Source organism: Rhodospirillaceae bacterium (genome assembly GCA_018662005.1).
Classification (GTDB): Bacteria; Pseudomonadota; Alphaproteobacteria; order Rhodospirillales; family JABHCV01; genus JACNJU01.
Genome location: JABJHA010000027.1, coordinates 1 through 115343, shown reverse-complemented (window position 1 = coordinate 115343; position 115343 = coordinate 1). Strand labels below are relative to the sequence as shown.

The following is a 115343-nucleotide window of genomic DNA, read 5'->3' as shown; positions in this document are numbered from 1 at the left end:
GGGCCCAGGGGGCTATTTTGGACGGTCGTGATATCGGCACCGTGGTTTGTCCCGAAGCCGATGTGAAGTTGTTTATTTCCGCATCAACAGAAATCAGGGCAAAAAGACGCTTTAAAGAGTTGCAGGAACGGGGCGTCGAAGCTATATATGCCCGCGTTCTGGACGACATGAGAGAGCGAGACGCCCGTGATACGGGTCGTGATGCCTCTCCACTGGTAGCAGCAGACGATGCACTTGTGCTCGATACCAGTGATCTGGACGCCGATCAGGCTTTTGCTGCGGCGCTGGATTTCATCGAAACCCGGAGCACTTGAGACAAGACGAAAAGACGGCTTCCTCGCGTGGTGTGGGGTGGCTTTAACTGTTTCCGCTGAAAGACCGCCGGAACCAACCGGCTGGCCGGAAGAATATTTTTTATAAGGATACCAGATCATGGCTCCTGCAAATCAGGCAAGCACAGAAGAAACCCCGTTCGATACTGGCGAAAATTTCGCCGACCTCCTCAATGAATCACTTGGTGCCGGCAACCCGTTTGAAGGGTCAGTCGTAAAAGGCACTGTCGTTGCCGTTGACGGCGACGCCGCGACCATCGATGTCGGATTGAAATCCGAAGGGCGCGTTGATTTAAAAGAATTCGCCGTTCCCGGTCAGGACACGGTCATTAATGTTGGCGACACCATCGACATATTTGTCGAGCGCTATGAAGATAAAGAAGGCATCGTCCGCCTGAGCCGCGAGAAGGCCCGTCGTGAAGAGGCCTGGAGCGAGCTTGAAACCTCGTTCAATGCCACCGAACGTGTCAACGGTGTGATCTTCGGGCGCGTCAAGGGCGGCTTCATTGTCGATCTTTCCGGCGCCGTCGCCTTCCTGCCGGGCTCACAGGTTGATATTCGCCCGGTTCGCGATATCTCGCCGTTGATGGGCACGCCGCAACCGTTCCAGATTTTGAAAATGGATCGCCAGCGCAACAACATCGTTGTCTCGCGCCGCGCCGTACTTGAAGAAACCCGCGCCGAAGAGCGTGGCGAGCTGATTTCCAACCTGACCGAGGGTCAGGTTCTGGAAGGCGTCGTCAAAAACATCACCGATTACGGCGCATTCGTCGATCTGGGTGGCGTCGATGGCCTGCTGCACGTTACCGACATCGCCTGGCGTCGTATCAACCATCCGTCCGAAGCCCTGCAGATCGGCCAGACCCTGAACGTTCAGGTTATCCGCTTCAATGCCGAAACCCAGCGCATCTCGCTTGGCATGAAACAGCTTGAAGCCGATCCGTGGGAAGGTGTTGACGGGAAATTCCCGGTTGGCGCCAAGTTCAACGGTCGTATCACCAACATCACCGACTACGGCGCATTTGTCGAACTTGAACCCGGCGTTGAAGGCCTGGTCCATGTTTCGGAAATGAGCTGGACCAAAAAGAACATCCATCCCGGCAAAATCGTCTCGACCAGCCAGGAAGTCGAAGTCATGGTCCTCGACACCGATCCCGAAAAGCGCCGCATCTCGCTTGGTCTCAAGCAGTGTGGTTCCAACCCGTGGGAAGATTTCGTCGAAAATCACACCACCGGTTCGGAAGTCGAAGGCGAGATCAAGAACATCACCGAATTCGGTCTGTTCATCGGCCTTGCCGGTGGCATCGATGGTATGGCCCATCTTTCCGACCTGTCGTGGGATAAATCCGGCGAGGATGCCCTGGCTGAATACAAAAAGGGCGATATGGTCAAGGCCAAGGTTCTTGATGTTGATATCGAGAAGGAACGTATTTCACTTGGCATCAAACAACTGACGGAAGATCCGTTCAAGGGTGAAATCGCAACCCTGAAGAAGGGAGCGGTCGTTACCTGTACGGTTAGCGCTATTACCGATGGCGGCATTGAAGTCAAAGTTGGCGAAGGCCTGACAGGCTTTATTCGTAAAGGAGACCTGTCGCGTGAACGCAGCGAGCAACGTCCTGACCGGTTTGCCACGGGCGACAAGGTTGATGCCAAGATCATGCAGATCGACAGTGCCAGCCGCAAGCTGACCCTGTCTGTCAAAACCCTTGAAGCCGCAGAAGAAAAGAAAGCGATGAAGGAATTCGGATCTTCGGATTCCGGCGCATCGCTGGGTGATATTCTGGGTGCGGCGATCAGGGAAAAGCAGGACACTGCCGACACCGAAGAAGAAAAACCGGCCAAGAAGGCTGCGCCAAAGAAAGCCGCAGCGAAAAAGGCTAGCAAAGCCGATGAAGAAGCCGATGAGGCAACCGGCGACGCTGAAGAAGAAAAACCGGCAGCGAAGAAGGCTGCGGCTAAAAAGCCGGCGGCGAAAAAGCCTGCGGCAAAGAAAGCAGCACCTAAAAAGGCAGCAGCCAAGAAAGCAGCCCCGAAAAAGGCTGCCGCCAAGAAAACGACAAAGAAAGACGAAGAGAAATAATCCTCTTTGTATCCGGTTGCGGCCTGAAGCGGGTTTCTTTAATCAGCTTCAGGCCCGTTCCGGCTTTTGAATTTTAGCAGCGGAGGGAAGATGTCACTCGATGCTGATTACCTGGTCGAACGCCAGCGCCTGAAACGCCGCCTTTTGCTGTGGCGGATTGTCGCCCTTGTTATTATTGGCGGGGTTGCCCTTTCCACATTTACCGATATCAAAAACATCACCGGTGGTGACCATATCGCGCGCCTGAACGTCAGCGGCATACTGGTTGATGATCTGGATCGCGAACAGGCACTGGATGAGCTAAAAAGCGATGCAGAGGTACTGGCGCTGATCGTCAGGATCGACAGCCCCGGCGGCACCATTGTTGGCGGTGAAAGCCTGTATCACCAGTTAAGGGCGGTCGGCACCGAGAAGCCGGTTGTCGCGGTAATGGGCTCGATGGCTACGTCGGCAGGTTATATGACGGCCCTTGGCACCGATCATCTGTTTGCCCGTGAAGGCTCGCTCACCGGTTCCATCGGCGTGTTGATGCAAACCGCCGATGTAACGGGCTTGCTGGAAAAGATCGGCGTCAAGCCCGACACCATCAAGAGCGGTCCCTTGAAGGCCCAGCCCAATCCGCTGGAAGTCACCACACCTGCAGCCCGTCAGGCGATCAAGGACGTGGTCATGGATATGTACGGGATGTTTGTCGAGATGGTTGCCGAACGCCGCAACATGGATTTGGGGCAGGCAAAAGCCCTGGCCGACGGCCGCGTCTACAGTGGCCGACAGGCTTTGGCCAATGGTTTGATTGACGCGATCGGCAGCGAGACCGAGGCTGTTGACTGGCTTGAGAAAACAAGGGAAATCCCCGCTGGCCTTGCCATTCGCAACGTCGTTATCGAGCGTCCGGGGCAGGCCTGGCAGAACTTTATTAACGGATTGGTCGGAAAAACACTGTTTTCAGAAAGACTTACACTTGACGGCTTGATCTCGCTTTGGCACCCTGAGAGGTGGTAAGTCTAAGTATCCGGGCCAAATGCTGGCTCAAACGATGGATGGAGGTAGGCGGCGATGACTAAATCTGAATTGATCCAGCGTCTGGCTGATGCAAACCCGCACCTTTACCAAAGGGATGTGGAACGGATCGTGACCACCATCTTCGATGAAATCACGACGGCGTTGGCAGGTGGGGACCGGGTCGAATTACGTGGTTTCGGTGCATTCTCCGTCAAGCAGCGTGGTTCCAGGGTTGGTCGCAACCCGCGCACCGGTGAAGCGGTCAATGTTGCCTCAAAACACATTCCGTATTTTAAAACCGGTAAACAACTTCGCGAAAAACTCAACGGGTAGAATTTCGTGGCCCGTTTCCTTTCATGGATTTTAATGGTTCCGCTGGCGGCGGTCGTCGTTGCCTTTACGATATCCAACCGTGGCATGGTTCATCTGAACTTGTGGCCGACATCCTATAGCCTCGACGTTCCCGTCTTTGCCGCTGTGCTGGCCGCCGCTGTTGTCGGCTTTTTGGCGGGCGCCATCGTTTCATTCGCCGCCGCCGGTGGCAGGCGCGCCCGCAATCGTCAATTGATGCGGATGCTGGAAAATTCCAAACGTGAAGAAGGGCTTCTTCGCGAGCGAATCAAAAAACTTGAAACCACCCTCGCCGAGGATCAACCCTCCGCCCCGGTTTCAGCTGTTCCTTTGCTGACAAAAAAAGACGCAGCATAAACACTGCCATCACCGTGCTGGCCTTTGCCTGCGCAAACGGTTAATAAATCGGTTATGAGTAAAATTCTTCCTCACGAACGAACCTTTGTCGCGCTGGACACTACTGATCTGGCCCATGCCCTGAGCTTGGCCAAAAGCCTTAGTGGCCACGTTGGCGGCATGAAGGTCGGCAAGGAATTTTTCACCGCCTGTGGCCCCGATGGGGTCAGGGCGGTTACCGAATGCGGGATGCCGGTTTTTATGGATACCAAATTCCACGACATCCCCAACACGGTTGCTGGGGCTGTACGCGCGGCGCTGCCACTAAAACCGTACATACTGAATGTTCACGCGTCGGGCGGCGAAGTGATGATGCGTGCCGCAGCACAGGCCGTCGCCGAAGCCGGAGAAGGACGCCCTTTGCTGATTGCGATCACCGTTCTGACATCCATGGATGAAAGTGATTTGCAAGATGTTGGCGTCGACAGTGCGGTTCCCGATCAGGTTCTCAGACTGGCCACCCTGGCTCAATACAGTGGCCTCGACGGTGTTGTCTGTTCGGCCCGCGAGGTCGAGGACCTGCGCGAGCATCTGGGCAAGGACTTCAAGCTGGTGGTGCCTGGCATCAGGCCCAAGTGGGCTGCCAGCGACGACCAGAAACGGATCGTCACCCCGGCCGCCGCCATCGCCATTGGCGCTGATTATCTGGTTATTGGCCGTCCCATCACCGGTGCCGCCGATCCGGTCGAAGCGGCCGACAAGATCGCCGCCGAAATCGCCGCTGGGGTGTCGTGACCATCAACGTAAAAATTTGTGGCCTGAGCACACCGGCAGCCGTCCGCGCCGCCGTTCAGGGTGGCGCCAGCCATGTCGGCTTTGTTTTCTTTGCCGCTTCGCCGCGCGCCGTAACCCCGGATGTGATGGCCGCTTTGAGTATGCCGGTACCCGCCGCAATCACCCGCGTCGGCCTGTTTGTCGATGCGTCATTTGATGAAATTGCCGCCGCCGTCGCCACCGGCAGTCTCGATATGCTGCAACTTCACGGGGCCGAGACGCCGGGCATGGTGGCCCAGATCAAGGAACGTTTCAAACTGCCGGTGATGAAGGCGGTGGCCATTGCCAGCGACGAAGATATTGCGACAGCCAGGCTTTATGAAATCACTGCTGACAGGTTGTTGTTTGATGCCAAACCGCCACCGGGGGCGGATCGTCCGGGCGGCAATGCGCTTTCGTTTGACTGGCGACTGATTGCCGATCAGGAATGGTTATTGCCGTGGATGCTGGCCGGTGGCCTGGAGGCTTCAAATCTGGCCGAGGCGATCACCACCAGTGGTGCGACGGCTGTCGATGTATCGAGCGGCGTCGAAGACGAGCCTGGCGTTAAAAACCCTGAAAAAATAAAAGAATTGCTGGCCTTGGCGGGAACTCTTTGATCTCGCCCCACTTTATGGTTTATTACGCGGCTTATGACGATGAACACACTCAACACATTCCGGGCCGGACCCGATGAAGACGGACGTTTTGGCATTTATGGCGGACGCTTTGTCGCCGAAACCCTGATGCCGCTCATTCTCGAGCTTGAGCAAGCTTATGAGACGGCCAAGGACGATCCCGAATTCGCCAGCCAGATGGACTATTACTTCGCCCAGTACGTTGGCCGACCGAGCCCGCTCTATTTTGCCGAACGCCTGACCAGGCAGCTTGGCGGCGCCAAAGTGTACTTCAAGCGCGAGGACCTCAATCACACCGGCGCCCACAAGATCAACAACTGCATCGGCCAGATCCTGCTGGCCAAGCGTATGGGCAAAACCCGCATCATCGCCGAAACCGGCGCCGGTCAGCACGGCGTTGCGACAGCGACGGTCTGCGCCCTGTTCGACCTTCCTTGCGTTGTTTACATGGGGGCCAAGGACATTGAACGTCAGGCACCTAATGTGTTTCGTATGCAAATGCTGGGGGCCGAGGTCAGGCCCGTCACCGCCGGTTCAAAAAGCCTGAAAGACGCCCTCAACGAAGCCCTGCGTGACTGGGTCGCCAACGTGGATGATACTTTTTACATTATTGGAACCGTCGCCGGTCCACACCCGTTTCCGGCCATGGTCCGGGATTTCCAGTCGGTTATAGGCGAGGAAACCCGCGAACAGATTCTCGCAAGCGAAGGCAAACTTCCCGATACCCTGGTCGCCTGTATCGGTGGCGGCTCAAACGCCATGGGATTGTTCTTCCCGTTCCTTGATGACAAGGACGTGGAAATCATCGCTGTCGAGGCGGCTGGCAAGGGCATCGAAACCGGCGCGCACGCGGCTTCGCTTAGCGCTGGCAGGGCCGGTGTATTACACGGCAACCGCACCTACCTGTTGCAGGACGATGACGGGCAAATTACCGAAGCCCACTCCATTTCCGCAGGCCTTGATTACCCCGGCATCGGACCGGAGCATTCCTGGCTGCATGACATCGGACGGGCCCAGTATGTCTCGATCACTGACGACGAGGCGATTGAGGCCTTTCAATTGTGCACCCGCCTTGAAGGTATCATCCCGGCCCTGGAATCCGCGCACGCCATCGCCCATGTCATGAAAATCGCCGCAAGTTACCCGTCCGATCACGTTATCGTCATGAATATGAGTGGCCGCGGTGACAAGGATCTCAACACGGTGGCCAGCGCCACCGGCATGACCTTCGGGGTCGAATGATGGAAGAAAGAATCGCTAAACGCTTCGCCAAATTGGCCGAAGAGGGTCGCGGCGGACTTGTCACATTTTCAAGCGCCGGTGATCCCGATTATGACACATCCCTGGAACTTCTGATGGGTATCGGTAAGGCCGGGGCCGACTTGATTGAACTGGGGATGCCCTTCAGCGACCCCATGGCCGACGGCCCGGCAATTCAGTTGGGTTCAAATCGCGCCTTGAAGGGTGGCCATACCATGGAGCGGACTCTCGACATGGTGCGCGCCTTCCGCAGCGAAGACGATGAGACGCCGATTATTCTGATGGGCTACTACAACCCTATTTATATTTACGGGGTCGATAAATTTCTTAAAGACGCCAAAGAGGCCGGTGTCGATGGCCTGATTGTTGTTGATCTGCCGCCGGAAGAAGAAAGCGAATTGTGCGTGCCTGCACTGGCCGCCGGTATTAATTTCATTTTCCTGACAGCGCCGACAACCGATGACGTACGCCTGCCGCGGGTTATGGAAAAGGCCAGCGGATTTGTCTATTACGTCTCCATCACCGGTATCACCGGCACCGCCTCGGCTTCCGCCGCTGACATCGCGACCGCTTACAAGAGATTGAAATCACACACTGATTTACCAATTGCCGTAGGCTTTGGCATCAACACACCTGAACAAGCCGCCGCCGTTGCCGAAATTGCCGACGCCGCCGTTGTCGGTTCCGCACTGGTCAACGTCATCGCCGCCAGTCTGGATCATGATGGCAAGGCGCAAGCCGGGCTGGTTGACAAGGCGCTGGGATTTGTCCGCGATCTGGCGCAAGGTGTCAGAAAAGGATCGCCTATATGAACTGGTTGAAAAATATTGTTCGCCCGAAGCTCAAACGGCTGGTCGGCGGTCAGAAAGAAATTCCCGACAATCTTTGGCACAAGTGCCCCAGTTGTGAAGAAATGATCTTTCACCGTGATCTGGAACAAAATTTACGGGTTTGCCCGCATTGTGGTCACCATATGCGCTTAAGCGCCGAGGCGCGCCTGAAAATCCTGTTTGATGATGGCAAATATCAAAGCATCGAACTGGCCGATGCCATTGCCGATCCGCTGAAATTCCGTGACCGGCGCAAATATACCGACCGCCTGAAAGAAGCACAGGCCAAAACCACCCTTAAGGATGCGTTGATTGTCGCCCACGGACGGATGGGCGGACTTAATGTCGTTATTGCCGCCCTCGATTTTTCGTTCATGGGTGGCTCCATGGGTGTTGCCGTCGGTGAAGGGTTGGTCTCCGCCGCCCGTCTTGCCGTGGTTCAGGATGCATCGTTGATCGTGGTGCCGTCGTCCGGCGGTGCGCGTATGCAGGAAGGCATCTTGTCGCTGATGCAAATGGCCAGAACGACCATTGCCGTCGAGGAAGTCAAGGAAGCAGGGCTTCCCTACATTGTGGTTTTGACTGACCCGACCACGGGCGGTGTCTCAGCCTCCTTCGCCATGCTTGGCGATGTGGCGATTGCCGAAACCGGGGCTGTTATCGGTTTTGCGGGCGCCCGTGTTATTGAACAGACAATCCGCGAAAAATTACCCGAAGGGTTCCAGCGCGCCGAATATCTTCTCGATCATGGCATGGTCGATATGGTGGTCCGCCGCCAGGATTTACGCGACACCCTTGTCCGGGTGATTGGCCTGCTCATCAATACCGGCCCGGCAGGTGACGTGCTTGCAATTCCACCGGTTGTTGCTGACGTCCCGGCGTTGGAGAGCCCCGCTGATTGACGGCGACGCCATTTTAGACCGTTTGATGGATCTACATCCCAAGGTTATCGATCTGACTTTGGGTCGGGTTGAAACCTTGCTTGCGCGTCTGGGCCATCCCGAACGGCAGTTGCCGCCGGTCGTTCATGTCGCCGGGACCAACGCCAAGGGATCGCTGATCGCGTTCATGCGGGCGATGCTGGAAGCCGCCGGTTACAAGGTCCATGTCTATTCCTCGCCACATCTTGTGCGCTTTAACGAGCGAATCCGGCTTGCAGGCTCACTGATTGAAGATGACCATCTGGCGAGCGTTCTTGAAGAGTGTGAAAACGTCAACGCCGGTGATCCGATTACCTATTTTGAAATCACCACGGCGGCTGCTTATTTGGCGTTCTCTAAAACCCCTGCCGATGTGGTGTTGCTGGAAACCGGGCTTGGGGGCAGGTTGGATGCGACCAATGTTATCGACAAACCGGCCCTGACAGTCATCACCCCGGTGTCCATGGATCATCAGCAATACCTGGGTGAGACCCTGCTTGAAATCATCACCGAAAAGGCCGGTATTGTGAAGCCGGGTGTTCCTTGCCTTTCGGCCAAGCAGGAACGCAAGGTGGAAAAGAAATTCCGTACACTGGTTGAAGATGCCGGAGCGCCTTTATCAATTGAAGGCAAGGACTGGCATGTGCGCAAATCGACAGGCGGCATGGTCTTTGAAAGCACCCGCGACGGTGAAAAGACGAGCCGCGAATTTTGCAGGCCTGCTCTTGCAGGTTCACACCAGCTCAGGAACGCCGGTCTTGCCATTGCCGCACTGGACCGTCTTGAAGGCTTTACTGTTCCCGACAGCTCCATCGCCTTAGGCTTAAGAAGTGTCGACTGGCCGGCCCGCCTGCAACGCCTGAAAAGTGGTCCCCTGGTTGATATGTTGCCCGAAGGCTGGGAATTGTGGCTCGACGGCGGCCATAACGCGGCGGCCGCAAAAACCATTGCTTCCCATGCACGCGGGTGGCGCGACGAACCGCTACATATGATTTTCGGGATGCTCAACTCGAAAGATCCGAGTGACTTCCTGACCAGTCTGGAAGGCCGTCTGGGTCAGTTTCGCGGCGTCACCATACCGGGTGAGGAAAATAGCCTAAGCGCCGAGGAAGTCTCCAGCACGGCCTTAACTTGGCGCATGGAGGCGGCCCCGGCAGAAAGTGTGGCGGCGGCCCTCGCGGATATCATCAAGCAGGGGCAACCAGCCCGCGTACTGATCGCGGGATCACTTTATCTGGCTGGAACTGTATTGAAAGACAACGCCTGAGCGTTACCCGGCAAACAGAATACTCTGTGCCACCGGCACGGCCTTGCCTTTGATGATGTCCACGCCCATGTCGCCAAGGGTGCCTTCCATGGCGCTTAAAGCCAGGATGACGTGTGCCGGGGTTGAACTGTCGCCCATAAGACCTATACGCCAGACCTTGCCAGCCAGGCTGCCCAGACCAGCGCCGATTTCCAGATCATAGTTTTCAAGCAGGCGGCGACGAACCTCGGGCTTGTCGACGCCTTCGGGAACCTTGACGGACGTTAGCTGCGGCAGGTGCTCTTTCTCATCGACCAACAGTTCCAGACCAAGGCCTGTAAAACCGGCGCGCAAGGCGTCGCTGTTCTTGCGGTGGCGTGTCCAGGCCGCTTCGATGCCTTCTTCGCGCAGCATAACCAGTGATTCGTGAAGGCCATACAGGGCATTTACCGGGGCCGTGTGGTGGTAGGTGCGCGGCGCATCGTCGCCTTCGCTCCAGTAATTCATGACCAGCGACAGATCCAAAAACCAGCTTTGTACCGGGGTATTGCGGTCCCTGATGACCTGGACAGCCTTGTCGCTGAAGGTTACCGGGGAGATTCCCGGCGCGCAAGACAGGCATTTCTGCGAACCCGAATAAACCGCGTCCGCACCCCACTGATCAACCAGAACAGGGCAACCGCCTAGTGAAGTAACTGCGTCGACGATGGACAGAGCACCATGTTCGGCGGCCAGGGCGCACAGTACCGCCGCGTCGGACAGCACGCCTGTTGACGTTTCGGCGTGGACAAAGGCCAGCGCCTTGGCTCCCGGGTTGGCTTTCAGGGCGTCTTCGACTTTGCTCACATCAACGGCCTTGCCCCATTGATCTTCGACCATCACCGCCTTTGCACCCATTCGTTCGACGTTTTCCTTCATGCGGCCACCAAAGACGCCGTTCTGGCAAACGATAACAGTGTCGCCGGGTGAAATCAGATTGACGAAGCAGGTTTCCATGCCAGCGGACCCGGGTGCCGATACGGGCAGGGTCAGATCATTCTCGGTTTGAAAGGCGTAGCGAAGTAATTCCTTGATTTCCTCCATCATGGTGACGAAGGCCGGGTCAAGGTGGCCGATGGTCGGTCGCGCCATGGCTTGCAGCACCCGTGGATGAACATCGGAAGGGCCGGGGCCCATCAGGACACGCCTGGGCGGATTAAAGGATGTAATGGCCATGGCAGGGGTTCTCTCACGGTTGTTGTTTGTATCGCGAGAGATATAGTCAGCGTTTGGACCTAGGGCCATACCACTTTCCGTATGGTGAGATGCACGCCCAAAAGACCCACCCGTTAGGGCGGTTTTGGCCTTACTTGAGGCTTAAAAGTTAAAAATCAGATGACCGACTGAACCCACTCGACCAGTTTCCCTTTTGGCAGAGCGCCAATTTTTGTCGCCGCGACCTGGCCGTCCTTAAATAACATCAACGTTGGAATGCCGCGCACACCATACTGCGAGGGAACGGTCGGGTTTTCGTCAATATTGAGCTTGGCAACGGTCACTTTGCCTTCCATTTCGGCGGCGATTTCTTCCAGGGCCGGGGCGATCTGTTTGCAGGGGCCGCACCATTCCGCCCAAAAATCAACGATAACCGGCAAGGAAGAATTCTTAACGTCGGCTTCAAACGAATCATCGGTGACGGCTATCTGCATCTACTGGGTCCTATCAAAATCTTTAAAATAAGCTGATCTGTTGATCAGAAGAATCTTACCTGAATCTAGGCAGCCGTTTCCCCTTCGTCAAGGTGCGTACTGATCAAGAATGTCATCGGGCAAAGACATCAGGCGCGGACCATCGGTCCAGGCCAGAATACAGCTGACAGAGCGGCCCGGATAGATCAGTCGTAACAACGACCGATAGAGCGCCATTTGCCCCAAATAGGCTGGTGCAACGTCATCAGGGTTGGCCGGTGGCGGCCTGTTGGTCTTGTAATCGATGATCGTGATGTTGTTATCGCCGATAGTCAGCCGGTCGATGCGGGCTGATACTGTTCGCCCCTTAATCAAGCCGCTTATGGGCACTTCAGCCAGGGAACCCGGTCCAAACAGGGCGGCGAATTCAGGATTTTCAAGAACCGCCATGACCTCACCCGTGATGGCGCCTTGCTGGTCGGGCTCAAGGTTATGCACGGGCCGGGACAGGTATGTCGCCGCCGCTGTCCGCCAGTTGCCCGGCGAGATCGACGGCAGGCTTTCAAGCAGGCGGTGGATCAGGGTGCCGCGTTTGAAGCGTGCCCCGTCATCGCCATCAAAGGGCGAACGCACAGCGGGTTCTGTATCTTCTGACAGGCGTGACGGGCTTAAGGGCGTCGCCGGTTCGGGTTCCCCAGCCGGTGGCTGCAAGGCCCAATCCGGCAGGGTGACAGGATCGCCGGGACCTGCGACATCGCTCTCAGGTTTGCCATCAGGTTCTGCGTCTTGCTGATTTGATACCCTGAGGACGGTTTCGCCGCCGGGCAGGGTGACGTTTTCAGCGACACCTTCAAAGGCGGTTTCAATCAAATTGTACCAGCAATCCTCGTGCGGTTTGTTCCTGCCTTCCCAGCCGCCGATATAGAGCCTGTCCCGGGCCCGGGTCATGGCTACATATAACAGGCGGCGGTATTCCTGGGCCCGTTTGTCGGCGGCGTCTTCGGAAAGGGCGGCTGTCAGGCTTTCTTCCTGATCCTTATGGGGGGCCCACAGCAGCGCTTTTTCGGGATCACGAACCCAGCGCAATTTTGATTCATGTCGCGCCGTCGGCACCGAACAGGTATCAGGCAAAAAGACAATATTGCCCTGTAATCCTTTTGATCCATGCACGGTCATGACACGGACTTTCCCCTGACCCGTTTCAAGATCGCGTTTGATCTGGGTTCGACCGGCTTCGATCCAGCTTAAGAATCCCTGCAACGAGGGCACATGTTCACGCTCGTAATCCAGCGCCAACCCTAAAAACTCATCAATCGGATCATCGGCTTCCGTGCCCAGGCGGGCAAGCAACTGGCGTCTGCCACCTTCGGGCCCGAGCACCTGAGCATAAAACTCAAAGGGCGGCATAAAATCGGCCCGGGCCAGAAATTCCGACAGGCGGTCTGTCGCCTCGGCGTATTTGGGATTGTCGGCAGCGGCTGCTTTGAGCGCCGTCCAAAGGGTGCCGGTGCGCTTATGGCAAAGGGGGAACAGGTCTTCGTTATCGTTAAAGCCGAACAGTGGCCCTTTCAGGACAACGGCCAGGGTCAGATCGTCTTCGGGCAATAACAAAAAACGCCCCAACGCCAGCAAATCCATGACCGCCAGTTGTTCGCTCAAGACCATACGGTCGGCCCCGGCGACAGGGATGCCGCGCCCTTTTAGGGTATTGACCATTTTTTCGGCGAAGCTGCCGCGCTGGCGAACCAAAATCATAATATCGCTCTCGCGAATGGATCGTCCCGCCGATAGCAATTCCTCGCCGCTTTCGCGCCAGCCGGCGATGGTGTCAGCGATACGAACGGCCATGCGGTCTTCCGGGCTATCGACGGCGACCCGATCAAGCGGTGCGTCCCAGGGCTTAACTTCGATGGCCTCGCCCGGTTTCATGGTCGGCCACAGTTCGACCAATCCGGCCTGACCGTCCCGCGCCCAGTGATGGGTAATCGGCTTGTTATCGAATGTCAGCCCTTGGCGCGCGGTGTCATGGCTGAAAACATCATCAACGGTCCTCAATACCGATTTGGTCGAACGATAGGATCTTTCCAACTCCACCGGCGAGAAGATTTTTCCGGCGTCGCTGGCGAGGTTTTTGAAATACTCACTCATGTGGCCAAACATGAACGGGTCGGCGCCCTGGAAGCTGTAGATCGATTGCTTTTCGTCACCGACGGCAAAGACCGTGCGTTCTCCTTCGCGGGCTCCGGCACCCGCAAAAAAGTCCCCGGCCAACGCCTTGATCACATCCCACTGTTCGGGGCTGGTGTCCTGGGCTTCATCGACCAGAATGTGGTCGAGGCCACCATCGAGCTTGTAATGGACCCATGAGGCACCGCCTTCGGCTTGCAACAGGTCGCGGGCTTTGAGGATCAAATCGTCGTAGTCGAGCAGGGCGCGCGCTTCTTTCAGGTTCTCGAATGTATCAAGCAGGCGGTGGCCGATGTGAATAAGGGCTTCGCTGGCCTGAAAAACTCTTGCCGCCCGGATGCGGGCATTGATTGCCATCAGACGGGCCTGTTCATCGAGCATGGCCTGAAGGCTGTCAGGATGAGCGTCAGCAACTTTTTTGGTCATCAGGGTTTTGCGTTCGGTATTGGTTTTTGTCAGAAAAACAAGCTGATAGTTATCTTCAAACTGTTGACAGCGGGTGCCGGTGTCACTTATTAGCCAGGCTTGAAAAGCAGCGGCCTGTTTCTGTTCTTTCGCGGTGCCTTGCAAAAGCGCTTCCGCCGCTCCCGTCAGGGCCTGCTTGTCGAAGCTGACATCTTTGCAAGCGTCTTCGATGATCGTTTGCGGGCTCTCCCCTTGTTCCAGACCCATGGCCCGCCGTGCCGCCTCGATGACGCCTTGGCCTGAACCATAGCGAACAAACAAACCACGCAAATGCGACCGCTTGGACGACAGATCGGTCATCAGGCGGGTGAAACTTTCTTCATTCAGCAAGCTCGCCATAAGTCTTAAGGCGGCCGCGACATTGCCGGATTCTTCCTGCACGGCCTGTCCCAGTAGATGGTTGCGGGCCTCCGCCATCAATTCGGCGGCGGTGCGTTCGTCAATCACGGAGAAATGCGGCGCGATACCCGCCTCGACAGGGAAGCGGCCAAGCAGGGATTCGCAAAACGCGTGGATGGTGCGGATTTTCAGGCCGCCGGGTACATCGAGGGTTTCGGCGAACAGCCTGCGGGCCGGGGCCAGTAAATCATCTTCAGGGGGTTTGCCGAGAAGTGCGGAAATTTCGGCCCTCAGATCACTTTCCCGGGCCACCGCCCAAGCGCCCAGGCGCTCGGAGAGGCGGGTCGCCATTTCGGCGGCGGCGGCTTTGGTGAACGTCAAGCACAAGATACGCTCCGGGCGAACCCCTTCGAGCAAAAGCCGGGTGATGCGATCAGTCAGGACCTGGGTTTTGCCGGTCCCGGCATTGGCTGATACCCAGACCGATACTTGTGGGTCAGCCGCTGTTACCTGGGGGCCAGTGCGGGTTTGCGGGGCGTTCATCGTTCGTCCTCCCCGTCGTCTCCGGCCATCCATTCCTTGACCCGGGCGAGATGGTCATAGTCACCGAAACGGCTGGAAAACATCGGGATGGGGCGCGACAGGTAGGGGGTGCTTTCGTCATCGAAATCGGCGACCCGTTTTTGCAATCCCTGCAGGGCGTCGCCAGCCAGGGTTTCGACATCTTCGGATACACCGCTTTCCTTGCCGGGTTCGCGTCCACCCGAAAGCTGCATATAGACAAGTTCGGCAACATCCTGGGCGGTGACGCCGCCAAAATTACCCGCCGCGGCCATTGCCGCTTCCAGAGTCAATTGCGGGGTCAGGCCGCTGAGCATTTGTTTTTTGGAAGGCACGCCACCGGTTTTGTAATCGATAATGGCCAGCCCGCCATCCTTTAAGCGGTCAATGCGGTCGGCACGCGCCTTCAGGGTAAAGTCACCACCGGGAGCGGAAAACGTCATCTCGGCGCTGGTTTCGGTCTTAAGCGGTGTTCGTCCGGAGAGACGTTTCTGGCGTTCGTTATCAATAAACCAGTCGGCAATACGCTCGAAACGGGGCCACCAGAAAGCGCGAACGGCGGCATTGGTCATTTGCTCGTCGAAAACTTCTGCACCGACCCGCAGCAATTCATCATAGGCTTTTTCGGGAAAGTCATCCGGCCAAAGTTTGATGAAACGATCCAGCGCCTCATGGACGACAATGCCCCGTTCGGCAGCCCCCGGATCGGCGTCAATGGGATCAAGAACATTGAGGTCAAGAATGCGGCGGGCGTAAATCGAATAAGGATCGCGTATCCAGGTCTCGATCTGGGATACGGACATCTCGCGGGGGCGGCTGGAAAGCGGCGGTTTTGGCAACGGTTCGGCGGGCTCAAGCGTGTGCTCAGGCAGGTCGATGGCGGCAAACAGCTGCCGGATTTCAGTTTGCGGGCGTAAGGTCTCTTCAAGCACTGTTCCCTTGATCAGGGTTTGCAGCCGGAGCAGCCAGCGTGAAGGTACGCTCGGTGAGCCACCGCTGCGGGCGGCGCGGCTGATAATAACGTGGCGCCCTGACGCGGCTTGCGTGAAATCATGGGCGGTCAGGCCGAGGCGACGTTCCGGCTGGGAAAGCCCGAACGCCTCAAGCATGGGTCGGCTCATCCATGGGCTGGCCTGGGCTTCGGGTGGCCAACTGCCTTCATTGAGGCTGCCAAGGATCATCACATCGGCGTGCTGCAGGCGGGCTTCAAGAAGCCCCCAGATATGCAGGCGGGGGTGGCGCCCGTAACGAGGGCGGTGGGCACGCGGTCCCAGCAAGGCATCGAAAAGGGCCGGGTATTGCCAGGGCTCAACATCATCAAGAGTGTCTGCGGCGTCACTCAGTTCGGCAATGAAACCCGCAAGCGCCTCGCCATCTTCATGCGCCCAAAGCCGGGACGCACCGACCTTCTCGTTACTGGCGGCAAGAGCTTCGGCTAAATCTACATGTGCTTTAAGCAGATATTTTAACGGTGTCGCCTTGTCATTGAAGCGGCCAAACACCCCCTCAAGACAATCAATAAACTGATCCAGCCCGCGAACCTTGTCTGGCTTTACCTCGGTCAAGGCGGTACGCAACCCGTCAAAGCCGGGTCCGGGTCTTGGTCCGCGCAGGAGCGTTCGTTCAAGATGCCGCACCTGAGCGCGGAAGGCGACAGGGCTCATCCCGGCGGCTGCAAATGGATGCTTGAGCAGGGCGAGCAGCCCGACAGGGGCCATGTCGTCAGTGATAACGCGGGCGCACAGGCGCAGAAAGACGCCCGCTGGTGTTTCTGCCAAGGGTCGCCCCGCGGAATCATCGACGTCAATATGCCAACGCCCAAGTTCGGCAGTGACCCTTCTGGCCAGGGCTCTGTCCGGTGTCACAAGGGCTGCGGTTTTTCCCTTTGTTTCAAGAACTTGCCGCATGGTCAGGGCGATCATTCCGGCTTCGGTGCGTTCACTGTCGGCTTCTATCGTGGTCACGCCATCAAGCGCTGTCGTGTCCGGTTCCGGCCTGTCTTGCCAACTGTCGGTGACGCTGGCCGGGATCAGGGCGTCATTGATAAGGTGGGCTCGTGATGGCGGGGCAACGGCTTTCACAGGCGACGGCCAGTCTGTGACATCGCCACGATCGACAGCTAAAGTGTTAAGCAATTTAGCCAGTCCGTATTGCGGATGGGTCGGCTCAAGGGCTTCCCAGACACGCTCATCGGCGTCCGTGTCCAGGCCCGGCAATACCAGCATGCCGCCCGGCATTTCGGCGATGACTTTAAGCAGGTCGGCGGTGGCCGGGATCGAGCCGGTTGAACCGGCAGCGATGACAAGACCATCCGGCGGTTTGTCACGCCATAACGCCGCTTGCGTATCCAACAACTGGTTGCGGCGCTGGGTCGGGTCGAGGACCCCTTCGCTGGCCAGAATGGCAGGCCAGTTGTCGGTCAGGATGGTCAGGAATTCCAGGGTTTGTTGCCAATGTCCCGAAAGGCCGTCACCGGTAACAAGTTTTTCAAGGCCGTCAAAAGACAGTCTTTCGGTCTGCACCTGATCGAGAAGGCGGGCCAGTTCCTGGGCCAGTCTGGCGGCTTGATCAGGGGTGGTCTGGCTGTCTTTGCGGGCCAGGATCAGGCGGCTCAGCAATAACTGTCGGCGCAGACCGGAAATTGCCGGGGGGATGTCGAAGGCGGTCTCGCCGCCAAAACCGTCGTCATCTGCAAAAGCCAGCTCATCCTCGTCAATATCACCAAGTGGCGTCATTTTGGGAAGCAGCATCGGCTTGCCATCGCTTAAACGCAGGAAAGCCTCGCTTAAAGAGCGGCAGGCGCGCCGGGTCGGCAGCAATACGCTGACTTTTGTCAGGGCTTCGGGGGCGTCGCCGGTTTTCTCGAGGATGCCCGCCGCCAGCGCGTCAAGGAAAGGAACCCCGGCCGCAATGGTGTAAACGGCGGGCTTGCCGGTCATCTGTGTTTGATCCCCGAGTAACGAAGCCGCATGTAGGACTCGGCCTCCTGCAATGCGTCGGGGGTGCCGACATGGAACCATTCACCGTCGTGGACCATTCCGTAAAGGCGATCATTTTCCATAGCTTTGTCATACAGAACGTTCAGGGAAAAGGCTCCTTCCGGGGCGCCTTTGAACAGCCTTGGGTGGAGAATTTGTACGCCGGTGAACAGATAAGGCGAGACCTCGCATTCGGGCCTGCGCGAAAGAAGACCCAGCGGGTCGACACAAAAATCACCAAGACCGTTATAGCCATAGGCATCGACGGTCGAATGGAGCATCAGCAGGGCGTCCATTTTCTCGTCGTCCCAATGTTTCAGCATCCGTGTCATGGCGTTTTGTAATCCGTTTAACCACAGGGTATCACCGTTACAGGCAAAAAACGGTCCGTCTCCCAGCATATGAAGGGCGTGGGCGATACCGCCGCCGGTTTCAAGAATCGGGTCTTCTTCAGAAAACAGGATTTCCAGATCGTCGCGCTTTTTAAGATGTGCGTGCACCACTTCGCCCAAATGATGGGTGTTGACGACGACGCTTTCGACACCGCCATCTTTCAGGCGGTCAATGGTGCGATCAATCAGGGTTCGCCCCAGCACCTGAACCATCGGTTTAGGGGTGGTGTCGGTGATCGGCCTGAGGCGCACCCCGAAACCGGCGGCCAGAACCATGGCGCGTTTTAGAACCGTCATTTTGGAAGCTCCGGAATAACCCGCATGGGGGCGGGCATGTGAGTGTCAAACCAGTCTTTCATTTCGCCAAGCGCGGGGTTTTCAAGCGCCGCCTCCAACAACCGCCAGACCCTGGGAATATGGACCAGATAATCCGGTTTGCCATCGCGCTGACAAAGCCGGGTAAAAATACCGATGACCTTGGCGTGACGCTGGGCCGCCAGAATGCTGAAGGCGGTACGGAAGGCATCACCGTCGAGATCAGGAAAGGCGGCAAGGTAGCGTTCCATCATGGCGGTCTTTAATCCTTCGCCCAAATCGCGGCGGGCGTCCTCAAGTAACGACATCAGATCATAGGCCGGATGGCCGACCACGGCGTCCTGAAAATCGAGCAAACCGCAGGCCCGAATTCCATCGCGCTTTGACAACCATAGCAAATTATCGACGTGGTAGTCGCGTAACACCAGTGTCTTTGGCCCGTTGTGGACAAGGGAGAAAAGGTGCAACCAGATGTCACCGTAGGCGCGTCGCACATCTTCTGAAAGCCCTTCGCCAGTGAAGGCAGGATAGGTCCATTGGGGTGCCAGAAAGGCCTCATCGAGCAGGCGTCCGTTTCCGTAAGGTGGTAGCCCCGGCGGGACGGCTTCGTCCATGGGGCGAGAATGCAGATCGATCAGCACATCAACGGCGCGCCCGTACAAAGCCTGCTCGTCGCCACCGGCTTCGAGCACGCGGGTATAGGTGTCGTCACCCAGATCTTCCAAAAGCAGCAGGCCAGCCTCTTCATCGGTAGCCAGAATTTCCGGTGCTGAATAACCTAGGCCGTTTAAGTGCCGGGCGATTTTGATGAAGGGACGGGTGTCTTCTTCAGGCGGCGGCGCGTCCATTAATACGGCAACGCGATCACCCGCAACAATGCGCTCATAACGTCGAAACGAAGCGTCACCCGCCAGATGTGAACGGGCGGCTTCAGCCCAGCCCTGGCTGGCAAGAAAGTCTTCAATCTGGGTGTCTCGCCGGGCCGTCATAAGGATACCTCTGCCAGGCGTTGATCCCACTCATCGCTTGCAGAAATGACGCATGAGCGCTGCATTTCCGATCCGCCATAACTTAAAGTCACCTCAAGGTGCTGGCGGGGCAGATAGGGGCCAAGCCTTTCGGGCCACTCAATCAGTGAAATACCGTCTGAGAAAGCATCGTCGATATCCAGCTCCAGCGCTTCTTCGGGGTCTTTCAGTCTGTACAGGTCGAAGTGATGGAGGGTCCGTTCGTCATCCAGATCATAGGTTTGCACCAGCGTGAATGTCGGGCTGGGCACTTCGGTATCAGCCCCACACAAGGCACGGATAAAGGCGCGCGCGAACACCGTCTTGCCAGTACCAAGGTCACCTTTTAGGGCGATCACATCACCGGCACGGGCGACGCGGCTTAAAGCGCCCGCCAGCGCCTGCGTTGCCTGCTCGTTCTCAAGCTCGATTCTGATGTCGCTCTGCCTTTCACATGATGCAGATTGGGGTTACATTGTACGCAACCTGTTTACCCTTTTGATGGCGGAGTTTCCATGTCGAATCAGACAAATTTACCAAATAGGACAGAAGCGGCGGATGTTGTCGTCATTGGCGCCGGCCCTGCCGGGTTGTTCAGTATTTTTGAATGCGGCATGTTGAAGATGTCCTGCCATGTTATCGATGCCCTTGACGCCATCGGCGGGCAGTTGTCAGCGCTCTACCCGGAAAAACCGATTTATGACATTCCGGGCTTTCCCAAGGTCATGGCCGCCGATCTGGTCCGCGATCTGGAGGCCCAGGTGGCCCCGTTCGATCCGGTGTTTCATCTGGGTCAACAGGTGGTGACGTTGCTGGAATATGATGAAAACCGCTGGTTGGTAGAAACCACCAAGGGCACCCGAATCAACGCCGGGGCGGTGATCATCGCCGCCGGTGTCGGCGCTTTTGGTCCCAACCGGCCACCACTTGAGGGCATTGAGAGCTACGAAGGCCAGGGCGTTGGCGTCGGCGTTCATTATCTGGTCAAGCAGCGCCAGGATTTCACCGGTAAAAAAGTGGTTATTGCCGGTGGCGGCGATTCGGCGGTCGACTGGGCCCTGTCGCTGGCCGATGTCGCAGAGAGTTTGGCGATTGTCCACAGGCGGCCAAAGTTCCGGGCCGCACCCGGCAGCGCCGACAAACTGCAAAAACTGGCAGATGACGGGGTGATCGATCTGGTCGTGCCGTTTCAGCTTGCCGGGCTCGAAGGTGACGCTAGCAAATTGCAGGCAGTTGTTGTGGCTGATCTTGACGGTAACCAACGAACCCTGGAGGCCGACGCCCTGCTGCCGTTCTTTGGCTTAAGCCAGAATATAGGCCCGATTGCCGACTGGGGTCTGAACCTGGATCACAACCACATCACTGTCGATCAGGCAAGCATGGCCACCTCAAGGCCCGGAATTTTCGCCATTGGCGACATCATTGATTACCCCGGCAAGCTGAAGCTGATTTTAAGCGGGTTTGCCGAAGCCGCGACGGCGGCTCATTCGGCGCGCGCTCACCTGCATCCGGGCGAAGAGCTACATTTTGAATATTCGACCACGCAAGGCGTTCCATGATCGACATCCGCCCGGCAACCTGGAATTCTTTCGAGGGTGTGATGGGCGAAAAGGGTGGCTGCGGTGGTTGCTGGTGTATGTTGTGGCGGCTTGCCAATAAGCAGATGGAAGCACAGATGGGTGAAAAAAACCGTCGCGCCATGAAGGCTGTTTTCCAGTCGGGGGAAGTGCCGGGGCTGGTTGCTTTCGATGATAAAAAACCCGTCGGCTGGATTCAGGTCGCGCCACGGGAAAAATTCCCAAGGCTGGAATCTTCAATAATTCTAAAACCCGTTGATGATAAGAAGGTATGGTCGGTATCGTGCTTCTTTGTTCACAAAAGCCACCGCAAACGCGGGGTATCTTTGGCCTTGCTACAGACGGCCTGCGACTTTGCAGAAAAATCCGGGGCCTTTATCCTCGAAGGCTATCCGATTGAGCCAAGCAAGAAACCCTACCCGCCAGTCTATGCCTGGGTCGGGTTCGCCGATGTTTTTTTGCGGGCCGGGTTTAAAGAAGTTCTGCGCCGTTCCGAAACCCGGCCGATCATGCGCAAAATACTCAAGCAGCCTGCTAGGCGCGACAGGCGGTGAAGTTGACGGCATTAAAATCCATGACCACAACCTGGTCCTGATTGAGAACCTCGACAAAGGATTTGACGATGCCGCGGTCAGGTCTGGATTGCGAGCGCCGACATTCAGTGATCTTAAGGCGAACGGACAGCGTATCGCCGGGGCGGACCGGAGCCAGCCAGTGCAGGTTTTTCAGGCCCGGGGAACCCATGCTCGATTTATCTGATAAATAATACGGCACCATCATACTCATCATCAATGACCCCGTATGCCATCCGCTGGCGATCACGCCGCCGTAAATGGTGTCTTTGGCGCCATCGGGGTCGATATGATAGACCTGCGGGTCAAAACGTTTGGCGAAGTCAATAATTTGGGCCTCGTTAACGGTCACGGAACCGAATGTCAGAACCATTCCTTCAATGTAATCTTCGAAAAAACGTTCCTGATAGGGTGTTTCAAACAAGCTTGTCGATGTCATGTTCTATTTTTCCCCTGTTTGTATTGAATTAGCCGCTGACAACCGACAGGTCCGGTTCCTGGGCCGCCCCGGCACCGGTTGCAGGAAGCCTGCAGGTGATGGTCGTGCCCCTGCCTTGTGGGGATTTGACCTGAACTTCGCCACCGTGCAGTTCGACGAAACGCTGGACCAGCGATAACCCCAGTCCGACCCCCATCTGCACGCCTTCACCGCTTGGTGTGGCGGCATTGCCGGCATTATCGAAGGTCGAGAAAATATCCAGTTGCTCGGCCTGGCTGACGCCACTGGTCAGACTGGTGATCATGAAGCTGACAAAGGCGTTATCTTTCTCGCCGCTGCGGACGGCTTGCAGGTGGACTGTTCCACGGGCAGGGGAGACGTTGACGGCGTTGGACAACAAATAGAACAGCACCTGTTTCAGACGTTTCTCGTCAGCGACAATCCAGCCGATGTCAGGCGGGCAATCAAAATCGATTTCAAGGCTTTTACGGCGCGCCCTTTCATTGGTCAGGTTAAGAACCGAAGCGAGCATGGAATGAATTTCCACCGTATCGAGTTCCAGGGTCATCATGCCGGCTTCGATACTGGCCATGTCGAGAATGTCATTGATGACGTTGGTCAGTCCCTGAGCACTGTCGAGAATGCCCTGACAGTATTCCTTTTGACGGACGTTCAAATCACCAAAATATTCCTGGGCGAGAATGTCGGCAAAGCCCTTCAGGGTGGTCAGCGGGGTGCGCACTTCGTAGGAAACGTTGGCGATGAATTCTGATTTCAGGCGGTTGGCCTGGGACAGGGCTTCGGCCCGCTGGCGCAGGGCCGCTTCGACCCGGGCGCTATCGGAAACATCCAGATAGCTAAGCAGCACCGCCCCGTCGGGCAGGGGCACACTGGAATATTCAAGGACTGCCCCATCGCTTAATTGAAGGCGACCGCCAGCCGCCTGACGACCGCTAAACTGGGCGACCTGATCTTTCACATAAGCCTGCCATTTTTCATCGCTGCTGTCTTCAATACCGGTGATCAGAGGGCGTGTCGCATTGATGATGTCGCTAAGATGCGGATCACCAGCCAGAACGGGTTCGCCAAGGTTCCAAAGTTCCGCAAATGCCGGATTGGAAAGTTTCATCCGACCATCACTGCCAAACACGGCGATGCCTTCATAGAGATTGTCCAGGGTTTCGCGCTGCACGGCGTTTAGGGTTTTGAACGAACGCTCAAGGGCAAGACGATCACTGACATCTTCATAGGAATAAACCAGACCGGCGGGCTCGTGGGGGGTGACAACACAGCGCAGTGTTCGTCCGTCAGGAAGATGCAGCAGTTCCTCGTGGGCCTTATCAAGGGTGTCAAACAGAGTGTTTTGTTGCTCCTTGAAGGCGCGGAAGTCGGCGACTTCGGGCAATTGTCTGCGTTCTCGCAAACGGTCGAGAATTTCACTCAAAGAGGGCTCGCCAGCCAGCCAGTCGGGATCGAAACGCCAAAGGGAGGCGTAGGCATCGTTGCAAAATGTCAGTCTGCGTTCGGGTCCGAAAATGGCGATGGCGGTGCTCAGGTTATCGAGGACTTTTAGCTCACTCTGTGTGTTTTGTGCCTGATATTCCCGGGCAAAGCCGATGGTGCCGCTCCAGCCACGAGCCGGAACTTCACTAACCTGGAATTGCTTGGGCTGGGCTTCCATGTCAAAGGTATGCAACTGGGTCTGCTGCCGGTTTTCTGTACGCGCTTGCGCGGCCAGGGCCCGACTGTCATCACTGGCGGCGATGGTGGCGGCGGCACGGTTGGAAAAAACGACATCCAGATTGCCGTCCCTGATCCACACCGCCATGGGCAAGGTATCGAGCAATTGATGGAAATGTTCGTGTGCGGCTGTGTCCGCGGATGGCTTGTCTTGTGGTTGCGGGCGCGGCGCCTCGCTGACATCGCGCATCCACATCAGATCGTCCAGGGGTTTGCCTTCGATGGTCGAGGCCCGGGTTCCGGTTGCCTGAATGGTCCGCCCCCCCAGCTTTAAAAGCAGGTCGAATGATGCCCCTTGCCCGTGCAAATCATTTACGGCGCGCTCAAGGGCGCGGGCCTCTGGCGCGTCAAATTTGGCCTGTACATCAGTGAAGCGGGCACCGGTCCCGGCGTTCAGGCCGAGCAAAACGGCGAGTCGTCGTGAGCAGCGCTCCTCACCCTTTGCATGGTCCCACATAAAAAGGCCATCAGGTGCGGCGGCGAGAATTTCACGTCCCTGTTCGGCGTCACTGGCCAGGTGAACATTATTGCTTTGCAGTCGTTGCATCCGTTTTACAAGCCACAACAGTAACGGCACGGCCAGCGCCAGCACGGCGAGAGCACCGAACGCGAAAGCCAGAACAGGCGCATTGGTCAGGGAATCAAACACGGGGAGAATCTTAAAGCGCGACGGGCAATAAGAAAAGGGTGGGGATTAAGGATAGCTCTATATTAAGGATCAAGCCCCTCATGCGCCGGGCGTTCACTCCGCTCTCTTGGCTGGGTCTCTGGAAGTCAAAATAAAAATGGCGACAGGAGAATATCCTGTCGCCATTTAAACTTGGTTCCCCAAGCCCGCGACTGCGGGCCGCCGCTTATGCGGCGAGCCAAGGGGCCGGACGGCCCCGCCCGGCGCCTGAGGGATAGATATTAATAACGGTAATGATCGGGCTTGAACGGGCCGGTTTTGCTTAAGCTTACATAGTCGGCCTGCTTGTCGGTCAGGACGGTCATTTTGACGCCCAGTTTGTCCAGATGCAGGGTCGCGACTTTTTCATCCAGATGTTTGGGCAGTACGTAAACTTCGTTTTTGTAGTTGTCCGAATTGTCCCACAGTTCGATCTGGGCCAGCACCTGATTGGTGAACGAGGCGCTCATGACGAAGCTGGGGTGGCCGGTGGCGCAGCCCAGATTAACCAGACGGCCCTCGGCGAGCAGGATGATGCGCTTGCCATCAGGGAATTCGATTTCATCGACCTGCGGTTTGACGTTGTGCCATTTCAGATTGCGAAGACCGGCGACCTGAATTTCCGAATCGAAGTGGCCGATGTTGCAAACGATGGCCCTGTCCTTCATTTCACGCATGTGGTCAACGGTAATGACATCCAGGTTGCCGGTGCAGGTAACGAAGATATCGCCAGTTGCGACGGCGTCTTCCATGGTGGTCACTTCGTACCCTTCCATGGCCGCTTGCAGGGCGCAGATCGGATCGATTTCGGTGACCCGAACGCGAGCCCCCTGATTGCGAAGCGATGCTGCAGAACCCTTGCCAACGTCGCCATAACCGGCGATCACGGCGATCTTGCCGGCCAACATCACATCGGTGGCGCGCTTGATGCCATCGGGCAGGCTTTCGCGGCAGCCATACAGGTTGTCGAATTTCGACTTGGTCACCGAATCGTTGACGTTGATGGCCGGAACTTTCAGCGAGCCTTCCTTGACCATTTCATAAAGCCTGTGAACGCCGGTGGTGGTTTCCTCAGACAGGCCTTTGACGTCATTCAGCAGATCCGGGTAATCCTCGTGCATCATCAGGGTCAGGTCGCCGCCATCATCCAGAATCATGTTCGGACGCCAGCCGTCTGGACCTTCGATGGTTTGAACGATGCACCACAGGAATTCCTCTTCCGTTTCACCTTTCCAGGCGAAGGTTGGAATTTCGGCCTGAACCATGGCCGCAGCGGCCTGATCCTGGGTGGAGAAAATGTTGCACGAGCTCCAGCGCAGTTCAGCGCCCAGTTCAACGAGGGTTTCCATCAGCACGGCAGTCTGGATGGTCATGTGCAAACAACCGGCGATGCGTGCGCCTTTAAGGGGATTCTTGCCTTTGTGTTCGGTGCGCAGGGCCATCAGGCCCGGCATTTCGGTTTCGGCGATGGCCACTTCCTTGCGGCCCCATTCCGCCAACGACATGTCGGCAACCTTGTAATCGGTAAAAGCGCTCATTGATGCGGCTCCTGATACGAATTTTTGAGTAAATAAGAGGGCGGGTTTAGCAGGGTATAAGCGCCTTCGCAAGGCTCATTAAGGATCAAGCCCCTCAAGCGCCGGGCGGGGTCTCCGACCCCTTGGCTCGCATAAGGATCAAGTCCCTCAGTCGCCGGGCGTTCGCTCCGCTCTCTTGGCTGGGCCTCTGGAAGTTTAGTTTCAAATGGTGACAGGAGCTTTATCCTTAAAAGGCCGGGCTCACATACTTTCTTCAAGCCCTCGACTACGGGCCGCCGCCACTGCGGCGAGCCAAGTGGCCGGACGGCCTCGCCCGGCACTTGAGGGGAAATAACTAGGCGAGCGCGTTAAAATCATCCACCAGCATATGAATACGCCCGGCGTCGACCTGGTCCATGATAACCCGGGCGCGGGCTTCGGCCGCCAGCAGGTCGAGATCGCGGATGCGCTGTTTGACGCGCGGGATTGATGCCGCCGTCATGGAAAGTTCCCTCAGGCCCAGCCCCAGCAACAAGGCCGTGAAACGCGGGTCGCCCGCCATTTCACCGCAAATGCTGACCGGGATTCTGGCCCGTAAGGCCGCTTCGGCGGAAAACTGGATCAACCGCAGCACTGATGGATGCAAGGGGTTATACAGGCTGGCAACCTGCTCGTCGGAACGGTCAATGGCCAGTGTGTACATGGTCAGATCGTTGGAGCCGATGGCAAAGAAATCGGCGACCTGGGCCAGAGCGTCGGCCGACAGCGCAGCACCGGGAACTTCGATCATAACACCAACGGGCGGCAATTCAGCAGCCATGGCGATCTTGCGGCGTTTCAGGTTTTTGGCCATTTGTTTGATGATCTCGCGGGCTTTGCGGATTTCACTGGTGGTTGTGACCATGGGCAACAGAATGCGAACCGGCCCTGCGGCGCTGGCTCTTAAAATTGCCCTGATTTGGGTTTCAAAGACTTCCACATGGGCCAGAGACAGTCGAATACCGCGCAAACCCAAGGCTGATGAAACACTCTCGCCAAATCTGTCGAGCAACGAGGCGGCGATTTTTTCACCGCCGACATCTAGGGTGCGGATGGTTACCGGATGTCCGTCCATACCCTTCACAATGGTGTGCAGGATTTCGTACTGCTCGTCTTCACTGGGGATGTCAGGCCGGTTCATAAACATGAATTCGCTGCGTAGTAGGCCGATGCCGCCAGCACCCGCCTGGCCAATAGGGCCCAGTTGCACCGGCAGTTCCATATTGGCCTGAAGCCCCACTGCAATACCATCGCGGGTTACCGCCGGCTGATTGCGCATTGTGTTGAGGCGCTTGGTTTCCTGATGGATTTCCTGTTGGCGGCGTTCGTAAGCGGCAATGGTCGCCGGTTTCGGGTTAATGACAATGCGGCCCCTGTCGCCGTCGACAATAATGCGATCGCCGCTTTTTGCCCCTTGCAGCAATTCGGCGGCGCCAAGGACGGCAGGCAGGCCAAGGGCGCGGGCCATGATGGCGGTGTGACCTTCAGCGCCACCCAGGGCTGTCGCAAAACCGACAACGCGGGCCGGGTCAAGCTGGGCAGCATCGGCAGGGGTCAGTTCCTCGGCGACGATGACCGATCCTTTGGGGGCCTTGTGTGTGGAACGGCTTGGTTTCTTTACAAGGTTACGGATCAGGCGCGCAGCAACCTCGCGGATGTCGTCCAGGCGGGCAGCCAGATAGGCATCATCCATCTTCGAGAAAGCGCCGGAAATTTCCGTCAGTTCCGCGTGAACGGCGGCCTCGGCATTGATGCGCTCACTGGCGATGCGATTTTCAGCGCCCCGGATCAGGCGGGAACTTTTAAGCATCTGGATGTAGGCATCGAGCAGTATTTCCATTTCACCGGCAGCCAGTCCGGGCAGTGATCTGGCCTTGGCGCGCAGTCGGCCAATCTGCCTGCGGGCCCCTGAAACGGCGGTATGCAGACGCTCCAGTTCTTTATCGATGCCTTTGACGGGGATGGAATATTCCGGCACATCAATAGCACCGCTTTCGCGCTCGTGAACATCACCGATGCCAATGCCCGGCGAAACGCCCAGTCCGATGAAGGTTTGTTCCCTGGGCAGCACTATTCTTCCTCGAACTTGTTGGCGACCAGTTCCATAAGGGTGTCCAGCGCACCCTGCGCATCGACGCCGTTGCAGGCAATTTCAATCTCACAGCCGGTGCTTGCGGCCAACATCATCAAGCCCATAATTGAATGTCCCGATACGGTCTGGCCTTGCCGGCTGACGGCGATGTCCGCCTTGAAGACGCCTGCCGTTTTGACAAATTTGGCGGCGGCGCGGGCGTGCAAACCTCGTTGATTCAGGATTGTAGCGGTGCCGGTAAATTGCCCGGTATCACCATTCATGCCGGTTCCTGGCTTAACAGTTGTGAGGCAATGTTGATGTATTTGCGCCCGGCTTCCTGGGCGCTGCCAGCGGCTTCCATCAGGCTTTCTGTTTTTCTGACTGAAACAAGTTTAATCAACATCGGCAGATTAATTCCGGCAATGACTTCAACATTTGCCTTGTCGATAACAGAAATGGCCAAATTGGACGGGGTTCCACCAAACATGTCAGTCAACAAGACGACGCCCTTTCCCTGATCGACTTTGGTGATGGAAGCCAGAATTTCCTTGCGTCGTTGCTCCATATCATCATCCGGGCCGATGCAGATCGTCTCAACATGCTCCTGCGCGCCAACCACATGCTCCAGGGCATTGATGAATTCGTCAGCAAGACGACCGTGGGTGACCAGAACCATGCCAATCATTTAATCAGTCCCTTTGTTCAAGTCTCGATGCAACAGATGAACCTGACGCTCTTCTTGTTCAATCCACCGGGCTAGCTTTTCGGCGACATACACTGAACGGTGACGACCGCCTGTACATCCCAGGGCTATCGTCAGGTAACTTTTACCTTCCGCCGCGTAACGCGGCAACAAGGGACTTAAAAAAGCGGTCAGGTTATCGAAAAAAATCCCGAAGCCGGCATCCCCGGCGATGAAGGCGCCAACAGCGTCGTCCTTGCCGCTCAAGTCCTTCAGGGCAGGATCATAATGGGGGTTGGCGAGAAAACGCACATCAAAAACAAGGTCGGCCTCACGCGGCAATCCCTGACGGTAGGAAAACGAGGTGACAAAGACACTCAAGCCGAAATCGTCTGCAATATCAAAGTGACCGCTTAAAATTCTCTTCAGTTCACCGGGCCCAAATCGGGTGGTGTCGATGACCACATCGGCGCGGTCTCTTAGCGGTGACACCAGTGTGCGCTCGCGGGCGATCCCGTCACTGACCGGTCGATCCTGGGCCAGTGGGTGGCGATGTCGGGTTTCGGCGTAGCGTCGGCGCAGTTCGTCGTCATCACAATCAATGAACAGGACTTTGGCTTCAAGCGAACTCTCCTCGAACATGCTGTCCAGTTCGCTGATGAAGGTGTCGATGGCGAACCCGCGGGTGCGAAAATCGACACCGATGGCGATCGGACGCTGGAAACCATCTTGTTGCGGTGGCTTAACAAGTGCGCCCAGCAGCGTTAAGGGGACATTGTCGATGGCTTCATAACCCATATCCTCCAACGCTTTCAGGGCTGATGTCTTGCCGGCCCCGGACATCCCAGTAACCAGCAGCACGCCAAGCACCTTGCCCGGGGTTGCCTCACTGAAGGCCGGTATGGAGATCGCGTCATCGGTCATGATTGTCGGCTCTGTTTAAGGAACATGCACAATGTCGCCTTTTACCCGACGCACGATAAGGCGGACCTTTGCCGGGGCCGATGCTTCAAACGGGGCGAGACAAAAGCGGGCAACGGGCAGGCCCAGAAGCTCTACGGTTTCGTCGTCAGGTAAACGTTCGACATCACCGGCCATGTCCAGGTCGATGACGACGCCAAGTTCGGCTTGCAGGGCGGCGCCGATTTTCAGCACCCCGACACCGCGGACTTCAATCAAATCCTTGATCGGTTCGGGGGCGCGTGCACTCAGCTTGCCGTTGTCGACGGACAGTTCCGTGTAGTCATCGGCGATCAGCCGGGCCCCTTCATCGATCAGGCGTAATGCCAGATCGGATTTGCCACTTCCCGGGGGACCACACAAGAGGACACCAAGACCATCGACCTCGACACAGGTGCCGTGCATTTTTTCAGGCGTTTGATTTGTCATGATCAGGGAAGGGTGCGGTAAAAATTGGTTAAGAGTCAACCTTTTGGCAGGGTTATTTTAAAGCGCGCACCAATGACCCGATCATTTGCATCGACACGGTTTTCCGCCGTTATGGAGCCGTTGTGGGTTTCGACGATTTGCCGCGAGATGCTCAGGCCGAGCCCGGAATGGGTGCCAAATTTTTCGGCCTCGGGGCGCTGGGTGTAGAAACGCTCGAAGATCGTGTCCAGTTTGCCTTCGGGAAGACCGGGTCCCTCATCATCGAGTGTAATGCTGACCTGGCTGCCCAGATCGTCCGCTTCAATGAATATGGAGCCCTTAGCCGGGCTGAAGGACAGGGCATTGGCCAACAGGTTGGCGAAAACCTGGCCCAAGCGGCTTTCGATACCAACGATGACCATATCACCTTTAGCGTTGAATATAATATTACGATCCGTCATCTCATTGCGGGCATCAACCAGGACGGCGAGCAGTTTGTTCAGATCGACGGGACGGGTTTCGGCCTTTGACAGTTCGGCATCAAGGCGCGAGGCATCGGATATGTCACTGATCAATCGGTCCATACGTTCAACATCGTCAAGAATGATATCCATCAGTTTCTTCTGCTGCTCGGGGTCGCTGACCCGGGCTGCGGTTTCCACGGCGCTGCGCAAGGAGGTCAGGGGGTTTTTGATTTCGTGAGCCACATCGGCGGCAAAACTTTCAATGGCGTCCATACGCTCCCACAGGGCTTCGGTCATATCTTTCAAAGAACGTGACAGTTCACCAATTTCGTCACCACGGGAGGCAAAATCAGGAATTTCATGTTGCCGGTGATGGCCATGACGGACCCTTTCGGCGGCCTCGGCAAGACGGCGCACGGGCCGGGCGATGGTGCTGGCCAGGTAAAGGGACAGCAAAATGGTAACGCCAAGGGCAACGGCAAAGACTTTAAGAATATTGATGCGGACCTCGCGAAGCGCCTGTTCGATGTTATCGGAATTTCTGGTTAGCATCAGCGCGCCGAGCACTTGTTTGTATCGTTGCACTGGCACGGCGACGCTTAACACCATGTCGCCGCCGGTTGTTGAGCGGACGGCGTAACCTGATTCGGCAAGCAGGGCAGCGGCCGCTTCCGGATAATCTTCAGCCTGTTGAAGGGTCTTTTCCCGATACGGCGGTATGGCCCCGCGTCCGGGCAGAAGGGTCAGAAAATGCTCAAAGATATCAAGAGTTTTGCTCATTATCGTGACGTCGCCGGAATCTTCGCCATCCGGTGGCGGCAGGGTTTGACGTTCTACCGTATTGCGCCTTTGCGAGGAGCGTCGGGTGTCGGCGATGAGGACTCCATCGGGGGCGAACAGTCGGGCCCGGCCACCGGTTGTCTGGACCAGACGCTGGACCATGCTGACGGCTACGCGCGGGCGCAGTAATTGACGACCCGATGGAACATCCTCGGCAGTGCTTTCACCAAGGGCGGCGGCGAGAATTTCCGCGTGAACCCTAAGAGCGGTCAATTCCGAGGCAACCAGGCTATCGCGGTACTGACCCAGATAGAGCAACCCGGCGACCAGAATAGCCAGCGCCAGCACATTGATTGCCAGAATGCGGCGGATAATTGGCGATGTCAGCCGGGGTCGTCTGGGCAGGGGGGCGTCGGATGTCATGGCTTTAGTACGTCTCCCCCTCCCCGATTTGGTTAGTCTTCGCGGTAACGATAGCCGACCCCGTAAAGGGTTTCGATTTGCTTGAAGTCGGCGTCATGAGCGCGAAATTTTTTACGCACCCGCTTGATGTGCGAATCGATGGTGCGATCGTCGATATAGATATGTTCCCCGTAAGCAAAATCGATCAACTGGTCACGGTTTTTGACATGCCCCGGATGACGGGCAAGGGCTTGCAGTAAAAGAAATTCCGTTACCGTGAGGACGACTTCCTCACCTTTCCATGTACATTGATGGCGGGTCGCATCAAGGGTCAGATTGCCACGCTTGACGACATTCTCATCACTTTCCGGGGTTGCTGATTTTTCAGTCCGTCGCAGGATAACATTAATCCGTTCTATCAGCAGACGCTGGGAAAACGGCTTGGTGATGTAATCATCCGCACCCATGCGCAAGCCAAGAAATTCGTCAATTTCATCGTCTTTTGAAGTCAGGAAGATAACCGGACATTTTGAATCGGCGCGGATTTTCTGCAACAGCTCCATACCGTCCATGCGCGGCATCTTAATGTCGAGCACGGCAAGATCGACGGGATTGCGGTTTAAGCCGGCAAGTGCTTCCTCGCCGTCAGAATAGCAATTTACGGTAAAGCCTTCGGATTCCAGCGCCATTGAGACGGAAGTCAGAATATTGCGATCGTCATCAACCAGGGCAATGGTTCGGGACATGAAACGGCCTCGTGCAACTTGGTTTAAACATGCCGCCAGTGTGCGGCAGGTTCTTATATCAATTAGCTTTGTGGCGAAATTATAGCCGCAAGCGCCTGATACCCAAGGATGAAATCAACACGAGGCCGATGTCATCGTTACTGAGCCTCTGTGGCCCCTTCTTTCATATGCTCTTCGTGCATTTTCTTGTGTTCAGCGTCTTTCATATGCTCTTCATGCATCTTCTTATGATTTTCGTCATCCATATTATCCATGTGCATCTTGTGATTCATGGCTCCCATGGCCCCGACCTTGCCAACATGGACCATGATCGTCGCCTTGCCGGCGTGTTTGAAAGTCAGGGTCAGGGGGAACATATCGCCCTCGTTCAGGGCTTCTTTCAAATTAAACATCATAATGTGAAAGCCGCCGGGCTTGAGTGTGGTCATGCCGCCTGCCGGAATGTCGATGCTCATGATCTGGGTCATTTTCATGACGCCGTCTGTCATGGTGTGTGTATGCAATTCAGATTTTCCGGCGGCAGGCGTTTCCACCGCAACCAACTGGTCGCCTGCGGTACCTTTGTTGGCAATGGTGACAAAGGCGCCACCGGGGCGGTTGGCGCCGATGGTTGCCCGGCCCCAGGCCTTGGAGACGGTGATATCGCCAGCGCTGACATTTTCGGCGGCGTGGGCTGTGTTCAGGGTGAATAAAAAGAGTGCAATAAGGGTGGAGAGTATTTTCATCTGTCTTAAGTTCCTTCGGATGGGGAAAGTATACATCAAAACGTCTCCCCGTTGGCCGGGGGATTTAGACGCTTCTATAATTCGATTTGATGTCAGACAGATACTGGCGGGGCGCGGGCGTGGGCGCGCGATATCAGGCGACCATTGCCGATATCGCTTTTGGTATTAATAACAAAGGCAAGGTGATCAAATTCGCAAGCGCCAGGCTCGGCAAGTGGTGAAAGCAATACCGATTTTGCCGAAGAAAAGCCCAGGCAGACCGGGCAATCAAGGGTGTTTGGGGTTTGCTCGGGTGCGGGCTCGGAGGTGCCGCGCTGCATGGCTTTACAAAGCACCATATAAAATGGCGTCTGCATGTCATCTGTGACGCCTGAAAGAGGAATGCCCTGGGCCACCGGCGCCAGCATGGGCAGGGCAAGGGCGAGGACGGCGAGCCAGGAAACAAACTGGCGTCGGGTTCCTGGGCGTCGGGTTTTAACAGTCGGGTGCATTGTAAAGTTCTATATATCGAGCTGTTCTTTGCGAGGCCGGACAATGAGTGGTTGTGTCGGTACAAGCAATAGAAAAATTGCTACGACCATACCTTGACGCCAGTCAAACCGGTCGTCACATTTGAAAAATGAAGAAAGATGAAACCCCGGATATCCAGGTTATTTCCCGCGCACTGGTCCGGCGCTGCCGTTCGGCGACATTGGCCAGCGCCCTAACAGGGCGTCGTCAGGGCTGGCCCTATGCATCACTGGTAACTGTCGCCTGCATGAGCGATAGCAGCCCTGTCCTGTTGTTATCCACATTGGCCGACCATACCCGCAATCTTCTGGAAGACTGCCGCAGCGCTCTGTTGTTCGAGGAAGCCTCAGGTCTGGCAAATCCGCAAACAGGCCCCAGAGTGACCCTGACCGGCCGGATAAAACCAACGAACGATCCCGTTGCTGCTCGCCGCTTTCTGGCCCGTCATCCAGAAGCTGAACGATATGCGGGATTTGCCGATTTTGGTATCTACCGCATGAAGGTCGAACGAGCCCATTATGTCGGGGGTTTTGGCAAGGCCAACTGGATGGGGGCGAAAAAGTTTCTCTTTGACGCCAAGGCTTCCGGCAATGTCATGGCGGTGGAACAACGACTGATCGAACGCCTGAACCAGGAATATGGAGAAACTCTTTCTGACATGGTCGGCAAACCGGGAAAACAGTGGCGGATCGGTGGAGTCGATCCTGAAGGGCTCGATTTGATATCAACCAAGGCATTTCGGCGGCTTGATTTCCTTCAATCAGTACGTTCAGGGCGCGGGGTGCACGGCGAAATGGCAAAATTGGCTAATAAAATGAAAAAATTTTAAAAAAATCCAGAATTGAGACTTTAAAAATGATCACGAATCCGCTTCAATGACTCAGAAGATAGTTCGATAAGATCAGGGGACGGCGAAGAGTGACTAAATGTTAGGAATTACTGCAATTATTGCCGTTATTGCTTTAATGGCTGCCATGGGGGCTCTCTGGATGGTTACAGAAGCCGTCAAAAAAATTGATGGCCGCACCCGCCGTACCGTCGATAACCAAATGAAAGGGATCAGGAATTCCTTTTCCGAACTGGCCGCCCTGACCCAGAAGAACTCTAAAACCCAGGAAGCCATGGTCAGCAGGATTCGTGATCTGGTCAAAACCCGTGAAGCTGCTACCGTTGAGTTGGAAGCCTTAAAACGTAAGGTTGATGCGATGAACGCTCAGCCCTCGGCAGATAGCGCAGGAACCCGACGCAGAGCCTGAGGCTATCTTGGGCTCCCCCATTTATCCCCAGAAAACAGCCAAACCTTGGCCGATCCCGGTTGTCAGAGCATTGATTTGTTCGTATGTTTTATGGCATCGAAATTGCTGAAATCTCGCTATTCCCCTAGGAGAATCCCATGACCACGACAGGTGAAGACCGGACTTCCAACACAAAATTACTGGCCTGGGTCGAGGAAATGACGGCGCTGTGCAAACCTGACAGCGTCTACTGGTGTGATGGGAGCGAAGCTGAATATGACCGCCTTTGCCAGCAGATGGTCGATGGCGGCACTTTGATCCGCCTCAATCCGGATAAGCGCCCGAACAGTTATCTGGCCCGATCGGACCCCCGCGATGTCGCCCGGGTTGAGGACCGAACCTTTATTTGTTCCGCCAAAGAAGCCGACGCCGGCCCCACCAACAACTGGTGTGAGCCGACTGAAATGCGGACAAAACTGAACGGCTTGTTCGATGGATGCATGGCTGGCCGTACCCTGTATGTGGTGCCGTTTTCCATGGGGCCACTGGGATCACCCATTGCTCATATCGGCGTTCAAATCACCGATTCCGCCTATGCGGCGGTAAATATGAAAATCATGACACGCATGGGGCAAAAGGTTCTCGACATTCTGGGCGATGGCGATTTCGTTCCCTGTATGCATACCGTTGGTGCGCCTTTGCAAGCGGGCGAGGCCGATGTGACCTGGCCGTGCAACGATGAAAAATACATCGTCCATTACCCCGAGGCCCGCGAAATCTGGTCTTTCGGCAGCGGCTATGGCGGAAACGCCCTTCTGGGCAAGAAATGCTTTGCCTTGCGCATTGCCTCGGCCATGGCCCGAGATGAAGGCTGGCTGGCCGAACACATGCTGATTTTGGGCCTTGAAAGCCCGGAAGGTGAGAAAACCTACATCGGTGCTGCTTTCCCCAGCGCCTGTGGCAAAACCAATCTGGCCATGTTGATCGCGCCGGAAGGTTTTGAAGGCTGGAAAGTCCATACGGTCGGCGACGATATTGCCTGGGTCAAGCCGACAAGTGATGGCACCTTCAGGGCGATCAATCCGGAAGCCGGTTATTTTGGCGTCGCACCGGGTACGTCCTATCAGTCAAACCCCAGCGCCATGGAAACCGTTAAGGCCAATTGTATCTTTTCCAACGTCGCCCTGACCGATGATGGCGATGTGTGGTGGGAAGGCATGGACGGCGAACCCCCGGCCCACGCCATCGACTGGCGCGGAAACGACTGGACCCCGGACAGCGAGACCCCTGCGGCCCATCCCAATTCCCGTTTCACCGCCCCTGCGAGCCAGTGCCCAAGCGTTGACCCGGCCTGGGAAGATCCTGACGGGGTCCCTCTTTCAGCATTTGTATTCGGTGGCCGTTTGTCGACCACCTTTCCGCTGGTGTTTCAATCCTTCGACTGGCAGCACGGGGTTTATCTGGCCGCCACTATGGGCTCCGAAGCGACTGCGGCAGCGGTTGGCCAGGCGGCCATACGACGCGACCCAATGGCGATGCTGCCGTTTTGCGGCTACAACATGGGCGACTACTGGCAGCACTGGCTGGGCATGGAAAGCAAGGTCGACAAAGCGCCTGCAATCTTCCGCGTCAACTGGTTCCGCAAGGATGAGAACGGCAAGTTTATATGGCCCGGTTTTGGCGAAAACATGCGGGTGCTGAAATGGATTGTTGAGCGTGTCCGCGGTCGTGCCGAAGGTGTTGAAAGCCCGTTTGGCATCATGCCCCGTCACCAGGATATTACTTGGGCTGGACTGGATTTTGATGTGGATACTTTTTACAAGCTGATGGAAATCGACCGTGCTGCGGGTCAGGCAGAGGCTCAAGATCAAACCGGCCACTTCGCGAAATTCGGGGACAGCCTGCCCGGCGAGATGGAACGCCAACGCGGTCTTCTGCTCGATCGTCTGGAACAGGCGCCTGAAGTGTGGAAACTGGAAGGCTCCTGAGCTTAACCTTCGGTCGGGATTTTCAGAGCTTTACCACAATGGGGACACTTGCCGGCGATGTCTCCGCTGAAGCGCATTTCGGTTTCGAGAATTTCTCTGGCATCCTGGGCGCGTATGCCCAGATCCTCGCGGACTTCTTTCAGGGTGACTTCTTCTTCATCAGAAATGACGCCGTCTTCCAGTGCCGTTTCGACCATGTCGGTATATTTTTTGCGCCGCCGGTGTAATTCGTTGGAAAAACCCGAAGACAACAAACCAGCGGGCAGGGCGACCATGCCGATACCCAGGATACCGATAGCGGCCCCCATCAGTTTCCCCCACAGCGTCACCGGCACCACATCACCGTAACCGACCGTGGTCATGGTGACCACCGCCCACCACATGGCGGCGGGAATCGAGCCAAAGGCTTCGGGCTGGGCTTTATGTTCGGCAAGATAGGCAAGACTCGCCGTCAATACCAACATCAGCATTAACACGAACATTGCCGCACCAATGGCCCGGCCCTCATCGCGCAGTACGTTGAGCAACAGTGACATTGACGAGGAATAACGGGTCAGTTTGAAAATGCGGAGCAGACGTAAAACCCTTAAGAACCGCAGGTCGAACTGGATAAAGAAACCCAGATAGAACGGCAGGATAACAAACAGGTCAATCAGGGCCATGGGACTGAGCATGTAGCGAAGGCGTCCCAAAATGGGATGGCGGTAATCGATCTCGTCGTCATCAACTGACGACCACACGCGCAACACATATTCAAAACTGAAGATGATGATGGAAAAAACTTCGAACCAGTAAAATAGGTTTAGCCATTCCTGATCAAGACCGGGCAGGGTTTCAAAAATAACGGCAGCGACATTAAGGGCGATCAGGGTAATCAGGCAGCCATCAATAATGCGCCCGACCTTGTCATGGGGCATCGAGATATCGAGGATTTCATGGGTCCGTTGTCGCCGGGTTGAAGCACCAGTCCGATTGGGATAGCCAAAGGGATTGTTCGTTTCAGGACTCATCGTTTGCCCTTCTGGATTTCCAGCCACAGACCATCAGCGTTACCCACCCGGCCATCATCAACCAGCCGCCGGCAGGCGCCGCCCCTTCAACAATGACGTAACCAATCAGGGCATACAGGTACAGGGTGCCTGAGAACAGAATGATACCAAGGCTAAAGGCGAGACCGGCAAAAAGCGGTAATTTTGAAGTCTTGAACGCCGCTTGTGAGGCGATCCAGGCGACACCGGTCAGGGCCAGGGCGTGCCACATCTGGTAATCGACCCCCATCATGAAGATTTGCCTGATCGAGTCATTTTCGCCCAGACTGTGCCAACCGTAAGCACCGGCACCAACCCCTGTGGCGCCAAAAAAACCGGCAACAATTAACCAAAGTCCTGACATGGCGACTCCTTGAAGCATAAAGACCAGCTACCGGTATAACGAAAAGAAATTAACGTAATATTGAAAGTTACCGATTGTAATCAGGGCTGGCATTGACAGGAGACGCCCGGGTCGGGCGTGGTTGGTTCGCCCATGTTGGGATTTCGCAAATCCATTACCGCCTTGCTGGCGCCGGGCTTGCTGGTGGCGCTCTCTCTGATGATCGCCGGCGGGCATGTGTCGCTGTCTGTGTCTTTGCAGGATATTCTGCCCCAAATTCCTTACTTTTTGACGATTTTGGCGCTGGTGCTGGGGTTGTGGTTCAAGCGCGAACGGGTCATTTTTAGCGCCCTGCCGCTGGGGCTTGCCAACGTGGCCATGCTCAATGCGTGGCCGCACGTACCGGCAAGCGGGCCCATGTGGCAGATCGCCTATCCTGCACTCTGTCTTTTTCTGCCTGTCTATTTACTCTCCGTGGCTTTTTTCAAGGATCGCGGCTTGTTGAGTTTCAGTGGTCTGGTCCGCGTGCTGTGGCTGTTCCTGCCTTTTGCGGCGGTCCTTGTCGCCGTCGATAACGCGGTTTCATCTGATGCCCAGGCGCGCATGGCCGCGGCGCTGCATTTCAGGCCTTTTTCGACGGATCTGGATTTTTGGAGTCACTTGCCGCAACCGGCGATTTTATTGTTTGGCGGGGCGACGCTGTTTTTATGCGGCCGCTTTCTTTTTTATCCCACACCCACGGAAGGGGCCATGTTGGGGACAATGGCATCGGCCTGGGCGGCATTGCATCATGTTGGTGACGGGGTGATGTCCTCGTTGCTTTTAAGCACGGCGCTTTTGCTGTTGATTGTGGCGGTGGTGCAGGATGCCTACCACATGGCCTTCCTTGATGAATTAACGGGTCTGCCGGCGCGCCGGGCCATGAACACAGAACTGGGTCGCCTGGGGAAGCGGTTTTCCGTGGCCATGGTCGATGTGGATCACTTTAAAAAATTCAATGACACCTACGGCCATGATGTTGGCGACCAGGTGTTGCAGATGGTTGCCATGAACCTTGCCCGTGTTACCGGTGGTGGCCGCGCCTTTCGTTATGGTGGCGAAGAATTTGCGGTGCTGTTTCCGGGCAAGGATGTTGAAGGGGTAGGCGCGCATTTGGAAACTTTGCGCGGTAGCATCGCCACTTCGACATTTACCCTGCGGGACAAAGAGCGTCCGGAAAAAATGCCGAAAGATCAGAAAAAAACAGGGACTGCAAAAAAATCTGACACGGTCAGCGTCACCGTATCCATCGGTGTCGCGGGGCCATCAGATGGTGCGGATGATCCTGATGAGGTTCTGAAAGCCGCCGATAAGGCGTTGTATAAAGCCAAAAAGGCTGGCCGCAACCGGGTTTCTGCTTAGAGAACCTACTTAAGTCCCGACATCGGACAGCCGGTGTTGGCGCAGGCTGGTGCGCCGCACGCCGGGGCCGGTGCGGCGGTGCTTTTGGCAACGCTGGGGGCCATCAGGCCCTTGGCCACTTTTTTGTCGCCGCAGGTCGGGCAGGCCAAAGATTTTGCTTTGATTTGCTCGTCGTAGTCGCCAGACGACGTGAACCACTCATCAAAACTGTGGCCCTTTGAGCAATTGAGGGAATAGACGATCATTTAAGCGGTAGCTCCGAGGAACCCATGAGGAATTCGTCGATCGCCCGGGCGCACTGGCGACCCTCGCGAATGGCCCAGACAACCAGCGACTGGCCGCGACGCATGTCACCGGCGGCGAAAACCTTATCCACGGAAGTTTTATAAGCGCCGTCGCCGTCCGTGGCGGCCTCCACGTTACCGCGCCCGTCATACTGAACACCAAAGTCGTCAAGCATGCTCTCATGAACCGGGTTGAGGAAGCCCATGGCCAGCAGCACCAGATCGGCCTTCAACTCGAACGCGCTACCCTCTACAGGTTCGGGTTTGCCGTTCGACCAGTCCATGGCGACACCTTTCAGCGTCGTCACCTTGCCGTCCTTGCCTTCAAGGGCTGTCGTACCGACGGCCCATTTACGCTCGCATCCTTCTTCATGCGAGGTCGAAGAGCGCTGCTTGATCGGCCAGTTTGGCCAGGTCGTGCCTTTGTCTTCTTTTTCAGGCGGCAGCGGCATGATTTCCATTTGCATAATCGACGCCGCCCCCTGGCGCGCCGATGTGCCAACACAGTCGGCCCCGGTGTCGCCGCCACCCAGGACAACAACATGTTTGCCGGTGGCCAGTATTTCTTCTTCCGCCCCCAACGGTTCGCCGGAATTGCGACGGTTTTGCTGGGTCAGGAAATCCATGGCGAAATGGACGCCGTCAAGCTCGCGACCGGGGACCGGTAAATCGCGCGGGTGCTCCGATCCGCCGGTAAGTGCAACGGCGTCGAACTTCAAAAGCAGGCGTTCGGGCAGGACGTTGTATCCAACGTGGGAATTGGGCCGGAATTCGACCCCTTCGGCCTGCATTTGCGACATTCGGCGATTGATCAGGTCCTTGTTTAACTTGAAGTCAGGAATGCCATAGCGCAGCAGGCCGCCCATCTTGGCGTTCTTCTCGAAAACCACGACGGCGTGTCCGGCCCGTGCCAATTGCTGGGCGCACGCCATACCGGCAGGACCGGCACCGACAACGGCGATGCGTTTGCCGGTCAGGCGTTTTGGAACCTGTGGCTCCATCCATCCTTCGGCCCAAGCCCGATCAACAATGGCGCATTCAATGGTTTTGATGGTCACCGGTTCATCGGTCAGGTTCAGGGTGCAGGCGGCTTCGCACGGGGCCGGGCAGATGCGGCCTGTAAATTCCGGAAAGTTGTTAGTGGAATGCAGCACTTGCGACGCCTGCTGCCAGTGCCCGGAATAAACAAGATCATTCCATTCGGGGATGATGTTGTTGACCGGGCAACCATTATGGCAAAAGGGAATACCGCAATCCATGCAGCGCGCACCCTGATCGCGGATTACCTCTTCGGACAGTGGAATCATGAATTCGTCATAACCACTGACCCGTTCGGCGGCTGATTTGCAGGTCCGGTCCTGACGCTGGAATTCCTGGAAACCTGTTGGCTTACCCATTATTCGGCCCCCACGGCAATTGGTTCTTTTTCGGCCTTTTCCCTGATATCTTCAAGCGCCCGGCGGAAGTCGACGGGCATGATCTTGACGAATTTACCAACAGCGTTTTGCCAATCATCAAGTATCTCTTTGGCCCGGCTGCTTGCGGTGTTGTCGAAGTGATCCTGGATCATGGCTTTCAGTCGCTGCGCGTCATGGGCGGTCATGTCGGCAAGGTCCGCCTCGCTGACGATGGCGCCGTCATCAACAACGGGCTCAAGTTCGACCTGGGCCATGTTGCAGCGCTTGTCAAAATCACCGTCTTGATCAAGGACGTAAGCGATGCCGCCTGACATGCCGGCGGCGAAGTTGCGGCCGGTGTCTCCCAAGACGACGACGCAGCCGCCGGTCATGTATTCACAGCCATGATCGCCAACCCCTTCGACGACGACGCTTGCGCCAGAGTTCCTGACCGCGAAACGCTCTCCCGCGATGCCGCGGAAATAGCAGGTGCCGGAAATAGCGCCGTAAAGAACAGTGTTGCCGACAATGATGTTGTCTTCAGGGACAATGGGGCTTTCATCACTTGGGTAAATAATGATCTTGCCGCCGGACAGACCCTTGCCAACGTAATCATTTGAATCACCAGCCAGTTCCAGGGTCACCCCGCGGGCAGCCCACGCGCCAAAGCTCTGACCGGCGGTGCCTTTAAGTTTAATGTGAATGGTGTCGTCTTTTAACCCTGCGTGGCCATGGCGTTCGGCGATACGGCCCGACAGCATGGCGCCAACCGAACGGTTGATGTTCAGGATACCCGACTCGATGACCACCGGGGTGGCGTTTTCAATTGCGTCATGGGCTTTTTCGATCAGCATGTTGTCGAGCGCTTTATCAAGGCCATGGTCCTGGGTTTCGCAGTTGAAGATGGCAACGTCGGGTTCAGCCTCAGGGGTCGCCAAAACGTCCGAGAAATCCAGGCCCTTTGATTTCCAGTGACTGACGGCATCTGATTTTTGCAGACGATCTGAACGGCCGATCATTTCGTTGACTGTTCTAAAACCAAGTTCGGCCATCAGCTCGCGCACTTCTTCGGCGATGTAGGTGAAAAAGTTGACGACGTCTTCGGGCTTGCCGGTGAAGCGCTTGCGCAATTCCGGATCCTGGGTAGCGACCCCGGCCGGGCAGGTGTTCAGGTGGCATTTACGCATCATGATGCAGCCTTCGGCGATCAGCGCACCTGTGGCGAAACCGAATTCATCCGCACCCAGCAGAGCGCCAACAACGACGTCGCGGCCGGTCCGAAGGCCACCATCGACCTGAACAGAAATGCGACCACGTAACTTGTTCATGACCAATGTCTGGTGGGTTTCGGCGAGGCCAATTTCCCATGGGCTGCCAGCGTGCATGATTGAGGTGATCGGGCTCGCCCCGGTGCCACCGTCGGCGCCTGAAATGGTAACGTGATCGGCGTGTGCTTTGGAGACACCGGCGGCGACCGTGCCGACACCAACTTCCGATACCAGTTTGACCGATACGCGGGCCTTGGGGTTGACGTTTTTAAGGTCGTGAATCAACTGTGCCAGATCTTCAATGGAATAGATATCATGGTGAGGCGGCGGCGAAATCAGGCCGACACCGGGCGTTGAATGACGGACCCGTCCGATCCATTCATCGACCTTGTAGCCGGGCAACTGGCCACCTTCGCCGGGTTTTGCGCCTTGCGCCATCTTGATCTGGATGTCGTCGGCATTGACCAGGTATTCGGTGGTCACCCCAAAACGTCCGGAGGCCACCTGCTTGATGGCCGAACGCATGGAGTCGCCGTTTTCCATTGGTTTGAAGCGAATTGCTTCCTCGCCGCCTTCACCGGTGTTGGACTTGCCGCCCAGACGGTTCATGGCAATGGCGATGTTGGTGTGGGCTTCCCACGAAATCGATCCGAAAGACATGGCCCCGGTGGCGAAGCGTTTGACGATCTGGGATACCGGTTCAACTTCATCGATAGAAATCGACTGACCCGGAACAAACGAGAACAGGCCGCGCAGGTTCTTCAGTTTCTGGTCGTGATCGTTGATCAGGGAAGAATAGGTTTTGAAGCCTTCATAATCGCTGCTGCGGACCGAATGTTGCAGGGCGGAAATGGTTTCCGGCGTCCAGATATGCTCCTCGCCGCGGGTCCGGTAGGCAAGCTCGCCGCCAACGTCCAGTGCGTCACGGTAAATCGGCGCGGTGCCATAGGCATCACGATGACGGCGCATGGTTTCCTCGGCAATTTCAGCCAATCCGACGCCTTCAATTGTGGTCGCTGTACCGGTGAAGTATTTGTCGATAAAGGCGCTCGATAGTCCAACGGCGTCAAATATCTGGGCCCCGCAATAGGACTGATAGGTCGAGATGCCCATCTTCGACATGACTTTAAGAATACCTTTGTTAACGGCCTTGATATATCGCTTGTGGGCTTCTTCTTCGCTTAAGACTTCAGGAAAATTGTGGCGCAGGTGGGAAATCGAACCGAATACCAGGTGCGGGTTGATGGCCTCGGCTCCGTATCCGGCAAGCAGGCAGAAGTCATGTACCTGGCGGGCTTCGCCTGTCTCGACAACCAGTCCGACCTCGGTGCGCAGACCTTCACGGATCAAGTGGTGGTGAACGGCGGCAGTGGCCAGCAAGGCAGGCAGGGGGACCCGGTCGGCGTTGACGCCGCGGTCCGATAAAATCAGGATGTTATGGCCTTCAAGAACAACTTGCTGGGCCTTTTGGCACAACAGGTCAAGGGCTTCTTCCATGCCATCGGCGCCTTGACTGGCCAAATAACAGGTATCAAGCGTATAGGTGACGAAGGCGTGATCAACATTGTCTTCAATTCGCCGGACTTTTTCCAGTTCGACATTGGAGAGTATTGGTTGCTGAACTTCCAGACGCATGTGTTTGCCGCCCGTCTTCAGGTCGAGCAGGTTCGGTCTGGGGCCGATGAGCGAGACCAGCGACATCACTGATTCCTCGCGGATCGGATCAATCGGCGGATTGGTGACCTGGGCGAAGTTCTGCTTGAAGTAAGAAGACAACATCTTCGGACGGTCCGACAGAACCGCAGGCGGTATATCGCTACCCATGGAGCCTAAGGGGTCCTGTCCCCCGACGGCCATTGGCTCAATGTAGAATTTGATGTCTTCCTGAGTGTACCCGAAGGCCTGTTGACGGGCGAGAATAGTCTTCTTGTCCGCCGTCATCGGCGAGACTTCATCAGGCAGGTCGTCGAGCAGAATCTGGGTCTTGTCCAGCCATTTTTGATAAGGCTTTGCTTTGGCCAGTGTTTCTTTCAGTTCGGCATCCTGAACGATTCGTCCTTCTTCAAGGTCAATGAGCAACATCTTGCCCGGCTGCAAACGCCATTTTTTGACGATCTTGCTCTCGGGGATGCGCAGCGCGCCGACTTCCGAGCCGACAATAACCTTGTCATCGTCGGTGACGATGAAGCGTGACGGGCGTAAACCGTTTCGGTCAAGGGTCGCGCCGATCTGGCGGCCGTCGGTGAAGGCCATGGCGGCGGGGCCGTCCCAGGGTTCCATCAGGGCTGCGTGATATTCATAGAAGGCGCGGCGTTCTTCGTCCATAAGCGGGTTGCCCGACCAGGCTTCCGGGATCATGATCATCATCGCGTGGGCCAATGAGTAGCCACCGGCAACGAGCAGTTCCAAAGCGTTATCGAAGGTCGCCGAATCAGATGCGCCATCACCGATAAGCGGCCACAGTTTTTCCAGATCCTCGCCCAGAATTTCCGAACTCATGTTATGGCGGCGGGCTTGCATCCAGTTGATATTGCCGCGCACGGTATTGATCTCGCCGTTGTGACACAAAAAGCGGAATGGCTGGGCCAGGGGCCACGACGGGAAGGTGTTGGTTGAAAACCGCTGATGCACCAGGGCCAGGGCCGACTGGCAGCGTTCATCCAGCAAATCAGTGAAATACGTGTCGACGTTGTGGCCCAGCATCATACCCTTGTAGACGATGGTTCGGGATGACAACGAGGGAATGTAGAACTGGTTACGGTCGGCAAGATCGACGTCCCAGACTTTATGGTGTACCCGTTTGCGGATGACAAATAACTTTCGCTCGAAAGCGTCCGTGTCGGCGCAGTCTTTGCCGCGGCCAATGAAAATCTGACGGATCACCGGTTCAATCGGCAGAACGCTTTCACCAAGACAGCTGCTATCGACTGGCAGGTCACGCCAGCCGAGTATGGTCTGGCCTTCTTCGGGTGTGACTTTCTCGAAGGCGGCAATGCTGGCATTTTTTGTGCCTTCATTTTGCGGCAGAAATACCATGCCGACGGCGTAGTCGCCTTCCGGCGGTAGTTCAAAGCCCAGCTTGGCGCATTCTTCGCGGTACAGAAGGTCGGGAACCTGCAAAAGAATACCGGCACCGTCACCGGCCAGATGGTCTGCGCCAACGGCTCCGCGGTGATCCAGATTGATCAGAATCTGAAGGCCCTGGCGGATGATGTCATGTGACTTACGGTTCTTGATATCGGCGATAAAGCCGAGACCGCAGTTATCATGCTCGTTCTTTGGGTCATAAAGCCCCTGTTTTAGGGGCAGCCCGGGCGCTTGGGGCCAAACCGGTTGGCTCATGAGGAGTATCTCTTATTAATATAAAGTCAAATGGGGCGTAGAAGTATCAAATGTAGGTGCCGATTGCCAACCACAAAACGGGGGCTTTTGTCCATAATACGGGAAGGTGTTACCAAATCCAAGTCTTGCGGCTGTTTTCCGGCTTGGGGCTGGACTTGTGCAGTGCTATAAAGTCGGCAATATATTGAAAGGATTGCCGTGCCTGTTCTACATATTGTGGTTTTAGCCCTGATTCAGGGAATCACTGAATTTCTCCCCATCAGTTCTTCAGGGCATTTGGCGCTGGTTCCGATTTTGGCGGATTGGCCGGATCAGGGACTGATTATTGATGTGGCAGTCCATGTTGGCACCCTGGGGGCGGTGATTTTGTACTTTTGGCGTGATGTCTTTGGCATGGTCAAAGGATTACTGATGGCCCTGCGCGGACGACTTGATGCTCACGCCAAAATGGCCGGATTGCTCATTCTGGCGACCATCCCGGTGGTGGTGGCAGGATACGGCCTCAATCAATATGGCATCGACGGCTTGCGTTCCCTGAACGTCATTGCCTGGGCGACGTTGGGTTTTGGACTGGTGTTATGGATCACCGACCAGGCCGGAATGACCCTGCGCCGGGTCGAACATTTAGGCGTTAGTGACGCTGTGATAATCGGCCTGGCACAAGTGCTGGCTCTCATTCCGGGGACCAGTCGTTCCGGCATCACCATGTCGGCGGCGCGAATGTTGGGTATGGAGCGCCGTGATGCGGCCCGCTTTTCCATGCTGCTTTCGATTCCGACGATTATCGGGGCCGGCGCTCTTAAAGGTTTTGAGCTTTATCAGTCAGGTGATACCCGTTTGACGTCCGACGCAATATTTGCCGCAGGGCTCGCCTTCGTCACCGCCCTGATTGCCATTTTTATCCTGATGGCGTGGCTTAAACGTTCCAGCTTCACGCCCTTCGTCATTTACCGGATTATCCTCGGCGTTGGCTTGCTGGGACTGTCCTACGGCTACCTGGGCTAGATCAAGCCCTCTATAACTTTGGTTCCTGTTCTCCACGAGCAATATATCGAGGACCTTTCCCGATAGATCAACGGGTCAGGATATCCCTTGCTATAATCGTAATATACTCGTATAATTATCATTAATTAATCATATATCGATAGCTTGATTGAAAGGATCGTACAATGCGTCTACAAATTGAACTCGCCGATGAAATGGTAGAGCCTCTATACGCACTTAAGGATACTTGTGCCCTGAAAACGAACAAAGACCTCTTCGATAATGCCGTAACGCTGCTTGAGTGGGCCGTTGGCGAAGTGCAAAAGGGGAATATCATTGCATCTGTGAACGAGGCTGAGGATCGCATGGTTGAACTGCAAATGCCCGTCTTGCAGGCCGCTAAGCGAAATGCCACTAATGAGGTAATATTTGAAACGCCAGATATTAGTCATTTTGATAATATGATCGATGATCGTAACGTCGCAACAGACCAGAACGAAGCATTGGCGACTATGACACCCGCTATTCCAGAGGAGATTGAGGGATGAAAAGGACCGGCCGTTAAACAAATCTGTCTATATTGACGATTTCCCTTATATCGGGCATAAAGACATTCATCAAAGCAAACTGTTGCTGGCTGACGGTTTAGGGATAAGCCTTCGGTTTGACGGGTGAAAAAAGCGGGGGTCTTTTGAAAAAAGAAATCAAAGAACTTAAGGCCAAATCGTTTTCAACCGCTGTCGAGACGGAAGAAACTGAAACGGTAGCGGAAAAGCTGGATGTTGAAAGCCGGAAAATTGATGAAAACCTCCGTGAAGTTGAAGGTGTTATTGACAAAGCGTCAGCGTTGTCGAGTGAAAAGAAAACAGAACTAAAGGAAGCGCTAAAATTTCTCAGGCATGAGAACACGACAAAACAGCAACATCGTCAAAGTAGTACGGCAAAGAAATATGTTGGCAAGATCAAAGAATATGCTCAAGACGCTACCTTGACAGCAGGAGCAATCGATCTCGTCGTCAGAATTGCCGAATTTCTCTTATCAGTCTTTTAATTCAAAAACGAAGTTAATACCCGGCGCTCATATCGACCAGGTCCTTTGGCGTCTCACCGCGGCGGATGCGGCGGATATTCTCGCCAATGTCGGCGGCCGCTGACTGGGGTGATGACAGACTGGCGATGTGCGGGGTAACCAGGACTTTCGGGTGATCCCAAAACGGGCTGTTGTCTTCCAGGGGCTCCTGATGAAAAACATCCAGCGCAGCACCTGCGATATGGCCGCTATCCAGGGCGGCCCGTAAATCCGCCTCAACCACATGCCCTCCACGGGCCGCGTTGATGACGTAGGCGCCAGCGGGCAATTGGGCCAGTGTCCCGGCATTGATGATGCCTGTGGTTTCCGCCGTCAGTGGCAGCAAACAGACAAGAATATCGGTTCGGGCCAGAAACGGGCCAAGTCCGTGCTCGCCATAAAACGATTCAACCCCGTCCATTGTCTTTTGTGAGCGACTCCAACCGGCGATCTGAAATTCAAAGGGCAGAAGGTGGGCTGCCGCATCGGTGCCAAGCGCCCCCAGGCCCAGAATACCGACCCGTTTGGTCAAAGTGTGGTCTTGCTCTAACTCCCGCCAGTCATGATCGCGCTGCATTTGGTCGTAGATGTGTAATTTACGATGAAAGTGCAGGACCCTGTGGACGACAAATTCGCTCATATGACGGGTCAGGGCCGGGTCAATCATGCGGGCCAGCGGCACACCTTCTGGATACGTTTTATCGGCCAGAATGGCATCGACGCCGGCACCAAGGTTGATCACCGCCTTAAGGTTTGGGAATACCTTCAAGGCTCCCGGTGGCGGACGCCAGACGATGGCGATATCGACATTTCCGGGATCTGGGGGGAGATCAGGCCAAACATGAAAATCATGGGCGAAATCGACCTCCGTCAAGACCGGGGTCAGGGCGTTGCGCCAGTTTTCAGCGGGTTCAGCAGGGCTGATGTAAATGATCGATGGGGGCATGGTTATTATTATTCCTTAAGTACCGACAACACCGCTGTCGTCGGCTTTCATGTCGAGGGCGGCGGCCATCAGGGCGCGGGTGTAGGCCTGCTGCGGGTTGGCGAAAATGTCGGCGGCCGGGCCTTGTTCGACGATCTTGCCACGGCGCATGACGACAATATCGTGCGAGACGGCGCGGACCACCTTCAGGTCATGGGAAATAAACAGATAGGTCAGGCCATGGCGTTGTTGCAAGTCGCGCAGCAACTCGACGATTTGCGCTTGCACCGACATATCAAGGGCGCTTGTCGGTTCGTCCATGACGATGAAATCAGGCTTCAGGACAAGCACCCGGGCGATGGCGATACGCTGGCGCTGGCCACCGGAAAACTCGTGCGGATAACGATCCATCATCTCCGGTTCCAGGCCGACTTCCTTTAGGGTCTCGGCGATCAGGGTGTGGCGTTCTTCGTCATTGCCGCCCAGATCGTGAATTTTCAATCCTTCACCAACAATCTGGCCAATAGACAATCTGGGGCTTAAGGAACCGTATGGGTCCTGAAAGACGATCTGCATACGCCGCCGAAGCGGCCTGAGTTCCGCCTCGCCACTTGTCTGTAGTGCTTCGCCATCAAAGACAATACCGCCTTCGCTCCCTTCCAGCCTGAGCAGGGCACGGGCCAGGGTGCTTTTGCCGGAGCCGGACTCGCCAACAACGCCCAGGGTGTGGCCGCGTTTGACGCTTAAAGAAACGCCGTCGACGGCTTTGACATGATCAACGGTACGCCTGAGCACCCCCTTTTTGATCGGGAACCAGACCTTGACGTCCTCCCCGCTCATAAGGGAGGGAGCCTCGGGGTCGGCGGCTTCCGGCGCGCCCTTTGGCTCTGCGGCAAGCAGACGTTTGGTGTAGGGGTTTTGCGGGTTGTTCAAGACATCGCTGGCGTCGCCTTGCTCGACAATGCGGCCTTCGTTCATCACCGAGACCCGGTCGGCCATGGCCCGCACAACGCCCAGGTCGTGGGTGATTAACAGCAGCGCCATGCCCAGCTTGTCACGGAGTTCGTTCAGTAGTTTCAATAGCTGGGCCTGGATGGTGACATCGACGGCAGTGGTCGGCTCATCGGCAATCAGCAGGTCCGGCTCGTTAGCCAGCGCCATGGCGATCATCACCCGCTGTTGCTGGCCACCGGAAAACTGGTGGGGCAAATCGTTCAGTCGGTCCATGGCTTCATCCAGGCCGACAAGTTCAAGAAGTTCAAGGACGCGGGCACGGGCCTGTTTTTGATCCATCAGTTTGTGGACAAACAGCACCTCGTTTATTTGTTTCTCAATGGAATGCAGGGGATTCAGGGAGGTTAGCGGTTCCTGAAAAATCATCGCGATGCGGTTACCCCGAAGTTCGCGCATGTGGGCTTCATCAGCCATCATCAGTTCTTCACCGGCAAACTGGATCGAACCTGTTGGATGATGGGCCTGGGGATAGGGAAGAAGTTTCATGACCGAAAGCGCGCTCACCGATTTCCCCGAACCGGACTCGCCAACCAGGGCCACAGTCTCACCCTTATCAAGGTTGAGCGAAATGTTGCGCACGGCCTTGATCTCGCCCGTACCGTGGCCAAAGGAAACACTTAAATCCTTGATTTCCAGAAGGCTCATTTGAATGTCTTCCTGGGATCAAAAGCGTCACGAACCGCCTCGCCGACGAAGATAAGCAAGCTCAACATGATGGCCAGTACAAAGAATGCCGACATCCCAAGCCACGGTGCTTGCAGATTGGATTTTCCCTGATTGAGCAATTCTCCCAGGCTTGCCGAGCCTGCCGGAAGGCCGAAGCCGAGAAAGTCGAGGGCCGTCAAAGTGGTGATCGAACCATTGAGGATGAAGGGCAGGAACGTCACCGTCGCGACCATGGCGTTGGGCAGGATGTGCTTGTACATGATTTCCATATTGCCGACGCCGAGGGCGCGGGCGGCGCGCACATAATCGAAATTTCGGGCCCTGAGAAACTCGGCCCGCACCACACCGACCAGTGACATCCACGAAAACATCAGCATCAAGCCCAGCAGCCACCAGAAATTGGGGGCGACGACACTTGCCAGAATGATCAGCAGGTAGAGCGTCGGCAGTCCCGACCAGATTTCGATAAACCGCTGGAACAGCAAATCCGTCAAGCCGCCGAAGTAACCCTGCACCGCACCCGATGCAATACCGATGATCGAGCTGAACAGGGTCAGGGTCAGGCCGAACAGCACCGATATGCGAAAGCCGTATATCAGCCGGGCGGCGACGTCGCGGCCCTGATCGTCTGTGCCCAGCCAGTTCAGTTCCGATGGCGGGGCCGGGGCCGGAACGGTTAGTTCGTAATTGACAGTGTCATAACTGAAATGGATCAGCGGCCAGATGATCCAGCCTTTTTCCTCGATCATTTCACGGACTTCAGGGTCCGCGTACTCTGCCGTTGTTTCAAGGAAGCCGCCGAAGGTGGTTTCGGGGTAATCGGTCAAAACCGGGACATAAAGATGTCCGTCGTATTTAATCAAAATCGGCTGATCGTTGGCAATCAGTTCGGCGAACAGGCTGGCAACGAATAGTCCTAAAAATATCCACAGTGACCAGTAACCACGTCTGTTGGCGCGAAAGTTGGCAAGCCTGCGCTGTGTTAAAGGGGTCAGGTTCATCAGGCTCCCCGACTCTCAAAATCGATACGCGGATCGATGACGTGATACATCACATCACCAATCAAATTCATCACCAGCCCCAGCAGGGTAAAGAAATAAAGGGACCCGAACATGACCGGGTAATCACGGTTGATGGCGGCCTCAAATCCAAGCAGGCCAAGGCCATCGAGCGAGAAAATAATCTCGGTCAGCAGGGCACCGGTAAAAAGGATGCTGATGAAGGCGCTGGGAAAACCGGCGACGACGATCAACATGGCGTTGCGGAATATGTGGCCGTACAGGACCCGGTGTTCGGTCAACCCCTTGGAACGGGCGGTAATGACGTACTGCTTGTTAATTTCATCGAGAAACGAATTCTTCGTCAGCATGGTAAGACCGGCAAAGCCGCCGATCACCATGGACAGGATCGGCAACGCCATATGCCAGAAGTAATCGGTTACTTTCTGCAAACCCGATAATTCGTCGAAGTTATCTGAAAACAGGCCACGCAGGGGAAACCAGTCCAAATAGCGTCCACCGGCGAAGACGACGATCAGCAGGATAGCGAACAGGAAACCGGGGATCGCGTTTCCGACAATGACAACGCCGCTGGACCACATGTCGAAGCGTGAGCCGTCGCGCACGGCTTTCGTTATGCCAAGCGGGATTGATATCAGATAGATCAACAAGGTCGTCCATAAACCAAGCGATATCGAGACCGGCATTTTATCAACGACAAGATCAAAAACACTGCGGTCGCGAAAAAAACTGTCGCCGAAATCGAAGACCAGATAATTCTTCATCATCAGGAAGAAGCGCTCAGGGGCAGGTTTGTCGAAACCGAACTGGCGCTCGATGTCCTTGATGAATTCCGGATCAAGGCCTTGGGCGCCGCGATACTTGCTGGTCGTCCCGCTACTCGTTTGTTGGCGCGATTTGGTGCCGGCGGCAATTTCACCGCCGGCGCTGCCGCTGACCCGGGCCGTGGCTTCGACCTGCAAGCCCTGTAATTTGGCGATCACCTGCTCGACCGGGCCACCAGGGGCGGCCTGAACGATAATAAAATTGACGACCATGATGCCGAACAGTGTCGGCACGATCAAAGCTAAGCGGCGGAGAATATAGGCGAGCATGATCTTTCGTTATTCGCTTTTCAGAGATTTCAAACCATCGACCGTTGCTTTTTCGGCGTTCGGGTTTATCCACCATGTATTAAACTGGGCGCCGGAGATGGGCGTTACCTTCGGTCTTTCAAATTTATTCCAGAAAATCAGACGATCATAATCCAGATGCCAATGGGGGATCAGGTAATGGCCCCACTGCAGGACCCGGTCCAGGGCGCGGGTGCGGGTGATCAGGCTTTCCCGGTCCGGGGCGGAAATCAGGCCCGCGATCAGGTCATCGACAACCGGATCACTGATGCCGATAAAGTTACGGCTGCCGTTTTGGCTGGCCGCCCCTGAACCCCAATAGCCCAGTTGTTCGTTGCCCGGTGACAGGGATTGGCCCCAGATAAAGGTCAGCATGTCGTAATCGAAGGTTTCAAGACGCCGTAGGTATTGCGCCGAATCGACGGTGCGAACGCTTGTCTTGACGCCCAGGCGTTCGAGATTTTTGGCAAAGGGCAGGACGATGCGCTCGAAGGCGGGGCTGACCAGCAGGATTTCAAATTCAAGAACCCGGCCGGTTTTTTCGTTAACCCGCAGGTTGTCCTTAATGACCCAACCGGCCTCTTTCAGCAACCTGTCCCCGATCCGAAGGTTTGAGCGGATGCGTCCGTCACCTTTGGTTTTGGGTGGCTGGTATTCTGTGGTGAAGACGTCATCGGCTATGCGGCCCCGGTAAGGTTCGAGAATTTCCAGCTCCTCTTTCCCCGGAAGTCCCGTCGCCGCCAATTCGGAATTGTCGAAATAGCTGCGGGTGCGGGTGTACTGGCCATAGAACAGGTTGCGGTTTGACCATGCAAAATCAAAGCCGTAAGCCAGGGCCTGGCGCAATTTCGGATCTTTGAAAATTTCCCTTCTGGTGTTGTAGACGAAGCCCTGAATACCGGCGGTGCGGTTGTGTTTGACCTCAATCTTCTTGATCAGGCCTTTTTTGACAGCCGGGATGTCGTAAGAGGTTGCCCAGACCTTGGAAATATTTTCGGCCCGAAAATCAAAAGCCCCGGCCTTGAAGGCTTCAACCTGAACCGTGGCGTCACGGTAATAGTCGTATGTTATGACGTCGAAGTTGTCGCGCCCGACATTGACGGGTAGGTCGCGACCCCAATAATTTTCGACCCGCCGGTAGCTGATGTCGCGCCCGGCTTCCAGACTTTCGACCCGGTACGGGCCACTGCCAAGGGGCGGTTCCAGGGTGGTTTTGGTGAAGTCCTTATCCTGCCAGTAATGCTTGGGCAGGACCACCAGTTGCCCCATGATCATGGGGAGTTCACGGTTTTCCCCATTTTTAAAATCGAAACGAACAGTACGCTCGTCAATTTTTTTAGCCCCGACAACATCGGCGTAATAATAACGATAACGGGGGGTGCCTTTTTCAAGCAGGGTGTTAAAGGTCCAGATGACATCATCGGCGGTGACCGGCTTGCCATCGTGCCACCGGGCCTCTTTGCGCAAGACAAACTGAACCCAGGTGCGATCTTCAGGGACCTCGATGCTCTCTGCCAGCAGGCCGTATTCGGTGAACGCTTCATCGGCGCTGCCGGTCATCAGGGTGTCGTACATAGCGCCCAGGCCATCGGCGGCCTCGCCTTTGACAATAAAGCCGTTCAGGTTGTCGAAACTTCCCGTCGATCCCAGTTTAACCTTACCCCCCTTGGGGGCGTCCGGATTGACATAATCAAAATGCTTGAAATCAGGGCCGTATTTAGGTTCGCCGTGCATGGCCAGGCCGTGGCGGGGTTCGGCCATGGCGGTAGCGGCCCCTGTCAGCACGAAGGTGGCGGTTAGCAAAACGATGAAGAGACGGTTCACGTTTGGGGCTCCTGATTGTTGGCAAAAAAACATAAGCATGAAATGGGGTCAGATTGTGGCCTCCACCCCGGTTTTGATCAAGGGAGACTTTGCGGCACGGCAAGGGGGACTTTGCGGCACGGCAAGGGGACTTTGCGGCACGGAATGTCAGGTTGTTGTCATTTAACGGGAATATAACAATCTCAACAAAGGATATGAGCCTCGTGAAAAATTACGACCTTAGCCATCTCAATGTCATGCTCGTGGAAAAGCACGGTTATATGCGCCGTTTGCTGCGCGACGTTTTGCGTCAACTTGGTATCCGCGATGTGCGTGATTGCGACAATGTTAAAGAAGCCCTCGAAATGTTCACCGAGCGCCCTGCCGATTTGGTGATGACCGATTGGGCCCCGGGCCTGAACGGTATTGAGTTACTCAAAGAACTGCGTCATCAGGATGGTAGCGCTAATCCTTATGTGCCGGTGATTGTGATTACCGCCAACACTGAATCCCGCCATATCTATACGGCCCGGGATTCCGGAATGACTGAATTTTTGGCGAAGCCGATTTCCGCTTCCCGGGTTTATTCCAGGGTTTGTTCGGTGATCGAGAAGCGCCGTATGTTTATTTCCAATCAGAAATTTTTCGGCCCCGACCGCCGCCGCCTGTACAAGGAATCCTTTAGCGGGGAGAACCGTCGCGAGCGCGGACGCATGAACGGACCCGAACGTCGCGATGATTCAGAAAGCGCCTTTTTCGGGACAGAGCGCCGAATGGAGAATGCCAGCGTTTCTTGAGAATTTTCAAGGAATGCCACGAGGCCCCAAGGGGCTGCAATTTGGCGATAGGGATCCGCTCCCTGCCGCTTATGCGCCCCTATAACCCCGGATCGCTTTGACGATCCGGGGTTTTTCTTTCATCAATCAGTCGTACGGATTTAACAGGGCGCGGACTTTTTCGGCTATTGCCTGGTCGCCTGCGGCGATAACCCGACCGTCTGAATTCAGGTCCAGCGGCTTCCCCTGCCAATCGGTCATTGTTCCGCCGGCCCCGGTGATCACCGGAACCAGGGCGCAATAGTCATGGGTTCCCATGGTCGCTTCGATGATCAGGTCGCAGGAACCGTTGGCGAGCAATCCGTATGAATAGCAATCAATGCCGTAAAGGGCGCACCCGGATAATTTCCGAACTTTTTCAAATGCCTGGAAGTCGTTTTCACCAAACATGTGGGGCGATGTTGCGTACAACCAGGCATCGCCCAGGTCGGCGCACGGGCGCACATGGACGTCTTTGCCGTTGAGGGTGGTTTGCCGGTTTTCGCAACCAATCCATCGTTCGTCCAGGGCCGGCATGTCGATGATACCGATGATAGGGCGGCCATCCTTCAGCAGCGAAATAAGGGTGCCAAACAGGGGGTTCCCGGTTATGAAGGATTTGGTGCCGTCAATGGGGTCAAGGGCCCAGACATAGGGGGCATCTGTATTCTCCGCCCCGAATTCCTCGCCTAGAATACCGTGACCCGGAAAGGTCTCGCCAATCAGTTCGCGCATCAGCCTTTCGGTTTCCCGGTCGGCGATGGTCACGGGGCTTTCATCACCCTTCGTGTCGATGTCCAGGGGTTTTCTAAAGTATGAAAGGACACTGCTGCGGGCGCAATCGGCCAGCTTTTCCGCCAGTTCGCGTTCTTTGGAATACATCAGATATTATTCCGCCAAGGGCTTGGGACTGTCGCTTAAAGCGCGCAGGAAACCGATCAGACTGACCCTGAGTGCCGGATCGGAAAAACCCTTAAGTGACATTTTGGTGCCAATGATAAAGGTCCGGGGATTGGCCAGGAAGCGATCCAGATCCTTGTAGGTCCAGGTGCCGCCTTTCAGCATCAGGGCGTCGGAATACTTGAAACCCGGGACCCCTCCTTTTTCGCGTCCGACCACATCCCAAAGATTGGGGCCGACACGATTGGCGCCACCTTTATCCGATGTGTGGCAGGATTTGCACTTGCGAAAAGCTTTTTTACCGGCTTCCGGGGAATAGGCAGCAAGCAGGCTCGCCATGTCTGGCGCGGCGGCCTTTACCGGTGCAGCAGGCGCTTCGGTTTTCGTTTCTTCGGTGGCCTTTTCGGCTTGTTTGCGTTCGGGGGCAGCCAGTTCGGTCCGGGGGCGGACGGACAACTCGCCGATGACGTTGACGACAATGACCACGCCCAAGGCGATGGCGAGGGAAATCATAATGTTCTTAATGAAGCCGGAATCCATAACCCAACAATCCTTTTTTTCCGTTTCAGGCAGACGCACCGTCGTTATACTGCATGACCCGTTCAGCGAAATCCAGAAACCATGATCAAGATTTGCCAATGACTGAAAATAATCAACCTCGCAGCGCCCCGGAAAACCCCATTGTTGTGGTGCCGGCAAGGATGGCGTCAACCCGATTGCCGGGAAAGCCGCTGCTGGATATAGGCGGTGCGCCCATGATTGTCCAGGTTTGGCGACGGGCCATGGAAGCCGATGTCGGGCCGGTCGTTGTCGCTTGTGGCGATCAGGAAATTTTCGATGCCGTAAAAGCTGCGGGCGCGCAGGCAGTGATGACCAATCCAGATCATCCATCGGGTTCTGACAGGGCGTTTGAAGCCCTTGCTGTGATCGATCCTGATGGGCATCACGATGCCATCGTTAATATTCAGGGTGATTTGCCGACCATTGAAGCGGCGGTGGTCCGTCAGGTTTTAAAACCGCTTAAGGAACCGCTAACCGACATCGCCACCCTGGCTTGCGAGATCACCGATGAGGATGAAAAAGCCAACCCCAATGTGGTCAAGGCGGTGTTGTCCATGAACGCAGGCGCGGATACGGGACGGGCCCTGTATTTCAGTCGCCAGCCGGTGCCTTCCGGCGACGGGCCCCTGTATCACCACATTGGCCTTTATGCCTTCCGCCGCAGGGCACTGGAAAGATTTGTCGGGCTTCCCCCGGCCCCCCTTGAAAAGCGCGAAAGACTGGAACAATTGCGCGCCCTGGAAGCAGGTATGCGCATTGACGCGGCGCTCGTTGACACGGTGCCTCTTGGTGTCGATACTCCGGCGGACTTGCAGCGCGCCCGCGAGATGCTGGCGTCACAATAATAAGGGTTTATAGAAGATGTCGGACGCGAACCAAATGATCGCTTTCCAGGGTGCCCCCGGGGCTTATTCGGACCTTGCCTGCCGGGCCGTCCATCCGGAGATGAAAACCCTGCCGTGTCATACTTTTGAAGACACCTTCGCGGCCGTTCTGGGGGGTCAGGCCAGGCTGGCGATGATCCCTATCGACAATTCGGTTGCCGGCCGGGTTGCCGATATTCATCATCTGTTGCCGGATTCCAACTTGCATATTATTGGCGAGCACTTCCAGCGCGTCGATCATCATTTACTGGCGTTGCCGGGTACAAAAATTGAAGACCTGACCCATGTCCATTCCCATGTTCATGCGCTGCCGCAATGCCGCAACATTATCCGCGAGCTGGGGCTTGAGCCGGTTGTATACGCGGATACCGCCGCCGGGGCCGAAATGATCGCCAAGCAGGGGGATCGTACCCACGCCGCCATTGCATCGGAGCTGGCGGGCGAGATTTACGGCCTGGAATCCCTGCGCGCCAACATTGAAGACGCCGAACACAACACCACCAGGTTCCTGATTATGACGCGCGAGGCGGATTTTCCAGTAGCCGACGGCAGCGACTGGGTGACCAGTTTTGTTTTCAAGGTGCGAAACGTACCGGCGGCCCTTTTCAAGGCCATGGGCGGGTTTGCCACCAACGGAGTCAACATGACAAAGCTGGAAAGCTACATGGTTGACGGCAATTTCTACGCGGCCCAGTTTTACGCGGAAATTGAGGGCCACTGTAGCGATAAAAGCGTTGAGTTGGCTATGGAGGAGCTTGGTTTCTTCACCTCATGGGTGAAAATACTCGGTGTCTTCCCGGCCCATCCCTTCCGTAAGGAAGACGGCACCTAAACTTTTTCATCGAGCCAGTCCTTAATCAGGTTGTAGGAGATCGAATCCTTGCGGGACAGACGCAGTCCCTTGTCTGGAAAACGGGCGATTTGGTCGCGGGTAAACCAGCGTGCTTCTTCCAGCTCGTCGCTGTTGGTGTCGATATTGAAGGTCAGGGCGCGCGCCCGAAACCCCAACATCAGCGAAGCCGGAAACGGCCAGGGTTGCGAGGCCCGGTAGGTAACGTTATCGACAAGAATGCCGGCTTCTTCAAAGACCTCGCGGGCAACCGCCTGTTCCAGGGTTTCGCCCTGATCGACGAAGCCCGCCAGGGTTGAATACATACCCGTGGAAAAATTCTCATGTCGCCCCAAAAGACAGGCCCCGCCATCGGGCCCCGGCCGGGTGACAAGCATGATGACCGCAGGGTCGGTGCGGGGAAAATGAATTCGTTCGCAAAGCTCATTGTTGCAACGACGGACCCGTCCGGCTTCCTCGGCGCTGGTCGGGGAGCCACATTCGCTACAAAAACAGTTATGGCGATGCCAGTACATCAGGCCGCGGGCGTGGGACAGAAGTGATCCTTCGTGGGCGTCCATCAGGACACCGACCTGTCGCAAATCGACAAATTCCGCCGTTCCCATCATCGGGCTCAGATCGGGCAGTTCATGCTGCGAGACGTCGACGGCAAAAATGGCGCTATCGCCCTGCCGGTTGTCTTCGTCAGCATCGACACCCAGCAGGGCTATTTGACTAGCAATTTCGAGCAAACCCCGCGCGTGGTCACCGCTCAAAGTAATGGCGGCAGGCGAATCGTGACCGAGAATCAGGTTTCGATTGCGCCAAATCGGGATAATTTTGGTATTTCGGTCGTGTAAACGCCCATCAACCCACTGCGGATCGGAAAATAATTCCGGCTTCCTGAGGAGGCGGTTTTTGGTGTAGTAAATGGGCTTGGGCATGGTAACCGCCTGATCTGATAAGGATTTTTAATTTTGCTATCATCACATGTCGGGAACGAGCTTTAAACCTTGATTCAAAAAAAACATCTAACATCTTGGTTAAATTGATTTTTATGTTGGTCTGTCCCGTCTCAATTGATAATTCTTAACACCTTGTTAACAGACGCATCCTTAAGGGCAGTTGGGGGCGTGCAAACGGAGAGTGTCTTTCGGATGCTGGCTTTTCGGCCCATCGCGCTGTTTTTAGCGTTGATCGCGCTGTCTTCGTGCGCCTACGGCCCGGATAATTCCGTCTTTTCCGGTGGCCGCTGCACAACGGCTTATGGCACGTATTTGCAAGGCGTCGACTGGCAACAGGCCAAGAAGCTCAACTTGCGGATCCGCCAGGGCGATTTTCTGCCGGTTTACATGGGGCTGCTGCAGGAAAAATCCTATGTTCTGGCCATTGAAAATGCCGATGACATTGGTCATACATTCCGGGCCATGGAATTTTTTCAGGCCGTTGCCGTTGCCGGGGTCAGGGTTGACGGCGGTAAATTTGAAAAGGTTTCCTGTCTGAAGGGGGTTTCGATCCCGGCTGGCAAGGTAACGGAAATTCGGCTCATTGCCGTGCGTGACGGCTCTTACGAATTTGATGACAATTCATTGATGTTCTCATTGGCGATGGTTGGTAGCTCCGGTGGCTTCATCACCATTGAACCACCCAAGGAATTGCCCATAAGCCCACTAGATCACCTGAAATTGTTTGAGCGTAAACCGATCGAAGATACCCGGGAGGAAAGCAAACCGACGGGCTTGTTCGATGATCAGGAAGAAGAACCCGCACCATCACCGGGTGGCCTGTTTGATGATCAGGAAGAAGAACCCGCCGAGCCGCCAAGTGGACTTTTCGATGATCCTGCTCCTGAGCAGCCCATTGACGCCTCGCCGACAGTCCCGGTTGAAACAGCGCCGGACGAGGGTCCGGTCGAGAGCCTGTTTGAAGACCCCGCTTTGCAACCTGAGCCGGATGCCTCCCAACAGCCAGACCCTGTTGACAGCATGTTCGAGGACCCGGCGCTCGATGCAGAACCGGATGTGCCAGTGGTCAGCGCCCCCGTTGAAGATCCTTCCGAACCGGGGGCCCCGCTTGATTTTGGCACGGACATGGATTCAGACGACGAACCCATGCAGATGGAAGATGAACCGGTGAAGATGGAAGATGCGCCTGTCGTCGATACGACCCCGGAGAAAACCGATGGCGTTTCCCTTGACGATGAAGAAGAACTGTTTGTCGAGGAATTACAGCCACCAGCGCCGACCGATGCCACCCCGGCGCAACCAAAGGCGCCCCTTGCCTTGCCTGATGGTTATGAACCTGTTGATGGCCCCCCTGCCGATATCTATTCCGATCCGCCAGACGTGGTTATTACGGATCCGGGTTCCGGCGGCGCTGCTGGCGAGGACAAGTTTGACGGCGCGGGCTGATTTTTTTTCTAAACCAGGCTAAAGCGGCCCGGAATCAATTGACCGACCCGCCCGCTGAACTGTTATAATACGACCGGGAGATCGGCGGCGGACGAACTGCTCGCCAACCCGGTCAGATCCGGAAGGAAGCAGCCGTAACGAGATTCGGTTCGGGTCGCCCGTCCGGTCTCCCACCTTAATAAAATTTCGTATCGCACATGACCGATCAGACCTTATCCGAACAAGCTGACGAATATACGGTCCTTGCCCGCAAGTACCGTCCGACCTCGTTTGAGGGCCTCATCGGCCAGGAAGCCATGGTCCGCACCCTGACCAACGCCATCGAACAGGGTCGACTGGCGCACGCCTTTATTCTGACCGGGGTTCGCGGGGTCGGTAAAACCACGACGGCCCGCATCATCGCCCGGGTGTTGAACTGTATTGGCGAGGATGGTGCCGGCGGGCCGACGGCGACCCCGTGCGGGGTCTGCGAGCATTGCACGGCGATTGCCGAAGATCGTCATGTGGATGTTCTGGAAATGGACGCCGCCAGTCGTACCGGCGTCGATGACATTCGCGAACTGATTGAAGGGGTGCGCTACCGGCCGACCTCTGCCCGCTACAAGGTCTACATCATCGATGAAGTCCACATGCTTTCCAAGAACGCCTTCAACGCCCTGCTCAAGACCCTGGAAGAGCCGCCGGAACATGTCAAATTCATCTTCGCGACGACGGAAATCCGCAAAATTCCGGTCACCGTCCTGAGCCGCTGTCAGCGCTTCGATTTAAGGCGGGTCGATACCGAAACCCTGACCAGCCACTTTGCCGGCATTGCAGGAAAAGAAGGGGCGCAGGTCAACGAAGGCGCTCTAAGCCTGATCGCCAGGGCCGCCGATGGCTCGGTCCGTGATGGTTTAAGCCTGCTCGATCAGGCCATCGCCCATGGTTCGGGTGAAGTTAGTGAACAACAAATCAGGGACATGCTGGGCCTTGCCGACCGCTCGCAAACATTCATGCTGTTGGAAGCGGTGTTAAAAGGCGACATTGCACCTGCCCTGGCATTGTTTGAAAAGCTTTATGTGGAAGGTGCCGACCCGGCAAGTGTTATTGAAGACCTGCTCGACATAACCCACTGGCTGACCCGTATCAAGATTGTACCCTCGGTCGCTGATGATCCGGGTGTTCCGGAAATTGAGCGTGTCAGTGGCAAAGACATGGTGGAAAGATTATCCATGGCGGCCATTGCCCGGGCCTGGCAGATGCTGCTTAAAGGCCTGGCCGAGGTCAGAAATGCTCCCTCGCCGGTACAGGCTGCCGAAATGGTGCTGGTGCGTCTGGCCTACGTAACCGATTTGCCGACCCCGGCCGATGCACTGAAAAAAATGGCTGACAACAAGGACGACACAGCGTCGCAAGCAACCGCGTCGCCCCCTGCCGCGTCGCCCCCCGCAGCACCTGCCGCAATCATGCCATCGCCGCCGCCAGAACAACCGCCCCCGTCGGCACCGGCCCGTGATCAGGTTCAGGCCCTGAAGCAGCAACCGGAATTTGGACCCGAACCGTTCCCTGAAGCAGGCACAAACGATCCTGAAAACCTGCAGCAGGTGGCTGAACTTGCCGACGAAAAACGCGAAGCCATTTTGCGCGCCAACATCATCAATAACGTTCATCTGGTTCATTTTGAGCCGGGGCGGGTCGAGGTTGGGTTGGGCGAGCATGGAAAACGTGAACTGCCGTACGAAATGGCCAAGTTCCTCAGCGAAAATACCTCGCGGCGCTGGGTCGTCACCGTCTCCAATGAAGCAGGCGCACCAACCCTGCAACAGCAATGGGACGCGGCCAAGGCTTCACAGCGGGCCCAGGCAAGTGAACACCCATTGGTCAAGGCGGTACTCGAAACCTTCCCGGGTGCTACCATTGACGATGTCCAGAAAAACTGACCTTTTCCCAACTTAAAAAGCAGGCTTTTATGATCGAACTTCATTTTGCCCCCGGCAACGCCAACCTTGCGCCGCATTTCATCCTCGAAGAGCTGGGCCTTGATTTCAAGTTGACCGAAGTTGATCGTTCCGTGAACGCCCACAAGTCACCGGCTTACCTGAAGCTCAATCCGTCGGGCCGGATTCCGGTTATGGTTGACGGCGACCTGGTGTTGTTTGAAGCCGCCGCCATCTGTTTGCATTTGGTTGACGGACACCCTGACTGCGGGTTGGCCCCGGCTCTGGGCACACCTGAGCGGGCCCATTTTTACAAGTGGTTGATGTTCCTGACCAACACCATCCAGCCTGATATCCTGATGTATTATTATTGCGATCGGTATACCACTGACCCAGAAGGAGCCGCCGCCGTCAAGCAAGCAGCAGAAAACCGCCTGATCGAATTTTATACCATCATTGATGAACATCTGGCGGCCAGTGGTCCTTACCTTCTGGGTGAAACGTTTAGCGCTGCCGATTATTATCTGCTGATGGTGGCGCGCTTTGGAAGAACCTTGAAAACCCCGCCCCGGGACATGCAACATCTGGGGAAAACCCTGGAATTGATGACAGCGCGCGCCGCTGTCCAGCGCGCCTTCGCCAGCGAAGGCATAAAAGCGCCATATCTTTAAAGCATGAACGAATTGTTTGAGGCGACGCCCCAGGCCTCTAGAAATTCGGCAAGATGGGGCCGTGCTTCGCCTTCGGCTTCAATAAGCGCGATAATATCGGCCAGGGCGTGGTTGTAGTTATCTGTCGATAACGTGCCCTTGTGCTGCATCAGGCGTAAGTAGACCAGATAGGTATTCAGCACATCGGTCTCGCAGTAATCACGAATTTCCTGAACCTTGCCCGCGTCAAACATGGTCGCGACTTTCGAGCCATCGACGCCGAACTTGCCAGGGAAGCCCAGCACCGCGCAGATCTCGTTGAGCTTGCCCCGCGATGAAGCGCCAAAATCCGACAGGACCTCAAGCAGGTCACAATGCCAGTCGGCTGAATAGCGTGACTGGTAAGAGTTCCATTTGTCGCCGGCGTCATAAAGCCAGGGGGCCTGAATACCGTGAACCATGGCCCGGTATTTCAGGACCGGCAAATCGAAGCCCCGGCCATTGTACGAGACCAATCGCGGCTTCAGACGCTCAAAGTAGCTAAAGAACCCCTGCAGAAGCTGTTTCTCGTCAAACCCGGCCTCGCCGCCTGACCTGAGCTCGCGCAAGTGATAGGATTCCCCTGCGCTGTCGCGCTCAATTTCCGCCTCAAGAAAACTGATCGCCACGACTTTATGGAAGGGTTGGCGGGGGAACGGGTTTTTGCCGCCGGTGATGTCAAGGTGATAGCGCTCAATCTCCTCGCGCCGGGCCTGAATGTCAGGACTTTCAAAACCGGTCAGGTTGGGGACCGCTTCGGTGTCGACAATGGTCTCAATATCGAAAACAAACAGGTTTTGATGCTGCATAGGTCCCTCAGCTGAGATAAAGTGTGCGCTACAGATTCCCAGCATCGAAGACCACAGAGAGAGAGTCCATGAAAAATCTAGGCGCAATGATGAAATCGGCGCAACAGATGCAGGATAAAATGAAATCCCTGCAAGATGAATTAACCACGGTCGAGGTGACCGGCACCGCTGGCGGCGGCATGGTCGAGGTAACATTGTCGGGCAAGCACGAAACCCGGGCCGTCAAAATCGATCCGTCGCTGATTGTCGCCGACGAGGCCGCGGTTCTGGAAGATCTGATCGCGGCGGCCTTCAATGACGCCAAGAACAAGGTTGAGACGGTGATGCAGGAAAAGATGTCGGAACTGACCGGTGGCCTGCAATTGCCACCTGGAATGACGCTGCCTTTTTAATGGCTGAAAACCAAATAGACAGCCTGATCCAGTTGCTGGCCAAACTGCCGGGCCTGGGACCGCGTTCGGCCAGGCGCGCTGTCTTGCATTTGATGAAGCGTCGTGAATCGCTTCTGGTGCCTCTGACAAAGGCCCTCGAAGACGCAGGGGAGAACCTGACGACCTGTTCAACCTGCGGCAATATCGACACCCGCGATCCTTGCGGCGTGTGCAGGAACCCCAAACGCAACGACGCCCTGATTTGCGTTGTCGAGGATGTCGCCGATCTGTGGGCGCTGGAGCGGACCCCGGCCTTTGGCGGGCGCTTTCATATCCTGGGCGGCACCCTGTCGGCCCTTGACGGCATCGGACCCGAAGACCTGAACATTGCGGGCCTGCTCAAGCGGGCCCGTGAAGAGGTCGTTCAGGAAGTTATTCTGGCCACCAACGCCACCGTCGATGGCCAGACGACGGCCCATTACATTGCCGAACGTCTGAGCGATTGCAACGTCAAGGTCTCAGGGTTGGCCCACGGTGTGCCTATTGGCGGGGAGCTGGATTATCTCGACGAAGGCACCTTGAGCGCTGCTCTGAAGGCCCGTCATACGTTTTAATTCAAGGCCTTGTTGAGAGCATTGATCTGATCTTCGACGGAGATCGCCAATTCAGAGGTGATTTCAAGCCCGCGATCTTCAAAGACGTCCTCGCCCGGATGATCGGCACGCCATTGCTCGATGGCCTTGTCGCGTTCGCCGACAAGGGTGATAATTTGTGGGCGGAACAGTCGCAGCATGGCGCTTAGCCAGATGTTGACGGGCCACGAAGGAGGCACCAGGTCAATCTCGAAGTGATCGAGCATGGCGATGGTGTCCTCGGCGCTGTACCAGTTTTCCGCCGTCACCCAGCGATTGGCGGTGAACAGCGAGCGCGGATAACCGGCCGGGTCCATGGAGATGGCGATCAGGTGGCAAATGGTATCGCCACGCTCATCCATATAATCCATGCGCGACTGTTCGACAGGTTGCCAGGCGGCCTCCATGCCCTCTTCACGCAGGAAGGTATGAAAGTGGCCATGCTCGCCCTCCCGATGGGCGTGGTAGTAGTATTGGCTGTGGCTGGCCGGATCATAGATATCGCCCGTCGGATAATGATCAAGTTCGACGAACGGCTCATTTCCACGCAATATCTCGCCGACAATGTTGTCGGAAGATTTTTGCAAGACCCGGTAACATTCCAGAATCTGCAAGCCCGCTTCACGCATGATTTCCAAGTCTTCCCTGGAGGCGTCTTTCAGGTTGGGTAGTGATGATTTGTTCATGGATTACTTTTAACAATAAAAGGAATGGTTACAAAGTCGCACGAAAAAAAACGCGGACCGGTCGAAACAGGTCCGCGTTCTTTGAGCGGGAGAAATTAAAGAAGCCGAGCAGGGATTAATTCGCCGCACACGGGTTTTTCTTAGCAGCGCACGGGTTGCAGGGATTGCAGGGGTTCTTGGCCGCACACGGGTTGCAGGGATTGTTTTTCTTGGCAGCGCACGGATTGCAAGGATTGCAGGGATGTTGTGGGCAGCAGGGGTTCTTGGCTGCACACGGATTACATTTTGAACAACCGGCAGCGGCCAGTTGAATGTCTGATGCGGCCTGTGCCGGGGTCATGGTGATGGCGGCGCCAACGCCGGTCAAAAGAGCTAGGCTGAGGGCAGTGGTGGTGAGTTTTGTTTTAAACATTTTCGTTTCCATTTCAGGTTCTATCGAGGAGTTTCAAGGGATTAATTTGCCGCGCACGGGTTGCAGGGGTTTTTCTTTGCCGCACACGGATTACATGGATTACAGGGATTTTTTGCCGCACATGGATTACAGGGATTGCAGGGGTTTTTCTTGGCCGCACACGGGTTGCACGGATTGCAGGGATTTGCTCCCCTGGCGATATAGGCTTGCTGCAAGGTTGCGGTATAGGCGGTAATGGCCGCCAATTCGCGTGAGTCCCAGGCTAGTGGTTTAGCTTCCATGGGGACGACCATGCAGAACTGAACCATTTCATCCAAAGAAACGGAACTGATGCCACTGGTGTCCTGAGCCATCGCAACCTGGTGCGGGAAGGGTTTGGCAAAAGACTTTTCAAAGGCCTCAAGACCCTCGTGGCATGTCTGACAGGACATGTCATTGGTCGACAGCTTGTTGTCCATGAAAAGCTTTTTACCTTCACGAACAAGTGCCGTCGTATCACCCGTGTGCAACATGGTTCCTTTTGGACGGACGACGAGCTTGGGGTCGACATTTGCGCCACATGGATTGGCGCCACACGTATTTGCGCCACACGGGTTGCACGGATTATTTTTGGCCGCACACGGATTACAGGGATTGCACGGGTTACAAGGGTTTTTCTTGGCAGCACACGGGTTACAGGGATTGCACGGGTTCTTGGCTGCGCAGGGATTACACGGGTTGCACGGATTTTTCTTTGCCGCACACGGATTGCAGGGATTACAGGGACTACACGATGCCGTTTTATGCAACAAATTGGCCTGGGCGCGTGAAATCGCCGGAGGATTAAGATTGCCAAGGCCCGGCGTGCCTGCCTGTACCGGTTGCGGTGCGACAAGGGCGCCGCCTAAAACAAAACCGCCACCAAAAAGGATTGGCAAAACAGTAGAAGACAACAGCTTCACTTCAAGGGATTTCACGGACACGACCTCCTGTTAATTTATTTTTTTCAAAAGTCATAAACTGACTTCAGGAAAAATGCCAAAACCGGCACTGTTAATCCAATCACGGCTCTTCACATGTTTGTGACATCCAAAAAGGGGTTTCTGGCGTTTAATCTGGTCCATGAATTTATTTGCAAGCAGGCTGGCAATATTCTTTGTCATGATGGTCTTTGTGTTGCCCATTTCCGGCCCGGCCAGGGGGCAGGAATTCGCCGCACCCAAAACCATCACCATCGCCGCCGGTTCGTTCATCAAAGGTTCGGACCGCGCCGAACGGCAAGCGGCATACGCGCTGGACGAGGAAGCCTATGGTCATAGCGCCACCCGCAAGGGGCGTTGGTATGAAAACGAAGAGACAAGAAACAGCACATACAGCGCCGCCTTCGCCATCACCCGAAATGTGATCAGCAACGCCGCTTACGCGATTTTTGTCAGGGAAAGCGGATATCCGCCGCCTGGTGTCGATGCAGCAACATGGGCCGGATACGGCTTGATCCATCCATTCGGACGGACCCGGAAATTTTCCTGGCAGGGGAAAACCCCGCCACCGGGCAGAGAGCACCATCCGGTGGTGCTGGTCAGCCACGCCGACGCGCGCACCTATGCTCGCTGGCTCAGCAACAAGACCGGGCAATTGTGGCGATTGCCCGGCGAGGCGGAATGGGAAAAGGCGGCCCGCGGAACTGACGGACGGCGCTTCCCATGGGGAGATGACTTTGATCCGGCGCGTCTGAACTCACACGATCAGGGGCCCTTTGATACCGTGCCCGTTGGCAACTTTGACAATGGCGCCAGCCCATATGGGATGCTTGATGCCGGCGGTCAGGTTTTTGAATGGACGAGCGAAGCCGTCGGAAACGGGCGTTTTATGGTCAAGGGCGGTTCTTGGGATGACAAGGGCTGCGGCATTTGCCGTCCCGCCGCCCGTCATTCCCGGCCCGCATCCATCAAACACATTCTGATTGGCTTCCGGCTGGTTACTTTGTTACCACCAGCCGATAATCAGGGGTCGTATTAAGGGGGCAGGAATACAGGTATTCCCCGGGCTTCAGGGTGACTTCGTAATCGCGGCTTTTACCGGTCGTCAGGCCACCGCCTGAAACGCTGATTTTGGTCAACTTGTGTATGGGATTGCGCCAGTCGTAGTCTTTTTCCCTAAGCCAGAAACCAAGTTCGTAGGGAACATTTTTGTTGCCGACCCGAAACACATAGTCGCCGGCTTTCAGTTCCATAACCTTGGCAGATTGCAAACGCTGTGTGGTCGTCTTGGCGTTGATCGCATCGCAATCGGCCTTGGCGGTGGATTTAAAGCCGTGGTCAACCTCAATATCGAGGAACTGACAGGGAGCTTGCGACAATTCAACAAGCTGGGCAGCCTGGACTGTGGGCGTGATCAGTGGGGCGGTGAGAACAGCACCGAGGATGAACAGACGTTTCATTAGTATCTCCGTTTTATGAGTCATGCCGGGGCCACATCCATGCGGAACGGTTTTCGCAGGGCGATGCCAAGCCAGTTTCCGGGCAGGGCGCAGGCAATCCACAGCCAGCCGTGCAGACTGGTCGAGGCGACGCCGCTGAAAAAAGCACCGATGTTGCAGCCATATGATAATCGCGCCCCGTAACCCATCAGCAAACCGGCCAGAATGGCAGCCAGCAAAGGCCTGTTTCCCCGGGGCAGGGGCTTGTAAAATGATCCGGCCAGGGCAGCGGCCAGCATCGCCCCTATCAGGATGGCGATGTTCATGATCGAGGTGGTGTCCGAAAGCACCGATCGGGCCAAGGCGGCCTGTTGGAAGCCACCGCTCCAGAAGGCGCTGGTGGCGGGGTCCCAACCGAACAGGACGGCGGTTTTGGCGGCCCACAGGCTAAACGCCCAGGTGATTGACCAAGCGTGACCGGCGACGAGTAACGTCGCCCAGTTGAGCAGGGCCAGCATCAGGGCGCTGAGGATCAACGGCCACGGCCCCCTAAGCAGGGCGGAAATCGAAAAGCCGTCTTGCCACCGATTTATCGGTCGCAGGGTCCAACCGGCCATGCGCAGGCTCAAAAAAATCAGAACCAGTGCGCCAATTTGCAGGGGCAGGGCAATTTCCCAACCAAAGGTGCGAGCCAGCGAGATGCCGCCTGTTTGCGGCAATTGCTGCCACCAGCCCAAATCAAGGCTGCCCCAGAATGCCCCAAGACAGAAGAACACCAGCACCAGAAAGGCCCTGATGTTGCCGCCGCCAGCGGTATACAGCACACCAGAGGCGCAACCACTGCCAAGCTGCATACCGACGCCGAACAAAAACGCACCGAAGCCGACGGCCACGCCAACCGGCGCCACCGCCCCGGAGACTCCGTGCCCGAATGCACTGCCCTGGGCCAGCACTGGTGCGAATAAAAGCATCGCCGCGACCAGCATCACCATCTGGGCGGCAACACCGGTCATGTCGCGTTCACTCAAAAGCTTTCGATAAGCGCCGGTAAAACCGAACGCCCCGTGATAAAGCGAAACACCCATGACCAGCCCGATGACAAACAACAGGGCGCGCGCGTCGCTTTCCATAAGCAGTGTCATCGCCAACAGGACGCTCAAAGAGATTCCCGTCATCAGCACCAGTTTTTGTGTCGAATTCTTGGTCATCAGGGCGCGATAGTATCGGATGCGGGGATAACAGGGGTTTCACATTGTCGTGAGAGCTTTTAGAAGACCCCGTTGGCCTGTTGAATTTCCCGGATATAGGCAATCAGGTCAGGAATTTCGGCGGCCTTGACCTGTGGCTGCGGCGGCATCGGCCCGAACTTCCAGTGATGCTGGCGCACCCCACGGGTGATGGCGCTGACGAAAGACCCGTCGGCGTGGTGAGACGGGCGATAAAAGGGATCGACCAGTGGCGGCCCGCTTTTTGAACCTGCGGCGTGTTCGCCATGGCATTTCAGGCAAACCCGGTTGAAGGTTTGCTCCCCGCTTTGGGCTTTGGCCGAAAGGGTCGGCACGATGACTTTAATGGTGCTGTCGCCACCGCCGCCACCAAAAATCAGCCAGCCCACCAACCCCAGCGCAATGACGATCCCGGCCATGGTGGTAAAAGTGGAGCGATGAATGGCTGTTTTCGGCGCTGCCCCGGTTTGCGGTGCCTCGGACCCTGACGATTTCTTGCGCTTTTTACTGACGGGCATAGGGGATGACTATTCCTTGCCACCGGGTAAGGGGACCAGCCGCGGCGGATCGATTTGATCGTCGCTGTTGCCCTCGCCCAGTTCGATGTCCTGAATGCGCTCGCCACGCTTGCTGACCTTGGCCGATGAAATCTGGATTTCGGCAATATCCTTGACCGCCTGAGCAAAATGATTGTCCAGGTTGCTGACACGTTTTTCCATGCGCCCAACGTCTTCGAGCAATTTCAAGACCTCGGACTGAATAAGGCCAGCTTGCTCGCGCATGGTGACGTCTTTGAGCACGGCGCGAATGGTGTTCAGGGTCGCCATCAGGGTTGTCGGCGAGACGATCCAGACTTTCTGACGGTAGGAGTCATCGACGACGTTGAGGAAGTTGGTATGCAGTTCCGCATAAACCGCTTCGGACGGCAGGAACATCAACGCTGATTCGGCGGTCTCTCCCGGGATTATGTAACGTTCGGCAATAGCATGGACGTGTTTTTTAATGTCGGCGCTGAAAGTTCGTGATGTCTGCACACGCGCCGCCTCGTCCTTGGCGGCGAGCAGGGCGCGATAGCTTTCCAGCGGGAACTTGGCGTCAACGATGATCGGACCCGGCGGGTTCGGTAGTTTCAACAGACAATCGGCGCGCTTGCCGTTGGACAAGGTCGCCTGAAACTCAAAGGCTGAAGGCGGCAAGATTGAAGACACAAGATTGTTCAGCTGGACTTCCCCGAAGGCGCCGCGTTCTTGTTTGTTGGACAGAATATCCTGCAAACCGACGACCTGTTCGGACAGGTTCGTCAGGTTTTTCTGGGCCGCGTCAATCACGGCCAGACGTTCGTGCAGGTTGCTCATGGTCTTGTCGGTTTTTTCCGTGTGATGGTTCAAGCCATCACCAATGCGCTTGGAAACCGCGTCCAGGCGTTGTTCCAGGGTCATGTTGATCTGGGTCTGGGCGGTGGCCTGGGCTTCGCCCATCTGGGCCAGTCTGCCGGTCAGTTCGGCCTGGGCATCGCTTAGTCTCTGGGCCTGATCATGGGCCCGTGCCTGACCAGAGCGCATGACAACGACAGCGCCGATAACAAGGGCCAGGGCGAGCAGGGTGATGAGCAGGTTGAGCGTATCCATGTTGCTTTTTGTCCGTTAGGCGAATCTGCATTTGAGCATAACAAAAATGTGAAGTGGTATGATTAGATTTTTGTAATCTCTACCCTATGTTAGAATAATCGTCGGATCGTTTAAGGATAGATAACCCTGTGGAAATTCAAAAACTGTCTCGGCGGGCTGTCCTGCACTACCTGAGCGCCACGGTTATTTTAGCCGTATACGGGGTTCAGGTATGCCCGTTTCTTGACACCCTGAGCGTAACCCAGTTGGTGGTGCCGATCCTGTTGGCCCTTGCCGTGCAATTTGCACTGCGCGGTCCGTTGCGAGCCCGCTTCGTTGATCCGGCACCCTACCAAAATCAGACCCTCATGGTTTTCAAATGTGAATACGGCCTGTTCCTGACCTCCGGCATTTTCCTGATGATTTTCAACACTTTGACCTATGGTTTCCCATTGACAAGCGGCCTGAAAATCGTCGTCGGTCTGGCGACCCTGGGTTTCTTTGCTTCCATTGACCTGGCGTTAGAGTGGCAGCGCAAGCTGGTCGAACATTTTTGCAAAACCGGCCATCACATGCAGGTTGATGAAAACTATTTTCCGCTGACCGGAAAGCTCGGCCTGTTTACTTCAATCAGTGTTGTCGCGATCATGGGCGTTGTCGTGCTGGTTATCAACAAGGACCTGATCTGGCTCAGGGAAGTTGGCCGAACGATGAGTTACGAGACCGCTCAAATGCTGATTTTGGGTGAAATCGCTTTTGTCATCGGTGTCATACTGGCCCATGTTCTGAACGTTATTTACTCTTACGTTCGCAACCTGCGCGGCTTTCTTGAAAGCGAAAACGGCATTCTTAAAGATGCTTCACATGGCGACCTGGACGGCTTTGTTCCGGTCGGCACCAACGATGAATTTGGGGTCATGGCCATTCACACCAACGCCATGGTCAAGGGATTGCGCGACAGTAACGAGGAAATTCGTCGCACCCGGGATGTTTCCATTCTGACCCTGGCCTCGCTGGCTGAAACCCGCGACAACGAAACCGGCGCTCACATCCTGCGCACCCAGCGCTATATTCTGGTGTTGGCCGAACATTTAAGGGAGCATCCGCGTTTCGAGGGCGTGTTGAACGATGAAAACATCGAGCTTCTGTACAAGTCAGCCCCCCTGCATGATATCGGCAAGGTCGGCATCCCTGACAATATCCTGCTCAAACCCGGCAAACTGACCGTCGATGAGTTTGAAATCATGAAGACCCACCCACAACTTGGGGCAGAGGCGCTCAGGGTTTCCGAAAAAGAACTGGGATCGAATTCATTTTTGCACTTCGCCCGTGAAATTAGCTTAAGTCACCACGAAAAATGGGACGGCAGCGGTTATCCGTACGGACTTAAAGGGGACGCCATTCCGGTTTCCGGACGGCTTATGGCCCTGGCAGATGTCTATGACGCCCTGATTTCCAAACGGATATACAAGGAAGCCTTTAGCCATGAGCAGGCCCGTGACATTTTGTTGGAAGGCAGGGGCAGGCATTTTGATCCCGATGTGCTCGACGCTTTCGTAGCCTGTGAAGACGAATTTATTCGCATTGCCAATGAATTTTCCGATCACAACTACGCCGAACGCACAGCGGCGCGTGCAGATGACGAACTGGCGATTGCCTGATTTTTTTCTCACTCTCATCGACTGGTGAATAAAAGACCGGCCCCTTAAGGGACCGGCCTTTATCTGGTGGTGATACCTGAACGCTTGTCAGGTAGATGGCTTTTAGTTGTGGCTACGAACCGTGTTCATGATTGCGGCGCGTTGTTTCGCCTGGCTCACCTTGATGTTGGTCAGCATGCTGTGGAACTCGGCGTGCGTCATTCCACCGGTTTTGCTAACCAGTTGCTTGATTTCGCCGCGCTGTTTGGCCTGCTTCATCTGAATTTTCTCAAGCATGTTGTGAAAATCGGCGTGCGACTTGACACTGGTCATGGGGACCTGGGTCTTGATCGAAGCGCGTTGTTCAGCCTGTCTGGTTTGAATATTCTGGAGCATGTCCTGAAATTCAGCAGAAGACAATGCACCCGATGCGTTGGCTGCACCGGCAGTAATTGCGGCGGTCCCAAGGGTCAGGGCAAGAGCCAGAGTGGTCGTTTTCATCATTTAATCAATCTCCATCAAGGGGGGTGTGTGTTTGACAGAGGGGATAATGCCAGAACGAATATGAACATTAGATGAACCTAATATTCATATTCGCCTCAGTTTCGTTATAAGACTTTGGTGTTGGCCCAAGGCGGTTCTTGAGAAACTATCGTTGATACTTAATGAACGGCGTTAATTTAGCCACCTTGTCATAGAGTCTGCGCCCAGCCACGTACGCTTACTCATAAAATGGCCCTTGCAGCCCGTTTTCGGCGAATGTTGACAACAGCTGGTTGGCGGATTTTGTTGCGTCGCTGGCGTATCTTTCAATCAGGTCTGCCCGGCGCTCCGTATCTTTGGTTGCCTCAAGCGCCCCCCAGAAGGTCGCAAGGTCTTCCGTCAGCTGACGGATATCCTGCAACGCGTTGGCGGAAAGTCCTGCAATGTCCTTGCGGGTTACGCTGCCAACGCCGTTAACGGTCAGCGACTTACCATCGCTGTAACCTTCCGGCAGGTCGCCTTTCAGATTAACGACGCGTTTGAAATGGATGACGTCATAAATCTGGTCAACGGCCTGTTTCGCCGCTTCAACCCGCGAGACGTGTTCGGTATCGGCGGCCGCGTGGGGCAGCAGTTCCATTTTACCAATATGCTTCGGGTAGATTTCCAGATAAGGCACCATCGGTCCTGAAAGCTCGCCCGTTTCGGCATCCTTGAACAAATCGGCATCGATGGCGGCGTAACTGATCTGGCCACTGCTGAGGGCGTCATCAAGGGATTTTGCACAGACCAGTTCGCCGCGGTCGTAGTTCACAACCACGCCGCCCCGGTTCATAACCGATAAAACCTCGGCATCAATCAATCTTTCATTGGCGAAAGAGCCGCTGTCGGCGTCAAGCGGCCCCAAACCCAGATGCGGGCTGATAACATCGGCGCCGCTCGCCGCTTCCTTGATGGTTTGGGCGTAGCCAAAACCTTCCGACAAAATCCATTCTTTATGGTGCTCGCGGGCGTAGATGATCACCGTCATGCCCAGGGCCTTGGCCAGCTTCGCCACTTCGCGGCCAATGTTGCCATAACCGATAATAGCGATGGTTTTGCATTCGATCTTGGTGGTGGGATAGTCGACCAGGTTCTTGCCGGTGTCGAAATTGCCTTCAACAACCCGGTTGTGCATTTCTTCAACCTGCAAGTCAGGCATCACCTTAAGCAGCGCCTTGATTGCCGTTTGCGCCGTTGTCCGCGAGTTAAAACTCGGCGTGTTCATGAGCGCGGCAGATCCACCCGAGCCATTTCCGCCACCCCAGCTGTCCGAACCCATATTACCGGTGCCAGCGCCCATGCGGACACCGCCACATTCAAACTTCGAGGCAGCCGGAAGGAAGGTTGCAGCGGCAATGACGGCGTCATACTGGGCCTGACCTGTCGCAGCGAGCAGCTCGTCCTGGGTGCAGAGGGACGGCTCGTAGAAGAAATGCAGCTTGCCGACCTCAAGACTGCCGGCGTCCTTTTGCGAGCCTTCATGAAAGATGCCCTCGCGGGCTTCAACATGGGCTTTTGCCTCGCTGAAATCCGGATTGCCCTGATCATCAAAGCGCATCCCGACCAAGTCGGCGATAAGGACTTTATAAGCGCGGTTCGGGTCATCACGGCGGGTTTTATCAGATGCGCCGGAAGCCGCCTGGGAGAATGTCTTGCCGTCTTTTTGCAGTTCCTGTTCGAGGACCAGAATTTTTGCCCGGTGATAACAATATTCCAGATTTTCCAATAGCGCCTTTATATCGGCAACCGGGCGAATGCCACCGATCCAGGCCCGGAAATCACCGTCGGTGCCGGGGAAGGCATTGACATAACGGGCGACATCAAGACCTTTTTCATGGTCGCCGCCCGGGTGCGTCAACCCTTCATAGCCGAGCATCTTCTTGCTTTCGGCAATAACGCGCACATGCATATCCGGGTCACTGATATCGGCGTCGGTGATTTTCAGAAGGGTGACGGCAGCGCCGCGTGAGTCCGGGTTTTTGACGCCCAGTTCAAAAAGCGGGTTTGCATCGACCCAGTCAGAGACAAACTGCCTGTTTTCCATGGCCCGCGCGTTAAGGGTTTTGACGTCGCCGATCTGCTTTTCGTTATGCAGGACGGCAAATGTGGTTTCAGCAAACGCCAGGGTGCTGAAGGTATTGATAATACCGCCCATCATGGTGTTGTTGGCGGGATCATAGATCGGACCAAGACTTGTTGTGATGTCACTGCTCAGGGGCATTTTCGGATCCGTCGGAACGGCAATTTTAAGCTGCCTGGGGATCGCCCAGGACGGGTCTTTCATGTTGTCGTCAATCATCGCCATGGCGACGGCGGTCATGGAAAAAATGAAGTACCCGGAAACCCCGCCAATGGCCTTTTGAAACGGTGTGAACATGCAACACTTGCTCATCACCTGCGCCACCACATCCGTGTCCCAGGGCATCGCCCCCAACATCGATGTGGCATCGATAACGGCGTGATGTTCCTGCGGATTTAAATCGATCCAGGCGAGCAGATTTTTGATTTCCTGCTGGGTATAGGTGGTCGCCCCGGTTGTTTCATGGCCGACCCCGAAGAACAGCTTAATGCCCATATCGTTCATGGCTTCGGCAGACGGGATGGCCCCTTCGTCATCAGAAAAATGCAGCCGCTCGACAGAGCCGTTTTCTGAATATTTCATCATCTCTGTAAGTTGCGCGCCCCAGGACTGGCGAAAGAAGCCTGATTGTTTGGCAATCTCGGTTTCTGGCCTGGGGGTATCAACAAAAATATGCTGCTTCGGCTTGTTGGCCGAGACAAGATGCAGCGCCGCTACCGTAAAGCCGCTATGACCGCCACCAAGGCCCACGGCAATTTTGATGCTGGCATGAAAATCAAAATAACGATGAATTTCCGTCATCATATCAAGCAGGACTTTGTCGGCCGGGTAGCCACGGTGCATACCACGGCCAAGTTCGGCAGCTGTGAAATGACCAATGACGTTGCCCTTGTCGTCTCGCTTCGGGTAGGTGGTTTCCAGCCAGCGTTCAAACTCTTTGCGAAGGGCGCGGGCGTCTACTTCATCGGCCGTCATATCGGTGATCGGTCCGACGCCAAAAAATTGATTACTTGTTCGTGCAGGGACACCGCTGAGCGTTTGCTCCAACGCGTGTTGACGCGCTGTTTCCATGTTTGTTGAATTCATCTTAATCCCCCGATAAACCTTTAATTCCCCAGCCTTTGGAATAATTTTATCGTTGTAAAATACGCCTTAATGTCCATTTTCCGACATAAAGCATACTGAAGCGCAACCCTTAATCTGGACTATGATAGCGGCTTCTGAAATATTGTCCCCGAATCCGCAATAACCGATTGAAATTTTATGACTGTCTATCCGATCATTGTCGCACCTGACCCGCGCCTGAAACTTAAAAGCAAACCCGTCGAGCATGTTGATGACGAGATCCGCACGCTGATGGACGATATGCTTGAAAGTATGCATGTCGCCCATGGCATCGGCCTGGCGGCGCCCCAGATCGGTGTGCAAAAACGTGTTATTGTTGTCGATGCGGCCAAAGAGGAAGAAGAATCCAGCCCCCTGCGCCTGGCCAATCCTGAAATCATCGAAGTCTCTGATGATGATCTGGCCCACGAGGAAGGCTGTCTGTCTTTGCCCGAGCAATATTCCGAAGTCATCCGCCCGGACAGGGTGCGGGTGCGCTATCTGGATCATGAGAATGAAATTCGTGAAATGGACGCCGAAGGCATCCTCGCCGTTTGCATCCAGCACGAAATCGACCACCTGGACGGTATTTTGTTCGTTGATCATATTTCGGCCCTGAAGCGCAACATGATTTTGCGCAAGCTCATGAAAATCAAAAAACAAGAAGCTGCGGGATGACGAGCAAGCTCAACCTGATCTTCATGGGCAGTCCGGATTTTTCCGTCGCCGCCTTGCAGGCGCTTATTGACGCCGGCCATAAAATTGTTTGTGTCTATGCTCAACCACCCAGACCAGCCGGTCGCGGTCATAAGGAGACACCTTGTCCGGTCCATGCTTTCGCCCTTGATCACGGCTTACAGGTGAGGACGCCAAAGTCCCTGAAAGACGCAACAGAGCAGCAGGCCTTCGCAGATTTGAAGGCCGATGCCTGTATCGTTGCCGCTTACGGTCTGATTTTACCAAAGCCCGTACTCGATGCGCCCAGGCTGGGGTGTTTGAATATTCACGCCTCGCTGTTGCCACGCTGGCGCGGCGCGGCGCCTATCCAGCGCGCCATTATTGCCGGTGATGATAAAAGCGGGGTGACCATTATGGCCATGGATGAGGGGCTGGATACGGGTGCCATGCTGCTTGCCCGGGAAACCCCGATCACATCCGGAACAACGGCGGAAGATCTTCATGACCGGCTTGCCGAAATGGGCGCAGAATTAATTGTGCGCGCCCTTGAGGCGTGCGATCAGGGCACCCTCAGCGCGACACCGCAAAGTCAGCAAGGGATCACTTACGCCGCCAAGCTGGAGCGTGTGGAGGGTCGTATGGACTGGCGTTTGCCTGCGGTCGAACTGGAACGTCAGGTGCGCGGCCTTAACCCGTGGCCGGGTGTCTGGTTTGAACATGCCCGAACCCGCGTCAAAGTGTTGGCTGCGTCGGTAAGCAACCAGTCAGGCGCGGCCGGTGAGGTTCTTGACGGCTCGCCCAGTATTGCTTGCGGGGAGGGCGCGTTGACATTGCTGCGGGTGCAAAAACAGGGGCGGGGAGCGATGGCGGGGGAAGATTTCTTACGCGGTTTCGATCTACCTGTCGGGACAATCCTGACTTAGGTTTCGTCTTTTGTTTCCTCTGCCTCGACTCCATCATCATCATCATCGAGGCCTGCCAGCATCGGTGCCGAGGTTTCAATTTTCTGAATGTTCTCGATGCCCTGTTTCATTTCAGACATGATAAATTCAGCGCGTTTGACCGGGCCGCCCGTATCATGACTGGGGAACAGGTTATGCCAGGCGTCAATCTTGACACTGAGCGCGCACAGCACGCCGCCAATGGTGGTGTGATAGCTCTCGATCAGGGACTTCACCCGCTGGAAGCGCTTGGCGGAAATATCGTTCCATAAATCCTTGGTGCCCTGCTCAAAGTTTTCAAAGCGGCCGGTGATTTCGGCCATCAGTTCATTGATGGTCGATTGCAGCATCTTGCAGGTCCGCATCAGATTCTGATCCTGCTTTAACTGCCAGTTGGAACGGATTTCATCCATGGAGCCTAAGAATTCCTCGATCACCGGTTCAATTTCATCCAGCGATTGCCGGTAATAGGAAAGGGACAGGAAGATGTCGCCATAATCTTCAAGGAAGGTGGGAATTTCAGCCAGACCAATGCCAAGTTTGCTGGCCATAACGTCGAGTTGCTCCTTCGCCTTTTTGATATCGGGATCGCGGAACAGGGCGATGATGTCGTTGAAACTTTCGATATTGATATCACTGGAGCCGTAAATTTCCTTGATCAGCGCGTGGGTGAAGCCGGTCATATAGGCGGTCAGATCACGGGTTTTGGCATCAGATAGTTTCAGGGCATCTTGGTTTTCCACATCAATACCCTGCTGGCGAAGGGAAATACGCAAGCTGTAGACATCGAAACTGGGCAGCAGTGCCAGTTTGCGCAGCATGACCAGATCGGGGTGGATTTGATCATCTGGCCAGCCGAATTCCTGGCCAATGTCGCGGATATCCATTTGACCGCTGCCGGTGCCTTCTTCTGAAAAAAGCTCGATCACGCTTTCCAGGCGCACGTTCTTGATCATCCGGGCGCGTTTTAGCCCCGGCGTCTCGAAAGGCAACATCGACAGTGGCAGGATATGAAGCGCATCCCTGTCGCTGTCACGGATATCATCGCTGCTGTTCATGTGATTCGTTCTTTATGCCCCTTCTGACAGTCTTGCATAACAAACTATTCACTTGAATAGGAAAATATCATTTATAACCATTCTGATATTGATTTCAGAGAAAACAAATTTGCCCATATGAGCCGCTTTAAATTAACGATCGAGTATGATGGTTCTGGCTTCGTCGGCTGGCAGCGCCAGGAAAACGGCTTTGGCGTGCAACAGGCGCTAGAGGAAGCGGTCACCGCATTCAGTGGTGAGACCCCGCGGGTGTTTGGGGCCGGGCGTACGGATTCAGGTGTCCACGCCCTGGGCCAGGTTGGTCATTTTGATCTGCAAGGCGATTTCAGCACCGATACGGTGCGCGATGCCCTTAATTATCATATGAGAAACGTTCCCGCCGTTGTTCTCGAGGCGGCTTTGGTTGATGATGAATTTCATTCACGGTTTTCGGCTACCGGACGCTCCTATATCTATAAAATCGTCAACCGGCGCGCTCCACTCAGCATTGACAAGGGACACTGCTGGTGGATTCCGGTGCCGCTGGACGCAGAGGCCATGCACGAAGCCGCCAAGGTGCTCATCGGCAAGCATGATTTCACCAGTTTCCGGGCCACCAACTGTCAGGCTGACTCACCGCTGAGGACGCTCAACACATTACGAGTGGAAAGACAGGACGAGATGATTTTGATCCACGCTCAGGCGCGCTCGTTTTTGCATCATCAGGTGCGCAATTTTACAGGTTCCCTGAAGCGGGTAGGGACAGGAAAATGGACCGCTACCGACCTGAAAGCCGCCCTTGAGGCCCGTGACAGGCGCGTCGCCGGAGAGACCGCTCCTGCCGACGGGCTTTATTTGACAGCTGTTAGCTACTAACATGGCTCGATCATTAATGCGGGGAACCTGAATGTCAGATATCAAACTGAGTTTGCAACCGTCCGAAAATAACGAGCAGGACAATTCAACACCACCACCACCCCAGGACGCGGCCCCTATTGCCGGATACTTCGCTATTGGTCTGGCCCTCGCCGGGATTTTCACCACCGGTTACATTTTTGTTCCCTTGGCCTTTCTGGCCAGCATTATCGCCCTGTTTTCGGGGCAGATCATCTGGGGCATTTTCGGCATGTTGCTCAGTTTTGCCGGGCTGTTAACCTCGCCCGTCCTGCTGACTTTCCTCGGCATCGCCTGGCTGGCTTCAATAGTGGGGGTCTAGAGCAACCTGCCCTCAATTTGATCTAGAGCATTTTTTCGGCATAGCCGTTAATCAGCAGACTGATGGCGAAATCGATAGCGACGATAGCGGCCGCCCGGCTGGCGGCAATTTGCAGCGCCGTTTTGGCGATGAACCAGGTAAAAGCCATAATCACCAGCAAGATGATCAGACCGAAAACACCGCCGCTGTCCGGTGGCAGAACGGCGGTTACAGACAACATGGCCAGTGGCAGATAAAGCATGTTCTGCAGCAGACCGGCCCAGTTGTAGGCGATAATAAAGCGCAGGTATTTATCACTTCGCCCCATGGTCCTGCAAATAGGTTCAACGATGACCGGGAAGGCCAGCCAGGCAATAGTATAGGCGATGGTTTCAACGGCGATGAAGCGCAACGGCGGTGTTGACACTTCACCCATGGCATATCGCATACCCAGCAAGCCTGCATAAAACGGGGCAATGATCAGGGCAACCTTGAAAGAACGCCAGAAAGCACCCGGTGTATTCCTGAAACACTCGATACCACCCGCATCAAGACGGGCGAGACGGAAAATTCCGATGAGCGCGTTTGTCGTTTCACCGGGCGGGGCAGCCATTATTTTTTGAAGTAGCCTTCAAGCACGGCGACATAGATTTCGCTTAGGTTCTTTATGTCATCGACGGCGGCATTTTCATCGACCTTGTGGGCGGTTGCATTGATCAACCCGAATTCGGCGACCGGGCAAAAGTCCTTGATAAAGCGCGCGTCCGATGTGCCGCCGCCGGTGCTTAAGTCAGGAGTTTGTCCTGTGACGTCCTTGATTGCCTTCTCGATGACTTGGCTTAACGGGCCGGGCGGAACCAGAAAGGCTTCACAGGAACTGGTAAATTCCAGCCCGTAGCGGGTGTCGGTTTCAGCAGCGATGCCCTCGATGATCTGATGCAGACGTTGTTCAAGCCCGGCACTCATGTGCATGTCATTAAATCGAATATTAAAACTGGCCTCAGCCTTGGCCGGAATAATATTGGATGCGGTATTGCCGACATCGACGGTAGTAATTTCAAGGTTGGAGTGGGGAAAATGCTCCGAGCCATCGTCAAAATGTTCGATGTTGAGTGCGCTGAGCATTTTCACCATCACCGGTACCGGGTTATCGGCAAGGTGTGGGTAGGCGGCGTGACCCTGGATTCCGTAGACGGTTAAATGCCCGTTTAAGGAACCACGGCGACCGATTTTAATGGTGTCACCCAGAACAGCAACATTGGTCGGCTCACCAACCAGGCAGGCGTCAATGGTCTCGTCTTCGTCCCCCATCCAGTCGAGAACCCGCTGGGTTCCGTTGATCGCAGGCCCCTCTTCATCACCGGTGATCAGGAAACTGATCGATCCCTTGAAATCATCGCCATGGCGTTCAAGGAACTGGGCTGCGGCGGCGGCGAAGCAGGCGATAGCGCACTTCATGTCCGATGCGCCGCGCCCATAAAGAACATTTTCACGGACCTGGCCACCGAACGGGTCCATGGTCCAATCGTCACGATCGCCGATGGGCACCACATCGGTGTGTCCGGCGAAGCAAAAATTGGGGCCGTTTGTGCCAATGCGGGCGTACAGGTTTTCGACGTCCGGGGTGCCGACCCTGGTAAAGGACAACCGGTGACAGGTGAAACCGATATCGGCCAAAGCCTCTTCAAGGACATCCAGGGCACCTGCGTCTTCGGGCGTGATCGAAGGGCAACGGATCAGGGCTTCGCTTAAGGCAAGTGGATCGATGGCGCTCATGGATCAGTCCCTGAGTAGTTCGTTGATTGAGGTCTTGGCGCGGGTTCTCTCATCGACGCGCTTGACGATAACGGCGCAATAAAGACTGGGATTGGGCTGGTTCGGCGAAGCGGGCGCTTTAGACGAAGGCAATGAACCGGACACGACAACCGAATAGGCAGGAACCCGGCCATAGTAGATTTCGCCGGTTGCCCGGTCGACAACCTTGGTTGAAGCGCTGATGTAAACGCCCATGCCGAGAACAGAGCCTTCCTCGACGACCACCCCTTCGGCGACTTCGGCGCGGGCGCCAATGAAGCAGCCGTCCTCGATAATCGTCGGCCCCGCCTGCAAGGGTTCCAGCACACCGCCGATACCGGCGCCGCCGGACAGGTGGACGTCTTTGCCGATCTGGGCGCAGGAGCCAACTGTTGACCAGCCATCGACCATGGTGCCGCTATCAACGTAAGCCCCGATATTGACAAACGAGGGCATCAAAACGACGCCCGGGGAAACATAGGAACCACGACGCACGACGCAATTGGGAACGGCGCGAATACCGGATTTACGGAACTGTGCTTCGTCCCAGTCTTTAAACTTGGAGGGCACCTTGTCGAACCAGTGAGCGCCGCCGGGGCCGCCCTCGATCATTCCCATATCGTTCAGGCGGAATGACAGTAAGACGGCTTTTTTAAGCCACTGATTGACGGTCCACTGACCGACATCCTGGCGTTCGGCGACGCGGGCTTTGCCGCTGTCGAGCAGGTTAAGGGCTTCCTCGACGGCTTCGCGGACTTCCCCGGTGGTTTCCAGACTGATGGTGTCGCGGTCTTCCCAAGCGTCGTCGATGGTGTTTTGCAGGTCGCTATTGCTCATGTTTTTGGCTCAAATATGGTGAAAAAGGAACCAGAACATGCTCTAGCAGGGGTCACGATGTCAATACAGGGTGATCAGAGCCCAGCCACGCGGTCAGGTCGTCGGCAACATGATGGACGTAGTCGCCGTCCGAGCCTTCGCGGCCCCAGTCGTTGTTGCTGCGCACCCACACCGTCGTCATTCCCATATCTGCTGCCGGTTTCAGGTTGCGCGCCATGTCCTCGACCATCACCGTGCGTTGTGGTTCCAGGTCATATTGGTCGACCAGCGCCTGATAGACTGCCGGGTCGGGTTTTGGCACGTAATCACAGGCTACAATGTCAAAGACGGCTTCAAAATGGTGGCTAACGCCAAGCCGTTCCATGACCCGCTCCGCATGGCCCAGATCGGCATTGGTGAAAATGATCTTGCGACCGGGCAGGGCTTGAAGCGCTTTGTTAAGGTCGGGATTGGGCGGCACCACGTCCAGATCAATGTCGTGGACATGGTCCAGGTAGACTACGGGGTCAACGTCGTGACATTCCATCAGCCCGCGCAGGGTTGTCCCGTAGTCACGAAAATATTGCTTTTGCACCTTGAAGGCAGCCTCTAATTCCAGATTCAGGAATTCGGCGACAAAGGACTTTATCCGCACCTCAACCTGTCCGAACAGATTACAGGTCTCGCTATACAACGTATTGTCCAGGTCGAAAATCCAGTCGCGGGGTGGTTGATCGGTTTTTAGCATCTTGCCAGGGGCTTTCATCACAATTGTTGTCGCTACTATATGTTAGATTTTTACCATCACTTACAGGTATGTTCGTCGTGGGAAAAGCAAAAGCAGCGGATGGAAACAGGATCGGTCGATTTTTCGACGGACCGGAGGTTTTTTAAAGCGATGTCGTCAGGTGAAAACGAATCAGTCAACAAGCTGCTTGAAGGCTATCCTGACGCCGCTTTGATGGTGCGTGGCGATTGTTCCGTCATAGCTGCCAATGAAAAGGGTATGGGCCTTAAAGCCTTGCTGGAACATGGCGAAGCGGACGCTATCCCTGACATGATTGCCAAGGCTGCGGCGGAGATGACGGTGGTTGTCGGTCCGATCCTGTTCAAGAGCATAAAAGGAGAAATCCTGCTGGAGGTGTCGGTCATTCCCCAACTTTCCTCAACGGCAGAGGCCAGTGGTGATTTTCTGGTTCTCTCCCACGATGTGACCATGGAAAGGAACCTGCGCTCGGCCCTCGTCGAATCGCGCCAGCGCTACAAGGACCTGGTCGAAGTCTCCAGCGATTTCGCCTGGGAAATCAGCCCGGAAGGAACCTTCAGTTTCGTCTCCCCCGAAGGCGCTCTGGGCTTTACCCCCGATGAGATCGTCGGCCACCATCCCGAGGAATTCGTGATTGACGCCGAACATTACCAGCCTTTGCCTTTTTTGAGCGACAGGCCCATGGACAGTGTGGAAATCTGGATGAAATCGGCGACAGGTAAAGACGCCTGCGTGGTCGCTTCCTGCTTGCCTTTGATGGGCGAGCCGGGCGAATGGCACGGCGCCCGCGGTATCTGCCGCAACGTGACAGAGGACAGGGAGCGGGAAGCCGCCCTGCGCAGCGCCCAGGAACGTGAATACCTGTTGGGCTACATCGTCAATTCCATTCGCGACGAACTTGATCCCTTAAACATGCTGACCAAGGCGGCGACGGCGACATCCCAGGCGCTGGGCGCCAGTGGTTGCCGGATTTATCGCAAAACCGAAGATGACACCTACAACATGGCGGCTGAATACGGTGATGTTGAAAACACCGACGGCATTGAGGATTTGTTGACAAAAATTGGCGATCAAATCGGCGCTCATCCGGCCGAGATCGGTCCCTGGCGGATGCTGGCCACATCGACCCATTATCGTCAGGCCATTAACGGCGGTATCTGCATATGGAAACCGCTTGATGATGAAGGCTGGGATGACAATTTCCACATCCTGATTGGCGATGTGGCCAATCAGATCGGTATTGCCAACGAGCAGATCGCCAATCACGAACGCATCGTCAACTTGTCACGCACAGACGGCATGACCGGCCTTTTGAACCGTCGCGCCTTTTTTGAAGATGAATTACCCCGCCGTTTCAAGCGTCTTGAACATAACGGTCAGGGTGCAGCATTGTTTTATCTGGACCTGGATAACTTCAAGATGGTCAATGACATTCATGGTCACCAACGCGGTGATGAGGCTATTCTTTGTCTTCGTGACATGATGATAGAATATTCCCGCCCCGGCGACGCCATGGTCCGCATGGGGGGTGATGAATTTGCCTTGTGGATGGACGGGATACCCCAGGATGTGATGTTAAAGCGTGTCGAGACCATCATGGAAGCCAGTCAGTGTCTTCGGGAATTTTCCGGGGACCCGGATCATCCGCTGGGTGTTTCAATCGGTATTGCCGTTTATGATCCGAGTTCCGGCGAAGACCTGGAATCTCTGGTTGCCCGTGCCGATGCCGCCATGTACGAAGTCAAGCGGGCCGGCAAGAGCGGCTTTCACGTCGCCGCCGCTGCGGGAGAAACTTAAATGAACAATAAGGTTCCCTTAAGTTATGACGAAGCGCGCGATATGGCCCATGATCATGATCCGGAAGTTCGTCGCAAACTTGCCGCTCGCGACGATGTTAAAGCCGAAATTTTGTATTTTCTGGCCGAAGATGCCGCCCCCGAGGTGCGCAGAACAGTCGCCGCCAACGCCAACGCACCACGTCAAACCCACACCCTTCTTGCCAAGGATGAAGATGAAGAGGTTCGTTTTGGCCTGGCCGAAAAACTGGCCCGCATCGCCCCTGATTTAAGCGATGACGAGCGCGACAAATTGCGACAGAGCACCCATGAGAGCCTGACCCTGCTGGCCAAGGATGAAATTACCAAGGTCCGGCAAATTCTTTCAGAGACCCTGAAAGATGTCACCAATGCCCCGGCGGACGTGATCAAACATCTGGCCATGGATGGAGAACTGGCTGTCGCCGGGCCGGTGCTGGAATGCTCCCCGGTTCTCAATGACGAGGATCTGATCGAGATTATCTCCCTGGGCACCGTGAAGGGGGGATTAAATGCCATATCTAAGCGTCAGGGCGTCGGCGAAGGGGTTTCCGAGGCCATCGTTGCGACCAATGATGAAGAGGCGATTGCCGACCTGCTGGGTAACGGCACGGCGCAAATTCGCGAGGAAACCCTGGATGATTTGATCGCCAAGGCCGACAGCTTTGAGCTGTGGCACGCCCCCCTGGTCAGTCGGCCAAAGTTGCCAAGCGGGGCCGCAACACGGCTTGCCCAGTTTGTAGCCGATAGCTTGCTTGAAAAACTTTCAGGTCGCGACGACCTCGACGACGAGACCCTGGAAGCGGTGAAATCAATGGTCCATCACCGTATATCAACCGGCGGCAAGGGGGACAGCTCTTCTTCCGTCCATGCGCTGGACTTCCTGCAAGTCGCCCCGCCCATTGAAGTTGCCGAACGCCTGTTGGCGGCCGATCGGCTTGATGACAATGTTATCGGCAAGGCACTGAACGCCAACGATCATCCGTTTGTCTTTGCCGCATTGGTGGTCAGGGCCGGGGTTGATATCGGGGTGGCCCATAAAATTTTTTCATCCCACAGCGCCAAGGGGGTAACGGCACTGGTATGGAAGTCGGGCTTGTCAGCCAAGATGGCGGCTATGATTTTACAACGCATGGCCGGTATAGCCCCGACGGAAATTCTCGACACGATTTCCGAGGGTAGTTATTCCATGGGCAAAGATGAAATGGTTTGGCAGCTCGCTTACTTCAATACGAGAGTTAACAAGACGGGACGATAATGTTGCCGGTATGCGCTAATGGTTATTAAAAAAATTCTTCAGGGTTTGACGAATAAAAAGCCCATGGCCTACGAGAAGGCCAGGGAACTGGCCCAAAACGGTGATGCGGATGTGCGCCTGGAACTTGCCGGGCGCGATGATGTCAAGCCCGAATTGCTGTACTATCTGGCCGAGGATAAGGACCCCGCCGTTCGCCGCGCTATCGCAGCCAATGCTGCGACGCCGCGCATGGCCGATCTTCTGCTTGTCGTTGATGAAGATCACGATGTGCGCGTTGGCATGGCCGAGAAAATAGCACTGCTGGCCCCGGGCCTGAGCGCCGACGAACAAGACAGCATTCGCAAAATGACTTACGAGGCGCTTGAAATTCTGGCCCGTGACCAGATGACCCGGGTTCGTCAAATTCTCGCCGAAACCTTAAAAGACGTTGCCGATGCGCCGCCCGAAGTGATCCGCCAGTTGGCCCGTGATGTGGAACTGGTGGTTTCGGGGCCGATCCTTGAGTTCTCACCGGTGTTGAGTGTTGATGACCTGCTGGAAATTATTGCAAATGAACCGGTCGGCGGGGTTTTGGGCGCCGTTTCAAGGCGTCATGATTTGGGTGAGTCTGTCTCCACCGCCATTGCCGCCAGTGATGATCAGGAAGCAATCACTTCGTTGCTTGCTAACAAGAGCGCGCAAATCCGCGAGGAAACCCTGAATAACCTTATTGACCGGGCTGTTGATTACGAAACCTGGCACGAACCACTTGCCCACCGTCCTAAATTGCCGGCCGGCGCGGCTGGCCGTCTGGCCCGGTTTGTGGCCGGGAATCTGCTTGATATTTTGACCGCCAGAAAAGATCTGGACGAGGAGACAGCCGATGAAGTCCGGACAATTGTGAACCGTCGTCTTGAAGAAGAGCAGAGCGAGCCGGATGATGAAGAGTCAGCTGATATTGAAACCATTTCTCCTTCCAAGATGAAGATGGTCAAGGAGCTTAATCATGAAGGCGGATTGACCCCTGACCGGTTGAACGAGGCATTGCAGAAAGGGGAACGCGATTTTGCCGCCGCCGCCCTGGTTGTGATGTCCGAACTGGAAGAAAAAGCCGTCATGCACGCGATTTCCACGCGCAGCGCCAAGGCTATCATCGCCATCGCCTGGAAGGCATCTTTAGAGCCATGGCTGGTTGAACAGCTGCAACTGAGGATGTGTAAAATTCCCAGAGAAGACGTTTTGACGACGCCCGCCGGAGAAAATTACCCGCTTAGTGAAGAAGATATGAACTGGCAGATTAATTTTTTGAAAGATCTGGCCAAGTAACCTAGTCGGGCTCAATCAGTGTTCCCGCACCGTGTTCGGTGAACAGTTCCAGAAGCAGGGCGTGGGGCACCCGCCCATCGATAATCACCGCGCCGTCGACGCCTTGCTCAATGGCGTTCAGGCAGGTTTCGACCTTTGGAATCATGCCGCCTTCAATAACCCCGTCCTTGATCAGTTTTTCAGCTTCACTGACGCCCAGATGAGGGATCAACTTGCCTTCGCCATCAAGGACACCGACGACGTCGGTCAGCATCAACAGGCGCTTGGCGCTTAAGGCAGCGGCGATGGCGCCAGCTGCCGTATCGGCATTAACGTTCAGGGTTTCGCCTTTCGGGCTAACGCAGATCGGCGCAATGACCGGGGTGATATCGGATTCTTCAAAATTATCGAGAACATGGGTGGTGATGACCTTGGGCTCGCCTACCAGGCCCAGATCGAGAATGCGCTCGATATTGGAATCCGGGTCGCGCTTACTGCGCCGTAGTTTCTCAGCGACGATCAGGTTGCCGTCCTTGCCCGACAAACCAATAGCAAAACCGCCAGCGGCGTTGATGGACGAGACGATTTGTTTGTTGATGCTGCCCGACAGGACCATTTCGACGACATCGATGGTTTCCTTGTCGGTGACCCGCAAGCCTTCGACAAACTCGCTTTTGACCTTCAGCCTGTCGAGCATGTCACCGATTTGCGGACCGCCACCATGGACGACAACCGGGTTTGAGCCGATTTGCCGCAAAAGCACGATGTCGCGCGCGAACAACTTGGCCAGTTCTTCATCGCCCATGGCGTGACCGCCATACTTGATGACCAGGGTCTGGCCGGAATGGCGACGCATATAGGGCAACGCTTCGGACAAGGTGCGGGCCTGGGCCAGCCATTTGTCCGTGTCATTGGATGTGTCTTTTTTACTCATCGGAAGAATCTATCGTTCACTGACCAAAGCTGCAAGGGCCGCGCGCAAGCTCTCGATCCCGTCTCCCTTGATCGACGAGGTGACGATCAGGTCGGGATGGGCCGCGACATGGGATTTAAGTTCCTCGGCAACGGCGCTGATCCGCTTTTCCATTTCTGTCACGTTGACCTTGTCACACTTGGTCAGCGTCACCTGATAGGAAACCGCACTGTCGTCGAGCATCTTCATGACTTCGCGGTCACTGTCTTTAATGCCGTGGCGGCCATCAATCAGCAGACAGGTGCGGCGTAATTGCGGGCGACCCTGCAAGTAGTCGCCGACAAGGTCCGTCCACTGACGGACAGTTTCCCTGGGCGCACGGGCATAACCGTAACCGGGCAGGTCGGCGATCATCAGCTTGCCGCCAAGATCAAAGAAATTAAGCTGCTGGGTTCGCCCCGGCGTGTTGGAGGTGCGGGCCAGATCCTTGTGATTGGTCAGGGCGTTGATCAGGCTCGACTTGCCGACGTTGGAGCGTCCGGCAAAGGCGATTTCCACCATCTCGCCCTGCGGCAGGTCATCCAGTTTGACAGCCCCGATGACAAAGCTGCAGGACTGGGAAAACAGCCAGCGACCGAATTCGTTATCGGCAGAGGGGGCGGTGTCTGTCATCGGTCATCTTTCGGGCTATTTAACGCCCATTTTTATCATGATGACTTTTTGCTGAATGATGGAAAGCAGGTTGTTCCAGGCCCAGTAAATGACCAGACCGGCGGGGAAGCGGGCCAGCAGGAAAGTAAACATGATCGGCAGGAACATAAAGACCTTGGCCTGTACCGGATCGGCGGGTTGCGGGTTCAGTTTCTGCTGCAAGAACATGGTAATGCCCATGATCAGCGGCCACACGCCAACCAGCAGGGGTTCGGGCAGCACCGTTGAAGGATCCCACGGGATCAGGCCGAACAGGTTGAAGACGTCAGTCGGATCGGGGGCTGAAAGATCCTGAATCCAGCCGAAGAACGGCGCGTGACGCATTTCGATGGTCACGAACAAAACCTTGTAGAGCGAGAAGAACACCGGAATCTGCACCAACATCGGCAGACAACCGGACGCCGGATTGGCTTTCTCGCGCTTGTACAGGGCCATCATTTCCTGATTGAGCTTGGTCTTGTCGTCACCGAAGCGTTCGCGCAGCTTGACCATTTCGGGCTGCAATTTTTTCATCTTGCTCATGGACGTGTAGGACTTGTTGGCAAGCGGGAAGAACAACAGCTTGATCAGAACTGTCAGCAGCAAAATGGCGATGCCGAAGTTGCCGACATGCTCGTTGATGAAAATCATGGTGTAGAAGATCGGTTTGGTCAGGAAATAGAACCAGCCAAAATCGATGGCCAGGTCGAAACGGGCGATACCGATATCTGCCTCGTAACGGTCCAGCAATTTGACTTCCTTGGCGCCGGTGAACAGGTGACTGGTGACAGCCCCGCTGGCACCCGCCGCGATGGATACAGGTTGGCCCAGGAAGTCAGCCTGAAACTTTTCAAGACCCTGATCGTTGCGATAGGTAAAGCGCGATGTGATCGGTGTTTTCTGGTCGGGGACAAGGGCCACCAGCCAGTACTTGTCGGTAATGCCCAGCCAGCCGCCGGTGGTCTTGTTCTGAACCGAATTGGTTTCCTGCATATCGTCATAATCGACTTCCTGCAGGGTTTCATCAAAGACACCCAACAGGCCTTCATGAAGAATGTAAAAACCGGTGACTTCCGGCAGGCCATGACGTGACATCAGGGCGTAGGGATGCAGGGTGACAGGCTTGCCGCTGTTGTTTTCGACCGCCTGGGTAACCGTGAACATGTAACCGTCGTCAATGGTGTAGGTGCGTTTGAAAACCAGTCCCTCGCCATTGTCCCATGACAGGGTCACCGGTTTTTCCGGATTTAACGTTTGCGAGGTGGCGCTCCACAGGGTTTCTGAATTGGGTAAGCTGATCCCTTCACCAACCCAGCCGTAGTCAGTGAAATAGGCACCTTCGGCACCGCTGGGTGAGAGCAGTACAATGGCCGGGCTCGATTTGTCCAGTTCCTCGTGATAGTCCGACAAGGTCAGGTCATCAAGGCGTCCGCCAACAAGCGACAGCGAACCATGCAGACGCGGCGAGTTAATTTTGACACGGGCGCTTTTTTCAAGCAAATCGGCGCGACCGGCCATCTGAGCTTCGGCAGCCGTGGGTGCTGCGCTGCCGGGAATCGAGGGAGCGTTTAAATTTGCATTGCCGGTTGTGCCGGGAACTGTGGACGGGGCCTGAGGCGCAGGGGTTGGCGTCGTTGTGTCCGTGGCGGTTCTCTCATCTCCCAGGGGGATCGTCGCATCTGGATAGCGCCAGGAATTATAAAACTCATAGCTGACCAGAATGACGACGGAAAAGACGATCGACAGAATAAGATTACGATTATCGTTCATTGATTATTTTTCCGTCATCTTAAAGGTCAAACTGGTTTGTGATTATGGTGATGGCAGTCAAGGCTGGAACCGGCAACCGGATCAAAACCCTCTCCGCCCCAGGGATGGCAACGGCCAATACGGATTAAGGCGAGCCACGCCCCTTTGACAAAACCGTGATGGCTAAAAGCGTCCATGGCGTAGCTGGAGCAGGATGGATAAAAGCGGCAACTGCCCGGCAACACCGGCGAGATCAGCAACTGATAGCCGCGGACCAGGCTCGTGGCGATGCGTCTGGGCAAATGCCACAGCGCGTTATCGGGAAAACCTGCCAGCTTTTTCAAATCCAAAACCCCGGTAGTCTTTATTGATAGGCATCCAGCTTTTTCAAGGCCGTCGTTAAATCGTCTTCCAGATCAGAAAACGATCTTTTCAGCGAATTCCTGCGTCCGATGATAACGAAATCCATACCCGGTTGGGCGTGTTCTGTCATCACGTTTTCGGCGGCGGCTCTTAGTCTGCGGCGGACCCTGTTACGGGCAACCGCGTTGCCGACCTTGCGGCTGACCGTAAAGCCAACGCGTGCTTGCCTGATGTCCGTCTCTTCGTCGGGGCGCGGACGCGACTGTACAATCAGTCCCGACGCGACCCACTTACGCCGGGTGGCGGCGACCTTCAGAAATTCAGGACGGCGCTTTAGGCGTGGAATTGCAGACACGAGACTAAGGCTCAAGCAGAAAGGCGCTTGCGGCCTCTGGCCCGGCGGTTTGCAAGAACACGGCGGCCGCCAACGGTGGCCATACGGCTACGAAAGCCATGCCGACGCTTGCGGACAAGCCTGCTAGGTTGATAAGTACGTTTCAAAGGGTTCACTCCCGTCAAAAAACAAGCCCGGTGTATAGGGTCTTGGCGGGGGGAAGTCAACGCCATCTGCGCCTTTATCCCTTATTTTCCGGGACGGGCCGGTAACCTGGCGGTAACGTAAAGGTGACTGGCAAGGCCCGGGAGTGGCAATTTATAAAGGAAGCGCCCGAAAAAAGCTGATCGATTGTCGTCTTTGGGGTAAAGTTTGCTATTGTTTTCAAGTTGTTAACAAGATTCCAGGAATGACATACATGGACCAGCCGGATACCCAGACAACAGGGGAGACGTTCTCCGTTAAAAAATTGTTGCCGCTGGTCGTCATGGTTGCCGGATTTATTTCTTTTTTCTGGCTTGGGCTGGATCAATATCTGTCGTTTCAGGCGCTCAAAGACAACCGCGACCTGTTGATGCACTGGCGTGATGAGAATTTTCTCATAGCGACCCTGAGTTTTGTCGCTTCTTACGCCGTTCTCAGTGGCCTTTCAGTGCCTGTCGGCCTGTGGATGACTCTGGCGGGCGGTTTTATGTTCGGCACCGTGGCTGGTGGCTTTCTTTCCCTTGCCGGGGCGTCGGCCGGTGCGACAATGGTTTTTCTGGCCGCCCGTTTCGCCTTTGCCGATGTCCTTCGCGCCAAGTGCGGGGCGGCGGTTACCAAAATGGAGGCGGGCTTTAAGGAGAACCAGTTGAGCTACATGCTGGTGCTCAGGCTGGTTCCGCTGTTCCCGTTCTGGCTGGTCAATCTGGTGCCGGCTTTCCTGAATGTTTCGCTGCGGGTTTATGTGCTGGGCACTTTTTTCGGAATGATCCCGGGGGCCCTTGTTTACGCCAGCGTTGGAAACGGGTTGGGCATGGTCTTTGAAGGTGGGGGTGAACCTGATCTGGGGCTTATTCTGGCTCCGGAAATTCTCATCCCGATCATCGGCCTTGCGGCACTGGCATTGATTCCGGTGATTTATAAAAAATTCATTAAATCGGATACTTAGGACAAACTTATGGCAGAGCATGTGAAGGTTGATATATGCATCATCGGCGCCGGTTCAGGCGGCCTGTCGGTGGCCGCCGGGGCCCAACAGATGGGCGCTTCGACGGCTCTTATCGAAAAGGGTTTGATGGGTGGCGATTGTCTGAATTACGGCTGTGTTCCCTCGAAGGCGCTATTGGCCGCCGGTCACGCGGCCAAGGCTTTTGAGCACGCTGCGGATTTCGGCGTCAATGGCGGTAAACCCGAGATCAGTTCGGAAAAAGTCTACGGCCATATCCGCGATACCATCGCCGCCATTGCCCCCAACGATTCGGTTGAACGCTTTGAAGGGATGGGCGTTAAGGTGATTGAGGCCGAAGCCTGCTTTACGGGACCCGGTGAAGTGGTTGCCGGTGAGACCACCGTGCGGGCCCGACGTTTCGTTATCGCCACCGGCTCGCACGCTTTTGTGCCACCGATCAAGGGACTGGATCAGGTTCCTTACATGACCAACGAAACTATTTTTAACGGCCCTGTTCTACCTGACCACCTTGTCGTTATTGGCGGCGGTCCTATTGGCATCGAGATGGCCCAGGCCCATCGTCATTTGGGCTGCAAGGTGACGGTCCTGGAAATGTTCGCGATCATGCCCAAGGATGATTCGGAACTGGTCGCCGTGGTGCGCCGGGCTTTGGATCAGGACGGTATCACCATCATCGAAGGCATTAAGGTTGTCGGCGTCGAGAAGACGCCCGCCGGGGTTGCCGTGATCATTGAAAAAGATGGCGCGGAGGAAACAATCGAAGGTTCTGACCTTCTCGTTGCCGCCGGTCGCAGGCCCAATGTGGGTTCTTTGGATCTGGAAAAAGCCGGCGTCGAGCATTCCCCCATGGGCATTACCGTTGATGCCAGACTGCGCACTTCCAACAAGAAAATTTTTGCCATTGGTGATGTCGCCGGCGGGTTCCAGTTTACCCATGTTGCCGGATATCACGCCGGTATTGTCATCCGTAACGCCTTGTTCCGGTTACCCGCCAAGGCCGATATGCGGGCTACCCCATGGGTCACCTATACCGCGCCGGAGTTGGCCCAGGTCGGATTAACAGAAGATGAGGCTAGAAAAAAACAGAATGATATCAAAGTCTTGACCTGGCCCTTCGCGGAAAATGACCGAGCCCAGGCAGAGCGCCTGACCGATGGCCTGATCAAGGTTGTGACGAACCGCAAGGGCCATATCCTTGGTGTCGGAATCGCCGGGGCCCACGCCGGTGAACTCATTCAGATGTGGGTTCTGGCGATGTCGAGAAAATTGAAGATTGGCGATGTCGCATCGATGATTGCCCCGTATCCGACTCTGGGCGAAGTCTCCAAGCGGGCCGCGGGCAGTTTTTATACGGAGGCCCTGTTTGGCCCACGGACAAAAAAACTGATCCGCTTTTTAAGGCTGTTTGGATAGTATAATGTCGCTATGAGTGAGCAGGAAACCACACCAGCGACAAAGCCCGATTCAACGGAGCCAATGCCAAAGGGTTTTTCCGGCCTGTCGGCCAAACTTCTGGTGCTGACCATTTTTTTCGTCATGGTCGCGGAATTCCTGATCTATACGCCGTCGATCTCGCGCTTTCGCAAGGATTATCTTGAAGATCATATCGCCACGGCCCATCTGGCGTCCCTGGCCCTTGAGGCGACGCCAGATAACATGGTCAACCGCGAACTTGAAGAAGAGCTGTTGTACCACGCCGAAGCCTACTCAATTACCCTGAAACATCCGACAAGGCGGGTTTTGATGTTAAGTCAAACCAACCTGCCCCGTATCGACGTTATCTTTGATATGCGTCAGGGGGATTTCCGCATGTGGATATTGGATGCTTTCGAGGTTCTTTTTAGCGACGGCAACCGGGTCATGCAGGTTATTGGCATTTCCCCCAAGGCCATGGACGTGGTTGTCGAAGTGACCCTGGATGAAGCGCCAATGCGTCAAGCCATGCTCGGCTTTTCGGCCCGTATCCTTCAACTTTCCATTGTTATTTCCCTGCTCACGGCGGGCCTTGTCTATTTCAGTCTGCTGTGGCTGATGGTCCGCCCTTTGCGTCACATAACCCAGTCCATGGTTCGCTTTCGTGAAGATCCGGAAGATACGACCAGACAATTGCAACCCAGCAAGCGTAATGACGAGATTGGCGTTGCCTTACGTGAACTGGCGATGATGAAAGAAGATGTGCGCGCCGCCTTCAAGCAAAAGAACAGGCTGGCGACGCTGGGGGCGGCGGTCGCCAAAATCAATCACGACCTGCGGAATTCCTTATCGACGGCGATGCTGGTGTCTGACCGGCTCGCCGATATTGATGATCCGGAAGTCAAAAAAGTAACGCCACGGCTGTATACGGCGATTGATAAGGCGGTGGTGTTGTGCAGCCAGACTCTCAATTACGTCAGCGGTGGTTCGACAAAATTACAAATCAGCCATTTTCATCTGCGTGAACTGATTTCCGAGGTTGCCGCCGCGACTCGCGACGAGATGACCATCGGCGGCGAGACGGGTACGATCGCCAACCCGTCCTTTATGGTGATAAACGAGGTCGATTTTGAAATCGATATACAAGCGGACCGGGATCAATTGTTCCGGGCGCTTAGTAACATGACCCTGAACGCCCGTCAGATTGGCGCCAGTCAGGTTATCATTTCAGCTGAAGATAAGGAGCCCAGTGTTGTTATCGACATTTCCGACAATGGCCCCGGATTGTCGGAAAACGCCCGCAACAAACTATTCCAGCCTTTTGCCAGTTCAAGCAGAGAAGGCGGTACGGGGCTTGGATTGGTTATTGTTCGTGACATCGTGCGCGCCCATGGCGGTGACATGGCTCTGACTTCAGCCGCCGGAGAGAAAACCGCCTTCCGGCTGGCCATTCCAAAACAGGCTTTATAAGGGTGTCGGTGCGCTGGAACCCGGAACACTATTTGAAATTCGCCGATCAACGGTTGCGCCCGGCCCTCGATCTGATGGCCCGCATAAATGCCCCGGAGGCGAAAACCATTTACGATCTGGGCTGTGGGCCGGGTACGGTAACCCGCTTGCTGGCCGAACGCTGGCCGGGGGCGGACATCACAGGTATCGATTCATCTCCCCAGATGCTGGCCCGCGCCGCCAGGGAAGCCCCTGACATCCGGTGGCTTGAAAGCGATATCACGGCGTGGACGTCCGAGGCGCCGGTTGACCTGATTTTTTCCAACGCCGCTTTGCACTGGTGTAATGATCATCAGAATCTGTTCCCGGGGTTTATGGAAAGGCTTGCCCCCGGTGGGGTCCTGGCGGTGCAGATGCCGAAAAACCACGAAGCCCCGTCTCATACCCTGATGGCGGAAGTGGCCCGTAGCGGCCCGTGGGCGGAATTACTGGCACCGCTTGTGCGCGAAAGTCCGGTCGGGTCCACAGAAAACTATTATGATCTGCTGGCCGCACAGGCGCGCTCCATTGATATTTGGGAAAGCCAGTACGTACACATACTGGAAGGCGTGGACCCTGTCTTTGAATGGCTTCGGGGAACGGCGTTGAAGCCGTTGCTGTATGCGTTGGAAGGCAGTCAGAACCCACAATGGAAGGCGGAATTCTGTGACGACTTCAAGCAATGTTTGAGAAAAGCTTACCCGCAACGAAGCGATGGTTGCACGCTTTTCCCATTTCGTCGCCTGTTCTTGATTGCCGTCAAATAAAATGCCGAAAAAGGGATTATGATCGCCTAGTTAAGCCTTCCCATGTCATCAAGATGAGCCTACCATTATTTCAAGATTTGGTGATTGTTTGAAAGGGTATCAAGACGTGAGCGACCCCACTTCCGAAGAGGTTCCGACCCGCGAACAAGAGCTGAAAGGCTTCTTATTACTAACCGTCCTGCTGGCCCCTGGGCTGGCCATCGCCCTGGTTGGCAGTTACGGATTCGCGATCTGGATATACCAATTGCTTGCAGGGCCCCCCGGTGTTTCCTGATCACCTTGGCATGACTGATTTAGAGCGTAATATTTTCAATAAAAGGATACCCCAGATGACGACACGACCGTCACGACGCGACCTGATTTCGGCGCGTTTTACCGAACAGCGATTTCATATCGCCAGCCTGCTGGTGCAGGCGCGCCCGGAACACATCCCTGGACTGACAGACACGCTCAATTTACTGGGTGGTATCGAGGTCCATGATTCGGATGCCAGGGGGAAGATGATCCTTACTGTAGAGGCCGAAAACGACAAAAGCCTGATGGAAGCGATCACCCACGTTGAACAAACCAAAGGCGTTATCACCACATCGCTGGTTTACCATCAGATCGAGGAAGACGATGAGTAATAAAAAATCAGGTATTCAATTAAGCCGTCGTGACTACATCAAGGCTAACGCCGTTGCTATCGCCGCCGCCGCCGCCGGAATGCCAACACCGGCAAGCGCCGCCAATCTTGTCACCGATAAGGAAAAAACCCGGCTCAAATGGTCGAAAGCAGCGTGCAGGTTCTGTGGCACCGGTTGCAGTGTCATGGTGGCAACAAAGGATGGTCACGTTGTTGCCACCCACGGCGACACAAAATCGCCGGTCAATCGTGGTCTCAACTGCGTCAAAGGCTATTTCCTGTCGAAGATTCTGTACGGTCAGGACCGTCTGACCGAACCGATGCTGCGCATGACCGACGGCAAATACGACAAGAACGGCGATTTCACGCCGATAAGCTGGGACGCGGCCTTCGACATCATGGCCGAAAAATTCAAGAAAACCCTGCGTGAAAAAGGACCAACGGCGGTCGGCATGTTCGGTTCCGGTCAGTGGACAGTTTGGGAAGGGTATGCGGCGTCGAAGCTGATGAAAGCCGGTTTCCGTTCCAACAATATTGAACCCAATGCCCGCCACTGCATGGCTTCGGCCGTTGGCGGTTTTATCCGCACCTTCGGAATGGATGAGCCGATGGGCTGTTACGATGATTTCGAAGCAGCCGATGCTTTTGTGCTGTGGGGATCGAACATGGCCGAAATGCATCCGATATTGTGGACCCGCGTTACCGACCGTCGCCTGAGCACACCCGGCGTCAAGGTGGCAGTGCTTTCGACCTTCGAACACCGGTGCTTCGATTTGGCCGATATTCCCATGGTCTTTACGCCGCAGACCGATCTTGCGATTCTTAACTTCATCGCCAATTACATCATTCAAACCGACCGCGTAAATCATGAGTTCGTGAAAAAGCACGCCAATTTCCGTCTCGGTAATGCCGACATCGGTTACGGCCTAAGGCCCGAGCATCCGCTCGAGAAAAAGGCCATGAACGCCGGCAAGGCCGGTGGTTCCAAGCCGATGACGTTTGAAGAGTACGCCAAATTTGTCAGCGACTATGACGTCGATAGCGTTTCGGAACTTTCGGGGATTCCCAAAAACCGGCTGATCGAAATGGCCGAACTTTACGCCGATCCTAAAATCAAGGTGATGTCACTTTGGACCATGGGCTTTAATCAGCACACCCGCGGGGTCTGGTGTAATAACCTGATCTACAACATCCACTTGTTGACGGGAAAAATTTCCGAACCCGGAAACGGCCCGTTTTCGCTGACCGGCCAGCCTTCGGCTTGCGGTACGGCCCGCGAGGTCGGAACCTTCTCGCACCGTCTGCCGGCTGATCTGGTCGTTAAAAACCCGGCCCACCGGGCGATCGCTGAGAAAATATGGAAACTGCCTGAAGGCACGATTCCCGGCAAACCCGGTTTTCACGCAGTGCTTCATAACCGCAAGCTGAAAGATGGCGACATCAACGCTTACTGGGTGCAGGTTAACAACAACGTCCAGGCGGCGGCTAACATGAACGAGGAAACCCTGCCCGGATACCGCAACCCGGAAAATTTCATTGTCGTATCGGACGCCTATCCAACGGTGACCTGCGAGGCCGCTGACCTTATTCTGCCAACCGCAATATGGGTCGAAAAGGAAGGCGCTTACGGGAACGCCGAACGGCGCACCCAGTTCTGGTACCAGCTTGTCGATGCACCCGGTCAGTCCAAGTCGGATTTGTGGCAACTGGTCGAATTTTCCAAACGCTTCACCACCGATGAAGTGTGGACCAAGGAAATCCTCGATAAGTCACCGGAATATAAGGGGAAAACCCTGTACGAGGTGTTGTTCAAGAACGGTAACGTCGACAAATACCCCATGACCCATACCAACCTTGATTATGAAAACCATGAAGCCAAGGATTTCGGCTTTTATATTCAAAAGGGCCTGTTCGAGGAATATGCCGAATTCGGTCGCGGTCACGCTCATGATCTGGCCCCCTTCGACACCTATCATAAAGAGCGCGGACTGCGCTGGCCGGTGGTCAACGGCAAAGAGACGAAATGGCGCTACCGGGTCGGCCATGATCCTTATGTGGACCTGGGAACGGATGTCCAGTTTTATGGCAAGAAGGATAACAAGGCGCTTATTTTCGCCCTGCCTTACGAGCCAGCGGCTGAAAGCCCGGATAGTGAATTCGACTTGTGGCTTTCTACCGGTCGGGTGCTTGAACACTGGCATTCGGGTTCGATGACCCAGCGGGTGCCGGAACTCTATGAAGCGTTTCCCGACGCCGTCGTTTTCATGCATCCCGATGACGCCACGGCGCGCGGCCTTAAACGCGGCAGCGAAGTGCTTGTCCAGTCGCGGCGCGGCGAGATTAAGACCCGCGTTGAAACTCGTGGTCGAAACCGGCCGCCAAGGGGGCTGGTGTTCGTGCCATGGTTCGATGCCAGCCAACTCATCAACAAGGTGACCCTGGACGCCACGGACCCCATTTCCAAACAGACGGATTACAAAAAATGCGCAGTCAAGGTTGTTTCGGTATGAGCGCCCTAACAAAAGGGATGCTTGGCCTCCTGTCCGGGCTCTTTGTTTTTCTGCTGGTGGCGAACGCGCCAGCCGGGGAACCTATTGCGACGTTACGTGGCGGCACTGTTCTTAGCGATGAAGCCAGTGCCCCGGCGATGTCCCGTCAATCCAACAGCAGTTTGCGCCAATCGCGCAACTATCCCGAACAACCACCGACCATCCCCCACAAAATCCGTGGTTATCCGGTTAATTTAAACGCCAATAAATGTATGAGCTGCCACAGCCGCACGGCGGTTGAACGCTCGCAGGCACCGATGATCAGTATCACCCACTTTATGGATGCTGACGGTCAGGTGCTGACGTCGGTCACCTCCAGGCGTTATTTTTGCACCCAATGTCATGTGCCAAGATATGGGGTCAAGTCATTGGTTGGTAACAGTTTCGTCGATGTCGAAACGCTGATCCAGAAGGGCAATTAAACAGTGACGCTCTTCGCAAAGATCAAACAGCTGTGGCGCACACTCAATGCCCCCAGCCGCCATTTCAGTCTCGCCTTCCTGACCTTTGGCGGGTTTCTCGCCGGTGTTATCTTCTGGGGTGGTTTTAACACCGCCCTGGAGTTGACCAACACCGAGACCTTTTGCACCAGTTGTCATGAAATGCGTGACAATGTGTTTAGCGAGCTGCAGCCCACCATTCACTACAGCAACCGTTCAGGGGTCCGCGCAACCTGTCCCGATTGTCATGTGCCCCATGACTGGACCAACAAGATCGCCCGTAAAATGGCGGCGACGAAAGAAGTCTGGGGCAAGCTCTTCGGCACTATCAGCACCCGCGAGAAGTTTCAGCAAAAACGTCTTGAGCTGGCAAAGCACGAATGGGCCCGTTTCAAGGCCAATGATTCCCTTGAATGTCGCAACTGTCATTCATACGACTCAATGGACATTACCTTGCAAAGCCCGCGTGCATCTGATCAGCATCAACGCTATCTGGCTTCCGGTGATAAAACCTGTATCGATTGCCACAAGGGAATTGCCCACGAACTGCCGGATATGTCAGGTGTAGAGGGTTGGAACTAGCTCCTGGTTAATCACCCAGGGCGACACCTTCCCGGCGGTAATCGGCGGCGCCCAGCAGCTTGCCATCCTTGACCTGAACAGCGTGCAGGCCGCTGGTCATGTCTCTGACCTTGACGGTGTGACCCAGGGCTTCCAGGGCCGTTGTCAGTTGCTCAAGGCCAGTTCCTGCTTCCAGATCCGTTGACCCGTTGCGGTTGGTCATGTGGGGCATGTCCAGGGCGCTTTGAATATCCATATCCCAATCAAGGGCGGCGATAATAGCCTGGGCGACATAGCCAATAATGCGCGAACCGCCGGGCGAGCCAATGGCCAGAACCACTTTCCCCTCGCCATCAATGACAAGGGTCGGCGCCATGGAACTACGCGGCCGCTTGCTAGCCTCGGCCCGGTTGACGACGGGCCCACCGTCACGTTCGGGGGCAAAGGAAAAATCAGTCAATTGATTATTGAGCAGGAAACCACCGGACATCATTCGTGAGCCAAAGGCATTTTCGATGCTTGATGTCATCGATACGGCGTTGCCCGCCCCGTCAATGACGCTGATATGAGAGGTTGATAATCCGGGCTCATTGTCACTGCCAGAGAAATTCCAGCTGGTGCTGAGGCCAGGCATCCCCGGGAAAGCTTTTTCGAGGGCCTTACCCGGTGAAATTTCTGCGGCCCGCAATTCCAGGTAACCGGGGTCCAGCATCCCGGCTCCGGGAACGGGCACAAAATCCGGGTCGGCGATATAGGTGTTGCGGTCGGCGAAGGCAAGCTTTGAGGCTTCAGCGATCAGATGCAGGGCCTGGGCGTCCATGAGGCCTTCTTCATCGGGTTTCATCTCGGCCAAATCGAAGGATTGCAGGATACCCAGTATTTGCAAGGCCGTCAGTCCGCCCGATGAGGGTGGCCCCATGCCACAGACCAGCCATTGTCGGTAGAAAAGGCAAACAGGGTCGCGCTTGACTGCCTTGTAAGACAACATATCGTCCATAGTCAGCAGGCCGGGGTTCTGGCTGGCGTTGCTGATGGTGTCGATGATATTGCGGGCCAGTTCACCGCTATAGAAGGCATCGGCTCCATTTTCGGCAATTTTTCGTAAACTGTCGGCAAACGGCTGGTTCTTCAGCGTGCGGCCAATGCCTAGTGGGGTGCCATCACTTTCATGGAAATAGCTGGCGGTTGCCGGAAAGATTTTCAGGAAGCGGTCTTTGCTGATCAGACCATTCAGCCGGGGTGAGACATAAAACCCCTTTTCCGCCAATGTGATAGCAGTATCAAAAAGTTCTGCCCAAGGTAATTTTCCGTGCTCGTTGTGGGCCATTTCCAACATTTTGAGTAAGCCCGGGACACCGACGGAAAGGCCGCCGACGGCGGCGTCAAAGAATTTTCGCGGGGTGCCGTTAGGACCTAAAAACATTTCCGGGTGGGCCTTGGCCGGTGCCGTCTCGCGCCCGTCATAGGCGGCCATCTGTCCACTTTGTGCATCCAGATGCATCATAAAAGCGCCACCGCCAATGCCGGAGGATTGCGGTTCGACAAGATTCAGCACCATTTGGGCGCTGATTGCCGCGTCGACAGCACTGCCGCCAGCGCGTAAAATTTCTCGCCCGGCCTCCGCCGCCAACGGGTTGGCGACGGCGATCATCCATTTTTCGGCCTGGACAGGATCGCGCTTGACCTTTTGCGCAACGACAAGTGCCGCTTCGGGGGCGGCCTTTGGATTAATATCAACGGCAGGTTCCGGCTCGCCTGTTTTTTTTGCACAGGCGCCAAGCAGAACGGTTGCCAGTAGTGCAAAAGCAAATTTCCCGGGAATGCCCATTATTTTCATGCAGCCATGCTACCCTTTGACATCAACGATGGGAATATTTTGTTGCCTTTGAACGGCTGCGGCAAATAGTCTTTGCCTAAGGAGTGTCATAAATGGACTCGTTTATTGCCTGGTTTAACGAATACAAAGTGGCCTGGATGCTGGTGTTTTTCGCTGGCGTGCTGTTTTGGGCCTTCCGCTCACGATTTCGTCGTCCGCCGAAGAATTAGGGCGGTTTAATTCGCCCTGAAAAGGGATTAGGATCGGCGTCATTGACAAGTCCACTGCTTTATAGGAACTCTGGCCCTTGAGCGTCCACCGTGAAAACAGGAAAATTACCGTTATCGATATTCGCGACCGTAAGGGTGGCGACCCGTTGGTATGCCTGACCGCCTACACATCCCTGACGGCCCAACTGCTCGATGAAAACACCGATTTGTTGCTGGTTGGTGACAGCCTTGGCATGGTCCTTTACGGGCTGGAAGATACCCTGGGGGTGACGCTTGATATGATGATCGCCCATGGCAAGGCGGTTATGCGCGGTGCAAATAAAGCCTGCGTTATCGTCGACATGCCCTTTGGTTCCTATCAGGAAAGCCCGGCGGTCGCCTTCCGCAATGCGGCCCGGGTGATGAAGGAAGTCGGCTGTGCCGGGGTCAAGCTGGAAGGTGGCCGTGAGATGGCACCGACTATTGATTTTCTGACCAAACGCGGCATTCCGGTTCTCGCCCATGTCGGGCTTCTGCCGCAATCGGTCAACACGGCCGGTGGGTTTCGCTCTCACGGCAAGGAAGACGGAGAGGCGACGGGCATTCTGGCCGACGCCGTCGCCGTTGCCGAAGCCGGGGCTTTCGCCACTGTGGTCGAGGGGACGGTCGAGCCGCTGGCCCGCTCGATTACCGAAACCATTGCCATTCCGACCATCGGTATTGGTGCCTCCCCGGCATGTGATGGCCAGATTCTTGTCACAGAAGATCTGGTTGGCCTGTTCTCCGATTTTACGCCGAAGTTCGTCAAGCGATACGCCGACCTGGGCCAGCAAATCGCCGATGCGGCGAAAAGCTATTCCGAAGACGTCCGCTCCGGGCGCTTCCCTGGTCCCGAACACTGCTTTGGCATGCGCCGCCCCGACGAGGACGCGGAATAATTCATGGACATCGTTCGCAGCGTCGATGATTTGCGAGAACGCGTTGCCGACTGGCGCGGGCAAGGCTTAAATGTTGGTTTGGTGCCGACCATGGGGGCCCTGCACAGTGGCCACATGGCGCTTGCCGGGCGCTCTGTTGAAACCATGGAGCGCACCATTGCCAGCCTGTTTATCAATCCCAAACAATTCGGACAGGGTGAAGATCTGGAGAGCTACCCCCGCAATGAGCAAAGCGACGCGGAACAATTGACAAATGCGGGGGTCGATCTGCTTTTTACCCCGACAACCGAACAGATGTATCCGGCTGGCTTCGCCACCGGGGTGGCGGTCAGTGGCCTTGGTGATATCCTGGAAGGAAGTTCTCGCCCTGGATTTTTTGACGGTGTCGCCACGGTCGTCTGCAAGCTGCTCAATCAGGCCGCCGTCGATGCCGCTTTTTTTGGCGAGAAGGATTACCAGCAATTGTTGGTGATCCGCACCATGGCCCGTGATCTCAATATCCCGACCCGCATTGAAGGGGTTGCAACGGTACGCGAGGCCGATGGCCTGGCTCTGTCTTCGCGCAATGTATATTTGAGCACCGAAGAACGTCAGGGCGCACCGGCTTTGTATAAAACCATTTGCGACGTGGCGACAAAGATTAAGGCGGGTGCGCCCCTTGCTGAGGCAGAGGCCTGGGGCAGTGCACAGATAGTGGCGGCGGGCTTTGCCGGTGTCGATTATCTAAGCGTCGTGGATAGTGAAACCCTCGAGCCTTACGACGATGCTTCCAGGCCGGGCCGGGTGCTGGTGGCGGCACAGCTGGGCCGGGCCCGGCTGATCGATAACGTGGCGCTCTAATGGAAAGTCTGACCGGCGTTTTTTTGAGCGCCTTCCTGGCGGCCACCATCCTGCCTTTTTCATCGGAAATTGTTCTGACCGCTTTTTATGCCGCCGGTGGCGGGGAAGCTGTGACCCTGTGGCTGGTCGCCAGTGCCGGAAACGTGCTTGGTGCTTTGGTCAACTGGTGGCTGGGGCGTTATCTGTTGCACTGGCAGGATCGCAAATGGTTTCCTTTCAAACCCGACCAGTTGGGCCGGGCCGAAAACTGGTTCGGGCGTTTCGGAACATGGTCACTCTTGTTGGCCTGGGTGCCGCTGGTTGGCGATCCGCTCACTTTCGTCGCAGGCTTGCTCAGGGTCAATGTATGGGTGTTTCTGGTGCTGGTCACCATCGGCAAGGCCGGGCGCTACGCCGCGGTGCTGTGGTTGGCGGACGGGATCATATAGCCAAAAGAAAAACGCCCGGTGCGGGGGGCACCGGGCGTTTTTATGAGTAGAGGCAGATTACTTATGACACTCTAGAAGATCAGGCGATTACCACTTGTATGTGTAACCGACGGCGATCTCATTCTGGTTCATCTGATGCTTTACATCACCGGCCCCGTTATTAGGATGTCCGCCGGTAATGCTGTCATCAAAGGCCCGGGTGTAAGCAAAGCTGACAGCCTGATTGTCCATGAAATCGTATGTCGCACCAACACTGGCGTGGATGCGAACAACAGCCGGGGCGATAATGTTGAACAGGATTTCGGCATTATCGTAGGACTGCGTGTTCCAGCTGCCACCAGCACGAAGCGTCAAGTTTTCATCAACGTCATACGTGCCACCAATTTTGATGACATGAACATCGTCCCAGCCAAAGCCACAACCGTTTTTGGCACCAAGTCTTTTGTCTCCGGAACAGGTTGACAGAGCACCCGCGCCTGAGTTTCCAACGGAATCAACGGAGCTAAAGGCAATCATTTGATAATCGAGGGCGAGGGAAAGGCCGCTATCGGGAACGGTGTAAGCAAGACCAAGGGTTGCGGAAGCCGGAATGTCAAATGTACCACCATCGGCAAACAAGCCTTTATACTTGTCGAACTTTTGCATCATCATACGTGACTGTAAAGAGGCACCAAGAGATAGAGGGCCGAGATTGCCCTGATAACCGGCACGAAGACCATAACCTGCAGAGTAATCGTAGCCCTTGTTCGTTACGTTATCGGCAAAAGTCGAAATGCCGGTAAAGGCCTGAAGACCATATGCGGAAAAATACTGGACGGCGAGGGTTGGTGTGATGCCAACAGAATGGTTGCCGAATTTTTTAGCGTAGGTGACGCCAAGCAGGGCCTGCCCCAAATCAACGCCGGCAGTTGCGGTGGCATTGGAGCCGAAGTTTGTGAACGGGTTATTGCCCCTGTAAGCCGTGTTCATGCCGCCATTTGCGTTCATGACAAAGCCTAAAGACGTGTCATCATCCAGCATCGTGTTGACACCGAATTCAGGAATTGCGAACCAGTTTCTGGAACTTTTATAGGTGTCGTTTGAAATTGTTCCGCCGCCCGAAGCAGTAATTTTTCGGTTTGGGTTAAAGGCAGCGATGCCAACATCGACGCGGTTACCCACATTCACCATCGACGCCGGATTGGTGGCGCCCGATAGCGCGTCCTGGCCTTTTAAGGCGACGCCGGCGCCGGCCATACCCTTGGCTGAAACACCGTAACCGGAAGAGAAATAACCGTTGGTAGCCTGGGCTACATTAAACGGTGCGAACACAGCAACGGCAGCTGCCGTTAAAACTGTAAGTTTAAACTTGCTCGAAAACATGCGGGAAACCCCCTACTCAAAAACAAAATTACAAGGATCACAAACGCTGGCGAGCATTATACGCAGCCGCCACGTCCCCCGTTATCCTCATGGAACCGGGCTCAATATACGGGAACAGGCCGTAGAATTGTAGTATTATAGTATCTCTAATATAAAGACACGCATTACCATGAGGCGAGTGTTGCAAAAATAACACAAAAAAATGCATTATTTTCAATAGGTTTATGCCCTATTTCACAATGGGTAGGTCGTTATAGGCACAGGGGAAGATTCTGCAAAAAAAACCGGCAAGCCCAATTTGTAAGGACTGCCGGTTTATTTGAGAAAGGGCCGATTCGCTTACCTGAGGTATAAATGGACCTCGTTGGACTTTGTCTGAGCGCTTGTTTTGCCTGACATGGCCACACGCGAAGGCGGCAAACCCATTTCGATCAGCGATCTTAAAACGCCTTCGGCAAAACGTTGCGCCTTGTTGGAATTCAATGCGATCCGGGCCGGACCACCGGCGCCCGGGGCGACGGCGACAAGATCAAAGACGGCGTCGGGACGACGCTCCAAAACCCGGCTAACGGCGGCGTAAAGGGCCTGCTGATAAGGAATATCCGGGCGGTCAAAGCGAATCACCACCAGCGGACGGCGACCCGTTGTGTCCTGGGCCCTTGCCGGTCCCTGGAAGATGGAGTTTCCGGCAGCCGAAACAATGGCTTGATTGGCCAGGCTGGCGCCAAAGATTTCCCCACCCTTGATACCGGCTGACAGCAGGTTCAGGTTGGAACGTTCGGTGGCAACATAATTGGTTTGACGGCGCACATCTTCTGCAAGCTCTTTAAGCAGCCGTTCAATCAGGACGACAGTCCGGTTGACCTCGTCTTCAAGGATCGCCAGTTGTTTGTGGTCCTCATCGACAGCACCCGAAACGCTAAAGGCGGCGCGGGTCGATTCCGAAAGGAACGCCGACATGGTTGAATCCGCTGATACAGCCGTGGCCAGCCGGTTCAGCTCGCCCGTGTCATTGCTGATTTGCTCAAGATTGCCGCGCGCATTATTGAATTGCTGCACCAAAATCGGGTTGCCCGGCGTGGTGCCAACCTGCAAACGGGTGTTAATGGCGGCAACGGTACCGTGGTAGCGTTGCGAATTTTGCACAATGGTGGCGCGCACCTGTTGCAGCGTTGCATTGTGTTGCGAGATCGACCCCTGCAAGCGTTTCAGTTCGCTTCGCAATTCGACGACCTTCTTGCCAACGAAGGTGCCCGATGCCGTACCGGACGTCACACCCTCAGGCTGGAAGTTGGTGGTGCCCAAAGCCGGTTGCGCCGTTGCCGGCGTTGCCAGTACAGGCGCCTGGGCTTCTTGTTCGCTCTGGGTTGCTTCTGGCGCCCCTTTAGGGTCCTCGCCGGTTAGCGATGGCCACAGCGCATCTTCGGTGAAAGAGCACGCAGGAAGGAGCAGCACCGCAGCAATGACGGCGGCTCGATATCCTGATGATTTCCGGAACATTGAAAACTTCATGAAGTGACTGAGCCCTTACCTAAAATATTTTTTCGCTCTCTTTATTAAGAGACGCAAATAACATACACGACGATTATTCCATAGTTTAAGAAATATCGCCCCCACTCTTTTGGTTTTTCAGGATATTACTCAAAGCCACTAGGCGCGACAAGGACCGATTTACTTACTTCAATTTTGAGCGTGAAAACAGCCCCTCTAAGCACTTGCCATGGCAATGCCTCTGGAGTAGTGTCGCCAGCCTTCGCGAGGGGGGGTCGTGTCCCCGCGCAAGCATGTGCCCGTAGCTCAATTGGATAGAGCATCTGACTACGAATCAGAAGGTTGGGAGTTCGAGTCTCTCCGGGCGCGCCATTTCCCTCAAGGCTTTCAAATATGTATTTTCCGCAGAATTCTGCTATGGTAAGGCCATGTTGATGAATTTTTCCTTGTCCTGGAAGGCCCTGTTGGTGACCTTAGGCAGCTTTGCGACACTTACTTTTGGCGCGCCCGCCATGGCCGGATCAGGCAAATTCACCACCACCAATTTACCTTATTGGAATGTCGGGCAGTACAACGGCGCGCTGTCCGATGCCTGTCAGCGCAATCTTTTTAATCAGAAAAAAATACAAACGCTAAATATTGGATATTTAGGCAAAAAAGGCATGGGCGTGACCGGGATCGCGACCCGCGAATGGAATTTGAACGACCCGACGGGTCTGGCCAAACCCAATATCACCTATCATTTTTATAATGACCGTTATTCCAACTGCAAAGTTTACATCGCCCACGTAAAGCCGCGTCGTCAATAGTTCCTAAGAATTTCTCTCAACGCCATCTTCCCAGTCCAGTTTCGGAACCGTGGACCCGTTGCGCTCAACAGGTCCGTGGATTTCCTGCAGCAACAAACTGACTCTCGATAAGTTTTTCCTGGCCACGGAAGCGAGCCGTTCGGCGTTGAAATCCGTATACACCCCCAGGGCCTGATCAAAAGCCCCGGCGGCGCCTTCAAGGCGATCCTCGTCACCGGTTAATTTTCCAAGCAGGAACAGCGCTGATCCCAGGTTGTTCTGGGTCGCCGCCCAAAGCAGGGGGCCCTTTTCCTTGCGCCGGATTTCCAAGGCGCCCATGCAAGCGTTGACGGCCTTTTCGAGCACTTCGGTGCTGTGCAGTTGTTCACCCAGCACCTGGGCCGCCTGGGCAAAGTTGTTCATGACATCGGCCCAACGCGCAGGATGGTCGTTCCGGTTAAAGATATGCAGGGCGGACTGAAAGGCGTTCAGTGATTTTTTCAGGGTTTCCGCATCCCCGGTTTTCAAATCAAGTTTATACAAAACCAGGCCCAGGCGGTTTTGCGCCGATGCCCATTGTATGGGGTAGATTTCCGGACGGAAGGTCTCAAGGGCTGCCTCCAGGGCCTCGGCGGACTGATTGAGGGTTTCTTCGTCGTTTGTCCGCTCGGCAATGGCCTGCAGCGAGGCACCCAGGTGTTTTTGGGTCAAGGCCCAGTCAATAGGATTGTCGTCACGGGACAATTGCTCAAGGGCTGCGCGGTAGGTTTGCACCGCGACTTGATACAACTCGGCCGTTCCACGCTGATGGGCAAGGGTGGCAATGGCATTGCCATAACACATCTGGATCGATGCGCGCTCCCGCGTTGTCAGGTCTTGCGGCAGGCTCTGTACCGCCGGCATGGCGGCATAAAGGGTTTCAGACAGGGCCTGACCCAGGCGCACCCGTTTGCCATCATCACCGGCGGTTGTCGCCGCCAGCGCCACAGCCAGCAGCAATTCGGCGAGTTCGGGCTCGAAATCCACCGGTAATGTCAAAACACTAGTGGGCAGGGTAAAGCCGGGCCGGTCATTGTCATCGGAGTGGGCCGAAAAGAAGCGCAGGTGCAGGGTTGTGCCGGGTGCGGGAATGTCAGCGTACATGATCAGGTCGCTGGCAGAAGACGCCATCGCTTCCTGCGCATAGTCCACCAACTTCATCAGCCGGTCATCAGGATGAAGATCGGGATCAATTTCCGGGATTTTATTTAACGCCTTGACCTTGATGCCGGGGCGTTTGCCCAGGGAATTGATGACATGACGCCTTTGCGCCTCGGCAACTTCGGGAACTTCGCCAACAAAAGGAAAGACCCGGATTTCAATGCGCCCGGTTCCTCCATCGGTGGCGGCGGTCAGTTTCTTGAACATACCGCCAATGGAAAAGCCGCCGTTGCCCTTTGGAATTTTCTCAGTAGCGGTGCTGGGATGAGACAGGCGGTCATTGGCCTGGCGTAGCCGTTCAACCAGCTTGCTCATGACGCTCAGAGCCAGTTCGGGTTCATTGCCGAGCGCATCAAGGAAGTCCTGGCGTTCGGTTTCTTCAATAACAACGGGTCCAACGGCGACCGCCGTAGCACTACGCGGTCCGCCATCAAGGATGCCCATTTCGCCGAACATTTCACCGGGTTCCAGCATGGCCAGCATGACCGGTCCGCGTTCGCCAGCTTTACTCAGCTCGACAATTCCCTGACTCAGGAAATAAAGTGAGTTACTGGCGTCACTTTCCCGGAAAATGACATCGCCGTCAGAGAAATTTCGTAAACTCTTTTTCAATGGGATCCTCTAGGACAGGTTTAGCAAAATGGGAACGGTTTGCAATGGTGACTCCCTGCATGGGTATCGTCAACAGCGGCGGTATATTTTTAAAGTTATTCCCATCAGGTAAACAAAAGATTGCTCCGGCGGCTTAAATCGACAAAATGCCCCGATGATGCTTTACGACATGCCCCTGTACCGCCCCCCGTCCGAAGGTTCCAACCTGATCATTCAGGTCACATACGGTTGTTCGTTCAATGAATGCTCGTTCTGTTCGATGTACAAATCAAAGTCATACCGGGTCCGCCCCATGGGTGACATCTTCACCGATATCGAAGACGCCGCCCGTGACTGGCCGCAAGCTCACAGGGTTTTTCTGGCCGATGGTGACGCCATGGGCCTGGATTACGATGACTTAAAGCAGATTTTGCTCAAACTGACTGAAACATTTCCCAATTTACAGCGCGTGTCAGCTTACGCGACACCGGTAAACCTGTTGCGCAAAACCGCTCAGGAACTTGAACAACTGCGAGCCCTGCGTCTCAGTCTTGTCTATGTCGGTATTGAATCGGGCTCCCGGGAAATTCTCAAGCGGGTGACCAAGGGGGCCAGTCCCGCCTCCATTGAAAAGGCGTTGGCCCGGGCCCGGGACGCCGACATCAAGGTTTCGGCGACGGTCATTCTGGGTCTTGGTGGACGCACGTTGTGGCGCGAGCATATTATGGGCACCGTAGAACTGATCAACAAAACCGCCCCGACCTATCTTTCAACCCTGCTTTTGGGTCTGGAAGAAGCCCAAAGCCCACGTTTCATGCAACGCTTCGCCAGATTGGGCGGCGCTTTTGAATGGCAGGATGAAACGGACACCCTGGAAGAGCTCAATCAGTTGGTTAGCGGGCTTGACCCTGTCCGTCCTGTCATCTTCCGTTCCAACCATGCCTCTAATTCACTGGCCCTGGCGGGTAACCTGCCCAAGGACAAGTCCCGGTTACTGGCTGAAATTGAACATGCCCTGTCAGGAGAAACGGCGCTAAGACCACACTATATTCGTGGTTTTTAAGCTTGCGTACCCGGGCTTTGAATCATTAATGTATTGAGATGAGCTTGTGGGGGATTCAATAGAAACAAAAGTCGCCGATGTATGGTGCTGATTTTTGTTGAGATCTGGGAGTTACTAACCCTTTTTTTGTGAAAAAATGCAGGTTAGCAACCGCTTCATAGCGTGTTGTTGAGTGCTTTTGCTGCTGTTGTGTGCTGCACCAGTATTAGCGATTTTGTCTGTCAGGAAGACAGATAACAGCCGACTTTCTGTTTGAATGGAGTATCGATCATGAATTTACGTGTCCGCCCAAAACTGATTGCTGCCTTTTTACTCGTTGGCATCCTGCCTTTTGCCATCATCGGCGTCATCTCGCTGGTTCAAACCAATGCTGCACTAAAAACCGCCAGCTTTAATCAGCTTGACGGCGTGCGTGGTATTAAAAAAGCGCAGATTGAAAAATTCTTTGAAGAACGAAAGGGCGATGCGGGCGTTCTGGCTGAAACAGCCACCACCTTGATGGAAGAGGCATTTTCCAAACTGGAAGCAATTCGCGCCATCAAACACGGACAAATCAAATCCTATCTGGAAGGCATTCGCCAGGACACCCAGATCATGGCCAATAACCAGGGCGTTGCAGAAGCCATCGTTGCTTTCAGCAATGGCTGGAATGAATTGGGCGGCGGTCAAACCGTGTCCTTGCAAAATCTTTATATCAACGATAATCCCCACCCGGCTGGTGAAAAGCTAAACCTTGATGCTGCCAGTGACGGTTCAGGATATTCTCAAACCCACGCCAAGTATCACCCCTGGTTCCGCCAGTGGTTGTTGGAGCGTGAGTACTACGATGTGTTCCTGGTCGATCGTTCGGGTAATGTCATTTATTCAGTCTACAAAGAGCTGGATTACGCCACAAACCTGAAAAACGGGCAGTGGAAAGACAGTGACCTTGCCAAGGTATTTTCCATGGTTGAGGAAAATAAGAAAAAGGGTGAAGTTGCCTTTACGGATCTGTCCCCTTACGCGCCAAGCGCCGGCGCACCAGCCGGCTTCCTAGCGACACCGGTTTATAACGGTAGTCAGTATAAAGGCGCGCTGATTGTCCAAATGCCGCTTGGCAAGATCAATGCCATCATGACCGAGCGTACTGGCCTTGGCGAAACCGGCGAAAGTTATCTTGTTGGACCCGATAAACTGATGCGTTCGGACTCGTTCCTTGACCCCAAGAACCACACGGTTTCTGCATCTTTTGCCAACCCCGCAAAAGGCCGGGCCGACACCGAGGCTACGCAGAATGCCCTCAAGGGTGAATCTGGCTCCGACATTATTATCGATTATAATGGCAACCCGGTCTTGTCGTCCTATGCACCACTGAACTTCCTTGGTTTGCGATGGGCCGTATTGACTGAAATTGATGTTGCCGAAGCTTTCGTCCCTACGGATTCAGAAGGTAAGGAATTTTACAAAAAGTACGTCGATGCATACGGCTATTATGATCTGTTCCTGATCATGCCGGACGGTTACATCTTCTACTCGGCGTTTCGCGAGCCTGATTACCAAACCAACATCCTGAGCGGCAAATACAAGGATTCAGGTCTTGGTGATCTGATGCGCGAGGTTCTGAAAACCAACAAGTACGGTGTTGCCGACTTTGCGCCCTACGCACCCTCAAACGGAGCGCCAGCTGGCTTTGTCGCCATGCCGATCATCCACCCGGCTGACAATGAACTGGAAATGGTCGTTGCTCTGCAGTTGTCGCTTGATGCGATCAACAGCGTCATGCAACAGCGTGAAGGAATGGGCGAGACCGGCGAGACCTATCTGGTCGGTTCGGACAAACTGATGCGTTCAGACTCCTTCCTTGATCCGGAAGGCCATTCGGTAGCGGCCTCATTCGCCAATCCTGAAACGGGTAGTGTCAATACCGATGCGGCCACGCAGGCGCTGGCAGGTGAAACCGGATCGGAAATTATCACCGACTATAACGGCAACCCCGTTCTATCGGCTTTTGCTCCCCTTCAGATCGGCAATACCACTTGGGCGATGATTGCCGAAATCGATGAAGCAGAAGCCTTCGACGCGGCAAATACCATCCGTATGCAGATTATAATCATCGGTGTTATTGGCGTCGTTCTGATTGGCGGCATCGGCTTCTTTGTCGCCGGTTCGCTGGCCAACCCGATTGTTGACATGACGGATTCCATGGGTGTTCTGGCTGGCGGCGATCTGGACGCCGATATTCCGGCCCAGGACAGGGAGGATGAAATCGGCGAAATGGCGGCTGCCGTTCAGGTCTTTAAGGAAAACGCCATCCGCGTCAAGGAGATGGAAGCCGAAGCGGCGGAGCAGGAAAAACGCGCTGCTGCGGAAAAAACCCGTCTGATGAACCAAATGGCCGACGACTTCCAGGCCAGTGTTGGCGGCGTCGTTCAGACCGTTTCTTCAGCGGCGACAGAATTGCAGTCCTCGGCCCAGTCGATGACGGCAATTTCCGAAGAAACCTCGACCCAGGCGACGGCGGTGGCCGCGGCTTCCGAAGAAGCCTCGACCAACGTTCAGACGGTAGCCTCGGCAGCCGAAGAACTGTCCTCGTCG

109 protein-coding genes, 1 tRNA gene and 1 other RNA gene (1 of these 111 running past the window's edge) are annotated in these 115343 nt (G+C 55.4%); 54 read left to right on the top strand and 57 right to left on the bottom strand.

All coding sequences use genetic code 11. The annotated features are described in order from the left end of the window. The 11 genes from HOL66_12130 to HOL66_12080 form a co-directional block, all read left to right on the top strand. Positions 1-314 carry the 3' portion of a (d)CMP kinase gene (locus HOL66_12130; protein ID MBT5244980.1) on the top strand. 352 nt of this gene lie to the left of the window's left edge, so the window shows 314 of its 666 coding nt (coding positions 353-666); its start codon lies beyond the left edge, outside the window; its stop codon occupies positions 312-314. A 118-nt stretch (positions 315-432) separates the two neighbouring features. Further along, complete coding sequence (gene rpsA, locus HOL66_12125; protein MBT5244979.1) at positions 433-2415, top strand: 30S ribosomal protein S1; 1983 nt, start codon at positions 433-435, stop codon at positions 2413-2415. Between the two features lie 90 nt (positions 2416-2505). Beyond that, on the top strand, positions 2506-3417 hold the full coding sequence (sppA, locus tag HOL66_12120; GenBank protein MBT5244978.1) for a signal peptide peptidase SppA: 912 nt from the start codon (positions 2506-2508) through the stop codon (positions 3415-3417). A gap of 54 nt (positions 3418-3471) precedes the next feature. Continuing rightward, complete coding sequence (ihfB, locus tag HOL66_12115; GenBank protein MBT5244977.1) at positions 3472-3750, top strand: integration host factor subunit beta; 279 nt, start codon at positions 3472-3474, stop codon at positions 3748-3750. 6 nt (positions 3751-3756) lie between these two features. Next, a complete protein-coding gene (locus HOL66_12110) occupies positions 3757-4125 on the top strand; it encodes a DUF1049 domain-containing protein (protein MBT5244976.1) in 369 nt (122 codons plus the stop codon). Positions 4126-4179: 54 nt separating this feature from the next. Further along, positions 4180-4899 (top strand): orotidine-5'-phosphate decarboxylase, encoded by a 720-nt coding sequence (pyrF, locus tag HOL66_12105; GenBank protein ID MBT5244975.1) that lies wholly within the window; start codon positions 4180-4182, stop codon positions 4897-4899. Further along, positions 4896-5537: a phosphoribosylanthranilate isomerase gene (locus HOL66_12100; GenBank protein ID MBT5244974.1), complete on the top strand. Its 642-nt coding sequence runs from the start codon at positions 4896-4898 to the stop codon at positions 5535-5537. The genes pyrF and HOL66_12100 overlap by 4 nt, the downstream gene beginning before the upstream one ends. A gap of 39 nt (positions 5538-5576) precedes the next feature. Beyond that, entirely contained in the window at positions 5577-6797 is a 1221-nt protein-coding gene (gene trpB, locus HOL66_12095; GenBank protein ID MBT5244973.1) for a tryptophan synthase subunit beta, read from the top strand. Continuing rightward, positions 6797-7627 (top strand): tryptophan synthase subunit alpha, encoded by an 831-nt coding sequence (locus tag HOL66_12090; protein ID MBT5244972.1) that lies wholly within the window; start codon positions 6797-6799, stop codon positions 7625-7627. The genes trpB and HOL66_12090 overlap by 1 nt, the downstream gene beginning before the upstream one ends. Further along, entirely contained in the window at positions 7624-8547 is a 924-nt protein-coding gene (locus HOL66_12085) for an acetyl-CoA carboxylase carboxyltransferase subunit beta (protein ID MBT5244971.1), read from the top strand. Before HOL66_12090 ends, HOL66_12085 begins: the two co-directional genes overlap by 4 nt. A gap of 25 nt (positions 8548-8572) precedes the next feature. Then, on the top strand, positions 8573-9832 hold the full coding sequence (locus tag HOL66_12080) for a bifunctional folylpolyglutamate synthase/dihydrofolate synthase (protein MBT5244970.1): 1260 nt from the start codon (positions 8573-8575) through the stop codon (positions 9830-9832). Between the two features lie 3 nt (positions 9833-9835). Here HOL66_12080 and HOL66_12075 read toward each other — a convergent pair whose 3' ends face one another. From HOL66_12075 to tsaE, 7 genes are all read right to left on the bottom strand, one after another. After that, positions 9836-11026 (bottom strand): alanine--glyoxylate aminotransferase family protein, encoded by a 1191-nt coding sequence (locus tag HOL66_12075; protein MBT5244969.1) that lies wholly within the window; start codon positions 11024-11026, stop codon positions 9836-9838. A 155-nt stretch (positions 11027-11181) separates the two neighbouring features. Further along, positions 11182-11499, bottom strand: coding sequence for a thioredoxin TrxA (trxA, locus tag HOL66_12070; protein ID MBT5244968.1), 318 nt, complete (start codon positions 11497-11499; stop codon positions 11182-11184). An 87-nt stretch (positions 11500-11586) separates the two neighbouring features. Next, positions 11587-15012, bottom strand: coding sequence for a double-strand break repair helicase AddA (gene addA, locus HOL66_12065; GenBank protein ID MBT5244967.1), 3426 nt, complete (start codon positions 15010-15012; stop codon positions 11587-11589). Next, positions 15009-17969 carry a double-strand break repair protein AddB gene (gene addB, locus HOL66_12060; GenBank protein MBT5244966.1) on the bottom strand — a complete coding sequence of 987 codons (2961 nt, stop codon included), beginning with the start codon at positions 17967-17969 and terminating at the stop codon, positions 15009-15011. The genes addA and addB overlap by 4 nt, the downstream gene beginning before the upstream one ends. Next, positions 17966-18697 carry a nucleotidyltransferase family protein gene (locus tag HOL66_12055; protein MBT5244965.1) on the bottom strand — a complete coding sequence of 244 codons (732 nt, stop codon included), beginning with the start codon at positions 18695-18697 and terminating at the stop codon, positions 17966-17968. Before HOL66_12055 ends, addB begins: the two co-directional genes overlap by 4 nt. Further along, positions 18694-19704: a phosphotransferase gene (locus HOL66_12050; protein ID MBT5244964.1), complete on the bottom strand. Its 1011-nt coding sequence runs from the start codon at positions 19702-19704 to the stop codon at positions 18694-18696. The genes HOL66_12055 and HOL66_12050 overlap by 4 nt, the downstream gene beginning before the upstream one ends. Next, positions 19701-20159, bottom strand: a complete 459-nt coding sequence (gene tsaE, locus HOL66_12045) for a tRNA (adenosine(37)-N6)-threonylcarbamoyltransferase complex ATPase subunit type 1 TsaE (protein ID MBT5244963.1) — start codon at positions 20157-20159, stop codon at positions 19701-19703. Before tsaE ends, HOL66_12050 begins: the two co-directional genes overlap by 4 nt. Positions 20160-20237: 78 nt before the next feature. On the opposite strand from tsaE, the gene HOL66_12040 reads away from it, so the two are divergent. Together HOL66_12040 and HOL66_12035 are read left to right on the top strand one after the other, a co-directional pair. Continuing rightward, a complete protein-coding gene (locus tag HOL66_12040) occupies positions 20238-21281 on the top strand; it encodes an NAD(P)/FAD-dependent oxidoreductase (GenBank protein ID MBT5244962.1) in 1044 nt (347 codons plus the stop codon). Between the two features lie 104 nt (positions 21282-21385). Further along, positions 21386-21853, top strand: a complete 468-nt coding sequence (locus HOL66_12035) for a GNAT family N-acetyltransferase (protein MBT5244961.1) — start codon at positions 21386-21388, stop codon at positions 21851-21853. Here HOL66_12035 and HOL66_12030 read toward each other — a convergent pair. From HOL66_12030 to HOL66_11975, 12 genes are all read right to left on the bottom strand, one after another. Continuing rightward, a complete protein-coding gene (locus HOL66_12030; protein MBT5244960.1) occupies positions 21834-22310 on the bottom strand; it encodes a MaoC family dehydratase in 477 nt (158 codons plus the stop codon). The two genes, HOL66_12035 and HOL66_12030, sit on opposite strands and share 20 nt — an antisense overlap. A gap of 28 nt (positions 22311-22338) precedes the next feature. Further along, positions 22339-24699 (bottom strand): PAS domain-containing protein, encoded by a 2361-nt coding sequence (locus HOL66_12025; protein ID MBT5244959.1) that lies wholly within the window; start codon positions 24697-24699, stop codon positions 22339-22341. Positions 24700-24959: 260 nt separating this feature from the next. Beyond that, on the bottom strand, positions 24960-26255 hold the full coding sequence (locus HOL66_12020; protein ID MBT5244958.1) for an adenosylhomocysteinase: 1296 nt from the start codon (positions 26253-26255) through the stop codon (positions 24960-24962). Positions 26256-26589: 334 nt separating this feature from the next. After that, entirely contained in the window at positions 26590-28347 is a 1758-nt protein-coding gene (gene ptsP, locus HOL66_12015) for a phosphoenolpyruvate--protein phosphotransferase (protein MBT5244957.1), read from the bottom strand. Further along, positions 28344-28628 carry an HPr family phosphocarrier protein gene (locus tag HOL66_12010; GenBank protein ID MBT5244956.1) on the bottom strand — a complete coding sequence of 95 codons (285 nt, stop codon included), beginning with the start codon at positions 28626-28628 and terminating at the stop codon, positions 28344-28346. Before HOL66_12010 ends, ptsP begins: the two co-directional genes overlap by 4 nt. Beyond that, positions 28625-29032: a PTS sugar transporter subunit IIA gene (locus tag HOL66_12005; GenBank protein ID MBT5244955.1), complete on the bottom strand. Its 408-nt coding sequence runs from the start codon at positions 29030-29032 to the stop codon at positions 28625-28627. Before HOL66_12005 ends, HOL66_12010 begins: the two co-directional genes overlap by 4 nt. Further along, a complete protein-coding gene (gene rapZ, locus HOL66_12000; GenBank protein ID MBT5244954.1) occupies positions 29033-29953 on the bottom strand; it encodes an RNase adapter RapZ in 921 nt (306 codons plus the stop codon). Between the two features lie 15 nt (positions 29954-29968). Then, positions 29969-30421 (bottom strand): hypothetical protein, encoded by a 453-nt coding sequence (locus HOL66_11995; protein MBT5244953.1) that lies wholly within the window; start codon positions 30419-30421, stop codon positions 29969-29971. 32 nt (positions 30422-30453) lie between these two features. Beyond that, positions 30454-32064, bottom strand: a complete 1611-nt coding sequence (locus tag HOL66_11990) for a HAMP domain-containing protein (protein ID MBT5244952.1) — start codon at positions 32062-32064, stop codon at positions 30454-30456. Positions 32065-32096: 32 nt separating this feature from the next. Further along, complete coding sequence (locus HOL66_11985) at positions 32097-32789, bottom strand: response regulator transcription factor (protein ID MBT5244951.1); 693 nt, start codon at positions 32787-32789, stop codon at positions 32097-32099. Between the two features lie 137 nt (positions 32790-32926). Continuing rightward, complete coding sequence (locus HOL66_11980) at positions 32927-33514, bottom strand: copper chaperone PCu(A)C (protein MBT5244950.1); 588 nt, start codon at positions 33512-33514, stop codon at positions 32927-32929. 92 nt (positions 33515-33606) lie between these two features. Next, entirely contained in the window at positions 33607-34005 is a 399-nt protein-coding gene (locus HOL66_11975; protein MBT5244949.1) for a DUF2946 domain-containing protein, read from the bottom strand. A gap of 128 nt (positions 34006-34133) precedes the next feature. On the opposite strand from HOL66_11975, the gene HOL66_11970 reads away from it, so the two are divergent. The 3 genes from HOL66_11970 to HOL66_11960 all read left to right on the top strand — a co-directional run bounded on the left by HOL66_11970 (position 34134) and on the right by HOL66_11960 (position 37247). After that, positions 34134-34853: a heme iron utilization protein gene (locus HOL66_11970; GenBank protein ID MBT5244948.1), complete on the top strand. Its 720-nt coding sequence runs from the start codon at positions 34134-34136 to the stop codon at positions 34851-34853. 97 nt (positions 34854-34950) lie between these two features. Continuing rightward, positions 34951-35280: a hypothetical protein gene (locus tag HOL66_11965; protein MBT5244947.1), complete on the top strand. Its 330-nt coding sequence runs from the start codon at positions 34951-34953 to the stop codon at positions 35278-35280. Between the two features lie 137 nt (positions 35281-35417). Next, complete coding sequence (locus HOL66_11960; protein MBT5244946.1) at positions 35418-37247, top strand: phosphoenolpyruvate carboxykinase (GTP); 1830 nt, start codon at positions 35418-35420, stop codon at positions 37245-37247. A 2-nt stretch (positions 37248-37249) separates the two neighbouring features. Here the strand turns inward: HOL66_11960 and HOL66_11955 are convergent, their stop codons facing one another. Together HOL66_11955 and HOL66_11950 are read right to left on the bottom strand one after the other, a co-directional pair. After that, complete coding sequence (locus HOL66_11955) at positions 37250-38257, bottom strand: ion transporter (protein ID MBT5244945.1); 1008 nt, start codon at positions 38255-38257, stop codon at positions 37250-37252. Continuing rightward, the gene (locus tag HOL66_11950) at positions 38247-38639 is read right to left on the bottom strand and encodes a DUF423 domain-containing protein (GenBank protein MBT5244944.1); all 393 of its coding nucleotides are present in this window, start codon (positions 38637-38639) and stop codon (positions 38247-38249) included. Before HOL66_11950 ends, HOL66_11955 begins: the two co-directional genes overlap by 11 nt. A gap of 117 nt (positions 38640-38756) precedes the next feature. Here HOL66_11950 and HOL66_11945 point away from each other — a divergent pair, with 117 nt between their 5' ends. Then, positions 38757-40019, top strand: coding sequence for a GGDEF domain-containing protein (locus tag HOL66_11945; GenBank protein MBT5244943.1), 1263 nt, complete (start codon positions 38757-38759; stop codon positions 40017-40019). A 5-nt stretch (positions 40020-40024) separates the two neighbouring features. Here HOL66_11945 and HOL66_11940 read toward each other — a convergent pair whose 3' ends face one another. Genes HOL66_11940 through gltB form a run of 3 tightly spaced genes read right to left on the bottom strand, consistent with a single transcriptional unit; the run spans position 40025 to position 46310 of the window. After that, positions 40025-40264 carry a DUF1178 family protein gene (locus tag HOL66_11940; protein ID MBT5244942.1) on the bottom strand — a complete coding sequence of 80 codons (240 nt, stop codon included), beginning with the start codon at positions 40262-40264 and terminating at the stop codon, positions 40025-40027. Then, positions 40261-41700: a glutamate synthase subunit beta gene (locus HOL66_11935; GenBank protein MBT5244941.1), complete on the bottom strand. Its 1440-nt coding sequence runs from the start codon at positions 41698-41700 to the stop codon at positions 40261-40263. The genes HOL66_11940 and HOL66_11935 overlap by 4 nt, the downstream gene beginning before the upstream one ends. Further along, positions 41700-46310, bottom strand: a complete 4611-nt coding sequence (gltB, locus tag HOL66_11930; protein MBT5244940.1) for a glutamate synthase large subunit — start codon at positions 46308-46310, stop codon at positions 41700-41702. The genes HOL66_11935 and gltB overlap by 1 nt, the downstream gene beginning before the upstream one ends. Positions 46311-46508: 198 nt before the next feature. Here gltB and HOL66_11925 point away from each other — a divergent pair, with 198 nt between their 5' ends. The 3 genes from HOL66_11925 to HOL66_11915 all read left to right on the top strand — a co-directional run bounded on the left by HOL66_11925 (position 46509) and on the right by HOL66_11915 (position 48345). Then, the gene (locus HOL66_11925) at positions 46509-47315 is read left to right on the top strand and encodes an undecaprenyl-diphosphate phosphatase (GenBank protein ID MBT5244939.1); all 807 of its coding nucleotides are present in this window, start codon (positions 46509-46511) and stop codon (positions 47313-47315) included. Positions 47316-47479: 164 nt separating this feature from the next. Further along, positions 47480-47842, top strand: a complete 363-nt coding sequence (locus tag HOL66_11920; protein ID MBT5244938.1) for a hypothetical protein — start codon at positions 47480-47482, stop codon at positions 47840-47842. Positions 47843-47958: 116 nt separating this feature from the next. Then, positions 47959-48345 (top strand): hypothetical protein, encoded by a 387-nt coding sequence (locus HOL66_11915; protein ID MBT5244937.1) that lies wholly within the window; start codon positions 47959-47961, stop codon positions 48343-48345. A 13-nt stretch (positions 48346-48358) separates the two neighbouring features. Here HOL66_11915 and HOL66_11910 read toward each other — a convergent pair whose 3' ends face one another. Genes HOL66_11910 through HOL66_11890 form a run of 5 tightly spaced genes read right to left on the bottom strand, consistent with a single transcriptional unit; the run spans position 48359 to position 54956 of the window. Then, positions 48359-49309 carry a glyoxylate/hydroxypyruvate reductase A gene (locus HOL66_11910; GenBank protein MBT5244936.1) on the bottom strand — a complete coding sequence of 317 codons (951 nt, stop codon included), beginning with the start codon at positions 49307-49309 and terminating at the stop codon, positions 48359-48361. A gap of 15 nt (positions 49310-49324) precedes the next feature. Beyond that, a complete protein-coding gene (locus HOL66_11905) occupies positions 49325-50947 on the bottom strand; it encodes an ABC transporter ATP-binding protein (GenBank protein MBT5244935.1) in 1623 nt (540 codons plus the stop codon). After that, positions 50944-51969 carry an ABC transporter permease gene (locus HOL66_11900; protein MBT5244934.1) on the bottom strand — a complete coding sequence of 342 codons (1026 nt, stop codon included), beginning with the start codon at positions 51967-51969 and terminating at the stop codon, positions 50944-50946. The genes HOL66_11905 and HOL66_11900 overlap by 4 nt, the downstream gene beginning before the upstream one ends. Further along, positions 51969-53081 carry a microcin C ABC transporter permease YejB gene (locus HOL66_11895; GenBank protein ID MBT5244933.1) on the bottom strand — a complete coding sequence of 371 codons (1113 nt, stop codon included), beginning with the start codon at positions 53079-53081 and terminating at the stop codon, positions 51969-51971. The genes HOL66_11900 and HOL66_11895 overlap by 1 nt, the downstream gene beginning before the upstream one ends. 9 nt (positions 53082-53090) lie before the next feature. Beyond that, the gene (locus HOL66_11890; GenBank protein MBT5244932.1) at positions 53091-54956 is read right to left on the bottom strand and encodes an ABC transporter substrate-binding protein; all 1866 of its coding nucleotides are present in this window, start codon (positions 54954-54956) and stop codon (positions 53091-53093) included. A 170-nt stretch (positions 54957-55126) separates the two neighbouring features. Between HOL66_11890 and HOL66_11885 the strand changes: the two genes are divergently transcribed. Continuing rightward, on the top strand, positions 55127-55699 hold the full coding sequence (locus HOL66_11885) for a response regulator (protein MBT5244931.1): 573 nt from the start codon (positions 55127-55129) through the stop codon (positions 55697-55699). Positions 55700-55825: 126 nt separating this feature from the next. On the opposite strand, the gene hisN is transcribed toward HOL66_11885, so the two are convergent. Both hisN and HOL66_11875 read right to left on the bottom strand, forming a co-directional pair. After that, on the bottom strand, positions 55826-56599 hold the full coding sequence (gene hisN, locus HOL66_11880) for a histidinol-phosphatase (protein MBT5244930.1): 774 nt from the start codon (positions 56597-56599) through the stop codon (positions 55826-55828). Positions 56600-56605: 6 nt separating this feature from the next. Further along, entirely contained in the window at positions 56606-57157 is a 552-nt protein-coding gene (locus HOL66_11875; GenBank protein ID MBT5244929.1) for a cytochrome c family protein, read from the bottom strand. Positions 57158-57255: 98 nt separating this feature from the next. Between HOL66_11875 and HOL66_11870 the strand changes: the two genes are divergently transcribed. Together HOL66_11870 and HOL66_11865 are read left to right on the top strand one after the other, a co-directional pair. Next, entirely contained in the window at positions 57256-58023 is a 768-nt protein-coding gene (locus HOL66_11870; GenBank protein MBT5244928.1) for a 3-deoxy-manno-octulosonate cytidylyltransferase, read from the top strand. A gap of 16 nt (positions 58024-58039) precedes the next feature. Continuing rightward, entirely contained in the window at positions 58040-58894 is an 855-nt protein-coding gene (locus HOL66_11865) for a prephenate dehydratase (protein MBT5244927.1), read from the top strand. On the opposite strand, the gene nudC is transcribed toward HOL66_11865, so the two are convergent. After that, the gene (gene nudC, locus HOL66_11860) at positions 58891-59835 is read right to left on the bottom strand and encodes an NAD(+) diphosphatase (protein MBT5244926.1); all 945 of its coding nucleotides are present in this window, start codon (positions 59833-59835) and stop codon (positions 58891-58893) included. The two genes, HOL66_11865 and nudC, sit on opposite strands and share 4 nt — an antisense overlap. A gap of 213 nt (positions 59836-60048) precedes the next feature. On the opposite strand from nudC, the gene HOL66_11855 reads away from it, so the two are divergent. From HOL66_11855 to HOL66_11840, 4 genes are all read left to right on the top strand, one after another. Next, positions 60049-61302: a hypothetical protein gene (locus tag HOL66_11855; protein ID MBT5244925.1), complete on the top strand. Its 1254-nt coding sequence runs from the start codon at positions 60049-60051 to the stop codon at positions 61300-61302. Positions 61303-61378: 76 nt separating this feature from the next. Then, an RNA gene (ffs, locus tag HOL66_11850) (signal recognition particle sRNA small type) lies at positions 61379-61476 on the top strand. 23 nt (positions 61477-61499) lie between these two features. After that, complete coding sequence (locus HOL66_11845) at positions 61500-63221, top strand: DNA polymerase III subunit gamma/tau (protein MBT5244924.1); 1722 nt, start codon at positions 61500-61502, stop codon at positions 63219-63221. Between the two features lie 29 nt (positions 63222-63250). Then, positions 63251-63889 carry a glutathione S-transferase family protein gene (locus tag HOL66_11840; GenBank protein ID MBT5244923.1) on the top strand — a complete coding sequence of 213 codons (639 nt, stop codon included), beginning with the start codon at positions 63251-63253 and terminating at the stop codon, positions 63887-63889. Here HOL66_11840 and HOL66_11835 read toward each other — a convergent pair. After that, positions 63886-64716 (bottom strand): 3'-5' exonuclease, encoded by an 831-nt coding sequence (locus HOL66_11835; protein MBT5244922.1) that lies wholly within the window; start codon positions 64714-64716, stop codon positions 63886-63888. The two genes, HOL66_11840 and HOL66_11835, sit on opposite strands and share 4 nt — an antisense overlap. 68 nt (positions 64717-64784) lie before the next feature. Here HOL66_11835 and HOL66_11830 point away from each other — a divergent pair, with 68 nt between their 5' ends. Together HOL66_11830 and recR are read left to right on the top strand one after the other, a co-directional pair. Further along, on the top strand, positions 64785-65108 hold the full coding sequence (locus HOL66_11830) for a YbaB/EbfC family nucleoid-associated protein (protein ID MBT5244921.1): 324 nt from the start codon (positions 64785-64787) through the stop codon (positions 65106-65108). Next, complete coding sequence (recR, locus tag HOL66_11825) at positions 65108-65701, top strand: recombination protein RecR (GenBank protein MBT5244920.1); 594 nt, start codon at positions 65108-65110, stop codon at positions 65699-65701. The genes HOL66_11830 and recR overlap by 1 nt, the downstream gene beginning before the upstream one ends. Here the strand turns inward: recR and HOL66_11820 are convergent. The 3 genes from HOL66_11820 to HOL66_11810 all read right to left on the bottom strand — a co-directional run bounded on the left by HOL66_11820 (position 65698) and on the right by HOL66_11810 (position 67608). Further along, on the bottom strand, positions 65698-66405 hold the full coding sequence (locus tag HOL66_11820) for a hypothetical protein (GenBank protein ID MBT5244919.1): 708 nt from the start codon (positions 66403-66405) through the stop codon (positions 65698-65700). The two genes, recR and HOL66_11820, sit on opposite strands and share 4 nt — an antisense overlap. Positions 66406-66520: 115 nt before the next feature. Continuing rightward, the gene (locus tag HOL66_11815) at positions 66521-66817 is read right to left on the bottom strand and encodes a hypothetical protein (protein ID MBT5244918.1); all 297 of its coding nucleotides are present in this window, start codon (positions 66815-66817) and stop codon (positions 66521-66523) included. A 41-nt stretch (positions 66818-66858) separates the two neighbouring features. Further along, positions 66859-67608 (bottom strand): cytochrome C peroxidase, encoded by a 750-nt coding sequence (locus tag HOL66_11810; GenBank protein ID MBT5244917.1) that lies wholly within the window; start codon positions 67606-67608, stop codon positions 66859-66861. A gap of 310 nt (positions 67609-67918) precedes the next feature. Between HOL66_11810 and HOL66_11805 the strand changes: the two genes are divergently transcribed. Then, positions 67919-68815, top strand: a complete 897-nt coding sequence (locus HOL66_11805; GenBank protein MBT5244916.1) for an SUMF1/EgtB/PvdO family nonheme iron enzyme — start codon at positions 67919-67921, stop codon at positions 68813-68815. Here HOL66_11805 and HOL66_11800 read toward each other — a convergent pair. From HOL66_11800 to rmuC, 4 genes are read right to left on the bottom strand one after another with little or no spacing between them, the layout of a single operon-like run. After that, entirely contained in the window at positions 68775-69227 is a 453-nt protein-coding gene (locus HOL66_11800) for a hypothetical protein (GenBank protein MBT5244915.1), read from the bottom strand. The two genes, HOL66_11805 and HOL66_11800, sit on opposite strands and share 41 nt — an antisense overlap. 29 nt (positions 69228-69256) lie before the next feature. Then, complete coding sequence (locus HOL66_11795; protein ID MBT5244914.1) at positions 69257-70423, bottom strand: YeeE/YedE family protein; 1167 nt, start codon at positions 70421-70423, stop codon at positions 69257-69259. 59 nt (positions 70424-70482) lie between these two features. Next, complete coding sequence (locus HOL66_11790) at positions 70483-70959, bottom strand: cytochrome c (protein MBT5244913.1); 477 nt, start codon at positions 70957-70959, stop codon at positions 70483-70485. 9 nt (positions 70960-70968) lie between these two features. Beyond that, entirely contained in the window at positions 70969-72069 is a 1101-nt protein-coding gene (gene rmuC, locus HOL66_11785; protein MBT5244912.1) for a DNA recombination protein RmuC, read from the bottom strand. A gap of 134 nt (positions 72070-72203) precedes the next feature. Between rmuC and HOL66_11780 the strand changes: the two genes are divergently transcribed. Next, the gene (locus tag HOL66_11780; GenBank protein MBT5244911.1) at positions 72204-73709 is read left to right on the top strand and encodes an HD domain-containing protein; all 1506 of its coding nucleotides are present in this window, start codon (positions 72204-72206) and stop codon (positions 73707-73709) included. Between the two features lie 102 nt (positions 73710-73811). Here HOL66_11780 and HOL66_11775 read toward each other — a convergent pair whose 3' ends face one another. Together HOL66_11775 and HOL66_11770 are read right to left on the bottom strand one after the other, a co-directional pair. After that, entirely contained in the window at positions 73812-74192 is a 381-nt protein-coding gene (locus tag HOL66_11775; GenBank protein MBT5244910.1) for a hypothetical protein, read from the bottom strand. A 217-nt stretch (positions 74193-74409) separates the two neighbouring features. Then, complete coding sequence (locus tag HOL66_11770; protein MBT5244909.1) at positions 74410-77379, bottom strand: phosphoglycerate dehydrogenase; 2970 nt, start codon at positions 77377-77379, stop codon at positions 74410-74412. Between the two features lie 177 nt (positions 77380-77556). Between HOL66_11770 and HOL66_11765 the strand changes: the two genes are divergently transcribed. Both HOL66_11765 and HOL66_11760 read left to right on the top strand, forming a co-directional pair. After that, positions 77557-78075 (top strand): peptide deformylase, encoded by a 519-nt coding sequence (locus tag HOL66_11765; GenBank protein MBT5244908.1) that lies wholly within the window; start codon positions 77557-77559, stop codon positions 78073-78075. Beyond that, positions 78072-78998: a methionyl-tRNA formyltransferase gene (locus tag HOL66_11760; protein MBT5244907.1), complete on the top strand. Its 927-nt coding sequence runs from the start codon at positions 78072-78074 to the stop codon at positions 78996-78998. The genes HOL66_11765 and HOL66_11760 overlap by 4 nt, the downstream gene beginning before the upstream one ends. On the opposite strand, the gene HOL66_11755 is transcribed toward HOL66_11760, so the two are convergent. Beyond that, a complete protein-coding gene (locus tag HOL66_11755) occupies positions 78995-80074 on the bottom strand; it encodes a hypothetical protein (GenBank protein MBT5244906.1) in 1080 nt (359 codons plus the stop codon). The two genes, HOL66_11760 and HOL66_11755, sit on opposite strands and share 4 nt — an antisense overlap. Positions 80075-80191: 117 nt before the next feature. Between HOL66_11755 and truA the strand changes: the two genes are divergently transcribed. Both truA and HOL66_11745 read left to right on the top strand, forming a co-directional pair. Then, complete coding sequence (gene truA, locus HOL66_11750; protein ID MBT5244905.1) at positions 80192-80929, top strand: tRNA pseudouridine(38-40) synthase TruA; 738 nt, start codon at positions 80192-80194, stop codon at positions 80927-80929. A 31-nt stretch (positions 80930-80960) separates the two neighbouring features. Continuing rightward, complete coding sequence (locus HOL66_11745) at positions 80961-81269, top strand: hypothetical protein (protein MBT5244904.1); 309 nt, start codon at positions 80961-80963, stop codon at positions 81267-81269. A gap of 22 nt (positions 81270-81291) precedes the next feature. Here the strand turns inward: HOL66_11745 and HOL66_11740 are convergent, their stop codons facing one another. The 4 genes from HOL66_11740 to HOL66_11725 are packed head-to-tail and all read right to left on the bottom strand — an operon-like array spanning position 81292 to position 84606. Then, on the bottom strand, positions 81292-81861 hold the full coding sequence (locus tag HOL66_11740; GenBank protein MBT5244903.1) for a hypothetical protein: 570 nt from the start codon (positions 81859-81861) through the stop codon (positions 81292-81294). After that, complete coding sequence (gene dapE, locus HOL66_11735) at positions 81861-83024, bottom strand: succinyl-diaminopimelate desuccinylase (GenBank protein ID MBT5244902.1); 1164 nt, start codon at positions 83022-83024, stop codon at positions 81861-81863. The genes HOL66_11740 and dapE overlap by 1 nt, the downstream gene beginning before the upstream one ends. 3 nt (positions 83025-83027) lie before the next feature. Further along, entirely contained in the window at positions 83028-83879 is an 852-nt protein-coding gene (gene dapD, locus HOL66_11730) for a 2,3,4,5-tetrahydropyridine-2,6-dicarboxylate N-succinyltransferase (protein ID MBT5244901.1), read from the bottom strand. A gap of 52 nt (positions 83880-83931) precedes the next feature. Further along, positions 83932-84606, bottom strand: a complete 675-nt coding sequence (locus HOL66_11725; protein MBT5244900.1) for a pyrimidine 5'-nucleotidase — start codon at positions 84604-84606, stop codon at positions 83932-83934. Positions 84607-84756: 150 nt separating this feature from the next. Between HOL66_11725 and HOL66_11720 the strand changes: the two genes are divergently transcribed. From HOL66_11720 to HOL66_11710, 3 genes are read left to right on the top strand one after another with little or no spacing between them, the layout of a single operon-like run. Further along, complete coding sequence (locus HOL66_11720) at positions 84757-86421, top strand: sensor domain-containing diguanylate cyclase (protein MBT5244899.1); 1665 nt, start codon at positions 84757-84759, stop codon at positions 86419-86421. After that, the gene (locus tag HOL66_11715; GenBank protein ID MBT5244898.1) at positions 86422-87696 is read left to right on the top strand and encodes a DUF2336 domain-containing protein; all 1275 of its coding nucleotides are present in this window, start codon (positions 86422-86424) and stop codon (positions 87694-87696) included. A gap of 18 nt (positions 87697-87714) precedes the next feature. Further along, positions 87715-89001, top strand: coding sequence for a DUF2336 domain-containing protein (locus HOL66_11710; GenBank protein MBT5244897.1), 1287 nt, complete (start codon positions 87715-87717; stop codon positions 88999-89001). 1 nt (position 89002) lies between these two features. Here HOL66_11710 and argB read toward each other — a convergent pair whose 3' ends face one another. The 6 genes from argB to rpmH are packed head-to-tail and all read right to left on the bottom strand — an operon-like array spanning position 89003 to position 93196. Further along, complete coding sequence (gene argB, locus HOL66_11705) at positions 89003-89914, bottom strand: acetylglutamate kinase (GenBank protein MBT5244896.1); 912 nt, start codon at positions 89912-89914, stop codon at positions 89003-89005. Between the two features lie 9 nt (positions 89915-89923). After that, on the bottom strand, positions 89924-90565 hold the full coding sequence (locus HOL66_11700; protein MBT5244895.1) for a YihA family ribosome biogenesis GTP-binding protein: 642 nt from the start codon (positions 90563-90565) through the stop codon (positions 89924-89926). A gap of 15 nt (positions 90566-90580) precedes the next feature. Further along, positions 90581-92353 (bottom strand): membrane protein insertase YidC, encoded by a 1773-nt coding sequence (gene yidC, locus HOL66_11695; protein MBT5244894.1) that lies wholly within the window; start codon positions 92351-92353, stop codon positions 90581-90583. A 26-nt stretch (positions 92354-92379) separates the two neighbouring features. Continuing rightward, a complete protein-coding gene (gene yidD, locus HOL66_11690) occupies positions 92380-92643 on the bottom strand; it encodes a membrane protein insertion efficiency factor YidD (protein ID MBT5244893.1) in 264 nt (87 codons plus the stop codon). A gap of 53 nt (positions 92644-92696) precedes the next feature. Continuing rightward, on the bottom strand, positions 92697-93065 hold the full coding sequence (gene rnpA / locus HOL66_11685) for a ribonuclease P protein component (GenBank protein ID MBT5244892.1): 369 nt from the start codon (positions 93063-93065) through the stop codon (positions 92697-92699). Continuing rightward, positions 93062-93196 (bottom strand): 50S ribosomal protein L34, encoded by a 135-nt coding sequence (rpmH, locus tag HOL66_11680; GenBank protein ID MBT5244891.1) that lies wholly within the window; start codon positions 93194-93196, stop codon positions 93062-93064. The genes rnpA and rpmH overlap by 4 nt, the downstream gene beginning before the upstream one ends. 251 nt (positions 93197-93447) lie before the next feature. Here rpmH and HOL66_11675 point away from each other — a divergent pair, with 251 nt between their 5' ends. The 9 genes from HOL66_11675 to HOL66_11635 all read left to right on the top strand — a co-directional run bounded on the left by HOL66_11675 (position 93448) and on the right by HOL66_11635 (position 102064). Then, positions 93448-94179: a TVP38/TMEM64 family protein gene (locus tag HOL66_11675; protein ID MBT5244890.1), complete on the top strand. Its 732-nt coding sequence runs from the start codon at positions 93448-93450 to the stop codon at positions 94177-94179. A 9-nt stretch (positions 94180-94188) separates the two neighbouring features. Further along, complete coding sequence (locus HOL66_11670) at positions 94189-95613, top strand: FAD-dependent oxidoreductase (protein ID MBT5244889.1); 1425 nt, start codon at positions 94189-94191, stop codon at positions 95611-95613. A gap of 12 nt (positions 95614-95625) precedes the next feature. Further along, positions 95626-97083: a HAMP domain-containing histidine kinase gene (locus tag HOL66_11665; GenBank protein MBT5244888.1), complete on the top strand. Its 1458-nt coding sequence runs from the start codon at positions 95626-95628 to the stop codon at positions 97081-97083. Between the two features lie 8 nt (positions 97084-97091). Further along, a complete protein-coding gene (locus HOL66_11660) occupies positions 97092-97868 on the top strand; it encodes a methyltransferase domain-containing protein (GenBank protein MBT5244887.1) in 777 nt (258 codons plus the stop codon). Positions 97869-97974: 106 nt separating this feature from the next. After that, complete coding sequence (locus tag HOL66_11655) at positions 97975-98142, top strand: nitrate reductase (protein MBT5244886.1); 168 nt, start codon at positions 97975-97977, stop codon at positions 98140-98142. 55 nt (positions 98143-98197) lie between these two features. Continuing rightward, complete coding sequence (locus tag HOL66_11650; GenBank protein ID MBT5244885.1) at positions 98198-98494, top strand: chaperone NapD; 297 nt, start codon at positions 98198-98200, stop codon at positions 98492-98494. Continuing rightward, positions 98487-101003, top strand: coding sequence for a nitrate reductase catalytic subunit NapA (gene napA, locus HOL66_11645; protein ID MBT5244884.1), 2517 nt, complete (start codon positions 98487-98489; stop codon positions 101001-101003). The genes HOL66_11650 and napA overlap by 8 nt, the downstream gene beginning before the upstream one ends. A 17-nt stretch (positions 101004-101020) precedes the next feature. Beyond that, positions 101021-101464 carry a nitrate reductase cytochrome c-type subunit gene (locus HOL66_11640; protein ID MBT5244883.1) on the top strand — a complete coding sequence of 148 codons (444 nt, stop codon included), beginning with the start codon at positions 101021-101023 and terminating at the stop codon, positions 101462-101464. Positions 101465-101467: 3 nt separating this feature from the next. After that, complete coding sequence (locus HOL66_11635; protein ID MBT5244882.1) at positions 101468-102064, top strand: cytochrome C; 597 nt, start codon at positions 101468-101470, stop codon at positions 102062-102064. A 7-nt stretch (positions 102065-102071) separates the two neighbouring features. Here the strand turns inward: HOL66_11635 and ggt are convergent, their stop codons facing one another. Beyond that, the gene (gene ggt / locus HOL66_11630; GenBank protein MBT5244881.1) at positions 102072-103880 is read right to left on the bottom strand and encodes a gamma-glutamyltransferase; all 1809 of its coding nucleotides are present in this window, start codon (positions 103878-103880) and stop codon (positions 102072-102074) included. Between the two features lie 286 nt (positions 103881-104166). Between ggt and panB the strand changes: the two genes are divergently transcribed. The 3 genes from panB to HOL66_11615 are packed head-to-tail and all read left to right on the top strand — an operon-like array spanning position 104167 to position 106274. Beyond that, a complete protein-coding gene (gene panB, locus HOL66_11625; protein ID MBT5244880.1) occupies positions 104167-105006 on the top strand; it encodes a 3-methyl-2-oxobutanoate hydroxymethyltransferase in 840 nt (279 codons plus the stop codon). 3 nt (positions 105007-105009) lie between these two features. Next, positions 105010-105846 carry a pantoate--beta-alanine ligase gene (locus HOL66_11620; protein MBT5244879.1) on the top strand — a complete coding sequence of 279 codons (837 nt, stop codon included), beginning with the start codon at positions 105010-105012 and terminating at the stop codon, positions 105844-105846. Continuing rightward, entirely contained in the window at positions 105846-106274 is a 429-nt protein-coding gene (locus HOL66_11615; GenBank protein MBT5244878.1) for a DedA family protein, read from the top strand. The genes HOL66_11620 and HOL66_11615 overlap by 1 nt, the downstream gene beginning before the upstream one ends. An 87-nt stretch (positions 106275-106361) precedes the next feature. On the opposite strand, the gene HOL66_11610 is transcribed toward HOL66_11615, so the two are convergent. Together HOL66_11610 and HOL66_11605 are read right to left on the bottom strand one after the other, a co-directional pair. After that, positions 106362-107636 carry a long-chain fatty acid transporter gene (locus HOL66_11610; protein ID MBT5244877.1) on the bottom strand — a complete coding sequence of 425 codons (1275 nt, stop codon included), beginning with the start codon at positions 107634-107636 and terminating at the stop codon, positions 106362-106364. Positions 107637-107975: 339 nt separating this feature from the next. Beyond that, entirely contained in the window at positions 107976-109136 is a 1161-nt protein-coding gene (locus HOL66_11605; GenBank protein ID MBT5244876.1) for a hypothetical protein, read from the bottom strand. A gap of 286 nt (positions 109137-109422) precedes the next feature. Between HOL66_11605 and HOL66_11600 the strand changes: the two genes are divergently transcribed. Together HOL66_11600 and HOL66_11595 are read left to right on the top strand one after the other, a co-directional pair. Continuing rightward, positions 109423-109499: transfer RNA gene (locus HOL66_11600), tRNA-Arg, on the top strand. A 140-nt stretch (positions 109500-109639) separates the two neighbouring features. Then, positions 109640-109936: a hypothetical protein gene (locus tag HOL66_11595; protein ID MBT5244875.1), complete on the top strand. Its 297-nt coding sequence runs from the start codon at positions 109640-109642 to the stop codon at positions 109934-109936. Positions 109937-109939: 3 nt separating this feature from the next. Here HOL66_11595 and HOL66_11590 read toward each other — a convergent pair whose 3' ends face one another. Beyond that, positions 109940-111727 (bottom strand): Crp/Fnr family transcriptional regulator, encoded by a 1788-nt coding sequence (locus tag HOL66_11590; protein MBT5244874.1) that lies wholly within the window; start codon positions 111725-111727, stop codon positions 109940-109942. A gap of 154 nt (positions 111728-111881) precedes the next feature. On the opposite strand from HOL66_11590, the gene HOL66_11585 reads away from it, so the two are divergent. Both HOL66_11585 and HOL66_11580 read left to right on the top strand, forming a co-directional pair. Next, complete coding sequence (locus HOL66_11585) at positions 111882-112769, top strand: radical SAM protein (GenBank protein MBT5244873.1); 888 nt, start codon at positions 111882-111884, stop codon at positions 112767-112769. 270 nt (positions 112770-113039) lie between these two features. Continuing rightward, positions 113040-115343 (top strand): HAMP domain-containing protein (locus tag HOL66_11580; protein MBT5244872.1); only part of this gene is annotated, 2304 nt, incomplete at its 3' end.

Bases quoted from the DNA above. Each gene is read 5' to 3' on its own strand.
- rpsA (MBT5244979.1), top strand. From the start codon at position 433: ATGGCTCCTGCAAATCAGGCAAGCACAGAAGAAACCCCGTTCGATACT.
- sppA (MBT5244978.1), top strand. From the start codon at position 2,506: ATGTCACTCGATGCTGATTACCTGGTCGAACGCCAGCGCCTGAAACGC.
- ihfB (MBT5244977.1), top strand. From the start codon at position 3,472: ATGACTAAATCTGAATTGATCCAGCGTCTGGCTGATGCAAACCCGCAC.
- pyrF (MBT5244975.1), top strand. From the start codon at position 4,180: ATGAGTAAAATTCTTCCTCACGAACGAACCTTTGTCGCGCTGGACACT.
- trpB (MBT5244973.1), top strand. From the start codon at position 5,577: ATGAACACACTCAACACATTCCGGGCCGGACCCGATGAAGACGGACGT.
- HOL66_12090 (MBT5244972.1), top strand. From the start codon at position 6,797: ATGGAAGAAAGAATCGCTAAACGCTTCGCCAAATTGGCCGAAGAGGGT.
- HOL66_12085 (MBT5244971.1), top strand. From the start codon at position 7,624: ATGAACTGGTTGAAAAATATTGTTCGCCCGAAGCTCAAACGGCTGGTC.
- HOL66_12080 (MBT5244970.1), top strand. From the start codon at position 8,573: ATGGATCTACATCCCAAGGTTATCGATCTGACTTTGGGTCGGGTTGAA.
- HOL66_12075 (MBT5244969.1), bottom strand. From the start codon at position 11,026: ATGGCCATTACATCCTTTAATCCGCCCAGGCGTGTCCTGATGGGCCCC.
- trxA (MBT5244968.1), bottom strand. From the start codon at position 11,499: ATGCAGATAGCCGTCACCGATGATTCGTTTGAAGCCGACGTTAAGAAT.
- addA (MBT5244967.1), bottom strand. From the start codon at position 15,012: ATGAACGCCCCGCAAACCCGCACTGGCCCCCAGGTAACAGCGGCTGAC.
- addB (MBT5244966.1), bottom strand. From the start codon at position 17,969: ATGACCGGCAAGCCCGCCGTTTACACCATTGCGGCCGGGGTTCCTTTC.
- HOL66_12055 (MBT5244965.1), bottom strand. From the start codon at position 18,697: ATGACGGTTCTAAAACGCGCCATGGTTCTGGCCGCCGGTTTCGGGGTG.
- HOL66_12050 (MBT5244964.1), bottom strand. From the start codon at position 19,704: ATGACGGCCCGGCGAGACACCCAGATTGAAGACTTTCTTGCCAGCCAG.
- HOL66_12040 (MBT5244962.1), top strand. From the start codon at position 20,238: ATGTCGAATCAGACAAATTTACCAAATAGGACAGAAGCGGCGGATGTT.
- HOL66_12035 (MBT5244961.1), top strand. From the start codon at position 21,386: ATGGAAGCACAGATGGGTGAAAAAAACCGTCGCGCCATGAAGGCTGTT.
- HOL66_12030 (MBT5244960.1), bottom strand. From the start codon at position 22,310: ATGACATCGACAAGCTTGTTTGAAACACCCTATCAGGAACGTTTTTTC.
- HOL66_12020 (MBT5244958.1), bottom strand. From the start codon at position 26,255: ATGAGCGCTTTTACCGATTACAAGGTTGCCGACATGTCGTTGGCGGAA.
- HOL66_12010 (MBT5244956.1), bottom strand. From the start codon at position 28,628: ATGAATGGTGATACCGGGCAATTTACCGGCACCGCTACAATCCTGAAT.
- HOL66_12005 (MBT5244955.1), bottom strand. From the start codon at position 29,032: ATGATTGGCATGGTTCTGGTCACCCACGGTCGTCTTGCTGACGAATTC.
- rapZ (MBT5244954.1), bottom strand. From the start codon at position 29,953: ATGACCGATGACGCGATCTCCATACCGGCCTTCAGTGAGGCAACCCCG.
- HOL66_11990 (MBT5244952.1), bottom strand. From the start codon at position 32,064: ATGACATCCGACGCCCCCCTGCCCAGACGACCCCGGCTGACATCGCCA.
- HOL66_11985 (MBT5244951.1), bottom strand. From the start codon at position 32,789: ATGTCCCGAACCATTGCCCTGGTTGATGACGATCGCAATATTCTGACT.
- HOL66_11980 (MBT5244950.1), bottom strand. From the start codon at position 33,514: ATGAAAATACTCTCCACCCTTATTGCACTCTTTTTATTCACCCTGAAC.
- HOL66_11975 (MBT5244949.1), bottom strand. From the start codon at position 34,005: ATGCACCCGACTGTTAAAACCCGACGCCCAGGAACCCGACGCCAGTTT.
- HOL66_11970 (MBT5244948.1), top strand. From the start codon at position 34,134: ATGAAGAAAGATGAAACCCCGGATATCCAGGTTATTTCCCGCGCACTG.
- HOL66_11965 (MBT5244947.1), top strand. From the start codon at position 34,951: ATGTTAGGAATTACTGCAATTATTGCCGTTATTGCTTTAATGGCTGCC.
- HOL66_11960 (MBT5244946.1), top strand. From the start codon at position 35,418: ATGACCACGACAGGTGAAGACCGGACTTCCAACACAAAATTACTGGCC.
- HOL66_11955 (MBT5244945.1), bottom strand. From the start codon at position 38,257: ATGAGTCCTGAAACGAACAATCCCTTTGGCTATCCCAATCGGACTGGT.
- HOL66_11950 (MBT5244944.1), bottom strand. From the start codon at position 38,639: ATGTCAGGACTTTGGTTAATTGTTGCCGGTTTTTTTGGCGCCACAGGG.
- HOL66_11940 (MBT5244942.1), bottom strand. From the start codon at position 40,264: ATGATCGTCTATTCCCTCAATTGCTCAAAGGGCCACAGTTTTGATGAG.
- HOL66_11935 (MBT5244941.1), bottom strand. From the start codon at position 41,700: ATGGGTAAGCCAACAGGTTTCCAGGAATTCCAGCGTCAGGACCGGACC.
- gltB (MBT5244940.1), bottom strand. From the start codon at position 46,310: ATGAGCCAACCGGTTTGGCCCCAAGCGCCCGGGCTGCCCCTAAAACAG.
- HOL66_11920 (MBT5244938.1), top strand. From the start codon at position 47,480: ATGCGTCTACAAATTGAACTCGCCGATGAAATGGTAGAGCCTCTATAC.
- HOL66_11910 (MBT5244936.1), bottom strand. From the start codon at position 49,309: ATGCCCCCATCGATCATTTACATCAGCCCTGCTGAACCCGCTGAAAAC.
- HOL66_11905 (MBT5244935.1), bottom strand. From the start codon at position 50,947: ATGAGCCTTCTGGAAATCAAGGATTTAAGTGTTTCCTTTGGCCACGGT.
- HOL66_11900 (MBT5244934.1), bottom strand. From the start codon at position 51,969: ATGAACCTGACCCCTTTAACACAGCGCAGGCTTGCCAACTTTCGCGCC.
- HOL66_11895 (MBT5244933.1), bottom strand. From the start codon at position 53,081: ATGCTCGCCTATATTCTCCGCCGCTTAGCTTTGATCGTGCCGACACTG.
- HOL66_11890 (MBT5244932.1), bottom strand. From the start codon at position 54,956: ATGTTTTTTTGCCAACAATCAGGAGCCCCAAACGTGAACCGTCTCTTC.
- hisN (MBT5244930.1), bottom strand. From the start codon at position 56,599: ATGTATTCCAAAGAACGCGAACTGGCGGAAAAGCTGGCCGATTGCGCC.
- HOL66_11875 (MBT5244929.1), bottom strand. From the start codon at position 57,157: ATGGATTCCGGCTTCATTAAGAACATTATGATTTCCCTCGCCATCGCC.
- HOL66_11870 (MBT5244928.1), top strand. From the start codon at position 57,256: ATGACTGAAAATAATCAACCTCGCAGCGCCCCGGAAAACCCCATTGTT.
- HOL66_11865 (MBT5244927.1), top strand. From the start codon at position 58,040: ATGTCGGACGCGAACCAAATGATCGCTTTCCAGGGTGCCCCCGGGGCT.
- nudC (MBT5244926.1), bottom strand. From the start codon at position 59,835: ATGCCCAAGCCCATTTACTACACCAAAAACCGCCTCCTCAGGAAGCCG.
- HOL66_11855 (MBT5244925.1), top strand. From the start codon at position 60,049: ATGCTGGCTTTTCGGCCCATCGCGCTGTTTTTAGCGTTGATCGCGCTG.
- HOL66_11845 (MBT5244924.1), top strand. From the start codon at position 61,500: ATGACCGATCAGACCTTATCCGAACAAGCTGACGAATATACGGTCCTT.
- HOL66_11840 (MBT5244923.1), top strand. From the start codon at position 63,251: ATGATCGAACTTCATTTTGCCCCCGGCAACGCCAACCTTGCGCCGCAT.
- HOL66_11835 (MBT5244922.1), bottom strand. From the start codon at position 64,716: ATGCAGCATCAAAACCTGTTTGTTTTCGATATTGAGACCATTGTCGAC.
- HOL66_11830 (MBT5244921.1), top strand. From the start codon at position 64,785: ATGAAAAATCTAGGCGCAATGATGAAATCGGCGCAACAGATGCAGGAT.
- recR (MBT5244920.1), top strand. From the start codon at position 65,108: ATGGCTGAAAACCAAATAGACAGCCTGATCCAGTTGCTGGCCAAACTG.
- HOL66_11820 (MBT5244919.1), bottom strand. From the start codon at position 66,405: ATGAACAAATCATCACTACCCAACCTGAAAGACGCCTCCAGGGAAGAC.
- HOL66_11815 (MBT5244918.1), bottom strand. From the start codon at position 66,817: ATGTTTAAAACAAAACTCACCACCACTGCCCTCAGCCTAGCTCTTTTG.
- HOL66_11805 (MBT5244916.1), top strand. From the start codon at position 67,919: ATGAATTTATTTGCAAGCAGGCTGGCAATATTCTTTGTCATGATGGTC.
- HOL66_11795 (MBT5244914.1), bottom strand. From the start codon at position 70,423: ATGACCAAGAATTCGACACAAAAACTGGTGCTGATGACGGGAATCTCT.
- HOL66_11790 (MBT5244913.1), bottom strand. From the start codon at position 70,959: ATGCCCGTCAGTAAAAAGCGCAAGAAATCGTCAGGGTCCGAGGCACCG.
- rmuC (MBT5244912.1), bottom strand. From the start codon at position 72,069: ATGGATACGCTCAACCTGCTCATCACCCTGCTCGCCCTGGCCCTTGTT.
- HOL66_11775 (MBT5244910.1), bottom strand. From the start codon at position 74,192: ATGATGAAAACGACCACTCTGGCTCTTGCCCTGACCCTTGGGACCGCC.
- HOL66_11770 (MBT5244909.1), bottom strand. From the start codon at position 77,379: ATGAATTCAACAAACATGGAAACAGCGCGTCAACACGCGTTGGAGCAA.
- HOL66_11765 (MBT5244908.1), top strand. From the start codon at position 77,557: ATGACTGTCTATCCGATCATTGTCGCACCTGACCCGCGCCTGAAACTT.
- HOL66_11760 (MBT5244907.1), top strand. From the start codon at position 78,072: ATGACGAGCAAGCTCAACCTGATCTTCATGGGCAGTCCGGATTTTTCC.
- HOL66_11755 (MBT5244906.1), bottom strand. From the start codon at position 80,074: ATGAACAGCAGCGATGATATCCGTGACAGCGACAGGGATGCGCTTCAT.
- truA (MBT5244905.1), top strand. From the start codon at position 80,192: ATGAGCCGCTTTAAATTAACGATCGAGTATGATGGTTCTGGCTTCGTC.
- HOL66_11745 (MBT5244904.1), top strand. From the start codon at position 80,961: ATGTCAGATATCAAACTGAGTTTGCAACCGTCCGAAAATAACGAGCAG.
- HOL66_11740 (MBT5244903.1), bottom strand. From the start codon at position 81,861: ATGGCTGCCCCGCCCGGTGAAACGACAAACGCGCTCATCGGAATTTTC.
- dapE (MBT5244902.1), bottom strand. From the start codon at position 83,024: ATGAGCGCCATCGATCCACTTGCCTTAAGCGAAGCCCTGATCCGTTGC.
- dapD (MBT5244901.1), bottom strand. From the start codon at position 83,879: ATGAGCAATAGCGACCTGCAAAACACCATCGACGACGCTTGGGAAGAC.
- HOL66_11725 (MBT5244900.1), bottom strand. From the start codon at position 84,606: ATGCTAAAAACCGATCAACCACCCCGCGACTGGATTTTCGACCTGGAC.
- HOL66_11720 (MBT5244899.1), top strand. From the start codon at position 84,757: ATGTCGTCAGGTGAAAACGAATCAGTCAACAAGCTGCTTGAAGGCTAT.
- HOL66_11715 (MBT5244898.1), top strand. From the start codon at position 86,422: ATGAACAATAAGGTTCCCTTAAGTTATGACGAAGCGCGCGATATGGCC.
- HOL66_11710 (MBT5244897.1), top strand. From the start codon at position 87,715: ATGGTTATTAAAAAAATTCTTCAGGGTTTGACGAATAAAAAGCCCATG.
- argB (MBT5244896.1), bottom strand. From the start codon at position 89,914: ATGAGTAAAAAAGACACATCCAATGACACGGACAAATGGCTGGCCCAG.
- HOL66_11700 (MBT5244895.1), bottom strand. From the start codon at position 90,565: ATGACAGACACCGCCCCCTCTGCCGATAACGAATTCGGTCGCTGGCTG.
- yidC (MBT5244894.1), bottom strand. From the start codon at position 92,353: ATGAACGATAATCGTAATCTTATTCTGTCGATCGTCTTTTCCGTCGTC.
- HOL66_11675 (MBT5244890.1), top strand. From the start codon at position 93,448: ATGGACCAGCCGGATACCCAGACAACAGGGGAGACGTTCTCCGTTAAA.
- HOL66_11670 (MBT5244889.1), top strand. From the start codon at position 94,189: ATGGCAGAGCATGTGAAGGTTGATATATGCATCATCGGCGCCGGTTCA.
- HOL66_11665 (MBT5244888.1), top strand. From the start codon at position 95,626: ATGAGTGAGCAGGAAACCACACCAGCGACAAAGCCCGATTCAACGGAG.
- HOL66_11650 (MBT5244885.1), top strand. From the start codon at position 98,198: ATGACGACACGACCGTCACGACGCGACCTGATTTCGGCGCGTTTTACC.
- napA (MBT5244884.1), top strand. From the start codon at position 98,487: ATGAGTAATAAAAAATCAGGTATTCAATTAAGCCGTCGTGACTACATC.
- HOL66_11640 (MBT5244883.1), top strand. From the start codon at position 101,021: ATGCTTGGCCTCCTGTCCGGGCTCTTTGTTTTTCTGCTGGTGGCGAAC.
- ggt (MBT5244881.1), bottom strand. From the start codon at position 103,880: ATGAAAATAATGGGCATTCCCGGGAAATTTGCTTTTGCACTACTGGCA.
- HOL66_11620 (MBT5244879.1), top strand. From the start codon at position 105,010: ATGGACATCGTTCGCAGCGTCGATGATTTGCGAGAACGCGTTGCCGAC.
- HOL66_11615 (MBT5244878.1), top strand. From the start codon at position 105,846: ATGGAAAGTCTGACCGGCGTTTTTTTGAGCGCCTTCCTGGCGGCCACC.
- HOL66_11610 (MBT5244877.1), bottom strand. From the start codon at position 107,636: ATGTTTTCGAGCAAGTTTAAACTTACAGTTTTAACGGCAGCTGCCGTT.
- HOL66_11605 (MBT5244876.1), bottom strand. From the start codon at position 109,136: ATGTTCCGGAAATCATCAGGATATCGAGCCGCCGTCATTGCTGCGGTG.
- HOL66_11595 (MBT5244875.1), top strand. From the start codon at position 109,640: ATGGCCGGATCAGGCAAATTCACCACCACCAATTTACCTTATTGGAAT.
- HOL66_11585 (MBT5244873.1), top strand. From the start codon at position 111,882: ATGATGCTTTACGACATGCCCCTGTACCGCCCCCCGTCCGAAGGTTCC.